Origin of the sequence: Hymenobacter sediminis (assembly GCF_003231285.1) — a bacterium.
Lineage (GTDB): Bacteria > Bacteroidota > Bacteroidia > Cytophagales > Hymenobacteraceae > Hymenobacter > Hymenobacter sediminis.
Genome location: NZ_QKNS01000008.1, coordinates 1 through 112,466, shown reverse-complemented (window position 1 = coordinate 112,466; position 112,466 = coordinate 1). Strand labels below are relative to the sequence as shown.

The following is a 112,466-nucleotide window of genomic DNA, read 5'->3' as shown; positions in this document are numbered from 1 at the left end:
TTTCTGCTGCTTTCTGCCAAGCCCATCATGCAGCAGAACGAGCTGGCCTTCAACGGTAGCCGCCCCCTGGCCGAGCTCATTCGGGATAAGAAGCTGACCAACCGCCAGGTGCTGGTGTACGACCAACTGCTGCCGTCCCTGGCCTTCGAGCTGGGCCAGCTGCCCGTGTTCCTGAATGACGGCAACCATAACCTCAACCGCGAAACGCAGTTTGAGCCTGGTACCAGCTGGCACCGTTACCTGCTCTACCTCCAGGACCCTCAGCAGGAGCCAGCCCTGGGCGCTTTGCTGCTGCAACACCCTGTGCTCCTGGTGAAAGGCGAGCTGAAACCCGAGCGCCAATGGATGTTGCGTTACTTTACCCAACAGGAAAAGCTGGGCAAGTGGACGGTATTATGGTAAAACGGGACGTAGAGCCTTTCCCTACCTCCTGAACACAGAAAAGCCGCTACCAGAGGTAGCGGCTTTTATCTACGGGGCTGTAGCTAGCTATTTTATATCCACCCTACTCCATTCACCAGCTACAACACACCACGCGGAGGGCCTTCCTTTCCATAAACCCTACGAGCGCCGTTTGTTATTGAGTCAAAGGTAGAAAGGCCAGTGCCTACGCTGCTGAAAGTTTTGGCCAATACCCGGTTCTACCCGGCCGGAGGCACCTTTTACCCGACGGGCGGAAACGGACGGCCCAGCAAACAAGCGCAAACCCTTGTAAATGACTACCGATAAACGGCTTCGGCCTTCTCGCGCAGGTTGTAAGCCGAGGACATTACCTCGCCGTAAGCCCCGGCCGAGCGGATAGCCACTACGTCGCCGCGCTGGGTTTCGGGCAGGGTAATGGCTTTGCCAAACGTATCCGACGACTCGCAGATGGGGCCCACAATGTCGTAAGTCAATTGCGGGCGCTGGCTGGTCAGGTTCTGGATTAGGTGGTAACTGCCGTACAGAGCCGGCCGGATCAGCTCGGTCATGCCCGCGTCGAGAATGGCGAAACGGGTTTGCTGGCTTTCTTTCACGTAGAGCACCCGGCTTATAAGGGTGCCGCACTGGGCCACTATGGCCCGGCCTAGCTCTACGTGCACCTGCTGGTTTGGCCGCCGCTCCAGGTGCTGCTCAAACATCCCGAAGTACGCCGCAAAGTCCGGAATGGGGTTTTGATCGGGTTGGTGATAATCAATGCCCAGGCCGCCACCCACATTGAGGTGGGGGAGGCGGTGGCCCCGGTCTTCGAGCCAGGTTTGCAGCTCGTTGAGCTTGCGGCTCAGGTTGGCAAACGCCGACAGCTCCGTAATCTGGGAGCCGATGTGGGCGTGCAGACCAATCAGCTCTACGTGGGGCAGGCCATCCAGACCATCGACTACCCCCGCCAGATCGGCCAGGTTGATGCCGAACTTGTTGGCGTCGAGGCCGGTGGTGATGTAGGCGTGGGTGTGCGCGTCCACGTTGGGGTTGATGCGCAGGGCTACCCGCGCCTTGCGGCCCTGGGCGCCGGCCAACTCGTTGAGCACCTGCAGCTCCGGCACCGATTCGGCGTTAAAGCAGAAGATGTCGGCGGCCAGGGCCCGGTTGATTTCCGCATCCGATTTTCCTACCCCCGCAAACACTACATGGTCGGGGGAGAAACCTGCGTCGAGGGCACGCTGCACTTCGCCGCCGCTCACGCAGTCGGCTCCAAAGCCAGCCTGCTGAATGCGCTGCAGAATGGGCAGGTTAGAGTTGGCTTTCAGGGCGTAGTGCACCTGAAAATTACCCGGTCGCGCGGCGGCCGTCAGTGCGGCCAGCGTCTGGTCCAGCAACTGCAGGTCGTAATAATAGAAAGGCGTAGGCTGCTGCGTAAGCTCCGCCGGAAGTTGAAAAGCCATTGAGATGTGAAGCTGGTAGCTGGTAGCGGTTGGCTAGTAGCTGATGTTGGGACGAGAAAAAGCTAGCAGCCAACAGCTACCGGCTAGCAGCTGCATTAAACAGCCCGGCGTTCAGAGCCTGTAGGGCACTTACTTTGTGATTGTTATGCACCAGAATGCTGATGTTATTCGGTGAGCCGCCGTAGCTGATCATGCGCACCGGAATGTCGCGCAGGGCGGCAAAGGCCTGGTTAGCCGCGCCGTGGGCGTCTTGGCCCAGGCTGCCTACCAGGCAAATAATGGTTTGGTTTTCATCGACTTCCACGGTGCCGAAGCGGCGCAGCTCTTCCAGAATCTGGGGTAGCCGGGTCGCGTCGTCAATGGTCAGCGACACGGCTACTTCCGAGGTCGTAATCATGTCAATGGAGGTGCGGTAGCGCTCGAAAATCTCGAACAAGCTGCGCAGGAAACCATGGGCCAGCAGCATGCGGCTCGACTTTACGTTGATGGCCGTAATGCCGTCCTTGGCGGCTACCGCCTTGATAGCCTCGGAGCCCGTTTTGGCCGAAATTAGGGTGCCGGGGGCCTCGGGCTGCATGGTGTTGAGCAGGCGTACTGGAATGCCGTGCTGGCGGGCGGGCAGCACCGAGCTGGGGTGCAGAATCTTCGCACCGAAGTAAGCCAGCTCCGCCGCCTCATCAAACGACAGCTCCCGAATGGGGTAGGTGCCCTGTACGATGCGGGGGTCGTTGTTGTGCAGGCCGTCGATGTCGGTCCAAATCTGGATTTCCTCAGCCTCTACGGCCGCTCCAATCAGCGAGGCAGAGTAGTCGGAGCCGCCGCGCTTGAGGTTGTCGATGTGGCCTTGGGCGCTACGGCAGATGTAGCCCTGCGTAATGAACAGCTGCTGGTTGGCGTAGGGCGCGAGGGTAGAGGCCAGGTGTTCCCGGATGTAGGCCGCGTCAGGCTCCTCGTCCACGTCCAGGCGCATAAAGTCGAGGGCGGGCAGCAGCACGGCTGGCCGGCCCAGCACCTGGGTTACGTAGCGGTGCACCAGCAGCGTGCTCAATAGTTCGCCCTGGGCCAAAATCACCCGCTCCCCATCGGCAGAAAGGGGGGCCGAGGTCAGAGCCAACACCGCGTCGAAATGCTGGTTCAGGGCTTCAATAGCTGATTCTGCCAAGCCTTCTCCGGGCAGCAGCTCGCGGGCTACCTCGTGGTAGCGCTGGCGCAGAGCCTCAATGCGGGCCGTGGCAGCCGTAACATCGGCGGCGTAGAGCAGGGTAGCAATTTCAACCAGGGCGTTGGTAGTGCCGCTCATGGCCGACAGCACCACAATGCGGCGCTGCAGGTGCGGGGCATGAATCAACTCGGCTACTTCGCGCATCCGCTGTGGCGACCCTACGGACGTGCCACCAAACTTGAGAACTTTCATAAACAGGGAAAAACAGGAGATAAGTGGCGCAGAAAACTCCGGCAGGTTGCGAGCCGGAGAAAGGAAAGAGAAAAAAAAGCGCCGATCCTGGGAGGACCGGCGCTTGAAGGTTCAGTGGTAGGTAGGTACGACGAACAGGTGCGACGGTCAGGTCGGGTTACGTTTCTTCGATTTCTTGACCATCAGCAGGCCTGCCGACAGCGGCGAGGCTACCTGTTTGCCCTGCTTCACCCCCAGCCACGCGGCTGCCACCCCAGCCGAAGCCAGTGAAGCAGAAGTGCCGAATGAGGTGGTAGTGAGTTGCATACGCAGATAGGACGCGGGGGCTACCCCGCTTTGCGGCCGCAAGTACGCAGTTCCTTGGAAAAACACCAACGGCTGAGCTGGAATTTTTGAATATATCCTAGAGCCCTACCCCTGGTTGCGGCATGAAACCGTTTGCTACAGCTCTCAATCCTACCTTATGGGCCCAGATGCCGTAGTATGTAGCAAAGCACAAGATGCATCTGAGCGCTTTACTTACTGGATTATTACTTGATCTGCCCATGCCAACTGCCCAGGAATCCCTCCAATCCTTCACCAATGAGTTTATGCGCAATGCCGGAGTGCGCACCGTTTTCGGCGAGCCTATTGTGCTGCCGTACGCTACGGTTGTGCCCGTGGCCAGGGTAGTGTATGGGTTAGGCGGAGGCTTTGGGGTAGGCAAGCGCCCCGCCAAAGCCGGTGAGGGCGAAGGTGAAGCAGCCGGCAGCGGTGGCGGGTTCGGGGGCGGTGCGCTGGCTTTTCCGGCCGGCGTGCTCGACATCCGGCCCAAACGAACCCGCTTTGTCTCGGCCAGTCGCACCCGCCATGTGCTGCTGGGGGTAGCGTTGGGCTGGGTGTTGGCCCGTGCCCTGGGCAAAGGCCCGAAGCGCGGTGCCGATAAGCCAGATCCGGGACACAAGAAGGGGTAGGGTGCGCTAAGGGGTGCGGACCGTAAAAGAAAGAACAGTCATGTCGAGCTTGTCGAGACATCTAGCGTGTTGACGTCTGATTACTTTGGCAACATCAGCACGCGAGATGTCTCGACAAGCTCGACATGACGGTATTATTTATCAGTAAATGACTGGGAAGCGCCGCCGTCAGCTTTTCGGACCTGGCGTTTTGATAGTGCTGATAACGGTGTCGCTGAGTGGGGAAATGGCGGGGCCAAAGTAGTGGGTCAGGCGGCCATCTTCGCTGATGAGGTACTTGGAGAAGTTCCAGTCGGGGGCCTGCTCGTTCCAGCCGTTTTGGCGGGCGTTGCTGAGCCACTGGTAGACGGGGTTCTGCTCGCCCTTCTTTACGACCACGCTCTTCTTCATCAAGGGAAATGACACGCCGAAGTTCACCTGGCAGAACTGCTCAATGGTTTTATCATCAGCCTTTTCCTGCTCCGCGAAGTCGTTGGCCGGGAAGCCGAGGACGACCAGCTGGTCGGCAAACTGCTCCGAAAGTTGCTGCAATTCCTCGTACTGGTTGGTATAGCCGCAGTTGGAAGCTGTGTTCACGAGCAGCACTTTCTTGCCGCGCAGCTCGTCGAATTTCAACTGCTGCCCGGAGTTCAACTGGCCGGCGAGGTCGTAGAACGGTACGGGTGCGACGGTCGGCTTTTCATTCCGGAGCACCTTACCCTTGCTGCCCGACTTCGAGAGCTTCATGATGAGTGGGTAAAGGAATTTCAGCAGTTTCTGACGAAAAGAAGGCATTGCTTTGGAATTAAGAGAAGGTCAAAAGTACATTGTTGGGCCCGGTGCCCGCCCGCGCACCCGACGGAGTAACCGATTTGAAGCACAACAGTTGCGCAACAAGTCAGAATGCTATTAAACGGCACCGGGCCCGGCACGTTGAAAAACGCAGCCGGACCCGGTGTTATAATGGGCGTAAAATCCCTGATAGCCCGAATGCTTTAGCGCACGGGCTTCGGAATGATGGGTAGGCTTTCGTGACCCTCGGCATCCACGGATACTACCCCGAAAATGTAGTTGTCTTTGCTGTGGGGCAGGTCGGCTTTAGTGTCGGTCACGAAGAACTTCTGCTGCCACTCCGGGGCGCTGGTTTCGCGCATGAGCACGTAGTAGCCGGTTGGTTTCTCGCCGGCTTTGGGGGCTTCCCACTTTAGCTCGGTGCGGTTGGTGAGGTTGGCCGTAAGCACGCCCACGTTTTCGGGGGCGGCTGGGGCCAGGGCCAGGGAGGCTAGGGTAGCGAGGTTCACCCCAGTGTTGCGGCGCAGGTAGGGAAAGTCCATGAACTTGGCATAGTCGCCGTACTCAGTGCCGTTTTCGGTGCGCAGGTCCTGGTGCTGGTGGCGGAAGTCCTCGTTCATTTCCGAGAAGCGCACTGCCGTGAAGCCCTGCTGGTTGAAGGGCGTGTGGTCGCCGCCGCGCAGAAACCGGTCGGGGCGGTACTCCAGCACTACCTCGTGGCCGGGTACGTACTGCTGGCAGGCCAGGCGGGTGTAGCGGGCCAGCTGGCGGCTGGGTGAGTCATTCTCCGAAGAAAGCGTGCGACGTACGCGGGCCTCGTCGGCGGTTTCGGTGGCCGGTACCCCTTCGCTGAACACGCGCAGGCGTTTGTCATCCTTTATTTCTGGGTCGTGGCCCGAGGAGTTGCCCATGATGTCGTTGTTGAGCATAGCCACCAGGTTCCAACCCTCTTTCTTGGCGCGCTTGGCCAGGTGAGTAGAGCCGTAGAGCCCCTGCTCTTCGCCCTGCACAGCCACGAAAATGATAGTCGCCGGGAATTTCTGCTGCGACATCACGCGGGCCAGCTCCATGACAGCCACCGTGCCCGAGCCGTCGTCGTTGGCGCCGGGCGCGTCGGCGGTGGCATTCATCACGTCAGAAACCCGCGAGTCGATGTGTCCGCTCACGATGAACACGCGCTTGTCGGTGGGGTCGGTGCCGGGCAGCGTGGCCATAACGTTGGCCATCAGCACCGGCCGGTCGATGCGGCGGCCGTCGGGCTTGATGGTGAAGGTATCCTGCTCCACTTTCAGGCGGCCCCCGCTGGCTTTGCTGTACTTGCGAAACTCGCTTTCCACCCAGTTGCGGGACGCCCCAATACCGCGCTTCTTGCTCTTGGTGTCGCTCAGGGTGTGGCGGGTGCCGAAGCTCACGAGCTTATCAATATCCTCGCGCAGGTTTTTTTCCGAAATGTCCTGCACCATCTTCGTGATGAGCGGATCGGGGGTAGCGGTGGGCTTGTTCTGGGCGAAAATGGGGGTAGCAAACCCGAGGGAAAGAAGCAGCAGCGAAGCGGAACGGCGCATGAAGAAGGGTAGGGTCAGGTTGTGGAATTGGGCAAGAGACGCGGAAGGGTCGCCCCACGTTGCGGCACAAGGTAAGGCCCGCGGTGGGTTAGCTGGGTATAAGTTATGGACCAGTGAAACACAAAGTGTTTCCCTGGCGGCTGTAAAGCTTTATTCCGGCCTTATCACCCTGAGTAGCGTGAACGACCTCTACCTCTAGTTAACTCAATTGTGAGGACGAAACGGGAGAGGTCCTTCGTCGCCGCTTGATGCGCAGAATGCTCGGCATGATAAGGCCGGAGTAAAGTTTCTCCCGACTACACTTCCAGCATCGACACAAGCGCACTGGCCGCATTGCCTCCAAAACCAGCCGCATTCACCAGTACCCTACGGATGCGGCTGGGCGCTTGGGAGGCTATGTCTGTAGCGAAGGGCGGAGCGGGCCACTGCTGGGTTTCGAGTACGTGGAGCGCAAAGTCGAGACTGAGCGCTGCCGACGCGCCCAACGTATGGCCAATCAGCCATTTGTTCGACAGCAGCGGGGGTAGCGCCTCCCCGAAAACGGCCCGCAAGGCCGCCCGTTCGGCTGCGTCGCCGGCAGGAGTGCCAGGGCTGTGCAGCACCACGGCATCTACTTCGGCGGGCGAGAGACGGGCCTGGGCTAAAGCCTGCCGGATGGCTTGCTGGAAGTGCTGCCCATCGGGCGAGAGGCCGGTTTTGCTCCCGATGGCCTCGAAGCCAAACCCCACGCTTTCCAGCACGAACACCGGCCCGGCTGATTGCTCTGCGGCCAACTGCTGCCGGCTGACTTTCTCCAGGGCGAATACCGCTGCACCTTCGCCTAATATAAAGGTGGAGGGCTTGCCCGCGCCGGGGCGGCAGGGCCAGTCGGCGGCTGCAAACGGCGAGTAAATGCCAATGGCCTGCATCTGGGCCAGGGTAAAGCCGGTGAGGGGTGCCTCCGTGCCGCCCGCCAGAAACCGCGTAGCCATGCCCGCTCGCAGCCAGGCCGTGGCATTGCCCAGGGCCTGAAACGCGCTGCTACAGGTGCTGGAGTGGCTCAGGGCCGCGCCGCCGGTGCTGCCCGCATCATAGGCCACCCAGCTGGCCACGTTGCCGAGGGTAGTCAGCGGGGAAGCGGCCGTAGGCACGGTTCCTTCGGTCAGAAACTCCGCGTGAAACTCCTCCGTGCGCCCCGTAGCGCCCCGGCTGCTCCCGATGCTCACGGCCAAAGGGTTGGCTGCGGTGGCAGGGGTAGCAGCCCAGCCGGCTGCCGCGGTGGCCTGGCGGGCCGCCAGCAAACCCAGCAGCACGGTGCGGTCGAGCTGGCGGTAGGCAGGTTGGGTGCGGCGCAACTCCGTGAGGGTTGCCTCTGTGGCGGGGGGTAGGGCCGCCACGGGCCGGCCGCTGGCATGGCTAGTAAACGGCGACACGCTAGCATCAGCTGGCAGCGGCAGCAGCCCCAGCGCCGATACGCGGCCCCAGCCCCGGATAACAATCAGCTCGTCGGGGGGTAACTCAGTCATGCAGGTACTCGGGTAGGGTAGGCGCCGGCTCGAAGTTCAGAACCACCTCCCGCATGCGGCGCAGCACCACGTACAGCAGCTCCAGCTCTTGGTTGGTGGTGCAGTAGGGGGGTAGTAGGTACACCACATTGCCAAGGGGACGTAGCACAATCTGGTTGTCGATGGCGAGTTGGTAGAAGGCGTCGCGGAGGCGGCTGAAGTAGCTGGTGCCCTCGCCCGGGTCGTACTCCACGGCCAGAATAGTGCCGCGGTGGCGCACCTGTCGGATGCCGGGCAGGGCTTCTATTTCCTGGCGGAAAGCCGCGTGAGCAGCCTCAATCCGCTGACGCTGCTGGCTGCATTCGTCGGTGCGCGTGAGTTCCAGACTGGCCAGGGCGGCGGCGCAGGCCACGGGGTTGGCCGTGTAGGAGTGGCCGTGGAAGAGAGCCCGCATTTTGTCGTCGCTCAGGAAAGCCTCGTAGATGGGCGCGGCGCAGGTGGTCAGGCCCATGGCCAGGGTGCCACCGGTCAGGCCCTTGGAAAAGCACATGATGTCGGGCTGCTCCTGGAGTAGGCTGCTGGCAAACAGCGGCCCGGTGCGCCCAAAGCCCGTCATGACCTCATCGGCAATGCAGAGCACCCCGCGCTGGTGGCAGCGGCGCAGCATTTCCGTGAGTACCTCCGGCGAGTACATCACCATGCCCGCCGTGCCCAGCACCAGAGGCTCGAAGATGAAGCCCGCTATATCGGGGCGCTGCAGCAGCGTGTCGAGTTGAGCCAGCACCTCGGCTTCCCTACCCGGCACGGGCACATCAATAAACTCCACGTCGAAGAGCAGGGGCCAGAAGGGCTGGGTGAAGGCTCCGCGGCTGCTCACGGCCATAGCCCCGAAGGTGTCGCCGTGGTAGGAGTCGCGGAAGCAAAGGAAAGTGCGGCGCTCCGGCTGGCCCTGGTTGTGGAAGTATTGCAACACCATTTTCAGGGCCACTTCCACGGCTGTGGAGCCGTTGTCGGAATAGAAAACGCGGGCTTGGTTGCTGGGCAGAATTTCCAGCAGCTGCTCGGCCAGCTCCACGGCGGCGGGGTGGGTGAAGCCGGCAAACAGCACGTGCTCCAGGGTGCGGAGCTGCTCGCTCACGCGCTGGGCAATGTGGGGGTGGGCGTGGCCGTGCAGATTTACCCACCACGAAGAAATACCGTCGAGGTAGCGGGTGCCGTCTTCGGCAATCAGCCAGCTGCCCTCCCCGCGCACAATGGGCACAGCCAGCGGGGCAGTCTGCATTTGGGTATAGGGGTGCCACACGACGGCGTGGTCCCGCTCAGAAAGGGAGGTAAGTTCGGGCATTGGATGGTTGGCCGGACGTATCGGCCGGGGCAAAGCTACAACCGGGTGCGTGGACAGCAGGTTTAGGGAAACGAGTCTCTGCCCCGATGGTAGATCATTCTTACAGTCTAAACCACTCCCGGAACTCAGCAGCATAACGGCTCACTACCTCAAGGGTGACCTGGGTTTCGGGCAGGACGCGGGGTAGGAGGGGCACGCCGGTATGCTGACTGATAAACTCCTCGGTGGCGGGTGTTGGCTCGCCGTTAAACACGAGGCCGCGTACGCGCAGCCCGCGCGCCTGCAGGGCTTCCAGCGTGAGCAGGGTGTGGTTGATGCTACCCAGGTAATTGCGCGAAACCACCACTACATCCAGGTCCAGCTGCTGGGCTAGGTCAGCCATCAGGAAGCCGGGTGCCAGGGGGACCAGCAGGCCGCCGGCGCCTTCTACCAGCAAATGGTTGGCGGTTTCGGGCAGCTGGAAATCCTGGGGCTGCAGCGTGATGCCTTCGGCGGCGGCGGCGGCGTGGGGCGAGGCCGGCAGTTGCAGGCGGTAGCGTTCCGGCCAAAAATGGCTGCGGGTGTTGCATACAAGGCTGCGGACGGTGCCCGCATCGGTGCTGGGTTCCAGGCCTGCTTGCACGGGCTTCCAGTAATCGGCCTGCAAAGCCTCGGTCAGGATGGCCGAAACCACAGTTTTGCCGACATCGGTGCCGATGCCGGTGATGAAAAGTCGTTCCAAGAGACAAGCGCGTTTAAACTTCTAAAAGCGCCCTTGCGGGCGTTCCTGGCAAAGGCGGCAAAGATGCAGGAGTTTCAGCAGAGGATTTCCGGTGCCGCCGCCGCGTTACAGCGTAACGTCGGGCTCGATTTCCCACTCGTTGGGGGCTTTCAGGGTTTTCAGGGTCTTGAGTGCCGGCAGCACAAACGACTTTGCGGGGGAGCTGGTCGTTTTCCCGCCAATCTTGCCTTTGGAGTAAATCCGCTTCTTAGTCAGGAAGTTGTAGCTGTATTGTTCCAGCTCAAAAGCCATTCTATGGATGCGGGTAAAATCAGCTCCAATCAATTGAAACTCTTGGCCGTTGTACCGGAATTTGTATTCGGTGCCCGCTGAGTAGTTAGTCGAGGTTTTATAAGATTCCTGAAAGACTAGTTCTAGTAGCCCTCTTGTAATCTCTATTCGGAGGAAAGGGTCATCGAGTTCCTCCTCGTCGTTTTCAAGGTCCTGATCTTCCGGTATGAACGTGTTGCTTTGCTCTTTCAATTCAAAACCACCCGTCGCGCCTGATTTAAATAGAATAGCCAGTATTCGAGGTTGACTTTTAATTTCCGATCCTTCATGTAGCTGCGTAACCAGGGTTTTGTGCTGTAGTATAAGCGCAGCATCTGGCAGGCCGTCTTTATTTAAATCTCCCACGGCACTGTCGTGAATAAGCCAGCCCTGCGGAACAAAGTCAGTTGTCTGTTGCCCTTGGGCTTTCAACAGGGGGTAGGAAAATTGCTGCCCGTAAGAAGTAGCCGTCAGGGCCGAGAATAGAAAAGCAAAAAGTGGTTTCATATAGTGCATCTAAAATAGTTGGGATGTAAAACATACAGCGCGGACAATAGTGACACCGTGAGATGCAGAAATATGGCTGTTAACCAGTGCAGTTCTACTATCCTGTGATGCGAGCCGCCAAGGCGGCCAGCCCGTCAATTTCCGCCGCCGTGTTGTAGGAATGCAGGATAAGCCGCAGCCGCTCCGTGCCGGCCGGTACCGTGGGAGCCACAATAGGCCGAACATCAAAGCCGGCCGCCTGAGCCGCCGACGCTACCTCCCGCACGCGGGCCGGGCCGGGTGCGTTGGTAAAAAACACCGGATGAATAACGTGGCTTTCCAGGGGCACGCGCAGCCCTGGTACGGCGTTCAGGCGGGTTTTCAGGTAGTCAGAAAGCGCAAAAAGCTGCTCCCGCTCCGCTGATAGGTTAGGCAGCACTTCGTAGGCAGCCTGGAGGCTTGCGACGGAGTGCGGGGGTAGGGCGGTGGTGTAGATGAAGGGCCGACTGAAATTGAGCAGGTAGTCGCGGAGCACGGCCGGGCCAGCCACGGCGGCACCCTGGCTGCCCAAAGCCTTCCCGAACGTGAGCACGCGAGCAAATACGGCGTCTTCCAGCCCCTGCTCTACTACCAAGCCTTCGCCCTGGGGTCCATAGAGCCCGTTGGTGTGGGCCTCATCCACCACCAGATACAGTTCCCGCTCCCGGCACAACGCCGCCAGCTCCGCCAGCGGGGCCATGTCGCCGTCCATGGAATACAAGCTCTCTACCGCCACAAATACGGTTCCGGTAGCGCGGGCCAGCTTGCGCTCCAGGTCCGTTAGGTTATTGTGGCGGAAGCTCCAGGCCGTGGCAAACGAACCCCGGATTCCATCTTTTACAGAGGCATGCGAAGCTTCGTCGTAGAGAATCGTGTCGCCGCGGCGGGGCACGGCGGCGAAGAAGCCCAAGTTGGCAGCGTAGCCCGAGTTGAACAGCAAGGCTGCCTCGGCCCGGTGGAACTGCGCCAAGTGCGTTTCCAGCGCTTCGGCTGCCGCTGAGTTGCCAGTGAGCAGGCGGGAACCTGTGCTACCCGCCCCAGCTTCCGTAGCCAGTAGCAACGCCCGCTGCACGGCCGGGTGGCGGCTCAGACCCAGATAATCGTTGGAGCTGAAGTCCACGAGGCCCGGCGCGAACAACGTGAGGCGGCGACGCGTGCCGGCGGCTTCGCGCTGCTCTAGCTCACGGGCGAGGCGCTGGTGGAGGGGAGAGGGGGTAGGCATATGGCTTCTACACGAGAGCTAAAAACTAGCTCCCCTCCTCAGATGAGGAGGGGTTGGGGGTGGTTGACCACTCATTGAACAGCCGCTAGCTACTAGCTCTAGAAACGTTCATACGTCCATCAACCACCCCCAACCCCTCCTCATCTGAGGAGGGGAGTTAGTTTTAATCTTTCTAAGCTACTACCGGAGCCGATTCTTTACCCAGCACTACGGCACCTTCCGGTACATCCTTGAACGACTTGCGGGGCTTGAGGCCCAGCAGGGCAAACATCTGCTTGTCGGCGTCGAAGTCGGGGTTGGGGGTAGTGAGCAGCTTCTCGCCCGAGAAGATGGAGTTGGCGCCGGCCAGGAAGCAGAGGGCCTGCTCTGTAACGGGCATTTCCTGGCGGCCGGCCGAGAGGCGCACCATGGTGCGGGGCATCAGGATGCGGGCCGTGGCAATCATACGCAGCATTTCCCACACGCTCACGCGGGGCTGGTCGGCCAGGGGCGTGCCTTCTACTGGTACCAGCGCATTCACCGGCACCGACTCGGGGTGCTGGGGTAGGGTAGCCAGGGTGTGCAGCATGGCAATGCGGTCCTCGTCGGTTTCGCCCAGGCCAATGATACCGCCCGAGCACACCGAAATACCGGCCTTGCGCACGTGCTCCAGCGTGTTCAGGCGGTCGTCGTAGGTGCGGGTCGTGATGATGTCATCGTAATGCTCCCGGCTGGTGTCCAGGTTGTGGTTGTAGGCGTAGAGGCCGGCTTCCTTCAGGCGCTCGGCCTGGTACTCGTTCAGCATGCCCAGGGTGCAGCACACTTCCAGCCCAATGTTGTTGACCTCGGTTACCATGTTCAGCACCCGGTCGAAGTCGCGGTTGTCGCGCACTTCGCGCCAGGCGGCACCCATGCAGAAGCGGGTGCTGCCGCCGTCTTTGGCGCGCTGGGCCGCGGCCAGTACTTCGGCATCAGGGAGCAGCTTGTGGGCCTGCACGCCGGTGTGGTAGCGGGCGGCCTGAGGGCAGTAGGCGCAGTCTTCGGGGCAGCCGCCGGTTTTCACGCTCAGCAGGGTGCACACCTGCACTTCGCCGGTAGCCTGGGTTTCGGCGTGAATGGCCGCGGCCTGAGTTACCAGTTCCAGCACAGGCTGGTTATAAATAGCTTTTACTTCGTCGAGAGTCCAGTCGGTACGCATCATCATGGGGCGGGGAGGAAGTAGTTTCTGGTTTGTGGTTGGGGGTGGCAGCTAAACAAAGCAGCCCGCCGGCAGCGCGGGGCTACGTGACGGGCTGCAAGATACACGAGAAGTAGATTCTGGAAGATGAAGCGGCCGTACTGCTCTTGCCTTCTTTCCTGAGGCTGTAGTGCTACAGCGCTGTGTGTGTGATGATAGGCTTTTTCAGAAGCCCGAACGACGTCCTCTTTTAGCTTGCTGCCTATTCCATGAATCGGCTACTATTTTGGTGCGGCTACCTCCCGCAGCACCCGGCAGGGGTTGCCCACGGCTACCACCCCCGCCGGAATATCGCGCGTGACGACGCTGCCCGCCCCAATGGTTGTTCCCTCGCCAATGGTCACGCCGGGCATTACCAGCACTCCTGCCCCCAGCCACACATTGTTACCGATGGTAATAGGCTTCGCGAATTCCCAGCCTGCAATGCGCGAGGCTACCTCCACTGGGTGCCCGGCCGTCGACAGGACCACATTGGGTGCGATGAACACATTATCGCCAATGGTAACGGGGGCACAGTCAAGGATGGTGAGGTTGTAGTTGGCGTACACGTTGCGGCCCAGGCGGATGTTGTAGCCATAGTCGCAGCGTAGGGGCGCTTCCAGGTGGGCGTCGGTTTCGTAGCCCAGCAGCTCGGCCAGTACCTCTTTGTTCAGGTGCACGGGCTCCTGGTTGTAGCGGTGGCAGAGCTGCTTGGCCTGCAGGCGCTCGGCTACCAGTTCGGGGTCGTTGGCGAGGTAGAGCTCCCCGGCCAGCATCTGTTGTTTGGGCGTCAAAGGCATAATGAGTTGAGCAGGGGAAGAACCAGGCCCTGTCGGCAGCAAGGTACCAACTGGCCCGCTACCCCCGCCATTAGCTCAAAGCCGTTGCTTCGGGGCTGGGGTTCTGGCCACGGTTGTCGCGGGTATTCTTTTGCACGGCAATAGCGGCGAACAGGCTCAAAACAAACGCCATGGCATAGAAGCCTTTCTCGCTCAGGGTGAGGGTAGCATTCCAGAGGCCTACCGTGAGGAGGGCTACCGACAGCAGGGTTGAAAACCAACTCAAGCCGTAGTAGATGCCCGTCACCGGAATGCCCTCCAACTGGTCGCGCACTGATTTTTGTAGGGAAATGGCGGCAAACAGCCCATACATGAGAGTTGCAAAGTAATAGCCCTTTTCGTTGAGCTGCATCTGGGCGTTCCAGAGGCCAATAATGAAAGCGGCTACGCCTGCCAGCAGGGCTACCCAGGAAGCAGCAATAAAGGCATTCGATGGTTTGGTGTTCATGGTGCGGAAGATTTGAAGTAAGGTTGCTCAGCCACCCTGGCCGAACAGTTCAAACATACGCGGCCCCCTCACCGATTGACACCCGAATTTTCTCTTCTATCAGACTTTATATCGCCAGTAAAAAATCCTGTGACAGCAATGGGTGTATTGTCTTATATGGATGATAAACAATTGTTTATGGCTTAAGTAATGTTCGTGTGGTAATTGCGAAATCAGACTTTGGATATTGTGAAATCAGTTGAATAGGTTCCCGTTACACTAGGAGTAACTGCTACTCTGATGAGGCTTCATAAACCCTGTTGGGGTAGGACGTAAGCTCGTGAGTGAATAATGTAGGTAGGGTTCGGTTTTCACCACGTTACGGCCTTCTCCAGAATGCCAGCGGCCCATCCTATCACAGGATGGGCCGCTGGCATTCTGGAGGTAAGACTAAAAGTTAAGAGCGCTTTCCGGGGCGGCTGGCGCCGCGGGTACCACGGGTACTGGTTTTGCCTTTGGGTGGTCCGGCGGGCGCCGACTTAGGCCCTTTGCCGGCGGCTGCTCCGCGTGGGCGAGGCCCGCTACCAGCGCCCGCAGCAGGGCGACGCGTTTTGCCAAACCCCGGCCCATCGGGCCGAACTCCGGTTGCGGGTCCATTGGCCCGGGCCGGGCCTGTGGGCCATTCAGCCGGAGCGGTGGGAGCAGGAGTAGGCCGTTTGGCGGCGCGCTTACCGGTGGGTTTTTCTACCCAGGCGCCAGCCGGTTTGGCATGGCCGGGGGCATCGGCGGGCCGTAGGGGGGCCGCACCCTTGCGGCCCGGACGGTCGGCCCAGAACTCAGCCGAGGAAGGGCGCTTGCGCCGCCGGGGCGTGGAGCCATCATCAGTCCCGTCGGAGTCCTTAATCATCTCAAACAGCACCTTCATCTCCTTTTCCTTCAGCTCGCGCCACTCGCCTACGCCCAGGCCCTTCACGTTGATGTTCATCACGCGAATGCGCTCCAGTTGCACCACCTCATAGCCGAAGTACTCGCACATGCGCCGGATTTGGCGGTTGAGGCCCTGCACCAGAATAATGCGGAAGATGTAGGGTGTTTCCTTGGTCACCTTGCAGGGCTGGGTCATGGTGCCCCCAATTGGGACGCCGTTGGCCATGCCCTCAATGAACAAGTCGTTGATGGGTTTGTCCACCATCACGATGTATTCCTTCTCGTGCTTATTACCGGCCCGCAGGATTTTATTGACGATGTCGCCGTTGCTGGTCAGCAGAATCAGACCTTGCGAATCCCGGTCGAGGCGGCCGATAGGGAAGATGCGCACCGAGTGCTTGATGGCCCGGATGATGTTGTCCTTGATGCCGGTATCGGTGGTAGAAATGATGCCCGGCGGCTTGTTGTAGGCAATGTACACAGCATCTTCCTCGGCGCGGGGCTCAATAACAATACCGTTCACCGAAACCCGGTCCTTGCTCGTTACCTGGTCGCCGATGCTGGCCCGCTTGCCATTCACCAGCACGTTGCCCTGCTCAATAAAGCGGTCGGCCTCCCGGCGGGAGCAGACCCCACTTTCGCTGATGTATTTATTAAGACGAGTAGGCATGGGCAACGGGTGTTGAGGGCAAAACAAAAATGATCCGCCAAGGCAGTTATGCCCTGGCGGACCACAAAGATACGGCGGAAGTACATGAGCCGGGGCGAATTACTGAAATAGATGCAGTAAGAAAACAGCCGGAGCCTACCTTCTGCGCCAGCGTAAGCTCCAACGGCTACTGCCCTTCCTGCCTGAAGGTAGGGTAGGGAGGCAAAGCGTTACGCCCCAATAAAGTAGCGCTGAATGGCGTCGTCGAGCTCAGGAGGTAGGGTAGCAGTGGCGCCCACGCGAACCGGCGAGCTGGCTCCATCCTCGGCAACAAAGGTACCGCTGGCCTCCGTGAACTGCAGCCGCCCCTGCCGAAACTCCCGTTGCTCCGCGCCTTCCCGGTTCATCGACACGAACTCCAGGTGCTCTAGGTAGTGGCTGGCTTTATCGAACCGGAACCAGAAGTACACCTCGGCCGGGTCGTCGCTCTGCACGTCCAGCAGCTTGATTTCTACCAAGGAAAAAGCATCAGCTTCGAGCAGGAACAGCGTTTTATAGGAGATGGGCATGGTATAGGGAGAGTGGGGTTTGTGGGATATATACCGAATATGTACCCGAAGGGATATGAGGTTGCGGATATTTTAAGGGGTAGGCATACTGCCGCCTCATTGATAAAGAAGCTACTCCGCCAGCCACTGTATGGCCCGGTACTGCCCCGGCCCGAAGAATAGCTGCAGCACGGCGTCGGTTATGTGCAGGCCGTTGGCGCTGTTGGTGAAGAACACCAAGCTTTCCTGCGTGTTGGGGAAGGCAATAAAGAAGCCTTTGAAGTCGCCGTTGTCGCCCCAGTGCCAGAGGGCGGGGCCACGGCTGGTGGTGGCTAGGCCTACCCCGTAGGCCCAGGCAATGAATGGGTCAGTTGTGCTGGTGGGTTTGGCGCAACGCTCGGCGGCATTGGCTGGCATACGCAGCAGTTGGGCGGTGCTTGGTTTCAACCCTTGGCCTTTTACTAGCGCCTGTACGAAGCGGCTGTAGTCGGTGGCAGTGGTAAGTAAACTGAAGCCCGCATTGGCTTCTTGGAAACGGCGGATTTCCGTAGGCTTGTCCGCGTCGTCGTGGCCGAAGCTGGCATCTTTGTCGAACGCGCTACGCCAGATGTAGCTGCTGTTTCTCATTCCGAGCGGCCGAAAAACTTCCTGTTGTGCCAGGGCTTGCAGGGGCTTGCCCGTGATGTGCTCCAGGGTTTTTTGCAGCAGCACGAAGCCTTCGCCGGAGTAATTCCAGCAGCTGTCAGGAGCGTATTTTAGCTCTAGGGCTGAGGTTTTCCAGCTGGCTTCCAGCGGGTTTTCGGCCCAGTTGGGCAAGCCTGAAGTGTGCGTGAGCACCATGCGGGCCGTGATGGTGGCGGCGCGGGGCTGGGTACGCAGGCGCGGCTCGGTGTAATAGGCCTGTAGGGGCTTATCCAGATTGAGTAGGCCTTGGTCGTGCAGACGCAAGGCCGTGTACGCCAGTACCACTTTACCCAGAGATGCAGCTTGAAACGTAGTGGCAGCAGTAACAACCTGCGTAGTACCCGCTTTGGCCAAGCCCAGGCTGTACCGGAGCGTTTCGCCTTTTTTAGTATAAACCAGCTGCATGCCCGGCACTTGCTCCTTTTTAAGAAGGGCAGTTAACTCGGCTTGTTGAGCCAAACCAAGGGCGGCGGGTAGCAAGAATATTAACGTGAGCAATGCCTTCAGGCGGAAGCAACGGAAATAGAGCACGAGAATAGAAAGTCAGCTGATTGGTTGCCGAAAGTAGAAATAAAAACAGCGCGCCGTGCAGAGGCACGGCGCGCTGTTCTGGTGTGAGAAGACAGGTAGGAGATATAAAAACCTACCCCAGCGTGTGGTACACGGCCTGCACGTCGTCGTCCTCCTCAAACTTCTCGATGAGGTTCATTACTTCTTCCAGTTGGTCGCCTTCGAGGTGCACGGTGGTGTTGGGCACGCGCTGTAGCTGCGCCGAAACTACGTTGAGGCCTTTTTCTTCGAGGGCCTTCTGCATCTGACCGAAGTCGGTGAAGGCCGTTTCTACCACAATGTATTCCTTCACGTTGCCGTGCTCGTCTTCTTCCTGGTCGGAGTACACGTCCTCGGCGCCGGCATCAATCAGCTCCAGTTCCAGCTCATCGAGGTCGAGGCCTTCGGCGGCCAGCTTGAACACGCCCTTGCGGGTGAAGGTATAATCGGAGGAGCCGGCGGTACCCAGGGCACCATTGCCCCGGTTGAAGTACATGCGCACGTTGGCCACGGTGCGGGTGGGGTTGTCGGTGGCCGTTTCAATTACAATGGCCACGCCATGAGGCGCGTAGCCTTCATATACAACCTCCTGGTAGTCCTTTTCCTCTTTGCTGCTAGCCCGCTTGATGGCGGCTTCTACCCGGTCCTTAGGCATGTTCACGCCCTTGGCGTTCTGCATGGCCGTGCGCAGGCGCGAGTTGGTATCGGGGTTGGGGCCTGATTCCTTTACGGCCATGACAATTTCCCGGCCGATGCGGGTGAAGTCCTTCGACATTCGGTCCCAGCGCTTCATTTTGCGGCCTTTGCGGAATTCAAACGCGCGTCCCATCTATCAGTGAGTTGGTAAAATGGTGAAATAGTGAGTTGACGTTTCGGCGGGTGGGGCCGAAAGGGGCTGCAAGTTAGCAGAAAGCCCGGCGGAGCGCAACGTACGGCCACAGACGGGCAGTTGTTGCCTCAAGGGGCCAAGGCAAGAGGCTTTACGTGCAGGGCAGGGGTAGGCCTATTCTCTCGAACCCTACCCTATGTCATTGGCTTAAGCCTCTTGCCCGGCTTCGGCAGCCTCCGGTAGGGTAGGCTCCGCAGCTGGGGCCGAGCAGTTGCGGTAAATGCGCTCCAGCACTTGGCGCAGGTGGTCGAGGTCGGTTTCGCTGAGGCCCGCCAGGGCTATGGAGCGGTTGCTGAGTACCACGGGCTGCACAGCAGCCAGGGCCGCCTCGCCGGCCGCCGATACGCGCAGGCGGCTGCGACGCCCGTCGTTGGGCTGGGGCTCCGACCGCAACAGGCCGCGCTTGAGCAGCAAGGCCAGAATGCGTGCCACCGAGGCCTGATCCTTAAAAACCCTTTCGGCAATTTCCATCTGGGTCAGGTCATCGTGCTCTTCCAGCACCCGTAGCACCAGCCACTGATCAATGGTAATATCTACGCCTGCCCGGTCGATGTTGGCCTGGGCAAACCGCCGATACTGGCGAATGGCCTTATCCAGCGAATAGAAAATGATGTTCGAAAGCATAGTAGCAGGTGGCAGGATACAACGACGGAGTAAGTACGGGTGAAGGTAAAAGAAACTCGACAATACCTTCGGGCGGGCAGCTATTGCTGGCGCAGGGTGTAAATACTCTGGTTACCGGCCGGAAAGCCCGCCATAGTCAGCGTCAGAAGGCCGTTGCGCAGTTGAAAGGTGCCTTCGTCGGTGCGGGCCTGGCCCTTTTTATCCGTATAAGAAAAGCTGATGCGGTTGCCGGCAAAGGTGAAGCGGCCATCCTGATCGAAGGGCATGGTGCCGCCATTGATGCTCAGCGTAAGCCGTTTCTGGTAGGTGCCGTCGGGCCGCAGCGTGAGTGTGCCGCCTACCCCCTTGGCCGGCATAGGCGTGGGGCTGGTGGCTTTGTCAAGGATGGAGTAGGTGAGGTAGGTGTACGTAGTGAAAAAGGAAGGCGCTAGCCGGGGCACAGCCGGAGAGGAACGCTGGGCTACCCCCCGGAAACTTCCAAGGCACAGGAAGGCCGCAAGAAAAAGACGATAGAGCATAACGCAAGGTAACCTGTTGCGCCCGTTTTAAGGGTAGTTAAACGTTCTGGTTCGCTGTCCAAGGCGTTCGGCCGGGGGGTACGTGCTGACATTTACCCAGCCAGGTTTGAGTGGGTTAAGAGGGGTAGGAGTTAAGGTTCCAGCGGCACGGATGGCGGGCAGGCGGCGCGGAAAGTGCCTGCTGCTAGGCAAGCTGCCGTTTCCCGCTACATTTGGGTATGCCCACCTTTATCCGCGACTTGCTGCGCCCCGCCACTGAACTTGACCAGGCCGATGTTTGCCTGGTGGGGCTACCCCTCGACTTTGGTACCGTGCTGGAAGGCGGCCGCGCTGGCGCGGCCGGCGGCCCCGAGGCCATCCGGCGCGAACTGCGCCGCTACCATAAAACCTACAATCTGGAGCACAACGTGAGCTTAGAGGGCCTGCGCATTGCCGATGCCGGCAACCTCGATTTGCGCACTACCCCCGACCACGAAGCCAACCACCAAGCCATTAGGGCAGAACTTACGCGCCTGCTCAACCAGTACCCCCGCGTGGTGGTGCTGGGCGGTTCTCACGACTGCACCTATAGCACCGTGCGCGCCCTCCGCGACGCCACCAACGGACAGGCCGTGGGTGGCATCAACCTCGACGCCCATGCCGACGTGAAGGACCGGCCCGGGGTACTCAGCAGTGGTACACCTTTTGGCAAGCTGCTGCGCGAGGAAGTGCTGGCGGGTGAGCGTTTCACCGAAATCGGGCTGCATTCTAACCTCAATACCAAGGAAGATATTGGTTTCCTGCACCAGCAACAGGCTACCCTTGTGCCGCTGGCCCATGTGCAGCAAGATGGCATGACCGAGTACATGCGCCGGGCCCTACGCCGGGCTACCGCCGCCGGTCCGGCCTTCGTGAGCTTCGATATAGACGGTTGCGCCGAGGCCTATGCCCCCGCTGTTTCGGCCCCCAGCGCCGATGGCTTTACGCCCCGGCAAGCGGTGGAAGCTGCTTTTCTGGCCGGCAAGGAGCCCGAAGTGCTCTTGTTTGAACTCATGGAGTTGAACCCCCTCTTCGACCGGGACAACCAAACCGCGCGGCTAGCTGCTACCATTCTCACGGCCTACCTGACCGGAATAGCCGCTACCCTCAGCGCCTGACGCTACCCTCTTACCCAGCGCGAAGCCTGGGCTTTTGCTTTTCTTCTGCTATGAAACACCTGTTTACTTGTTTGCTGAGCGTGGCGCTGGGCTTGCCCGCTACTGCTCAGAAAACACCCGTTAAGCCCGCCGCAAAACCCGCCAGCCCCGCCTTTACGCTGGCCTGTCCGGCGCTACCCGCTTCTGCTTCCCTGCAGAAGCAACACTGCGAAATCCGCCCCCTGACCTTGCCAGCCCCGCCCGCTGGTACGCCCCTTACCGTGGATGCCCGCCTGCACGGCAGTATTCTGGTGCGAGCCTGGAGCGGCCCAGAGGTGCGGGTTCGGGCGGTAGTGACGGGTAGGGCGGCTACCCTAGAGGCTGCCAAAGCTTTGGCTGCTGCTGTGCGCGTCAGTTCTCAAGGGCACACCCTTCGGGCCGCCCGCGCCAACGAGAACATGGACGGCTGGGAAGTCAGCTACGAAGTGCTGGTGCCCACCCAAACCGACCTGGTTCTGCGCTCCACCAATGGCAGCATCAGCGTTGAAAACGTGCGCGGCACCCTCCGCTGCGAAAGCACCAACGGCAGCCTGGCCCTGGCCGGGGTGGGCGGCGACGTACGCGGCAAAACCACCGCCGGCAGCCTGAACCTCACCCTTACCGGCGACGCCTGGCAGGGCCCCGGCCTGGATGTAAGCACCGTCAATGGCAGCATTTCCTGGAAGTTGCCCGCCGTGTACGCCGCCACCATTATGGCGCGCACCGTGCAGGGCCGTGTGCAGGCTGAGCTGAACACCAAGCGCAAAAGCGTGCTACCCCACAACCTGGTGGCAACCCTCGGGAAGGGCGGCGCGCAGTTGCGCGCCGCCACCGTGAACGGCAGCGTGGCGGTAAAGCAGGAGGCCCTACCCCCTGATGCCCAGCCAGCCGATGAAGAAGTAAGTGAATAAAAAACGCCCGCTTTACGCGGGCGTTTTTGTTGTGGATCAGGAATGATAGGCGAACTATAAAGTCTGTTATGTCTCGACCAGCTCGACATGACGTCTTGGTGGAATGCACGGGCTTTCAGACCCAGGTTCCCCGTCTCTGATTGATGTGCAGAATGATTGGAGTAACAAAACTTAGTACCGCTCCGGGTAGCGCACTACCTCGTCGGTGCGGGGGCGCTTGGGCACGGGGGAAGTTTTCTGCGGGTACTCATTTTGCTTGTGCTTCTGGTAGCGCTTCACCAGCAAGGCTACCCCCGCCAATGCGCCCAATCCTACCGCGGCAATGGCAAACTTCTGGCGGATGGGGTCGTGGGGAGCCGGCGGGAGGTAGGCCACGCCGTTTTCATCGAGGCGGGCGGGGTCCTGCACGTAGCGGCCTTTGGCCGGAATCTGGAACTCGTCGGCTAGTTTCTGTAAGCCCGCAGCGGCTTCAGGGCCTTTAATGACGGGGCCATGGCCGCAGCCGATGGCCTCGGGCCGCAGCGCCGCCAGCTTCTGAATCGACTCGCGTACTTGCTGCCAGTTGTAGTTGAACGGTGCGCCCGCTACGCTGATTTTCGGCAGTTGCAGCAGCAGTTCCGGCACCGACTCGTGGTTGGCCGTGGCAAAGGCATCGGCGCCAATCAGGGTGCGGTCCTTTTCGCGGAACAGCGCAATTTGGCCCGGTGCGTGGCCCGGAACGTGCAGAACCTGCCAGTCAGGCAGGAAGGGCGGCTCGGTATCATTTTCGGGAAGGTGCTGCACGTAGTCGCTGAGCTGGAACGACTGGGGCGGGAAGAAGCGGGCCACAAACGCCAGGGAACCGCCACCCGCTACCGTTGGGTCGGCGGGCGGATATACGGCCCGGGCGGTCAGGAAGGGCATTTCGAGAGAATGAGCCAATACAGGTACCTTCCAATGCTCAGCCAAGGCCTGGGCCGAGCCCGAGTGGTCCATGTGGCCGTGGGTCAGCAGGATGGCTTCGGGATGGGTGCCGGGGTAGAAAATCTTGTCGGCGGCCTCGATAATGGCCTTTTCCGAGCCGGGCAAGCCGGTATCGACCAGCACCCAGGCCCCGGCGTGGCCGGTTTCTACAAAGTATACATTAACAAAGCGTTGGATAGAAAGCTGGTGAACCCCAGCGGCTACCTTTTCCATGAGTTCAGGGGTAGGTGAAACGATACAGTCAGTACGAACCTCATCTGAATTGGGTATAAAAAGCGCAAGGTGTCATTCCAACGTAGTAGGAATCTGGCGTGCTGATGTTGTGATAGAAATTGTCATGTCGAGCTGGTCGAGACATGACGGTCATTCTGCTGCCTGCCCTATTGTTTTGATTTGACAACCTGCCGCATACAAAAAGGCCCGACTGGTGAACCAGTCGGGCCTTTTCAAAAAGATGATAATCTATGGCTTACGCCAGCGCCTCGCGCAGCGCAGTAAGCAGAGTGCCTACGCCTTGAGCTTCGCCAGCTGAGCCGAGGTGCACACGCAGGGTGCGGCGGTTGTAGTCCTGCAGGGCTTTCAGGTCGCCGGCGGCCTGGCCGTTCTGGAAGGTGCCGAAGGTGTAGGGGCGGCCGGGCAGGGGCAGGTCCTGGGCGTGGTCAGTAGTGATTTGCAGGAACAGGCCGTTGTCGGGGCCACCTTTGTGGTATTGGCCCGTGGAGTGCAGGAAGCGGGGACCGTAGCCCGAAGCCGTAGCAATGTGCAGGTGCTGCTGCACCAGGCTGCGTACCTCCTGCAGCTCCTGGTTCAGCTCCGGAGATTCCTGCAGGTAGGCCTGAATGCAGAGGAAATTGCCGGGCTTGCTCTGGCCGAAGAAGGCGCGCAGCACTTCTACCGCGCTACCCCCCGCTACGTTGGTGTAGTAGTCGAGGCCGTTTTCCTGGAGCACCGGGGCGCTTTCCTGGGGTAGGGCGCCTTTTTCCACCACTACCTTCATTAGCTGGTCGGTGGCGGTTTTGGCGGCCTGCACGTTGGGCTGGTCGAAGGGGTTGATTTCGAGCACGGCGCTGGCAATGGCCGTGGCTACTTCCCAGCGGAAGAACTCAGCACCCAGGTCCAGGGCGTCGCGCATCAGAATGGTAACTACCGGGTGGCCGGCAGCCTGCAGGGCAGCTACCTTCTGGCGGTTCTGCTCGTCGGGCTGGTTCTCAAAGCCTACATACACGAACACGCGGTCCTGGCCGTACACCTCGGGGCCATTGAGTGGGTCGCCGGCCAGGGGCATGATGCCTTTGCCTTCCTTGCCGGTGCTTTCGGCAACCAGCTGCTCCAGCCACAGGCCAAAGTCCGAAATGGTGTCGGGCACTACCAGCGTGAGCTTGTCGCGGCCTTGCCGGGCCAGTACGCCCAGGGCCACGCCCAGCTCCAGGCCGGGGTTTTGCTGCACGTCGCCCTCCGAGCCAGTGGCACGCATCATGTCAATGGCGCGCTCCAGCAGGGTTTTAATGTCGATGCCGTACAGGGCAGCCGGTACCAGCCCGAAGTAAGAGAGGGCCGAGAAGCGGCCGCCTACCTCGGCAAAGTTCAGGAAGATGCGGCGGTAGCCTTCTTCCGTAGCCTGGGTTACAAACTTGGAGCCGGGGTCAGTAATGGCCACGAAGTTCTCGCCGGCCTTGTCGCCTTTAATTTCCTTGAGGCGAGCGTAGAAATAGTCGCCGAAAGCCAGGGGCTCGGCCGTGGTGCCCGATTTGCTGGCTACCACAAACAGGGTCTGGGCCAGCGGCACCGACTCCTCAATTTCGCGTACGGTGCCGGGGTTGGTGGTATCGAGCACCGAGAGGGGTAGGGCACCGGGGCCCTGCTGGAATGCCTGCCGGAACACAATGGGGGTCATGGTGCTGCCGCCCATGCCCATTACTACTACGTGCTGAAAGCCGGCAGCCTTCACCTCGCGGGCAAATTCCTCAATCTCGCCCACGCGGGGCAGCATGGTTTCGGCTACCCGCAGCCAGCCCATAAAGCTGCGCAGGCTCTGCTGGGCTTCGGTGTCCTGCACCCACAGGTCGGCTTGCTTCTGCCAGAAGCCGGCGGTGAAGTTGCGGGCGTTGAAATCCTGCAGTTTGGCGTCGATGGCAGCCTGGTAAGAGCCCAGTTGCAGGGTCATGGCGGAGATGTTGGAGGAAGAAGTTTCCATTCGATTCGGGTTCACAGAGTGTCGAGGAAAGGGCTAGCCGCGGCCTGCGAGTGGCCACACGGGGAGCGGGCAAAGGTAGAGAAGTCGGCAGATACGGCGAGGATTTCAGCCAGAATTTGCACGGGCTGCCTTATGCAGGGCAGGCACGGCCAGCGGGCGGGCTAGCTCTATACACACAAACCGCCACCATCTGCGCTCAGCATAAAGCGCAGATGGTGGCGGAAAGGACCCGCACTTGGCGGGGGCCAGCCGGCTTAGGTATTAGACGGCTGTACGCTGCGGAAGAAGGCCGAAATTTCCTCGGAAAAAGAAATAGACGACGCCATGCCGGAGCGGTTGGCGGCGCCTATCAAAAGCAGCAAAAACAGGACAAAGAAGCGAAGAAGAGTAGAAAAGCGCTGCATAATCAGGGGAAACAAAAGCGTGAAATACCTGCCTTGGTAGGCCAGCGCCGGTACATACGGTAAAACTAAATTTAGGTATAGCAATACCGAAGAATTATTAGTCGAAACCTGCTTTATACCCTGTCGAACAGCAAATTAACTTGGTGACAGTTTGCGGATTTTATAACCAAAGGCCAGTTGCGTCTTCGGCCCTGCAGCCCAAAGGGGCGGGGAGAGGTAAAACTGGACTTAGCGAATTCGGAGGTACCGGGCTTGCGCCGCGGCGGCGGGGTAGGGATGCCCCTTTGGCAGGCGTAAAAAAGCCTCTCACAACAGTGAGAGGCTTCTTAAAACAGCAACTTAAGGCTGTAGCAACTGACTACTGAGCCGTGGTGCCCGTGGTGCCAGCCGTAGTACCACCAGCGGTGGTGCCGGCAGTCGTAGCGCCTTCAGTGGTGCCAGCGGTGGTAGCACCTTCGGTAGTAGTGGTAGTGCCTTCAGCCGTGGTAGCGCCAGCGTCGGTCATGGTCGTGTCGGTGGTAGCGCCTTCAGTAGCGGGAGACTCGGTGGCAGAAGCGTCATCGGCACCGGTGCCGCCTTCGTTGGTCGTGGTAGCGTCGCCGCCGCACGAAGCAAAAGTGAACGAAGCAGCAGCCAGAGCGAGGAACAGAACTTTTTTCATGATGGTGTTACGTAACAGGTAGATGAAGTCAGAAGCAATTTCGCCGCCTTCCGGCAGCAAATTCGGACCTTGATACCTGGAGCAGGGGTAGGTAACCCGAGAGAGGTAAAAGTTTTCTTGCTTTTTTATTACTGTTGAGCTTAGTCCCGCCACCGATACTTTAGGATATAAGATGTGGGCAGGTAGCATTACCTTACCCATAAGCCCGTCATTCATCGACCCGCCCGGAATGACCGTTCTTTCTTTGCTGCCCACCGAGTCTGGGGCAGGTAGCCCCTGGGAGGGCATAAAAAAAGCCCCTCACATTGTGAGAGGCTTTCCTTATATCTGGTTGGGCTGACTTAGCGGCCCGTGGTGCCACCACCGGCAGTGCTGCCGCCAGTAGTGCCAGCGGTGCTACCACCAGCGGTAGAGCCACCAGCCGTGGTACCGCCAGCGGTGCTGCCACCGGCCGTAGAGCCACCGGCGGTAGAACCGCCAGCCGTAGAGCCCATGCCGCCAGCAGTAGAGCCACCACCCGTGGTGCTGGTGCCGCTAGTAGTAGAGCCTGCGCTTTGGTCGCCGGTGCTGGTAGTGCCGCCGCCGCCCGAGCCAGTGCCCATCGAACTAGTGTCGCCGCTCATGCCAGCGTCGCCGGAGCCAGAAGCATCCATCGAACCGGAGCCCGAGCCGCTGCTCGACTCAGTACCCGTTCCGCCTTCGGTGCCCGAGCCACCGGCACCTTCCTGAGAGTTACCGCCGCACGAGGCAAATGTAAACGAGGCCGCAGCCAGAGCTAAAAAAAGGACCTTTTTCATGGTGTTGGTTGGATAAGGAGTTGGGTGTTTTAGATGAATTCGTGCCTATTAGCAGCGAATCAGAGCTTTATACTCCCAATGAGAAATAGGTAACCTGATTTTAATTAATAAAATCTTGGTTTTTTTATAATGGTTGAGCTTGGCTGATAGGCTGGGATGGCGGAACCGGCAGTGGCAACGTCCGTCGCCAGGCTTGCTGCCATGGCTTTTCGGAGCTAGCAGGGCGCACCATTGGGCGGGCGGCCAGGGGTAGGGAAGAAGTCAAACGGTTTCGATTGGCAGCTCCTAACAGCAGCAGAAGCAGCAAAGTCGTTACCCGGAAGTAATCGGTGAATTGACGCATGGTGCACTGGAAAGATGAAGGCAAAGCCCTTGAAAAACTTTTGACTGGTACGGCCCTGGGCCTGAATCAATGAATTGCAGGGCGTTAAGCTTTAGTGAACATTGCGGTTCCCGCTGGGGGTAGGGGGTAGCCTGGAGCGCCGGAAAATCCTACCTTCCAGCCCCAACGCCTACCCAACCGCTCTGCCGTATGTCTGCTTCCACTCCTGCTCCTACCCCCGCTCCCGAGCTCAACCTCGAAGCGTCCTCCGTCTCCGATTCCTCTAACCCCTCCCCATCGGGCGGCCCATTGCCTCGTCAGCAAGGGGTAGGGGGCGCGGCCTCCCAGCGCCCGATGTACTACGAATATAAGCCTTCCGAAATAGTTCGGGCCCAGCACGGCCCCGAGCTGCGCTGTAAGACCTGGGAGGCAGAGGCGGCCCTGCGCATGCTGGAAAACAACCTCGACCCAGCCGTAAGCCTGGTGTACGATGAGCTGATTGTGTACGGGGGCGCCGGCCGGGCCGCCCGCAACTGGAAGGAATACCAGACCATTGTGCGCACCCTCAAAACGCTGGCCCCCGACGAAACCATGCTGGTGCAGTCGGGCAAGGCGGTGGGCGTGATTCGCACCTGGGCCCACGCCCCGCGGGTGCTCATCGCCAACTCCAACTTGGTGCCGGCCTGGAGCACCCAGGAGTATTTCGATGAGCTGGACCGCCAAGGCCTGATGATGTACGGGCAGATGACGGCCGGCTCCTGGATTTACATTGCCACCCAAGGCATCCTGCAGGGCACCTACGAAACCCTGGCTGCCGTGGCCGACCGGCACTTTTCGGGCACGCTGGCCGGCACCATCACCGTCACGGCCGGGCTCGGGGGCATGTCGGGCGCCCAGCCCCTGGCCGTGACCATGAACGACGGCGTGTGCCTGGTAATTGAAAGCGTAGATGCCCGCGTGAAGCAGAAGGTGCGCGAAGGCTACGTAGACGAGCAGGCCCGCGACTTGGCCCACGCTCTGGCGCTATGCCAGCAGTACAAAGCCGAGCGCAAAGGCTACTCCGTGGGCCTGACGGGCAACGCCGCTACCGTGCTACCCCAGCTGCTTCAGCAAAGCTTCCCGGTTGACATCGTAACTGACCAGACCTCGGCCCACGACCTGATGGACTACATCCCCGAAGGCGACCTGGACGAGGTGCTGCAGCTGCGCCAGGACAACCCCGAGGAGTTCAAGCGCCGGGCCCTGCAATCCATCGTGAAGCACTGCCAGGCCATTATTGATCTGCAGGCGGCCGGCGCCGTGGCCCTCGACTACGGCAACAACCTGCGCGGGCAGGCCGAAAAAGGCGGGCTACGGGTGCGCGACGAGCACGGGCAGTTTCTCTACCCCGGCTTCGTGCCTGCCTACATCCGGCCGCTGTTCTGCGAGGGCAAGGGCCCGTTCCGCTGGGCGGCCCTCTCCGGCGACCCCCAGGATATCCTACGCATCGACCGCGCCCTGCTCGAAACCTTCCCCGAAAACCGCATGCTGCGTCGCTGGATTGAAAAGGCCCAGGCCAAAGTGCCCTTCATTGGCCTGCCCGCCCGCGTGTGCTGGCTGGGCTACGGCGAGCGGGCAAAGTTTGGTCTGATTATCAACGACCTGGTAGCCCGCGGCGAAGTAAAAGCCCCCATTGTCATCGGCCGCGACCACCTCGACTGCGGCTCCGTGGCCTCGCCCAACCGCGAAACCGAAGGCATGCAGGATGGCTCCGACGCCGTAGCCGACTGGCCCCTACTCAACGCCCTAGCCAACTGTGCCTCCGGCGCCGACTGGGTGAGCCTGCACAACGGCGGCGGCGTGGGCATCGGCAACAGCACCCACGCCGGCATGGTGATAGTAGCCACCGGCACCCCCGAAAAAGCCGAACAGCTAAAACGGGTTTTGACCACCGACCCCGGTATGGGTATCTTTCGCCACGCCGACGCCGGCTACGAACTAGCTCAACAGGTAGCCCAGGAGCGTGGCGTGAAGATTCCGGGGCGGCAGTAGTTGTATATTTGTTAAACAAAGACCATCTAAGATGAAGCCAGCAGAATTATCTGAAAAAATAAGTAGAAAGCAGTCATTTTTACTAAGTAATGATGGGCAATTTCTAGGTAAAATAACTTTTAATAAGTATGATGCAGATTCTATTGTAAATCAATATGGAAGTTATGGTAGTAAATATTCAGCTACTTCTATTTTTAATCAATATAGTTCTTATGGGAGTCAATATTCGTCGTTAAGTCCTTATAATAGATATACTTCAACTCCTCCTAAAATATATTTAAGAGGAGAGTTGTGGGGTTTTCTAACTAAAAATAAATATTTGGGTCCAAAAACGGTGGAGCCAGAAGCGTTGCAAGAATGGATGCAGATAAATAGAATAGGAATGTATGATTAACTTTACGTACGTGGATTATCTGAATATTTTTACTGCTCTTGTTACATCAATTGGTGGGGCTAGTGTAATAATACTCGGTCTTTCAAAATTTTTTGGTGATTTTTTTGCTAATAGGCTTTTAGGTAATGTAAAAAACAAACATGAAAGAGATTTAGAGGGTATAAAGTCCAGGTACCAACGAGAATTAGAAGAAACAAAAGCTGAATTGGAAAGGACTAAGCTGTTGTTTACTAGATATTCCGAAAAACAATTCTCAATATACAATGCATTATGGGGTAATTTGTTATACACTAGGAAGCAATTAGATGATTTGTGGCAAAATCCGTTACTGGATAAATTGCCTGGATTTAATCAGCAAGTTATTCAAGCACGTACCGCAATTGATGATAATATGCTGCTTATTGAGAGTGCTGATTTTAGTAAGCTGAGTTTGCTAATGCAAAGGTTAGAAGCATGGTCAATTAATGGTGTGAGTCTAATAGATATGAATGGCCTCGATGTTCCAGCTCTACAGAGCAAAGGGCTAACTGATAATATGGTGCAAATTGCCACTGCGAGTCACTCTACGCTGCAAGCTGATTTTAGATCAATAGTAGCTGAAGTGGGAGATTCATTTAGAAATCAGATCAAAGGTTAGAAGTAAAGTATACTCGGCTGTGAAAATCCTTGCAATCAAGAAATGCGCCTTAAGCTGAAAGTAGCTCATCTCATAAGCAACGCCGCCCGAGCCCCGCTCCGGCGGCGTTGCTTGTTCTAGCCCCATCCCAAGAAGAAAAAAGCAAAACGCCTACTTCCGTTGTTTACCACCCTGCGTCGGCACATCACCGGCGTACGAACCAAACAACTCAACTATGAACATTGGAATCATTGGAGCCGGTAATATCGGTAGCGCCCTTGCCGTGCGGCTTACCAGCCTCGGCCACAACGTGTACATCGCCAACTCCCGTGGCCCCGAAACCCTGCAGGATCTAGCCCAGAAAACCGGTGCTACCCCCGTGACGGCCGAGGAAGCAGCCCGCCGCGGCAGCGACATCATCGTGGTGACCATTCCGCTGGAGAAAATTCCGGACCTGCCCAAAGACCTGTTTGCCAATGTGCCGGCCGAGGTGCCCATTATCGATACCAGCAATTACTACCCCATGCTGCGCGATGGCCAAATTCCGGAGCTGGAAACCGGCGACCTGACCGAAAGCGGCTGGGTGCAGCAGCACCTGGGCCGCCCGGTAGTGAAGGTGTTCAACAACATTTTCGCCGAGCACCTCGAGAAAAACGGGAAGCCCGCCGGCACGCCCGGCCGCATTGCCTTGCCCGTGGCCTCTGATGATGCCGCCGCCAAGCAGAAAGTAATGGCCCTGGTGGAAGAGCTAGGCTTCGACGCCCTCGACGGCGGCACCATGCACGAATCGTGGCGGCAGCAGCCCGGCGGGCCCATCTACTGCAACGATTTGCCCGCCGACCAGGTGCGCGAGCATCTGGCCCGCCTCGGCACGGAGCGCACGGAGGCCCAGCACCAAGAGTTCCTGGCCAACCACGCCAAGGCGGAGCAGGCCATGGAGGCCCAAGGCATCAAGCTGAAGTAGCCAACGCCCAGAAACGCCAAGCTTACTTCTCAATTGCTAAAAAGACCGTTATGCTCAGCATGACGGTCTTTTTTTATCCACTCGTCTCAGGGAGTGTGGGTAGGTAGCGAGTATACTTGCGCATACTCTTATCCATATATGAAGATTTTCGTACGCATTGCGCCTTTCCTGCTGAGTCTGGCCGCTTGCCAGAGCAGCCCAACCACCCCTGCAGCAAGCGAGGTAACGGCACCGGCCCCGCCTACCCCTTCACCTACCCAGGAACCCAACGTTGAGGCCACTGCTTCCTCCAACCCAGAGCGGATACAAGAAGGCCTCGTTACTGTTAACGGGCAGCAGAACAAGCAGCTCACGGTTGAGGAGTTAGAGCGCCAAATGGGCCGCCCCGACCAAGTAGAGAAAGGAGCCGTGGAGTGTGGCGGCCAGCTAGACCTACCCATGGATGCCCCCGCAGGCGACTGGTGGTACTACGGCAACACCATGTACGAAGTAAACGGCAACCAGGCCCTGCTGCATAGCTTTAGCGTCACGACGGGCAAATTCCAGGGGAAGCTAGGACAACTGACCCTCGACCAGAACACGACGCTGGAAGATGTGCGCCGCCTCTACCCCGTAGCCACCAAGCAAGCCGAAGAACCAGTTCCGGAATCCGGCGAACTAATCGTAAACCTGCCGTTTGAACACAACGGCGAGCTAACCGATGCATCATTGAATCTGGTATTTAAAAATGGTCAGCTGCAAGAAGTGGAGTTCTTCTTTCCTTGCTAGAAAGGTGATAAGCGCCCAACAGCCTTTCGCGCTCAGGTATCTTGACTTCTACGCCGCTAAGCCTCCTTTTCACGCCTCTCATTATTCTCCATGAAACCTGAACTCCAAGACTTGCCCCTCATCGATAACAGCGGCAGCCACCGCTTCGAGCTGACTGTAAACCACACCACTGCCTTTATGGAGTACGGCGACCGGGAGGAGGCCGTGGCCCTGTTTCATACAGAGGTGCCGACGCAGCTGGAAGGGCAGGGGGTAGGCACGGCGCTGGTGGAAAAGGTACTGGCGGAAGTTGAGCGGCGGCAGCGCCAACTGATTCCTTTGTGCCCGTTCGTAACCGCCTACCTGAAGCGGCACCCGGAGTGGCAGCGGCTTGTGGCTCCTGGCTACCTGCGTTGGTTCCAGGAAAAGCAGCAACCTCAATAAAAACGGTCATTCCGAGCGGGTCGAGGAATCTCGCGTGCTGATGTTGCTATAGTAATCCGGACGTCACCACGCAAGATTCCTCGGCTAGCTCGGAATGCTATTATTACACAGCCTGGTGTGGTTTCAACCCAGGGCGAGATAGGCGAATATCGTAACACAGTGCGCAAGCTTTTAAGGCATAAGCAGGGGTAGGGATGAGCCTAGGTTTGTTACATTTATGCTGTTAGTTCTAGTGTTAGCTTCTTTTTTATGTTTCTATCTAAGTATAAGCGCTTGGTGCTGATGTGGCTGGTGTGGTGTGCGGCTGCTACCCTGGCCGTGGCCCAAAAGCCCCTGGAAATTCTGCTGGTGGGCACTTCCCATTACAACGGCGAAACGGACGCCAGCTACCGGCCCATCATCGACAAGCTCAAAGCCTACCAGCCTGACTTGGTAATAGGGGAGTACTTGGCACCCACCGATGCCCGACAGTTACCGGTTACGCAGGGAGAAGCGCGGCCGTATCAGCGGTGCCTGCGGTACCTGCAGCGCCGGGAGCTGCAAACCCCGCCCTTGAGCACCAAAGCCGCCGCTGCAGTGCGCCGCCGGCTGCGCAAGAACCCACAGTTGCACCAGCAACGCATTGATTTGGCCCGCTACTACGCCTACAACTACGACCGGGCCAACGCCGAGTATCAGCTATATCTGTTGGAAGAAACCTACAAGGGCCGCCTGAGCGCCGCCGACCAGACCTACTACCGGCAGGCGTTTGGCCCGGCCGATTCCTTGCGCAAGGTCCTGAAAATGGTGCGCCCGCTCACAGAGTACCATCGCATCTTCTTTCCTCTGCTGCAGGAGCTCGGCCAAGATCAGCTTGCTTCCATGGATTGTCAGCGCTACGGCGAAGCGTTCAGCAGGGCTTCCAGTCAAACGTACGGTCAGTTCCTGACCCTGCAGGCAGCTTTCAAAGCCGATTCCACGACGGAGCAGGCCGCCACTTTCCGCCGGATAAACGCCGCCAAAACCGCCTATTTCGCTTACCTGGATGCTGCTAATACCAGCGAGCAGGCATATCGGATTATGAACGCGCCGGCTTTCGGCAAGCTCAACGACGATTTAAATTTCTACGGCGACGAGGCCCTGTTTGGGGCGCCGGGCTTCCCTACGGCCGCCGTGCAAGCCATGAAAACCCAGTGGCAGCTTCGCAACCAAGGCATGTGCGACAACATTGTGCGGCGGGCGCGGGAGCAAAAGGCCCATCGGGTAGTGGTAGCCGTGGGCTCGGCCCATACCATGATAATGCACCGCATGCTCGCGGCCATGCCCCACGTACGCGTCAGTACCTACAACGATTTGCCGTAGCCGGAAACCAGAGCAGGGAGGTGGTGCATTGGCCATCTGGGGTGTGCCAGAAACCCTGGCTACTGCTTCCGCGAGCAAGTCTCCTCTGCTCTTAAGCTGCCAGATGAAGAGGAAATAATTACGCAAAGGTATTGTCCTATCATGGCCTAATAATAGAAGAACATCCGGTTAGCTGTGTGGGTATAATGGTGTTGTCTGGCCTGGTAAGGACAAGAAAATGAGGTTGTTGGTTATTGGTTGATGAAGAGGTAGTGCTTGCCAAGCCTGTTTATTCACCCATTTACCTGCTGAGCTATGCAACGACAGCTTACCTTTCCTCCTCTTGCCAATGATGTAGCCAGGAGCCGGGCGCGGTGTCTGGCCCAGGCCACAATGCGGTGCTTGCTGGTTTTGCTGATGCTGAGCGCCGGGCCAGCAGCCCGCGCCCAAACTACGGCCAAGCTAACCCAAAGCATCACTTTCCCAGGCTTCAGCCCCACGGTAAATTTTGTGGCTGGCGATGAAATTACGCTGGCAGCTACGGCTAGCTCGGGGCTGCCCGTCACGTACAGCAGCTCTAATCCGGCTGTTGCAATTATCGATGGCAGCGTAATTCGGCTGACGGGCATAGGCACTACCACCATTACGGCCCTGCAGGCTGGCAACGCGCAGTATGAACCCGCAACCAGCGTTTCGCGCCCGCTTACGGTGCAGTCGTTGGGGGTAGCAGTCCTGTATGCTGATGGCGACGGAAACCCCACCAACAACGTGATTCGGCCGCACCTGGTGCTGGCGAATAACTCCAGCCGGGCCGGGCTGCTTTACCAGGACCTGACGATTCGGTACTGGCTGACGGTGGAAAACGACGCGGGCTTGAACGCGCTGGTTACGTTTGCGGCCCTGGGCAATAACCAGGTAAAAGCCCGGTATGTGCGGCTGACCCAACCCCGCAACGGCGCGCTGGGCTACGTAGAGTACACTTTTGCCACGGAGCGCGGTACTACCCTGCGGCCGGGCTCCAACTCCGGCCCCATCTGGGCGCAGCTAACGAGCCCCACATGGTCGGCGCTAAACGAAACCGACGACTACTCTTACCGCAACCAGCCTACCTACGCTGCCAACGACCATATTACCCTGTACTGGAACGGACGGCGCATCTGGGGCGAAGAGCCCGCCGAAGTGCCTCCGGTTACCCAGTTGCGGGTGTTGTCATCGAACCCGAGCGCTACCCCCACCGCCAACGTCATCACCACCTACCTGGAGTTGGTGAATGAAGGCAATGTGCCCGTGAACTATGCTGATCTGAAGGTGCGCTATTGGTTTACGCCCGACGGACCTGAAGCCCTGAATTTCACCAGCACCTTTGCCAAGTTGGGCAGCAGCAACATCAACGGGCAATTTACGCGGCTGAGTGCGGGGCAAGCGGGCGCCTCAGCATATCTGGAACTGCGTTTCTCCCCAACGCTCGGTCAACTAAGCCCCCGCAGCAGCACAGGCAACATTCAGTACCGAATCAATAAAAGTAACTGGTCGGCTTTCAACGAAGCTGATGATTACTCCTACCGCCCGGCCGGGCCTCTGGCTCCAAACGAGCACATCACCCTCTACTACCAAGATCAGCTGGTATATGGGCAGGAGCCACCGGCTGCCTCAACCCGGCAGGTAGCGGGCACCCAGATAGCTCCCTTGCAGGTAACCGTATTAGGCAATCCGGTAGTGGGGGAGCAGGCCTTGCTGGAAATCAGCGGTAGTCAGGAGCAGCCTCTGGTGTTAACATTGCTTGACTGGCAGGGCCAACCCGTGCTGACGCAACGCCTTGAGCCCGCTGCCTTGCAGCGGCAGACGCTGGCGTTACCAGGGTTACGGGCGGGGGTATACGCCTTGCGCGTCAGCAATGGCCAGCAAATGAGTATCGTACGCCTGCTGAAGCAGTAAGAGCTTGGCCAGTATAGCCAAGAAGCTTGATACGGTTCAGGCCGATGCCAGGGGGTAGGGCGATGCTGCTTTTACCGGTGAGGTGAGGAGTTGTGTTTACATTCGTTGCCGGTAGCCTTTCCCTACAAGCTAGCGCCCGCCTAAAGAGTCCTGCTCGTGTCATATAGATTGCTTTTACTACTGGTGCTTTGGGCGGCTACCTCCGGGGTGGCCGCCCAAAGCAATTGTACTACGCCTGTTCTGAAGGTGCTCTGCAACGGGGAGGAGATACCTGCTACGGGTAGCCCCATGGCGCGAATTGTACGGTTGCAGGTAAGTGCTGATGCAGCGTGCCCGGACCCGCTGAGCTACCAGGTGAGTAGCGCCTACTTAACCCTAACCCGGCGAGGACGGCCCGTTCTGCCCTCTCTCACCGCTACTCAGCCTACCGTGGACCTGCGCGCCTGGGTAGCTGCCAGCCAGCCCGGCGACCACATTAACGTGTTTATCCCGTACCAGAATCTGACGGTGGTGTTTGCTAACGGCACCCGGCGACCCTACCTCCCTTCAACAGCCAAACCCTCCCGGCCCCACCCGCTGGATATCAGAACCGATGCGGCGAAGGGCATCAGCTTCAACTGGCTGTTGGTGCGGCAATAAGCGGCCGGTTCAGTCTGTCCGGACGGTGCGGCATGGTAAGCGTTGCCTTGGCTTAGGTGCAGGGGTAGGCGGCGTAGTTTGCCCCGGCTACACTACGTGTATAGTTTCAGTTTTTATTTTAAAAAAGATGACGTTGAACTTAAGCTAGAAAGCGGCCGTTAGCCCGCTGTACTGCATCGTCGGTTAAGATGTCAACCTTTTTACAGAGGTTGTCAAAATAAAAGGCGTATGTTTACACTGTTTAAGGCAAATTGCCTCGTTTCATCTACTATCTATTCGCTTGCAGAATCAAAGTAGCGTTCCGTTGTCAGTTGCTTTCTTTTCATCCATTTCCTAAAGCATCATGTCAACAGGAACCGTAAAATTCTTCAATGAAACCAAAGGCTTTGGTTTCATCAACGACAGCACCACCGGCCAGGACATCTTCGTTCACGTAACCGGCCTCATCGACGAAATCCGTGACAACGACACGGTGGAGTTTGAGGTAGAGCAGGGCCGCAAGGGCCTGAACGCTGTTCAGGTGCGTCGCGCCTAACCGCTCCCTCTCTCAGAGAAACAAAAAAAGCATGCCATACGGCATGCTTTTTTTGTTTGCGCATCTACCAAGGGGTAGGGGAGTGGGTTTACACTTGTGGCGTAGCCAGTACCTCCCGCACCGGCGTCCAGCGGAGGTGGGGGTAGCGGGCGTTGTCGAGAGGTGTTAGTTTGGGGAGGCCGCTGAACATGTTGTGCAGGTACTGCATGCCCTGCCAGGGCGGAAATACCTCATTAGGGGCAGGCATGAGAATTTTGGTAAGCTTAATGACCTTTCCGAAAGCCGGCAGGCTACCCACCCGAAACAGCTTAAACTCCTGGCCCGTGGCCGCCTGAGCGGCAGCCTGCAACCCCCTGATGCTAGCCACCTCGCCCGCTACGCGCAGGTAGCGAGGGGTAGTAGCATCCAGAGCGGCGGCGGCAGTAAAGGCGGCGGTATCGCGCATGGTCGTGAAATCCAGGGGCTGGTCGGCGTCGCCCCAGTACACTACCCGGCGCGGACCCATGAGAATAACCGGGGCCTGGCCCGTCAGCAGGTCCGTGAACATGCCGTTGAGCACCGATGTAGCCTGAATAGGAGCCGCATCGAGGCGCTGCTGAAACTCTCGTCGCAGATCCAGGTTGCGGTTAGAGCCCTCAGGCAGTTTGGTGTAGTCAATGGAAAAGTCGGAGGGGATAAAGCGGGGCACCCCAGCAGCCACCGCCGCTTCAAGTAGGCGCGTCTGGGCTTCCACAATCACCTCGCGCAGCCCCGATACAGCCGACACCACGCAGTCGGCCCCCAGGCAGGCCTGGCGGAGCTGCTCCGGCTGGCTATAGTCAACTTCAATTAGTTCAACACCCTGCAGACGGAGGGAAGCCGCCTCCGCCGAGGCATTAGCTTTGGGGCGCACCAAGGCCCGTACGGTAGCACCTTGCTGGCGCAAGTGGTGGGCAATCAAGAGGCCGAGCTGGCCGGTAGCGCCCGCCAGTACAACCACAGAAGAAGGAGACATCGATTCAGACATAGTAGGGGCACCGGTATGGGGTAGCACACTACTACCGTTCAGCTGCCGGAAAGGTTGCCCGGTTTCTTTTCTCGCGGGTCCAGCTTCGCGGCGGAAGCAGGGGTAGCAAACCAACCTCAGCCGCCAGTTGCCTAAAGGCGGCCGTCTGAAGCAGCGGGCGGCAGAGGCTGCAGTAGCCAGTCTAGGGCATCGGCCTGCTGTTCGGCCGCAAAATAGCGGCTGCTCAGGTTGTAGCGAAGTTGGGCCTCCCGTAAGAGGTAGGCTGCCTGCGGCCGTACGGCGAGGCTGAAAGAAGTTAGCATGGCTACACGCAGCAGCAACCGGGTGGGCACCACGCGGGGCAACCAGTCAATCAGCAGCCACCCAATTAGCTCGTCTTCGTAAGCTGACAGCAGGCGGTGGTCGGTGAACAAACGCTGGTAACCCGTTTGCTGAAGCAGCAGCCGCAGCTGCTCAAATGCCTGCTGAATGGCTTCCTGAGGCGCCGGGCCCGGATGCCAGACAAGCGAGACATAGCCTGCCGCCATCGGCTGGAGAATACCCGCCTGGTTTTCAAAGGAATTCATAAGGGGGAGGACAGCAGGTAGAAAGGAGGGCAGGTGGCGGGGCCGCCGGCAAAAGTGCCGGGCCCGGAAACTTCCGCAACTAAGCTAACTCCGGTGCTGGAGGCAGCCGGCACAAGATGTAAGCGGGTGTTTCGGAATCTATACAAACATACGAGGGTATTGCCCGCTAGGTGGCTAAAAAGAAAATACCCGAACGATTGTTTGCTGCCCACTGCTGTATTACCTGAAGAGGTTTCTGTACGGTGCAGAGGCATGTATTATGTGGTAAGCGCCTGCCAGACGCTGTGGGCTATTGAGAAGCCAACAAACGGCCCTGCTGCCGGTTGTCCAGAGCTTACCACAACCTCTGACTGTATGAAAGCTTATAAGCTGCATGCCCCCAAAAGCCTGGAAAACTTCAAGCTCGGTGATTATGACGAGCCGCAGGTGCTTGACCATGAAGTGAAAATTCAGGTGAAGGCCGTTTCCCTGAACTACCGCGACTGGGCCCTGGCCAACGGCTGGTTTGGCTACCCCGGCGAAAAGCTGCCCTTCATCCCCTTCAGCGACGCGGCAGGGGTAGTAACCGAAGTTGGCAGCAGCGTAACCCGCTTTCAGGTGGGCGACCGAGTGGCCGTGAACTTCTTCCCCGACTGGCACGATGGCGCGTTTACGGCCGAAAAAACTGCCCGCTCTCTGGGAGGCAGCACCGATGGGGTGCTGGCTGAGTACGTATCGTTCCCGGAGCAAGCCGTAGCCAAGGTGCCCGATTCGTTTTCCTTTGAGGAGGCCGCTGCGTTTCCGTGCGCGGGCGTTACGGCCTGGCATTCCCTGGTAGAACAGGCCCAGCTGCGCCCCACCGATACAGTGCTGCTGCAGGGCACGGGTGGCGTATCCATCTTCGGCCTGCAGATTGCCCGGCTGATGGGCGCGCAGGCCATCATCACTTCCAGCTCTAACGAAAAGCTGGCCCAGGCTCGCGAATTAGGCGCCAGCCAGGTTATCAACTACAAGGAAACGCCCAACTGGGAGGAAAAAGCCCGCGAGCTGACCCAAGGACACGGCGTTACATACGTGCTGGAAGTAGCCGGACAGCTGGCCCGCTCCATCAAAGCCCTGAAGGCCGGGGGCAGCATCTTCCAGATTGGCGCCGTGGGTGGCCCCAACGACGAAGCGCCTAACCTGGGCATGCTGCCCATCAATACCCAGCGCCTGCAGGGCATCTACGTGGGCAGCACCCAAATGCTGACGGATATGTTCCATGCCTTCGACCGCAACGGCCTCAAGCCCGTCATCAGCAAAACCTTCGCCTTCGACCAAGCCAAGGAGGCGCTGGCGTACATGGGCAGCGGCTCGCACTTCGGCAAAATTGTGGTGCAGGTAGGGTAATACCGCCCTTCTCAACAGTAAAAAGCCATTCCTGCACCTGGCGGGAATGGCTTTTTTTATGGGGGTAGGAAAGTAGCATAGCAGTGACCCGTATGGCTAATCTGCTCAGATACTTTCCTGTTTGTGTCAAGGAAATAAAGATTCGTTATTCATGACACAAATAATTGTGTCGGAACTTGGCAATATTTAATTGTTGTGACACAACGGGGCAAGATGCCTGAAAAACAGCCAGAACCAGATGCGGAAGCAACTGGCCTTTACAATAAAGCCTCTGCAGACAGGCAAGTCGCGGCCTAAGCCAGCCGGGGCAATGATGCTCAGCGGCCGCGCAAGCTACTATTTTCCCGGATTTCGTGGATGAGGTGTATGCGCAAGGTTGCTAATGGGCGCACTTTCCTGCACGCGGCCTTCTGAGCATTGGCGCCTTATGGTAGGGTAGGAGAAGGTGCGTGTGGCCTGGGTACTTACTACTGCCCGGGCTGGGAAGATGAAGCAGAGGATTGAAACTTCTGCTGGAAATTTTCGAGCGTATCGAGCACCTTCTCGGGCTGCACATCCTGGGACAGCTCTGCAATTTCGGGGTGCAAGGCTTCCTCTACATCCAGCTTCTTGGCCATGGCGGTTACCATCATGAGCAGCCGGGTGATTTCATGCTCACTGAGCAGGCTTACCTGCAGGTTAAGGTCCGCCCGCTTATCGGCCTGGGCAGCCATGCGGTTCTGGCTGATGAGCACGAAGGTGGAAAGGAAAATGGCTTCTACGGAAGCAAACATAGCCAGCACCACAAACGACGGATCGAAAGGCTTGAGCCCCAGCCAGCCCAGGTTCCAGATAATCCAGCCACCGAATAGCCCCAAGTGAATAAATACAAACCGAAGACTCCCCGTGAAGCCCGTAACCGAGTCGGCCAGGGCATCCTGCCAGCTTTTCTGCTTTTCCTCCTGCTGTTGGCGCTTTAGTAGCTCTCGGATATTACGCTCCACGATTTGCGCCATTCCAGGCTGGATAGAGCCGGGAGTGGAGTGGGGCGGTAAGTTGGATGCCATAGGTAGTAAAAGCGTCAGATAAAGGATTCCGGAAGCTACTCCGCGCCAACTGTCAGGCCCTGCCCTTTGGTGCGGGCGCTCATGGGCGCCATGCGCAGCAACACAGCCAGATCGGCGTCGGCATAGGCCCCGTAGCCATCGAGGATAGTTCCCTTGGCGCCATCGGTGGTTTCCACTACATACAAGACCGAAACATCGCCCATGTCCTTATCCCCCTCAAAGCGGTGAAAGCACACAATCAGCAAATCGAGAGGGGAGTAAAGGCGGCCGGTTTCCGTGCATCGGATGCTGCGACCATCGGCCTGAAAAGAGTGCGTGTACCCCTGGGCGTGCAGATAGGCTAGCGCGTCGAGGTAAGTGTCAAACCGATTAACCTGCATACTATTGGGCATGTGAAATGAGCAGTGTGGGCGCACGGCAGCCTCAGCAAGCCAGAGCTAGGGCCTGCAGGAACTGTTGTCCGGGCCTTGCAAGCATGTACGGGGGTAGGAAGCGAAGCGCATTGAGGAAGAATGATTTTGCGTGTTTTCACCATCAGAATCCGTACTGATGCGGAGGACTGGAGACGAATACGGAGGAAGCTGCCGCCGGAATTAGGACCGCGCCCCGACAGTTGTTGTGTTGTAAGCCGTTTCTTTGCGGCGTCCACTTCCTCTCTGGTAATTATGCAGGCAGCCCGCACGGTTTTTCTGGTCCGACCCACGCGCTTCACATTCAATGAGGAAACGGCCCGCTCCAACCACTTTCAGCAGCAGTTGGCAGGTCTGGATGAAGCCACTATTCAGGCGCGGGCCTTCGCGGAGTTTGATGGGGTAGTAGCCCGGCTGCGCGCCAGCGGGGTGCAGGTGCTGGTGTTTGAGGATACGCCCGAGCCCCATACCCCCGATGCTGTATTTCCCAACAACTGGATTACGCTTCACCCCGACGGCCGGGTGCTGCTCTACCCCATGTGCGCACCCAACCGTCGTTTGGAGCGCCGCCCCGATATTCTGGAGGCACTGGGTCAGCAGTTTCGGGTAGCAGAGGTGGTAGATCTGTCGGCGCACGAGCAGGAGGGACAGTTTCTGGAGGGAACCGGCAGCATCATCTTCGACCACTTGCACCGCGTAGCCTATGCCTGCCTCTCGCCCCGGACCAGCCTGGTTCTGTTTCGGGAGGTAGCTGCCCGCCTGGGCTACGAGCCGGTTGCCTTCCGGGCCCACGATGCGGCCGGCCGCGAAATCTACCATACCAATGTGATGATGTGCATTGGCGCCCGGTTTGCGGTGGTGTGTCTGGAAAGCATTCAGGACGCTACGGAGCGGGCCGCGGTGGTGGCGTCGCTGGGGCGCACCGGGCACGAGCTGGTGGATATCACGCTGGGGCAGGTGGCGCATTTTGCCGGCAACATGCTTACGCTGCAGCCCGAACGGGGGCGCGAGTTGCTGGCCATGTCGCAAAGTGCCTACGATGCTCTCCGGCCCGAGCAGCGCGAAACCCTCAGCCAGTACGCTCAGCTGCTTCCCCTACCCATCCCAACTATTGAAACCATTGGTGGCGGTAGTGCCCGCTGCATGCTGGCGGAGGTGTTTCTGCCGACCCTGGAGTAGGAGGGTTAGAGCTGTTTTAGTGAGTTGTAAATACTTGTAATTGGTTGATTGTTAATGGGTAAATATTGATGCTGAGGGAGCTATATAAGCCGGGCAGGTGTTATAACTAGCTATGACCCAAACCCAGCTGTTTCCCTCGCTTGATATTCTTGCCCCAACCCCGGAGCCACGCCAGCACAGTGCTAAACTGTGGCTGCCCAAGCGCGTGGTGTTCACCCCCGATGCCCTAGACCAGCCCTTTGGCCAGCAGATTCTGGAGCGCGTTACGGCTCAAGGACTGGAAGTGGAGCTGCTGAAGAATAACCGCCTGACGGGCGTGCGCGGCGAAGATGCCCGCGACACGTACCGCCGCGCCAAAAGCACGCTGGCCGTGGTGTGTGCCCCGCCCAGCTCCTTGCGGCTGCAGCCTACCCCCCCGTCTGCCGACTGGCAAATGAACCTCGCTGAAGGTTGCCCGGCGCACTGCCAGTATTGCTACCTGGCCGGCAGCCTCTCGGGCCCGCCCGTGGTGAAGGTGTTTGCCAATCTGCCCCAACTTCTGGAAAACACGCAGGCCTACGAGCAGCCTGGCCGCCTGACCAGCTTCGAGGTAAGCTGCTACACCGATGTGCTGGGCATTGAGCACCTCACCGGCTCCCTGGCTGAGTGCATTCGTTACTACGGGCAGCGTGAAGGGGCGCATTTGCGCTTCGTGAGCAAGTACGACCACGTCGATTCGCTGCTTGGCTTGCCCCACCACGGCCGCACGCGGGCGCGCTTTAGCCTGAACGCGGAAGCAGCCGTCCGGAAGCTGGAAGGGGGTACGGCCTCGGTAGAGGCGCGACTGCAGGCCCTGCGGAAGCTGGCCCTGCCTGTAGAGCAAGGTGGTGGGGGCTACCCCGTGGGGGTAGTGCTGGCACCTATTATGCCGCTGCCGGGCTGGCAGGATGAGTATCGTCACCTGCTTGATAGGCTGGCCACTACCCTCGATTTTCCCTGCGACCTGACGGCTGAGTGCATCACCCACCGCTTTACGCCGGGTTCCAAGGATGTGCTGCTGCAGTGGTATCCTAACACCTCCCTCGACCTGGAGGAAGCCACCCGGGCCGTGAAGCGTAACAAGTTCGGCGGCACCAAATTCGTGTACCAACCCGCCGACATGCGCACACTCAAGGAGTTCTTTTACCAAGAGTGGCAGCAGCGCTTCCACAATGCGCCATTGCTGTACTGGACCTAGCCTGTGAGGGTTGAATACTGTAGAGCAGCCTGAGCGAAGTTTCGACTAACCTGATGCGACGTTCCATAGCGCTGTTCTGATTGCAACCCCAACAAAAACGCCCCCTGCAAAAGCAGGGGGCGTTTTTGTTGAAGATTCTATGGATAAACCTACTGAGCAGGGGTAGCCGCTACTTTCAGGCCTAGCACGGCACTGGTGTGCGTCCGGATTTCCTCTACCAGAGCTGGGTTATCTGCCAACGACTGCCCAAAGGAGGGAATCATTTCGCGGAGCTTGGCCTGCCACTCGGGCGTTTGAGCTTTGGTGGGGAAGCAGCGCTGCACCAAACCCAGCATGATGCTGACGGCGGTAGAAGCACCGGGCGAGGCACCCAGCAGTGCGGCTATAGAGCCATCGGAAGCGGCAACCACCTCGGTACCGAACTCCAGAATGCCACCTTCCTTTTCATGCTTTTTGATAACCTGCACGCGCTGGCCGGCAATTTCCAGCTGCCAGTCTTCGGCGCGGGCCTCGGGGAGGTACTCGCGCAGGGCAGCCAGGCGGTCGTTGGGCGACTGACGAACCTGGTTGATGAGGTACTTGGTGAGCGGAATATTTTTCAGGCCCGCAATAATCATGGGGCGCATGTTGCTCAGCTTCACCGACAAGGGCAAATCGAGGTAGGAGCCCTTTTTGAGGAACTTGGTGCTGAAGCCGGCGTAGGGCCCGAACAGCAGCTCCTGCTTACCGTTAATCACGCGGGTGTCCAAGTGAGGCACCGACATGGGCGGTGAGCCCACGGCCGCCTTGCCGTATACCTTGGCGTGGTGTTGGGCAATGATAGTGGGGTTCACGCACTTCAGCCACTGCCCGCTCACGGGGAACCCGCCGAAGCCCGAACCCTCCGGAATGCCTGATTTAATCAGCAGGGGTAGGGAGCCGCCGCCCGCCCCGATAAACACAAATGGCGCCCGAATTTTAAGTGAGTTGCCGGTGGCAATGTCCTCGGCCTTCACGCGCCACACGCCGTCTTTCTGGCGCAGCTTTTCTACGTTGTGATTGAAGTGGAACGTAACGCCAGGCTTTTGTTGAAGCAGCGTGAACATACCGCGGGTCAGGGAGCCGAAGTTTACGTCGGTGCCCAGGTCCATGCGGGTAGCGGCCACGGGCTGCTGTGGGTCGCGGCCGTGCATCACCAGCGGCATCCACCGCTCCATTTCCTCACGGTTCTCCGTAAACTCCATGCCCTGGAACAGAGGCGACTTGGTTAGGGCCGCGTGGCGCTTACGCAGGAAATCTACGTTCTTTTCGCCCCACACAAAGCTCAGGTGCGGAATGTGATTCACGAAGCGGGTGAGCTCCTTCACCTCATAGGTTTCGGCCAGGTAAGCCCAAAATTGCTTTGACTCCTCGAACTGCTCGGCAATTTTGATGGCCTTGCTGATGTCAACCGTGCCATCGGCCTTTTCGGGGGTATAGTTTAGTTCACAGAAAGCCGAGTGGCCCGTGCCCGCGTTGTTCCAGGCATCGGAGCTTTCCGCGGCGGCTACGTCGAGCCGCTCGACAATAGCAATGGTCAAATCAGGCTGCAACTCTTTCAGCATCATGCCCAAAGTGGCGCTCATGATGCCCGCCCCAATCAGGACCACATCGGCAGATAGGGAGTCAGCGGGTTCGGTAGTGCTCATGCGTATTTCGAAATAGGACTTACGAAGTACGGGGAAAGTCGGAAAAGGTGGCTTTTGTTGCCGAAGAAAGTGTCTTGCCCCGCCGCCGGAGGCGCCCGCAGGCCCACCCGGCTAGAATACATTTTAACACCTACTAAGGCCGCCTCGTTCCGTGTAAATACATGAATCAGAGGCAGGCTCAGCGGTAGCCGCGCCCGTGCCCATGTCAGCCTGGAGCAGATTCAAGTCAGGAAAAATATCTGCGTACAAGCTGCCGGCTGCCCTCGCGCCGGCCGTAAGCCGGCAGCTACCCATCAGGCTAAACGAAAAGGACACTCATGGCTTTCCAGGCCAGGCAAGATAAAGCCAGGCGAAGGGTTAAACCCATACGGGAGGGTAGGCCCAGACTAGCGCTTAGAAGTGGTGGGCGTGGTACCACAGAGCAACTATCAGGGCAATAATGGCCGATACGGTCATTAGGGTGTACACCACCCAATTCTGACGGTTTTCCAGTTCGTTGCGTTTCATAGAGCTCAGGAAGCGCGTAGCGCAAATAGCAGAACGAGGAAAACAGAGGATGGTACCGGAACAGGCAACTCCATGCAGCAAACGAAACGCGGTGAAGCAGTTGCTACCCCAGCTTAAGGGCGCAAAGCTAGGCGGCCTCGTTGCTGGCGGCCTGCCGGGCAGCGTGGTATTGCGCCACTAGTGGGGTGCTGGCCACTATTACGGTAGCATAGCCCTTAGGCATTTCGGTGTAGAGCAGCCGCACTTGGGGGTTAGTCCACTGCTGGGCCGAGGTGGCGGCCACCTGGCTGGGGCCGTAGGCGCGCGTGAGCAGGCTATAGATGCCCTGGCAGTTAACAGGGCCCAGCACCCGCACTTCCACGCAGCACAGCAGCCCTTTGTAGAAACCGTAGCTGATGCCAGTTACGGGGTAGCCCCCAATAGTCAGGGCCTCATCGGGGCGGGTAAAGTAGCTGATCTGCGAGGCCGTAGCCCGGCGCTCCGGCACTAAGTGCTTAAACCGCTTAAGAGGAGTGCCCAGCCAAGTAGCCCGCAAGTCGGCAGCTACTTCCTTGCTGCGCAGAACCGAAGACGCGTGTGGGGTAGGGGTGCCCGTTGCTGCCTGTACGCTGCCGGAAACAGCGCTAAGCAGGGGCAGCAGTAAAAGGAGGCAGTGCTTCATGAGCGGGCACCCAGGACAGGGCAGCTTGAGGGGCTGAACATCGAAGGGGGGAAGGTACACAAAAGTGCGGGGCAAACCCGCAGAAAATTTGCTTTTTGTGATATAAAGCTCCTCCGCAGGACAATACGGGGCTGGTTTCCGTCTTCTGAGCCAGCGGCTGACTAACAGGTTGTTGCCGCCTGGCCTTGGCCGTTGCTGCTCGCAACCCCCAGACCCCGACGCGGTTTTGTCGTAGAAAGCAGCTTGCGGCCCGTTCCATCTATTTCGAGGCGAGCCGTGAGTTGTCACCTCCATTCCCCTCACACACACGATGAATCTGGCTGGAAATACGGTATTGATTACGGGCGGCGGCTCGGGTATAGGGTTGGCGCTGGCCGAGCGGTTTCAGCGGGCAGGCAGCACAGTAATAGCCGTGGGCCGCCGCGAAGACAAGCTTCGGGAGGCTCAGCAGCAGTTGCCGGGCCTGCACATTCGGGCCTGCGACGTGGCCGTGGCCGCCGACCGGGTAGCCCTGGCTGAGTGGGCGCGGCAGGAGTTTCCGCAGCTGAATGTGCTGGTAAATAATGCCGGTATTCAGCGGCGCTTTCAATTGACGGAGGAAGAAGATTGGGAAACCCGCCGGCAGGAGTTGGTTATCAACGTGGAAGCTCCCATTCACCTGACTACGCTATTTATTCCGCAGTTGCGGGAGCAGGCCAACTCGGCCATTATCAACGTGACGTCGGGGCTGGCGTTTGCCCCAATGGCCCAGGCTCCCATCTACAGCGCAACCAAGGCGGCCCTGCATTCTTTTACCTTGTCGTTGCGGCACCAGCTAGCCGCTACCCCCATTAGTGTGCTTGAAGTGGTGCCCCCGGCCGTGAATACCGACCTCGGCGGTGCCGGCCTGCACACCTGGGGCGTGCCCGTCAATGATTTTGCGGACTCCGTGATGCAGCGCTTAGCCGCCGGCGAGCAGGAAGTTGGCTACGGAACCTCTGAAGAGATCCGCCGGGCCTCGCGGGAGCAGATTGACGCCCGTTTCCAGCTTATGAATAACCGCTAAGCAGGTTGCTACCCCTCCAATAACGCCAAAGCCCCGAACCGCTGATTTAATAGCAGTTCGGGGCTTTGCGCTGGATAAGGAGGGTAGGACTTAGGCCGCCTCCGAAACAACGGCGGGGTGCAGGGCCTGCCACTCGGGTTTGAGCATGCTCATTTCCACCAGACTCCAGTATTCGTTTTCGTACTTGAGCACGTCGCGGGAGCAGCCTTCCCGCTGCATACCGGCGCGGGTGTAGGCCCGGATGGCGGCCTCGTTGAAGCTGTACACGCCCAGCGCAATGCGGTGCAGGTGCAACTGTTCGAAGCCGAAGCGCAGTACCTCCGTGAGCATGCGGGCGGCAAAACCCCGGCCCCGCTGCTGCGGATCGATAAATACCCGGCTCACGCGGGCCGCGCTGTTTTTCTGGCTGATGCTACCCAGGGAGATATGGCCCACTACCGTTTCGGTGGTTGTGTCAATGGCCTTGAAGATGAATACATCTGAGGAGCCCAGCTCGTTAGTGTCCTGCAGGTACCACTCCAGCTTTTCGTGGTTGAGGGGAAAGTTAAACATAGGCCCCGACCAGTTCATAAGCAGGTGGGGCGAGTCAATCCAGGTAATAAGTTGGTCGAAATCACCAGGGGTGAAATATTCCAGTCGAATCATGTAAGACGGAGCAGCTTACTTCCTCTGGAAATAGTACCAGCGGCGGCTGCATAACTTACAAATATAAGCCGAAAACGCCGGATTTTAGTCAATTTTCTGCTGCCTTATTCTTCTATCGGAGCTAAGCTAAACGGCTGATCCTGGGCCTCTACCAGCGTGCGACTTTTGGGCAGGCTGTGGGGGTAGTGCTCCTGAATGAACCGCACCAGCTGCTCGCGCACGGCACAACGCAAATCAAAGGCCCGGCTGGAGTTAGAGGCACTCACTAGGCAGCGAAGCTCCAGGGTGCGCTCCTTTGAGTCAGTGACCTGCAGCACGCAAACGCGCCGGTCCCAGAGCGGATTTTCCTCTACCAGGCGCTGCAACTCGGCCCGCACGGCATCTACTGGAATGGTATAATCGGTGTACAGGAACACGGTGCCCAGCAGCTGGGAGGTGGTGCGGGTCCAGTTCTGGAAAGGCTTCTCGATAAAGTAGTTCAGCGGGAGCACCAGGCGGCGCTCGTCCCAGATGCGCAGCACTACGTAGGTGAACGTAATTTCTTCTACCCGGCCCCACTCGCCCTCAACTACCAGCACGTCATCCAGCCGGATGGGTTGGGTGAAGGCAATCTGGAAGCCAGCCAGCAAGTTGCTGATGGAGCGTTGGGCCGCAAAACCCACAATAACGCTGGCAATACCCGCCGAGGTGAGCAGGCCCGTGCCAATTTTGCGCACCGTGGCAAAGCTCATGAGTACCAGAGCCGTAGCTACGAAAATAATGAGCGTAACGGCCAGCTTTTTAACGAACTGCAGCTGGGTGAACAGCTTGCGCACCCGCAGGTTGTCGTCGTCGGTGAGGCGGTAGTGGTGTTGCACCAGCTCCTCTACCACGTCCACAGTTTTTACTAGTCCCCAGGCAAACGTCGTCAGCAGGGCCGTTTCCACGAGGCGGCGGGCTACCTCCAGAGAGCGGTCTTCGAGGCGGGTAAGGGGTAGCACGAACGAGAGCACCAGCACCGGGAAAAACCAGGCGCTGGGCTGGCTCAGGTGGCGCAGCACCGATTCGGCCAGGGGGGTAGGCTCGCGGCGGTTGTAGGCCGCCAGCAGCCAGAAAGCCAGTCGTTTCAGCAGCCAGCCAGCCAAGAGGCTGCCGGCTACTACCCCCATGGCGTGCACAACTAGGCGCAGCTGTTCCAGATCAGAAAAGAAGTCAGACATAGGCACCGGCTCGGCAGTATCGGGCCGCAGCCGGGTGGCTTTTCTACCCCAAAGGCGCCGGAAAGGTTAGCCCGCTCCGGTGGGGTAGGGCTAGCCTATCTGGGCCCCGCGCCGCTGCAGCTCCTGCCGGGCCTGGGCATAGCCCTCCGCCGAAATAGCCCGGGTGGCCGCTTCCAGAAACCGCACCTGAAAACCTTCCTGCAGGGCATCGAGGGCAGAGAAGTTCACACAGAAGTCGGCGGCCAGGCCGCAGAGATGAACCTCCTGCACCCCGCGCCCGCGGAGGTAATCGGCCAGGCCTGTGCTTTTGCGGTGACCGTTGTCGAAGAAGCCGCTGTACGAATCGATTTCGGGGGTAGTGCCCTTGCGGAAAATAGCCTCGATGCGGTGTTGATCCAGGGCCGGGCTGAACTCGGCGCCGGCCGTGCCCTGCACGCAGTGGTCGGGCCAGAGGGTTTGGGGCAGGCCGTGCAGGTCAATTTGCTCGAAGGGCTGGCGGCCGGGGTGCTGGCTGGCAAAGCTTTGGTGCTGAGCCGGGTGCCAGTCCTGGGTAGCTACTACCAGGTCGTAGGTGGGCTGTAAGTCGTTGACTAGGGGTAGGATTTCGTGGCCACCCGGTACGGCCAGGGAGCCACCCGGCAGGAAATCGTTCTGAATATCAATCAGGAGTAGGGCTTTCATCGGCAGCGGCGGAAAAACAGGAACAGCAGACTTGTCGGGTCCAAATTAGGAAGATGGGAATTCAATTAAGGACCTTGGTAGGATGACTTTTCTGAGGCTCCAATCGTATTTTTTAGAGATAGGTTATTTTTATCATTTTACTCCCTAGCCTATGGACCCGTTACATCATCTTATTTACCAGAGCAGTGCCGTAACGCCGCTGGCCTCCCCAGAGCTAGGCCGACTGCTCGAACAATCGCGCCGCAACAATCAGCTTGCGGGTATTACGGGCGTGTTGCTCTATGATGGTAGCCGTTTCATGCAGGTGCTGGAAGGGCCAGAAGAGGCCGTGCACGCTATATTTAGCCGCATCGAGGTGGATTGTCGCCATACGGGCGTGCAGGTGCTGGCCGATGGCCCCAGCACGCACCGGCAATTTCCAGGCTGGTCGATGGGACTGGTGGACGACGTGCGGCAGCCTGGCAGCAGCTTCGGGGAAAACATGGCCTGCCTGCGTACCCTAACCGATGCGGCTTTGTGGCTCCTGATTCGGGAGTTCCAGACTAGCGCGGTGCGTCCTTCGCGCTCTTTGCCTTTCTGAGCAAAGGGGCCACAAGCATATGGCTACCCCAGATTCGTAGCTACCTTGCGGGCCCTGGGTAGCAGCTGGGCCGCCGTTGGTGTAGTTGCAGGCTGGGTCTTGCTTTATGACACACGTTTCTACTCCGCGCGTTTTCTGGTTGATGAGTTTGCTGGCTGTGCCGTTCGGCGCCCAGGCGCAGGGTAGCAGTTCTGCCCGCCCCGTACCTGGCACGCAGGTAGTGCTGGTGCCCCCGGCGGGATTCACGGCGGCGCCCGGCCTGATGGGCTTTCGGCGGGGCGAGGCCGTGCTGCAGGTTTATGATCTGAGGGGTGGGAACTACTACCGGCAAGCCGCCGGGTTCAATCAAGCTCGCTTCGAGTCGCGTGGTGGCAAGGTGCTGGAGTTTAAAGAAGTGAATGGCGCCTACCCCGCCCGCATGGCCCAAGTGCAACTAACCCCGGCGCAGCAGTCGGTGCAGCTGCTGTTCGGCGACTCTACCTTTGCCGTGCTGCTCGACGCCCGCTACCCCACTGCCGATACTGCTGCCGCTACGGCCTTGCGCCGGAGCCTGCTCACGGCCACCTACCAGAAAGGTGGCGCTGCCGATGCTGCTTCATTGACGGGAGCGGTTTTCCTGCTGGATGAGAAAAAGTCGCCGTTTGCGCTGGCCGAAGCCCATGGCGGGCAATACACCTACACCCTAGGTGGGCAGCGCAAAGCCGACTATGGCCTGGAGCCGGTGGTTACCATCATTACGCTACCCTACAATCCGTCCTTAACCGCCGCCGATATCAGCCGGCAGGCCCTAAGCCGCCGGGCTGGCCTGATGGGGTACACGGCGCGCAAAATGTCATCGGCGAAGGTGAATGACCTCGTGACGTATGAAACGGAAGGCTACGCGCAACTACAGGGGCAGCGGGTGCTGGTATATCAGCAGGTAAGCATTATTGGCAGCACGGCCGTGGCTATGCAAGGCTTGGCCCGCCAGGAGTTCGATGCGGCGCTGGAGCAGTTTAAGTCGCTCACGCACACGGTTACGGCCCGGAAAAAGTGAGAAGCCTCAACCGCGAGTTTTGCACCGGGTAGTATGCAACTGATTGTTTTCTGCGGAATTCAGGCCACGGGCAAATCCACCTTCTACCAACAGCGCTTTTTCCATTCGCATGTGCGTATCAGCATGGATTTGCTGCGCACACGCAATCGGGAGCGACGCATGCTGGAGCTGTGCTTGGAAACCCAGATGCCCTGCGTCATCGACAACACCAACCCCACGGCCACCGAGCGGGCCCGTTACATTGAGCCAGCACGGGCGGCAGGATTTCGAGTAATTGGCTACTTTTTCCAATCTATAGCGGCGGAGGCACTGGTTCGCAACTTGGAGCGGCCGGTGGCCCGGCAAGTGCCGGAGGTTGGTATTCGGGCCACGCGCAACCGCCTAGAGCTTCCTGGCTACCCCGAAGGCTTCGACGAACTGTACTTTGTGCGCGTAGCTGAAGACCAAGAATTCACGGTTGCGCCGTGGCAGGACAAGGCCTGATATTCAGGTCAGTTATAGCTTCGTTAAATAATTGAATAAAAAGCCTACAGCGCTCGGAATGGCGGGCCTATGGCACTAGGCTTGTGTTATCCAAGGGCCTAATATCATCATAATTAGTCCCCCTGTAAACGATCAGATTTACTTGTCATAAGTAACCATAACCACCCATCTCTAAATCCAGCTTTAAAGCGGCGTAAGGCCGTTTTTTTGTTTTATAGCAGCTAAATCTTCGGACTTTTTTAGTGATAGGTTTTTATGGTTAGTTATAGCATAATAGTAACCGTCTAGTAACCCGGTTACCATTGCAGCATTTTTAAGGAGCTGTGGTTACTTGATTTGATTCAGTTTCACTGTCTAAAATCTATCACGTGGCCCGCGTTTACATTAGAAAAAAACCCTCAAGGGAGGCAAGGCTTCCTTACGCCTCGACTACTATCAACATGGTGAACGACACATTGAAACACTCAATATGCATGTTGTCCCAGGTGATGAGAAAAGTCGAGACTTACTTAAGCGCCGCGCATATGAGGAAACCTATAAAAAGGCTGAGTTTCTACGCTTAGAAAAGGAGCAACAGCTCTTATTGCAGGAACATAATCTCCCAGCAAAAGAGGATAAGAAAGCCTCCTTCATCCAGTACTTCGATAAGCTAGCAGTTACACGCACAGCTGTGTGGCAAAGCACTCGAAAACATCTCATAAACTTTGCAGGCAGCAAGCTCGCCTTCGGTAATATCACCGAAGAGTGGTTACGCCGCTTTCAAGAATATTTGCAGTTACATATCCAGGACGTAACTGTTTGCACCTATATGGGGGTTATTACCACATGCCTCAATAGCGCGGTACGGGATAAAATCATTGCAGTAAATCCCAGTTCTAACATCAAGAAGGTCCGAGGAAAGGAGGCCGCTCCCAAGTTCCTGTCGAAGGAACAACTTGATAACATTATTGCAAACAGTGAAGGTATACCCAGTTGGTTTACGGATGCCTTCCTATTTTGCTGTAATACAGGCCTTCGTTTAAGTGATATAGAAACACTTACCTGGGGCGACATATATTATAGCAAGGATAGGATGGGGCGAAGGCTAGGCACTATTGTAAAGGAGCAGGTAAAAACTGGAGAGACTGTCCGTATTCCTCTTAATGCCGATGCAGAGAGAATTTTACAGCGGCAGCAGTCAATGCATGATCTATGTGACAGACATGCAAAAGTATTTCTCCTAAAGAGTCGTACTACAACGAAGCGATATATTGAACGCTGGCGAAAACTTACAGGCGAAAACTTTACTTACCATTCTTCGCGCCATACCTTCGGCACTATGCTACAAAGTGCAGGGGTTGATATCAATACTACAAGTAAATTAATGGGCCATAAAAGTATAGGCATGACCTTAAGGTATGCTAAAGTGGTAGACCGAGCCAGGGAAGATGGAATAGAAAAGCTGAACCGTTATCTAAACCAATAAGCACAACAAAAAGGAGCCTATGCAGGCTCCTTTTTTTATATCTACTCTATCCCCTCTTTACGAACCCAATTAAGAACTGTAACATCGCTCACCCCATACACGCCCCCAATTGCTTTTAAAGTTATAGAGCCCCCCTCTTTGCCCTTGCGCTTTGGCGTCTTACCTTCTTCGATTAGCTCCTGCCTGAGTTGATAAAAATCCAGTACCTCAACTTTTAGCTCCTGGCTATATCCTTGATAGCTCACTGTATAGTTATATCGGCAATTAGCACATCGAAAACGTTGGCGTCCGTAGTTGAATCCGTTTTTACAACGCTTATCACTTTTGCATTTTGGACACCTTTTGGGATCTTCCTTGAAGATATTTGCTATACGCTTCATGAACCTAAGGTAGTCGTAGAACAGCCTTTTGCTGAATAGTATCTATGAAAATTTAGTGTAAACCAACGTTTTCACCTACTATTCGTCAATAATTATCCTTGCCTAAAAAAATATTTTTATATGAATAAATCTATACAGATACACTAAATATAAACTTATAATATAACTATTCAAATACCAACTTAATCAAGTTATACCACTGCCCTCGGATGAAAAACACCAATAGAGTTTACTACCCCAGCAAACTCTAAAATCACTCATATGAATCATCAGGGCCTCCTCAACCACTTTTTGAATTTTGAACAAGCTAGGGAATACCTGGGCCAAATACCTGCCCCTACCCTAAGAGAATGGACAAGCAGAAGCATCATAACGTCATATAGGCCTGGTAAACGGGTGTTTTATCGGGTTTCGGACTTGGACGCCTTCATGGAGCGGCACATTAAAAGAAGCCTTGACTCTCTTACTTTTTAAGGCCAAACACAACATTCGTAACCATGGAAAAGCTTGCCTACTACAATAAGCTAAAAACCAACAGAGCTGCTGCTGACCGAACAAAAAAGGCCTTGGGGAATGCCACAGATTTTCCTTATGCATATTACTATACTAGCGCTCAGGACTACCGTCATGATATCTTAAATATAGGGGTAGGCAAACAAACGCAATGTGCAGTATTAGAATACTTTATTGCTATGGGAAACCTTTTTTTACAAAAAGGCACAATAGCCTTCTTTCATTCTAATAGTACTCTAGAAAAAAGGCTAGGCTTTTCAAGCAAAACAATACGAAAAGTAACGGATGCTTTAGTAAATAAAAAAATATTAAAAAAAATAAAAAGAGGAGCAACTGAAAAAGTGTATTTCGAAGTTGATTTTTTGATTTTAAAAGCGCGTTACAAATCCTTTATACAACACGAAGCATTAGAACAAAAGTCCGGTTATTTAAGATACAAGAAGAGAATAGCTTTTTTTGACTATATGCATAAATTCAAATCAATGCTTATAAGGGAATCGCAAGTCACAATAAATGAAGATAGCAATATTGATAAAAGTTTAAAAAAACTATTCCAATCGATATTGATGAGGACGACGAGTACGATTTTTGCGACATTTTTGAATAACGATGGCGTCTTGAATCTTTAGGTAGACATCATGTAATTGAACAATAAAAAGGCTTGGGTATTATTACCTAAGCCTTTTTTATTAGCAAGCTACATAGGTAATATTACCCAAGGCATAGGTAATGATACCTTAATGGCTTAGTAAAATTACCTATGCCTTGGGTAATAAGCCCCAACATAAGTAAAGTAAAAAGAAAAGAAAAAGAAAAAAAGAAGTAATCACGTTCGCTTCGCGAACGGAATGCAGTGCATTCTAAAAGCTTGAGATAGTAATGAGCTGGAGAATAGGAGTTGGTAATGTTGAGTAGCACATTGCTCTATAACAATTAAAGGCTAGCATATAAAGGGGACCACAACATTAGGTACTAGCCTCATCAAAGACAGCAAGATACGTCCCTTGCTACCGAGATTTAAAGCAGTTTAGAGATAGAAAGCGGAGGGTAGTCAGTCAATGACCAGTTGCACTCTACAAAACAGGATTGTGATTTTACACTAGGAATATAGCCGTAGTGGCATCGTAGCCTGCTCAGTTGGCCCAAGCCATAGGGCAAGTATATATCGTTGCGTAAACACACATATATTTTGTTCCACTCTACAATAGATTATTCTTTAGGTATCCCACCAAGTCACTATTGAGTGAGACATTTAGCATCACAGTAGCTCACGTAATATTGTTCCACCAGCTGCATCCTGACTGTTGTGCACCTGACCATACTCAATTAATGAGCCCTTGCCTGGTCAGCATTCGCCAACTGGTTACGGGCTTATGCTGCGCTGAGTGTTCTTGGTTACTGTTGTGCAAGTTACTGTTCATGTTCAACGTCTTTCTTTAAGTGTGTCGCACGAACTACTAATGAGAACCGCCGCAGTCTACATTCCGGACAGCGGTGTAGCTGGCTACACTTGGGCCTGTGGTAACAACTGAACCCAGTTAAATGCTTTAGACTGGGTCACGCGCGGCTATGCGCTCATTACGGCGACAATCTGTGGGATAGTCAGAGCGTCTAGATAAGTACGCGCATCTTCGAATATTGCGGCCTAGAGGGGCACAAATTTACAACGGCCCCAAACGCTATATTCTGTCGATTTGAGTAGGCATATATGGGTCGCATATGACAGATAAGCAGTCGGCCCCTACTAACATGGTTTGTGCTGTTAGATCGGCGCTGTGTCTTTGAATACACCTTCGCCTAATTGATCTACGTTTGCTGCATCTTGGTCGATCACGAATGTACCCACATCTACTATATCACCTGACCACTATTTTCCAACATCACCATATCTATCAATCGGACGTAAATTCTTAAAGACTTCTTAGTCTTTTTGTCATTCTCTATCGCAAAGTTTGTAGTATCCTTGCCTGACACTACCTAGTATTTAAATATGAATCAGGATTATCGCCTCATCACTGACGATGAAATAGAGCTTATTGAGAAACAGACACTAAGGGTCCTTGTACAAGCTATGCAAGAGTACTCCAAAGAGGCAAGAGATATATTCGAGAACACTCCTGCAACTAGCAAATCAGAAATAATTGTGCTGACAGAGGATCTTGTTCAATATGCATTGGAGGTAGCTGAGTTATATCCAATCAACAAGCGATTTGCTGGATTCATTGACTACAAACGTGTTAGGTGGTTACCGACTTCGTTTGGCATGTTTCCTCAAGTGCTTTTAGTTGATGCAAAGGCTTCAACTGAGAATAACCGTGATACTCTTCAGCAATCACAACTACCGATGAATGCTGAGTTTATTTCAAATGGCCAAGTCGTTACACTGAAAGCTGGTGTTCCGCCTCATATGACTGTGAATACTCAGTCTGCAAATGAATTGATTGCTGTGACTACGTCTGCGTTCATCCACTTCTACTACAGTGATATTCGGGATGCTTCAACTCCTCCTTATCGGAGACTAAAAGCAATCTATGCTTTAGCTATCCCACACCAACGATTGAAGGATAGATACAACCCCTCGCCCGAAATAGGGTTTTGGGGGCAAGGCAAGCACTCTACAGCACGACAGGAGGACCCTCGAATACGAGTGTACTTCACTCAATTGAAAAAAATGTGCGCATGGCGGCTGCAGTCTCTTTACTTCACTAATGACCATCCTTACACTACCCCCCTATGGAGGGACTGTGATATTAATGGACAAGAAAGCCAAACAAGTTTCGACTTCATTGGACGTTAGTGTAGATTAGGCTGATCAAATAGCGGGCCTTCAACAGGTTTCTTTTTAGATTTAGCTGGCTTCCTTTTTTTAACATGGGTCGGTTCCGCTAGCGTTTTAGCGCCCTCTTCTGCGTAGTCATCACGTAGTTCTATCCCTAGGAAGCGCCCCCCATTTTTTAAGGCAACTCTTCCTGTTGTGCCGCTGCCCATAAATGGATCTAGACAAATCCCTTCAGGTGGTAGAGTAGCCTTAACGCACCAGTTAGCCAGTTCCTCAGGCATAACTGCAAAGTGAATAGAAGAAGCAGCCTTAAGGGAGAAGCTTTGCATATCACCCGGATTGCGGCCATTTGGATGATTACGAAATATGTTATCCCCTACTGCTACTTCCATCGCCTCATCAAACTCGGTACCTAGATCCAGTAGATCTTTTAGTTGCTCCCAAGTCTCTTCAGGTGGCACTCTAGACCCTATTACATCAGTGCGGAAGTAATGCCGCACTCTCTCAAAAGGTTGACTCAACTGTTCTGCAACCCATTTTACTGAAACCCCTTTTGCTTTGGCTGCGGCCTGCAAGTAGGCGGCTAACTCTACTGCTACTGGCGCATTAGGTCGCCGCCTGACTTCCTTCAGCCCATCGATTGTGGCACGGTGTCTTGGAGAATTAAGCCACTGCCTGAGTTCATTCTGGCCTTGAGCCTTGCCTTGGGCTTCACCAGCTAAGGCACGCTCTTTTTCTATTCCATCATCCGTTTTATGAGGAACGCGTATTTCATCAAGATTAAAATAATATTGCTCCTCTTTAGTCAATAAGAAAACAGGCTCCCAAGTATTTGTAAGCCGATCTCTTACACTAGAAGGCATAGCATTAGGCTTATGCCAGACCATTGAATTTCTTATCAGCCAGCCATCTTCTTGCAAAGCAATAGCCACTCTAAAAGGGAGCAATGCTAACTGTTTATTCTTTTGCCAGGATGGACTGTTTGCTCTGGTTTGGTTAAGATATATATCACCTAAGTTTAGCCATACCGTTCCTTCAGGTGTTAGTATCCTTTTGACTTCACTAAGTACTGTCACCAAAGCTTTTATATAAGCTTGCAAATCGTCCTCTAGCCCAATCTGCCCTTCGCGGCCGTAATCACGGACACTCCAGTAAGGTGGCGAAGTAACACAAGTGTTAACGCAATCGGATGGCCATGACTGTAACGTTGATAGAGCGTCCCCAACGAAAACGCCATAGTTTTGGCCAGAATGATCCGCCTTTGCAATTATTGTCTCCCATCGGTCAGTACCAAAGATGGTTGGCAAAACTCTCTTTCTCATAGTATCAAAAGTACGTTGCAAAGCTATATCGCTAATCCTTAGCATTAGCTGAGACGGTAAATATAATACTAATTTTTTTAGCAAAACTTCCAACATAACACTCCAGCCATTAAAGATTATCTTTTATTTGATATCATTAAGAAAACTATTACTAGCATGACAAACATATTAGCAACAATTTTTTCAACTAACATTGTTAGCACTATAATAAGGAGTATTGTCATGAAGTTTAACAACAATTACCTAAACACTTACAGGGCCTACCTTTTTAACCAGCGAATACGGCGTTATGGCCGCTTTCAGTTAATACTTAGGTTCCCCTCTCAAGGCAAATGATTATCGTTGCGTAAGCGCACTAATTCCACTCTACTCTACAACACTGAGCATGAGAAAAGCCTCGGTCAACCGGCCGAGGCTTTTTGTCATAGTAGCTGTAGAAATTGATTTCTCATCTAGGCGAGACGAACCTCCTTAATAGCCTAGCTAATCCGGGTTTGTCTTTGATGTTACTCCACCGCCGACTGTACCCAACAACAGTGAGGCCTTGATCAGGCAGTGCAGTAAAACCACAATGATTTTCCCATGTCTGCTCACCATGCTGAGGAAATAGGTCTATCACGTTTTCGTAGGCTACCTTCCCTTCGCATAGAATCACCTGTGGCTCTAGCAGTTCAATTAAGCGTTTGGTCCACTCAGCGGATTTTCGGAAAAACTTATCTCCAAGAGCTTCCTCCTCATGTTGTAACGTCCGGCCCAAGCTGTCGGTGATTTTATACAGGTCCCTTTCTTTCGTTGTAGAGAGGAAATAGTAATTAGTCTTCACCGTAGCAGTGGTCAAAACATCAAGTAGCCCTGCTTCGGTGAACACAGATCGGGTTTCTCTAGCCAGTGCAAAGTTGTATTCGGGATTAGTGTACTCGAATACTTCTTCATCTTCCCATAGGGCTATATCAACAACGCCTGGTTGACCATTACCGGGGTTAATGCCTATTATTAGCACCTTTGGTTGGGACATAATAGGCCCGAAGAACACACGCCACCCCTTGTTGTAGTTGGCAATATCACGCTTCGTACTCAATGCAGCCGCCACTTCATGCACGAGCGTGTCAACTTCCGGTTGAATAGTGGTTGTGTATTCTTCTTGGAATGTCATTTGGTAACTGTGTATAAAATATTCTATCCAGGCATATCTTCAACAAAGCGATGCTTCTTAATACCAGCATGCCTAATCATAAGTACTTGATAAACGCCAGTTGATGTAGAAGACAGAGCTTCTGTTACTTGTCTTTTAAATGTAAAGGATAGTGAAGCTTTTAAACCTTCTTTCTCTAGTTCGGTGTCGATCTCGGCAGCTAGGTCATCAAGGTTTTTTTGTTGAAATTTAATATCAAATACCACTAAGCCAAGAGCAAGGATAATTCTATTATCATTATCCTCAACATATTTATGACATTCTTCAAATTTTTTTCCTTTTTTAAGCTCGTCTCTTGCAGCCTCTGACAAGCCCCATTCTGAATAGACCCCGATTACATCTACTTGCTTATCTTTAACTTTCTGATAAGCAGCCTTTATTTTAGCCTCTAATTTAGCTAGTTTAGCAGCATCATCTGTTAATTTCATTAATTCTTTCATATTAGCCTCCGTAGCAGCTTGAATATTTATATTTAGTTTTTCTGTCCTCTGATAATCTATATTATTTCCATTTGCAAAGCGAATATTACTCACATCGTCAACTGTAAAGGGACTAACAGTACTTGAAGAACAGGTGTTAAAATCCTTAGTATATATATCTTCTACAGGAATGACTCTACCAAGTATTGATGCTGCTATTTTTTTTGCCGTTACACCAGTTTCCGGAATGTCGGGTGAAATAGGATTTCTTGTATAATGTAATAACGTACCAATATCACCAGGATTACAAATCCTTTTGCCACATATTTGACTTGCTGACAATATTACGTTTGGCAAAGGATACTTCAGCTCCCTACGGAATATAGGCTTCCAAGTCAATGAGGTCGTTATTAAAACCAAAAAGAGCAGTACAAATGATTTCATGTTAAAATTGTCTTTTACACCTGACCAAATGAATTGACGGCCATTCATGGCATGCCTCTATATAGTGCCACTATTTACTATGAAAGACTATTTATTTATGAGGATTAGTCAATAACCATATAATGCAGCTGACTGCATCACATACTACAATTATAACTAGTTAGCGATAGTTTAAAACATTATAATATATAATCAATTTTGATATACAATGCTTATAAATTAGCAATAATTAAAATTAAAAAATGTATAATATATTGCATATTAGTTCATAAATGTTAAAATACAGTATATTATATTTAGATATTAAAAATAAATAATCACTATTTTTTATTTTTTTAGGGACAATACTTTCTTTTTATAGTGGCGATTATCCTTTCGTCTCTGGCTGTCGCTCGCCTAACCATTCTATTTATCTTGGCTTGTACAATTGGATCTGGACTTGATAATTGTTGGTACCCTTGCATACACTGATATATGGTTGGCAGTGCGTACTTGCAGTATTCCCGTTTCCTTTCCTCATCGCTAACATCCGAATTGATAGGAGTAACGGCATCCCATTGTTTCCATGATTGGTTAGGTCTACAGGGATCAGGTCTGGGGTAAGGATTTGGCTGAGCAAGCCCATCAGTACTTGATAAGTAGAACGCGAAGAGTGGCATGAAGAGAAGCAGTTTTTTCATGATCTCTCTTTAAGTTAAACTGTCTACAATCGAAATGATAGGGCCACTCCCTCCTTGTGTGCTGTACAGGGGAGGGGTAGCCTTGAGCAGTTACGAATACGAAGGCCACACCCTCTTTTCATAATATATGCATATATAATACTATTATATTTATATAGCAAACTAACAGCTTATTTCCTCAATGTCCTTAGCAATAGGAAATTAAGTGATGAAGGTGCCAAGTATGGACTTGGCACCTTAGTGAAACCTATATCTTATAAGTCACTAGGGCGTGGAACTCCTTTACTGAACCTTCTCCACGTATCCAGACCATACCCAGCCCTGCATAGTATCACTCTTCACTTGATACCAAGGCGCTTTCTTACCTCCTATATTTTCGAGTCGCCCATTCGCTGATACAAGCTTTAAATACGTGTACTTAGGAAGGCTTGCTATGGCTTTACCAGTACTATGCGGCGTATCACGCAAGTATAGCCCTTTGTCTGCAGTTACGAAGGCATCGGTACCCGCAGGCCGGAGGTAATGTAGCTTATTAGGGCCAAAACCAATGTATAGCGCTAGGCTAATGTTAATAGCCCAGAAGCTATACTTAATGCGCTTCCATTGTTGGACAAGTTGCCGCAAACTAGGAGAACGTTTCCTTCTCGTTGCAATAGCTTGAGGCGCAGCAGGAACAGCTACTTGCTTTACAACCGGTTTTTGTTGAGCAGCGCGAAGGCTTTGCTCCTTCAACCGCTGGGCTTCGGCCTCTTGTTGCTGTACACGGGTTTGTTGCTCCCGTAGACGCTGGCTAGCTAGCTCTTGCTCTCTTTGCTTTCGCGCAAGCTCTTCTCGCTCACGCCGCAGTTTTGCCTGTTCAGCAGCTATCCTCCTCTCCTGTTGCACATATCCATTCAGCCGAGCATCGTAGGCAGCGCGCTTGCTTTCACTCAGCAGCACTTCCTGAGCTTCGTTGATCTGCTTGAACATTTCAGCGAAGTAGGAATCTCCTGAGTTCTTATCCGGATGAAACTTCACTGATAAGCGACGGTAGGCCTGCTTAATTTCATCTTTGGTAGCAGTGGTAGGAATACCTAATAAGTCGTAGTAATTCTTCATTCAACGCACTACTACATAGTACATAAGACCAGCTGCCATCAGCAATTGAACGACTACGTCTACACGCAGTTTTCGTAGTTCTTTACGCCACTCTGCATTATCAAGCTCAACAGCGCAGGCACGGCATACGCTACGAACGCTATAGCTCACCCGCGTACTCGTACTACGGCTACCATAATACTTGGAACTGCCCGTATAAACCTCGCGCCTATCCTCTGCACCTGCTTCACCACAAAGATGACATGCTGCCATAATCTTACTCCAATTGCTCACAAATGCTACTCTACCAAACAGCCTGTGTATGTATTATAATTAGTTTGAAAATTTGCTCCCTTTGGGCAAAAGATCGAATGTCACTTTATGCAACTCTAGCAACAACATCTTGAGTTGCTCGCACTTCTTCCCATGAATTTTCTACATCGTCATATACTCTACCCATACCCTTTGTGTCGATTACTTCGATGATTGACACAAAATCCTGCGTAAAGTTTGCATCTATACCGCCACGGCCATAAGCTCTTAATTTAATATACCAATCACCTGAAGCATAAGACTTTTTGAAGTTCTTTGCAAAAGAAACAATTGGACTCCATTCATTCGTGTACCGCTCATCAGTGCTCGTAAAAGACACTTTTCTTGCTCCTGACGCCGTATTTTTATAGAGCTCGACTCCAAGCCTAGTTTGACAGTAATAAAGAGCATTGTCGGGATCAGTAGGCGGATTATAAACTACTGTCACTTTTATTTGAAGGCTCGTGTCATCTTTATCCTCCGCCATACATTTTGGAACGTAAAATGGAATTTCATTATACGTATCCTTTTTTATTGACCCGTTATATATAAATGTAGCAGCATTTGATCTTGGATGCAGACACAGATCTAAATTAGGTTCTCCAAAGCCGCACATATTTATTTTGCGCGCACCTTTAATGTTATCACAATCAATAGTGTTCGAAAAATGAAGTAATAGTGCTTTAACTAGATTAACACTTGCATCTTCGTACTCATGGAATAGCAATGCTGCATATGAGCTTATAATAGGGGCTGAAAAGCTAGTGCCAACATTAAATGCGAAGCCTGTTCCTGTCTCATTAAGCCCATATGCACCAATATCTGGATTAGTAGCCCAACCAGCACTCAAATTACCTCCATGGGCTACTAATTCAGGTTTCATTCCACGGTCGGCACCTGGCCCCACCCTAGAAAAGGGAGAAAGTTGGTTCTGTCTGCATATAGACGTGTCGTCATGCTTTTTAGTAACCGACCCGACTGTCAATCCTAAAATAGATTCAGCTGGTGTACATATTCGCGCAGAGGGATGACCAAACTGATCAGGATGGCTTCCTACAGGGTCGATAATATTACCAGAAGCGATAACGAATAATATGTCATATTTTCTAGAGAAGAAATCTATTAGATGAGCAACTAATGAAATTGAATTATCTTCGATAGGAATTTGCAGCCCTAAACTGAGATTAAATATTTTAGCCTGCTTATAAATTTTAGGAATTATATCTTGCAAGATCGATGCTAAGCCTTGTATAGTTGGACCTTGCATATTGCCATCAGGCCTAATGCCAAACACCTTGATGTCAATAACTTTGCATATGGGCTCAAGTTGGCCTGTGACTAAAGACGATAGAATATCGTCGCCAAATATAATTCTGCTAGCGACCAATGTGCCATGAGCGAATGCATCACCTAAACCAGTAGAAGTATAATCATAAGCCTCCGATACTAGATCAGTAAGAAGGTTTTTGTTTGCCTGTACACCGCTATCGATAACAGCAACTTTTACATTTGTTTTAGGTTGAAGGACTTGTAACGAATTTGGTAAATCACCCGCTGGTATCGATTGATTAGCGTGAAATTGGCTATTAAGGCTTATAGAGCGAATCGTACTATAGGATTGACCCACATCCTTTAGCTGACGAACAGAAGCTACTCCAGACACAATCATTGAGCCGTTTTCGTAACGCTCACTAATAACGCCTTTCGCTCCTCCCTCTACTAATGATCGATAGATACTTTTTACAACCTCTTCTTTATTTTGCCTATTGAATTTATTATAAATAGAAATCAAAAACTCAACTTCTATATCAAGATTTTCAATAATTATAGAATTCAATTTTTCAGCAACGGGAACTTCTTTAATATTCTCAATTATCGCAAGCTGGCTTTTTCCAGGATTACCCTCAGCATTTGCATAACCTTTAATTTTTTGCGAAAGTCTATTAAACTTAGACTTATCAATCTCTACAATTGCTTGAGTTTGATCGCTTGCAGACAAGCTAATTATATCAAAACCAAGATTGTTTAATATTGATACTTGAGACTTGATTTTTACATCACTAGGCGTCGTTAATTGGAGAACATAGAAATTTACCAATTGAGCATCAAGCTTGCTCTCGATGAGCTGCTTTACTTCATCGGACTGTTGAACTAAGCTCTCACCATGACTTTTATAATCATCTCTTGTATAGGGCTTACCGCCACCACCCTTAACCACAGGGCTTGAACGAACGAGTTCGGATGGAATACTGAAATGTTTTTTATTATTCATGAACCGCTTTATCTAATAAATTATTTAAAATCTATCTATTAGATGCACAATAACAATAGCAAATCCAGCTGTCAAAAAAAAGCATGCAGCGATTGCAAGCCAATATTTAGTTTTAAATATCGACTTTTTTTGTTCCTTGAATGCAACAGGATCATTCGTAATAATCTTGCTACCGTAGGGAATAATTCCAAAAAATGAAAGAATGAGCGCTACAAAAAATGTCGAAATAGCTGCAATTTTAAAACTATTATTAGTAATTATTTTCTCATAAAATATACTAACACCTAAAATAGCCGCACTAATAGTCATCAATTGACGCAGTATGTCATTAATTAGAGTCAAATTCTCCTTCAAAGAATTTAGACTCCACTCATTGAGGTATTCGTCTTCGTCAGAAGCTGGTCGGCCTTGTATCATACTAATAGTCTATTGTATTTTTCGCACCGCACTTCTTGCATTTTTTGACTATGTATCTTTTGGGCTTTGGCGCTTGTCTTGCTGTAGCGTAACTAATCACGAACTCAGATTCCGGCTGATCATAATCGTTTTCTTCCTTGCAACTATAGCATTTAAAAACTGGCATATTGATGAAGTCTTATGTTTCGAGCTAGCAATATAATATACTTTTGGCTCAGTGTCTCTAGCACCTAAATAGCAGATTTATGAACGATGTATGTAATAGCCGCAATGGTTGAGCCAAGCTGTGGCGTCCTTGCGAGTGATCCACTCGACGGAGGACAAGATGGCGGCTTGGAGTGCCTCGCGGGTGCGGACCCAGGCGTGGCGTAGCTTGCTTTAGGCCTTCTAGACTAGGATGAAGTCGGGTAAGTAAGGCAAGAACAGCAGCCCGTCGAGCTTGTACACCGGCAGGTTGTCGAGCATCAACACATCACCGCGCCGCAACATCTCTGCCCCGCCGTTACTAAACTAGTTTGTCGCTGCCGCCGCACGAGGTTACTAACAGAGGCCACGCTCATTCAAAAACGAGCCGCTACCTGCGCCTGCCGGGCTCCCGGCTCGGTCAACGGCTGCGCCACACAGGCGTAAATCCAAGGAGCATACTTGCAAATGTTTATATTATCAGTCTATATAGAGAATCGAACCAGCTAAAACTTCGGGATTTTATAAGTCTCTATTAAACAGCAGTATTACGCATTTTACCAAAACAACCTTTTGTAAAATGCTATGCTAAAAAAAGCGCTCCTTTCTGTTGCTACTGTCTGTGTCTTGTGCAGTTGCGAATCACTCTACCGAGAAAAACCTAAAGGCATCTACCAACGCATAAGTGGCGATGAGAGCTTCTCTGTAAACAAGTTCGAAGTCACGGAATCCAAGGTCATCATAGCGAGTCTCCTTGGCGAAATAGCCACCGAGTATAAGATTGAAGAAGGGTACCTCTATACTGGGGTTGAGGGCGGACAGGTGCGGTTTAAGATAGTTAGCCCAGATACCCTCGTTAATGAGGGTACGTTCGGCTTCAAGGGTACTTTTGTCCGGGTACGTTAGTACATCGGCTTTACATGTACCTCGATGAAAAAACTATGCTTATTGGGCAGCTTTATCCTGCTGGCTTATAGTGGCCAAGGACAAACGTATAACAACCTCACTAACTACTCTCTGCTTAACAATTTCATAGGCCATAGCCGCACACAAGCTCATACTAGTTTGACGAAGGCAGGCTATAAGTTCATGACTTATACCGAAGTGTGCGAGAAAGAGCAGGAAGTGTTCCCTAAGGAGTACTTCAATATAACGGCTCACTACCGGTATGTACCGAAAGCAGGTAGCTCAAAGGGGCCCTACTATGTGACAGTTATCTTCGACCCGGAAGTAGGCCCGGACGTACTTGGCATTCAATGGAACGAGTACATGACACCAGGGCGTGGCGATGTGATGGATAAGGTACTGACTGCACAAGGGCTTAAACTTCTTGATACAATTGAAGGCAGTGTTAGTGGACCGAAAGCCACAGCCATGTACTTTATTAATGATCTTCGCACACTCATTTTCAATGGGCATGAGGGCACAAGGTTAGTCAAGTTTACTCTAGCGGTAAAGCGTATGTAAACTCTCCATCACTGTATCAACAAATGGACTGCGGTTGACTCAGGACTTTATGCTGAACACAGCATGTTCAGCGCAAATAGTAACCCGTCCGTAACCCGGGAGTATACAAAAGCCACTTTACGATTGTGTAGAGTGGCTTTTTTGTGAAGAAGGACTACTTTCATCATGATTGGCCTGCAAACTCAAACTGCGCCAATTGCTCCCAGGGGCCGTTGCGGTAAGCCCAGAGTGTAAGGCCCGTGCCGGTAGCTTCAAACGGTGCAAACTGTGCGGTTAGCTCTTGGTGTAGGGCGCGAGCCAAATTAGGGTCCACTTTGTTTTGCACGGTAATGTGGGGCTTGAGGCGCTGCTGATCCTGAGGCGTAAGCCACGCAGCCCAGGCCGTTTGCAGGTTCCGGTGCAGTTGCAGCAGCTGCGGGTTCTGGAGGTCGTAAGCAACGCCCCGGCCCAGAAACCGCAACCCCGACACCTGCAGGGGTAGGAGGGGTGTAGCCCTGACTACCTCGGCCAGATAACTGCCAATGGCCGGCGCCTCGGGGCCTGGCAGGTGGTGAAACAGCGTAACGTGGGCTTGCAGGTAGTTGCGCTCCGGCGGGAAGTGCTGCTGGCGCAAGGCATTGAAATGCGCCTGCGCGGCTTCATCGAGGGTAAGCGTTAGGATCAGCGGCGCATCGAGGGGTAGGAGCATAAGGGCAGAGGTAGGCACGAGCTTGCTGTACGATGACTAGGCCGGTATGGTCATTTTCTTCCTGCCTCCCTATCTTTCGCTATGCCTACCCCCGAGCCCAACCCCAACTACCTGCACCTGAACCGCACCCTCTGGAACGCCAAGGTGCCCTACCATCTGAACTCGGCTTTTTACGATGTGGCGGGTTTCCGGGCCGGTCGTTCCTCCCTTAACGACATCGAGTTGGCCCTGCTGGGTGAGGTAGGCGGACAGCGGATTTTGCACCTGCAGTGCCACTTCGGGCAAGATTCCCTTTCGCTGGCCCGGATGGGCGCCCAAGTGACGGGTATCGATTTGTCGGACGAGGCCATTGCCGCCGCCCGGCAGTTGGCCATGGAGCTGCATTTGTCGGCTGAATTCGTGTGCTCCGATGTGTACCACTTGCCCGAGGTGCTGCCCGCCACACCCGGCTTCGATGTGGTTTACACCACCTACGGGGTGCTGGGCTGGCTGCCCGATTTGGCGCGCTGGGCAGAGGTAGTAACCCACTACCTGCGCCCCGGCGGCCGATTGGTGCTAGTAGAGTTTCACCCGGTAGTCTGGATGTTCGACAGTCAGTTTACCCGCGTGGAGTACAGCTACTTCAACCGCGAGGCTATTGAGGAAACTACCACCGGCACCTACGCCGATCTGGCCGCGCCCCTCGAGCACACGTCCGTTTCCTGGAACCACGACCTGGGCGAAGTGCTGGGCAGTCTGCTCGGGCAGGGGCTGCAGTTGCGGCACTTTCAGGAGTACGATTACTCGCCTTATGACTGCTTTGCCGGCATGCAGGAAACTGCACCCGGCCGGTTTCAGCTGGCAACCCAACCCGGCAAGCTACCCTTGGTGTATTCGGTGGTGATGCAGCGGCCCTAGGAGGGGCACTATGACAGGCGACAGCCTGTAGCGTATCGGCGAGATATGCGCATATTGGGCCTTTTGCCTCCCTACTTTTCTTTCGATGCCTTACTCTCTGCTTGTGCGCCATTGCGGCCAGCTGCTCTCCTTGGCCGGCGGCCCTACTAGCCAGCCCCTGGCGGGCGCTGCCATGCGGCAGTGGCAAGTAATTACCGATGGATACGTGGCTTGCGAGCAAGGCCGCATTGTGGCAGTGGGCCCGATGGCGGAACTGGATGAGGGCCAGGTTACTCCCGAAACGCAGATAGTGGAAGCGCAGGGCCGGGTAGTGATGCCTGGCTTGGTGGAATGCCACACCCACCTGGTGTTTGGGGGAAACCGCGCCGCCGAGTTTCAGCGCAAGCTTCAGGGTGAGTCTTATCTCGATATTCTGGCCAGTGGAGGCGGTATCTTGAGCACCGTGCGCGCCACCCGCGCTGCCTCCGATGCCCAATTGCTCGATAACGCCCTGCACCATCTGGCCGGCTTTCGGCGCTACGGCATCACTACCCTGGAAGCCAAAACCGGCTACGGCCTCGATGCGGAAACGGAGCTTCGGCTGCTGCAAGCGGCCCGGCTGGCCGGGGCCCAACAGCCCGTCCGCGTTATTTCCACTTTCCTCGGGGCCCACGTACCCGGCCCGGAGTACGGCGGCCGCCCCGCCGAGTACCTGGAGATGCTGGCCGCCGAAGTGCTACCCCGCCTAAACCCTGAAGAGGTGCCCTTCGTGGATATTTTCTGCGAGCAGGGCGCTTTCTCCGTGGCTGAGTCGCGGCGCTACCTGGCCCAGGCGCAGACGTTGGGATTCGGCCTGAAAATTCACGCCGAACAGCTCCATGACCTGGGTGGCTGCGAAATGGCTGCCGAGCTGGGTGCCATCAGCGTGGACCACTGCGACTACCTTACCCCGGCCGCGGCTGCCCGCATAGCGGCTCTTACCAGCGGCCGTACGGTAGCAGTATTGCTGCCCCTGGTGCCGCTGTTTTTGCGCCAGGAGCAGTACGCACCCGGCCGCGCTTTTATTGATGTAGGCCTGCCCGTAGCCATCAGCACCGATTTCAACCCCGGCTCCTGCCCCAGCAAAAACCTTTGGCTAGCCTTATCGGTGGCTTGCCTGAAAATGGGGCTCACCCCCTATGAGGCCCTGGCCGCCGTGACGCTCAATGCCGCCTGGGCCATAGGGCAGCAGCACGAATGCGGCAGCCTAGAGCCTGGCAAGCGTGCCGATATACTGGTGCTGGATGTGCCCACCGCCGAAGAAATACCCTACTGGCTAGGCGAAAACCCAGTTCGTACCGTCATCATTGGCGGAGAGGTACAAACAGATTGAGCTGAAGCACAAAAGAAAAGGTCCGACAGCAGGTGCGGTCGGACCCATAGCAAAGCACGGACGATATCAGAAGTAGTAATTGATAGAATAGTAAAAGATTATAGTGTATTCAGATCCGCGACAAGGTCGGCGGCGGTGGTTTCCTTTAGTACAGGGCTGAAGCGGGTACCGGCGGCCACTACACCATCCTGGCGACCGTAGTACAGCTTGCCCTCTACCGTCCGGATAACAACTACGCTGACGTTGGCTCCGGCCGGGGCTCCATTTATCTGGAAGGTGCCGGGCGCCTTGAAATCACAGAGCCGCAGGCTGCCATTGAAGGCCCGGAAGGCCGCAAACACCATGGTGTTCTTGGCGGGGTCAATGTCGGTGCCCGGCACGTCAACGATGATGGGCTGGGGGCTGGGGATACCGTAAAAACGGTCGCAGTTAAACCAGCCTATTCTAGCATCATAGAGAGCTTTGCTGATGCTGATCTGGTAGCCCGTAGGGGTAGGGCTCAGGCTCGATTCGGGATCAAAGTTCAGCTCCCAGGTAAAGCAGGTAGGGCTATTGCTACCAGGTACCGGAGCCACAAATAAGCGCATGCTGTCCCGGCTGGCTAGGTTTGGCGGGTTCTGCGTCTGCATCTGGATGCGGGTGCCGGGGCTCAGGCGCAAGGTAGAATCCTGGGTGGGCCGCAGATAAATTTCCCCTGCCGACTCCAGTAACCGGCCTCCGGAAACAGTTGGCATATTGCTCAGAATCATATCGGCCTTGCCGAAAATTTCTCGCACTTCCAGCTGCACTGGCACCGTAACGGGCTGCCCGGTTCGGTACTGAAATGCGCCGGCCGGAATGGTAATTACCGTTCCCTTGGCCCCAGTAAACTGATTCTGCCGGCTGGGGTCGTACGTAAATGTCTGGGTAGGAGCCCCTAGTTGCGTAAGTACATCTTTAATGGTGGTAGGCGCGCCAGGGTTGGGGTTAGGGGTGCTGCCATCTTCACAGATTACCAGACCAGCGTCTGATTGGCAGGCCGGAAGCAGGGGCAGGGCCAGCAAGGTCCCAAGGATCAGAAAGCGGTTAATTGAGGTCATAAACAAGAATTCTGAAGGATATAGGATTAGCGTTTGCGCGGATCAAGGTCCCAGGCGTAGCCCGCCTGTAAGCCCAGGCTCCAGGGCCGGCGGGCAGCTCGGCCGGAGGCGGGGGTGGTCAGAGAATTCAGGAAGAGCTGCCCTTGAGGCCGGATGGTAAACCACTGACCCGGCGCGAACTGGTAGTTGGCAAAAGCACCCACATTCAGCACCAGATTGGTGTTTTTGAACGGAACCGGAGTTCCTACCCCCGACGACTGCCACTGACGCTGGGAGCAATTACAGGCACTGCCCTCAGTAGTGCGGGCGCTGGTCAGCAGGGCCACGGTGCCACCCCCCAGCACACCTACCTGCCACCGGTGATTCCCTTGTAAGGTGTACTGCGCCTGCACGGGTATGGTCAGGAAGCGGTATACATCCCGGAAATCAACGGCCAGGGTAGTATCCCGCGAAGTCTTTCTCACTTGGTAGCGCAGGTTCGTGCTGTATTCCGCATACCCAAGTCCGGCCGATACGGTCAGTTGACGCGTGAAGGCATAAGCCCCACTTATCTGCCCCGAAAAACCCGTTCCGGGTCGTTCCAGCCGCTCCAACTGGGTAGGCGCGCCGCCCAGGGCGCGGTAGGTGAGGGCAGTACCCGCGAGCAGTTCAACCTTCCAGTTACGTAGCAGCAGTTCGCGCCGGGTGGGCCGGGCGCGGGGCTTACGCTTGGCGCGCACTACTTCCGGCTCTTCTGGATCTGGAATAGCCACCTGAACTGCCAGCAATGGAAGCGGCTCGTTGGTGGTTGCAGCAGAAGCTACCCGTAATTTGCCAGCTACCCTCCGACCATTAGTTGGTTGAGCTGTGCCTGAAGCCTCCGTGCGGCCGGTGCTGGCCACCGCCTCAGCCAAAACCAACGGTTTGCGCTTGCGGGTGCTGGGGTTGGTTGCATAATAAGGGGTAGCAGCCTGGGCGAGGCCACCAGATTCTTCCCGGGCCTTAGCCAGTGTCCGGCGCCCATCTTTGGATGATGCAGCACTGACTACTGCGGCCCTGCCCATCTTCATCAGCTTTCGGTCAGCTCTTTTCTCCAACGACTCTTCACGGCCGCCAATTGTGGCCAATTGTCCACGTTCAGGAGCAGTAGAAAGGCTTTGGCGGCTGGACGGGGGTAGGGAAACACCGTTTGGTTGACCCAGTGGACGTGTTGAGGCTACCCGCCGGGAAGCAGATTCGGTTAGTGCAGGCCTGGTATTTTCGGGTGAACCTGCCGCGGCCTTTCGTGCGGCAAGAGCCGGAGCTTCTGCTGCACCTAGGAGGGGTGTTTCGGCCTTGGCGAGAGAAGAAGGGGTAGGAGATACTGCGCGCCGAGCCGCTACAGTTCCGGCCGCCGTACCAGACATGGCCGGACCCGACTTCGTGCTGATGCCAGCAACCGAGGCTGTGCCACGTTGGCGCCAAGAGCGGGTGCCAATGGTCAAGCCCACCACCGCTGTTCCTACCAGCAGCAGGATCAGTAGCGGCCGCCAGTTTCGGCGCGGCTTCTTCGGAAGCTGCTGCTGAATACTGGTCCACATATCTTCGGGGGGCGCACTACCATAGCCTTCCAGCTTGCGGCGCAGCTCGTGGTAAAGTTGTTCCGATTCGTGCTCAGTCATTGTAGTGAGGGGTGTGAGCCTGCTGCTGCAGGCGCTCTTCCAGCAGGCGGCGGGCCCGGGAAAGCTGTGATTTGCTGGTGTTTTCCGAAATGCCTAGCAGTTCCCCAATCTCGGCGTGCGAGTACCCCTCAATGGCGTATAAATTGAGGACGGTACGATAGCCGGTAGGCAGTTGGGAGATAAGGCGCACAACATCCTCGGCCGACATCTGGTCGAAGGGTGTGCCATCGGGGTGGTGCAGTTCGGCTGCTTCCTCGTACTCGGTTTGCGGGCCGCGCTGCTGGTGCTGGTGCCAGAGGTTAAGAGAAGTGGTAACGGCTATGCGGCGGGCCCATGCCTCAAAAGGACCTTGTCCCCGAAACTGATCGAGGCGGGTAAAGATCTTTACAAAGGTGAGCTGCAGGGCATCTTCGGCCTCTGCCCGCGAAGGGCAGTAGCGCAGACACACCCCCATCAGTTGGTAGCTAAGCCGGTCGTACAGGGCCCGCTGGGCGCTGGGTTTACCTCGTCGGCAGCCATCCAGGAGTAAGTCAATAGAGTCGGGCATAGGCAGCCGCGGATAAGGAAGGATAGGATGTCGTACGCTAGCGTTCTGCGGCCATGACCGGAGCCGACAACGGGAGGTTGCGTGGGACTAAAAAATATTTCCTGCTGATGCGAGAGAGTAGTTGATAGGCCTACCCCGGTTCACATAATAAAGCCACGATATTACACCCGGAACGAGTAGTTTCGGCGCTGAATTCAACGCTTCATTTCCCCGACGTTCTACCCCTGTTGTATGCTGCTACCCCTCTACCAGGTCGATGCCTTCACCGACCGTCCATTCGCTGGTAATCCTGCCGCGGTATGCCCCCTTACCGAATGGCTCCCGGCTGAAATCATGCAGGCCATTGCCGCCGAAAACAACTTGGCTGAAACGGCCTTCTTCATTCCAAAATCGGGCAACGAGTATGAAATTCGGTGGTTCACGCCGGCCGTGGAGGTAGAGCTGTGCGGGCACGCTACGCTGGCTTCGGCGCATGTGCTGTACCGCCACCTCAATTTTCAGGCGCCGGAAATTGTGTTTCACTCCAAAAGCGGACCGCTGCGCGTTAGCCAAGGCGCGGAAGGCCGCCTGACCCTCGACTTCCCGGCCCGTCCGCCCCAGCCCCTGAGCACTCACCCCGATGGCCTGCTCGACGGCCTGCGCGCTACCCCCCTAAGCATCCACGCCGGCCCCGATCTGGTGTGCGTCTTCAATTCGGAAGCTGAAGTGCGCGCCCTGCACCCCGATATGACCCACTTAGCGAGGGTAGAGTACCGGGCCGTTATTGCCACTGCTCCCGGTACCGATGGCATCGACTTCGTGTCGCGCTTTTTTGGACCCCGCGTGGGTGTGCCCGAGGACCCAGTAACCGGCTCCGCCCACACTACCCTAGTGCCCTATTGGGCTGAGCGCCTGGGCAAAACTACCTTCCATGCCCGCCAGGTTTCGGCCCGCAGCGGTGACTTGTGGTGCGAACTGCGCGGCGACCGGGTACTGATGAGCGGTTACGCCGTGACGTATTTGAAAGGCGAAATAGAGGTAGGCGCTTAATTCTTTCAGAGATACAAGACGAAGATTTCCAACGTGTCATATCTGCCGTATGTCTAATTATTATGCCTGTTTACTGCTGGCTGTGGGGCTTAGCTTTTCCATTCAGTCAGCATCAGCCCAAACCACGGGTAGCCAGGAGCTGGTGAAGCAGGGCGTTGCGCTCTACGACCAAGGCAAGTACGACGAGGCCGTGTTGCGCTACAAAGAGGCCCTGAAGCAGGACGCCACGAACACGACGGCCCGCTACGAGCTGGCCATGACCTACAATGCCCTTGACCAGAACGATGAGGCCGTGGAGCTTTGCAAGCAGATTCTGAAGCAGGAATCGGACCCTGGCTCCTCTTTGTACAACACCTACGGCAATGCGCTCGACGGGCTGAAAAAGCCCAAAGAGGCAGCCAAAGTGTATAATGAGGGCCTGAAGCGTTACCCCAACGACGGCCCGCTTTACTTCAACCTGGGCGTAACCCAGGCCACGGCCTTGCAGCAATCTGCCGAGGCCATTGGCAGCATGCAACAATCGGTGCGCTGCCGGCCGGGGCACGCCAATTCGCTTAACGCGCTGGCGTTGTTGCAGCAGCAGCAGGGCAATCGGGTGCCGGCGCTGCTGGCTATGCTACGCCTGTTGCAGGTAGAGCCTACCGGCCAACGCGCCACCGCTACCCTGGCGCGCTTCGATAAGCTGATGGGCCGGGGCGTAGAGAAAACCGGTGAAAAAGCCGTTACCATCAATATTTCCCCGGAAACGCTCAAAGATGCCGGTAAGAAAGGCCGCTCCGACAGCTTCGGCCCCGCCGATATGCTGCTAAGCATGAGCAGCGCCCTCGACTATAGTGAAGAAAACAAAGATAAAACGCCTAGCGAGCAGCTTATCCGGAAGCTGGAGTCGTTGATTAGTGTGCTGGATGAGTTGCAACCAAAAAAGCAGAATGGCTTTACCTGGCAGTACTTCGTGCCCTACTTCGTAGAGCTGAAGAAGCAAGGCTATCTGCCCGCGTTGGCCTATTCCATTCAGGCCGTCCGCGCCGACAGCACTCCTGAGGTGCAGCAGTGGCTGGCCAACCACACGGCTACCCTGGAAGAACTAAGCAGCTGGTCGGCGGCCTACCCCTGGCCGAAGTAGCAAAGCGGCGGCTACGGGCGTGAGCAAGTGCGCCCGTAGCCGCCGCTTTGCTACCTGCCTCACAAATACGAGCTTGCCCAGCATCTGGAATAGCACCTTGCAAATAGGGGCCGGCACGCCGGTGTAGCGCATCAATCTGCAGCAACGGTACTCCCGCCCAGCGGGAGGGTAGCGGCACCGTAGCCAACCCGGTAGGGGGTATGGCCGTTCACGTACGCAGCTGAAAAGCGTACCTTGTAGTGCGCTCCGTGCTGCTTGCCTTCTCCTCTGTTCTGCTTCGTAACTGCTCAATGCCCACTTCTACTGTCCAGGCCACTCAACCCAGTGACTTGCCTACCTGGCTGCCTGCCGACGAGCTGTTGTGCGAAGTGCTCAACGTATCGATGACGGGGCTGATTTTCTACACGCCTGTTTACGGCCCCAGTGGCTCGGGCGAGATTGTAGACTTCACGTTCGTTCACCTCAACCCCGCCGCCCAGCGCATGATGCGGATGCCTTCCCATCCGACGCTGACGCACATGCAGCAGTGGCCGCACAGCAAGGAGCACGGTACCTTCGGGTTTCATGTGGATGCTTACGTGACGGGCGAACCCCGTAGCTACGACATCAACTACCAGGCCGACGGTTACGATAACTACTACCGCCTCACGGCCCGGCGGGCGGGGGAGGGGTTGCTGGTGAGTTTTACCGACACGGCCGACCAGACCCGGACCCCAGTAGAAATTGCTCTGCGCGAAAGCCAAGCCCGGGAGCAGGCTGCCTTGGCCGAAGCAAAAGCGCAACGCCAGCAGCTCCAGGAGGTGTTTCACCAGGCTCCGGTAGCTATTGGCTTGATGGAGGGCCCGGACTACCGCATTGCGCTGGTTAACCCGTCTATCTGCGAGTTGTGGGACCGGGAGGAGTCGCAGCTACTGAATGTGCCTTTGCTCGAGGCCCTACCCGAGTTGCAAGGGCAAGGCATCGACGAGCTGCTGAACCGGGTGCTGCAAACCGGCGAGCCTTTCGTGGGCAAGGAGCTGCCCTTCCAGGTGAAGCGCCACGGCCACCTAGATACTATCTATTTCAACTTCGTTTATCAGCCACAGCGCAATGGGCAGGGTGCTACCACGGGCGTGCTGGTGGTAGCCATTGACGTGACAGACCAAGTGCTGGCGCGCCAGCAGGTGCAGCAGCTTAACCAGCAACTGGAGGTTCGCGTAGCGGAGCGTACCCGGGAGGCGCTGGCCCTGCAATCTGATTTGCTGGAAGCCACTCAGCGCCAGGTGCGGGAGCGGGAAACCTTCTACCAGATATTTGCCCAGACTCCTGCCAGCATTGCGCTGCTGCGTGGTCCTGAGCATCAGTTTACCTACGTTAATGCTGCCTATGAGGCGTTATTTCCGGGTCGGGTGCTTGTGGGTAGGAACCTGGCCGACGTGTTGCCGGACGCCGCTCAGCAAGGCTTCTTGGCGCTGCTGGATACGGTGTACCGGACCGGAGAAACGTTCTTCGGCACGGAACTGCCGCTGACCATTGCCCAGCCAGATGGCCGGCCCCCACGCGAAGCCTACTTCACCTTCACCTATCAGGCCTATCGGGAACGGGGCGAGGTAGTGGGCATCTCCATTTTTGCCTACGACGTCGCAGAGCAGGTTCGGGCCCGGAGGCAGCGCGAAGGACTGCAACGCCAACTGCACGAGCTGTTTATGCAGGCCCCGGCACCCATTGCCATTCTGGACGGACCCGACTTGGTATACCAGTTGGTCAATCCGGCCTATCAACTCATGTTTCCTGGGCGCGACTTAGCCGGCAAGCCCTTGCTGGAGGCCCTCACTGAATTGGTCGATACGCCCATTCCCACTCTGCTGCAGGATGTATACAGAACGGGTGAAACGTACGTGGCCCAGGAACTACCCCTGATGCTGGCCCGCCATACGGGAGCGCCGCTGGAAGAAATCTACTGGACCTTCACCTACCAGGCTCGCCGCTCCATGCAGGGAGAAATAGATGGGGTGCTGGTATTTGCCTACGATGTAACGGCTCAGGTGCAGGCCCGGAAGGTAGTAGAGGAAAGTGGGCAGCAGGCACTGTCGTGGGCGGCCGAGCTGGCCGCCTCCAATGCCCAGCTCACGCGCACCAACGTGGACCTGGACAACTTCATCTACACGGCTTCCCACGACCTGCGCGAACCCATTACCAACCTCGAAGGCTTGGTGCTGGCCTTAGAAGAGCAGTTGCAGCAGACGCCCATTCAGGATCCGTTGGTGCCCGCCCTGCTGGTCATGATCCAGGATGCGGTAGCGCGCTTCCAGGTCACTATTGCGCAGCTCACCAACCTGGCCCAGCTACAGCAGGCGCAGCTGCAGCCTGCCGAGGAAATTGATGTTGCCGCGCTAGTGGAGTCCGTTCGGCTGGATCTGGCGCCCAAACTGGTGGCTGCCGGGGTGCAGCTAGAGGTAAGCGTGACACTTACTTCCGCCTTATCGTTTGCTCCCAAGCACTTGCGTAGCATCGTGTATAACCTGCTCAGCAACGCCGTAAAGTACCGGCACCCCGACCGCCCACCTCTGATTCAGCTGCGGTGCTACCGGGCCAACGATACAGTAGTGCTGGAAGTAGAAGACAACGGGCTAGGCTTGGACGAGGAAAAGCAGACACGCTTATTCGGCCTGTTCCAGCGCTTGCATGACCATGTGGAAGGCTCCGGCATTGGCCTTTACATGGTCAAGCGCATTGTGGAAAATGCCGGTGGCACCATCACGGTGCAGAGTCAGGCCGAGGTAGGCTCTCTGTTCAGAGTGGCGCTACCAGCTTGAGAAGTGCCAAAGACAGAGTAAAAGAGCGGCAACTACCTGCGCACTTGTTCGCGCCCGTAGCCGCCGCGCTCCACCACTTGCTCTACAAACATGGCCTTGCCCGGCACTTGCAGCAGAGCCTCGTAAATAGTGGCTGGTACGCCCGTGTAGCGGACCAGCCCGCCGTGGCGGTACTCTATTTCCAGTGTAAGGGTAGCGGCATCGTAGCCAACGGCTTTCAGCGAAGAAGAGCGGACGGGGCGGCGTTGCATAGATAGGAGGGGTAGGAAATTAATCAGATATGTTATGAGAAATATGCAGAAGAAGATTACTCCCTTGTGAAGCCGAAAAATTAACGTTTTTCAAGAGTTTAGATATAACTGATGTTATGTAAAGGGACAGAAACCAGATAAAGAGCGAATTTTCTAGAGGCCTCAGCACGAAAAAAAATCTGTTTTTATTTAAACGGCTATTGTTCCAATTTGCTAGATAGACTATGCTGTTCAACCAGATAGACTGAGGCAACTTATATTCCGAGCCAGGAAGAGTGCCTACCATTAAGTACCTATGACCAATTCAAGAATTCTGAAGAGGGCTTTTATACAATCTGTTAGACGTGGAACGGGTCGAGCACACCTAATTGCTCAGGCTAATCCCGGTGTTGATTTCTCCGGGTATATCATCCAAGCAGCTCTGAAAAATTATGCCTATGATGGGCAAGCGGAGCCCAGCCGTGCACAGTACATCTATCAACTCTACAGCATAGCAACCCAATCGAAGCGGATTCAGCGCGCCGTGCTGAAAGGGTTGGCCACAGAGCAAACTGATACTTGGACCTTAACTCAGTTGTTTGAGTTGGCTTTGCTCTTCGCGCAACACGGCGACGCCAGCGCCCGCAGGGCCTTGTACAACCGATTTTTGCGCAACCCCATCGAGGGGGCTGATTGGGTCGGAGCGCAAGAAATTATAGAATTGGACGGCTTGGAAGGGTTGAAATATATTGCCCGCAAGTTCGGCCAAGCCTTAGCCAAGAATTCTGAAGACTGGCAGGATGACCACCTTATTCGTTCCTTTCAGGAGGACCACCCGACGATAAACGTCTGGCAGGAACTACACGCGCTAGCGGAACAGGATGAGGACGTGCGCCGCTATGTGCAAACTATTGAGGCTACCCTCGCTCACTATGCTACCCTCCAGCGGCCACGAACAGAGATGGCCGACCTTGAGGAAATCTTGCGCGCACCCCGTCAGGGATATATCCGCTTCGCCTTGAAAAAACGCGGTTTGGAACCCCATGAAATGCGCCAGTTAGCCGAGCAGCTCGTGCGGGAGAAAAGAATAGCCGTACAAGAGAACCTGCTGTACATATTTACTCTCTTCCCCTTTCCGTTGTCCTACGAACCCATTCTGGAGCTAGCGCAGCGGAAACGTAGTAGCAGGAACCGGCTCACGGAGTTTGCTACAGATGCATTAAGACACCTTAGGGCGCCAAAAATCAGAGAGTTTGCGTTGCAACGGTTGGCGGTTACTACCCGCCCTAGCATGTATACAGACATGCTGATCAGCAACTACCAAGAGGGTGATGCCTTGCTGCTGACAAACATTATTTCCCGTTTCCATAATGAACACACCATTGAAACACTGGCTTGCAGCTACACAGAAATCTATCAAGTCAATAAGACGCCCGAGTGCGCGGCACCCTTACTAGCGTTGTACCAAAAAATGACCTGTGGCATTCACCGAAATACAGTAGTAGAATTACTGATCGAGAACAATGTGTTGCCTGCATGGCTGAATGAAGAACTGCCTTTTGATAGCTATGCTGAAACGCGGTTGCTGCACCAATTGCAGCTGGGACGCTCTGATGAGCAAAGCTTTAGAGCACTTGTCTGATAAGTCGAGTGGCTGTTGCAGAACTCCCAATAGTGAATCTGCCGAATAGAATCACAGTCGGGAACAGGCTAAAAAGCCCACTTACCGCCATTATTTTTTGTCAACATAGAGTAAAACATAGCTTATCTGGAATACAGATAGAGTTCTGCAACAGCCACTCGAATTACGTTAACTAAACAGCTAATTATGCTGCTGGCTTTTTCTTCGCGGCAGTAGCTTTCTTCCCAGCTACGGGGGCGGCTAGCTTGCTGGGGTTGTCGGCCAGGAACTTGCCCCAGCTTTTGCCGCCGGCTTTCACGTTGTTGCCCTTCTGGTAGTGGTGGCACATGGCCACGGCTAGGGCGTCGGTGGCGTCGAGGAACTTGGGCGCTTCTTCGATGGGCGGCAGCTTCAGCGTCTGGCGGAGCATATGAGCTACCTGCTCCTTGGTGGCGTTGCCGGAGCCCGTTACCGATTGCTTTACTTTGGTGGGCGCGTACTCCACGTAGGGAATTTGGCGGGAGAGGCAGGCAGCAATGGCTACCCCCTGGGCGCGGCCCAACTTCAACATACTCTGTACGTTCACCCCGAAGAAGGGTGCCTCAATAGCTAACTCATCGGGCAGAAACTCCTCAATCAGCTCCGTCATGCGCTCATAGATTTTTTTGAGCTTGAGGGCGTGATTGGTGCCGAGCTTCTTCATGTCGATGACATCGTAGCGCAGCACGTTCACTTGCTGGCCCTGCACCTCAATCACGGCATAGCCCATGATTTGGGTACCGGGGTCAACGCCCATAATCACTTTGGGCAGCAGATCGGCAGAGGCAAGGGGTAGAATCATAGCGCGTTAGGAGAGAGCGAGAAGATAGGCAGAGCGACGTGAATTTTCGTCGGTAACTTGCCGAAGCAAACCAACCAGCTGCCCACTTGTCTGCGCCTCATCTACAAAACTACGTCCAAAAGCCGGAAGAACCGGCAGCCCGGCGGCGCGGACTAGTAGTAGCGGGCAAACTCTTCATCACGCTGCTAACGCTGGGGCTGCTCTGGCACTCCGTAGTGGCCGATGAAGCCACGGCTGCCGCTTGGCGAGGGCTGCTCGCGCGTACCCTCAGCGGCGAAGGCCGGGGCCCGGTGCTGCTGGCTCTGCTGCTGATGCCCCTCAACTGGGGGCTGGAAGCCTGGAAATGGTGGCGCCTGGCCCGGCACCTGGAGCCCGTATCGTTTCGGCGCAGCTTCCGGGCGGTACTGGTAGGCCTCACCCTGGGGTTCGTGACCCCGAACCGGGTAGGCGACTATGCCGGCCGCATCATTGAGCTGAAAAGCCGGCGGCTGGATGCCTTGGGGGCGGTGTTTCTGGGGCGCTATTGCCAGTTGGTGGCTACGGTGCTGGCGGGCACGGCGGGGCTGCTGTATTTTCTGCTGCGGTTTTACCTGGCAGGCTACCCGGCGGCCCAGGTGGGGGTAGGGCTGGCTACACTGCTGCTGAACATGGCCGTGCTGCTACCCCTCTACTACTCGCAAATGCTGGTGGCGGCGGTGCAGGCGGTGCGCCCACTGAGGCGCTTTAGCCGGTTTCTGGCCGTTATGCCCACCTACCCCGCCCGCGCCCTCACGGCCGTCCTGCTGATTTCCAGCTTGCGCTACGCCGTGTTCTGCGCCCAGTTTGGGTTGCTGCTGTGGGCCTACGGGGTGCAGGCACCGGTAGGGCCAGCCCTGGCCGCTGTGGCAGGTACGTTTCTGCTGAAGTCGTTAGTACCCTCGCTCAATGCCCTGGCCGACGTGGGCGTGCGGGAGCTGTCGGCCACGCACCTGTTTGGGCTGTTGGGCGAGCCGGTGCTGCCCGTGCTTAGCGCTAGCCTCAGCCTGTGGGTGCTGAATATTGCCGTGCCCAGCGCCATTGGGCTGGTGTTCGTGCTGCGGATGAAGGTGCTGCGCAAGCGCCACAAAAGCCGGCCCACGCCGGTAAGTTTCTGATGGGTAGCGTCGTCTGGACAGCTACACTAGCCCTGCTGGGCCTCAATGGCGCCTACCTCTGGCAGATGGTACGGTTTCGGGGAGCATGGGAGCGGCAGGTAGCCTTGGGCGAGGAAGTAAAGAAAAAACCGCTGGCAATAGAAGTAGCCGTGGCCGCTACCGAAGCCAGCCGAGCTTCAGGAGAAAACGAAACTCCCGGCTTTTCCATCATCGTAGCGGCTCGCAACGAAGCCGATAACCTGCCCCATCTACTGCACGACTTGCAGCGGCAAAAGCCGATTTCCGGCGGGGTGGAGCTGATTATAGTCGATGATCATTCAACCGATAACACGGCCAATATTGTAAGCCAGGCGGAGCAGGATCTGCCGTTTCCGGTGCGCTTAGTGCGGCTGGCGCAGTTGCCTGGCGCACCCACCGGCAAGAAAGCGGCCGTGCAGGCTGCCCTGCAGGTAGCCCGCGCCCCCTGGGTGCTCCTCACCGATGCCGATTGCCGGGTGCCCGCCGGTTGGGTGCAGGCCTACGCGGAACTGGCGGCTGCGGACGCCACTGCGCGCTTCATCAGTGGCCCCATCCTCCTGACGGGCACCGGCTGGCTGGCAACCCTGCAAGGCCTGGAGTTGGCCGGACTGGTGGGGGTAGGGGCCGCCAGCATCGGCCTGAACCGCCCTACCATGTGCAACGGCGCCAACCTAGCCTACCGCCGCGCCGATTTCTTTGCCGTAAATGGCTACCAGGGCAACGAGGCCGTACCCAGCGGCGACGATGAGTTTCTGTTGCACAAGCTGCACGCCACCTTTCCCGGCAGCATTCGGTTTTTGGCCCAAGAAGCGGCCCTAGTGCGCACGGCCGCTCAGCCCACAGTGCATCAGTTGTTGCGGCAGCGGGTACGCTGGGCCAGCAAGTGGCGCCACTACCAAACAGCCGCTCCGCAGCGACTAGCGGTGCTGGTGCTGCTGAGCAACCTCACGTTTCCGGTAGGGGTAGGGCTGTGGGGGGTTGGGGTAGCTTCGGGGGTAGGGCTGCTGAGCGCCTGGGCCCTCAAGCTCCTGGCTGATATACTGTTTCTGCGGCCGGTGCTGAGGTTTCTGGGGCAGCCCCAGTGGCTGTGGTGGGTGCCGGTACTGCAGTTGGCCTACGGGCCCTATGCCCTGGCCACCGGCCTGCTGGGCCTGCGTGGCAGCTATGAGTGGAAGGACCGAAGGCTAGGTGCCAAGTAGGGGGTAGGAATATTATCAACTAGCAAGCTGATAAAAGCGCGTGTACACTTGTGTTTACGGTGTTTCGACGCGTACTTATTCTGTATTTATTGTTTCATCCTTCATTCCCGTTTCATATGAATAAGGCGTGGTTAGAAGTTGTGATGCCGGCTAGTTTGGTGCTGATTTTCCGCACTATCATGGTATTTGGATTTTCGATGAGCGGTCTGCTAACAGAGCCTGAGCAGGCGGAGACAGCACTAGCGGGCGGGCCGGGGCGCCCTAGTGTCGAGCCCACGTTACCAACCCAACCGCCAACTGGCGCTGACGCCGCTGCAATTGCCGCTGGCGACGCTCTTTTCAAAGGCAACTGCGCCCAGTGTCATAACGTGAAAGAAGTGGTAGTAGGGCCTGCTTTGGCTGGCATTTCCCAACGTCGGCCTATGTCCTGGATCATTCCTTGGGTGAAGAACTCCAGCAAAATGGTAGCCCGTGGCGACGAGTATTCGGTGAAGATCTTCAACCAATACCAGAAGCAGCAGATGCCCAGCTTCCAGCTTACGGATCAGGAAATCAAAGCCATTGTCACTTATATTGAATTCCAGGAGCAGCAGATAGTGCACTCCGTTCCTACGGGGGCAATTGCGCGCAGATAAGCCAGGTTTCTCACCTAGATTGAAATGGCAGCTAGCCAGGAATTACTTCCTTGATTCCAGAAAAGGACATTACGGCATGCTACCCCCCGAACCTTTCCAAACCCTACCTTTGCCCTGCACAACCACCCGCCTTTCTCTGTGACTGACGCTGAATTTGACATCCTCGACGAACTGTACTTCGTCACTTCCTTTGCCGACCTGGGCCAGAAAACCGGCCTTGCACCTGCCGAACTGGAGCGCACTCTGCGCGGCTTGCTGGAGCAGGGCCTGATCCGCAGCTTCTGGCCCGACCCCGATACCGAACTGGCCTTCGAGGAAAGCTCCTTTGGGGCCATTGTGCGCGACTGTTACTTTCTGGCCTCCAAGGAAGGGCTGCTCCAACACAACACCCGCTAGCCGTGGCAGTTACTACGGCTCCTGTAGCCGCCGCTTCCGTGGCCCGGCCGCCCAGCTATTACGTGCGGCAGCGCCTGCTGGGCAACGCGCCGGCCATGCTGGGGCTGGGCTTTATTGTGCTGTGCACGCTGGTGGCGCTGCTGGGCTACTGGGTGCTGCCCGATAACTCGCCCAACGCCAACAACGGGCTGGTGCAGCTCCAGAAAGAAGCACCTGGCTTCCGGGCCACCGTGTTGCGGCTGGCCCTGCCTGATTCGGCCCGCGCCGGAAGAAATAACTTTCTGCGCACATGGTGGGAAGGCCAGCGTCCGCAGTTTCAGGAAGTGCCCATCGGGGGCTACCGTTTCCAGGGCGATTCGCTGCTGACTACGCCCTACCAGAACCATTCCGCCCTCGCCGACAAGCCGCAGGCCTACCCCTTGTCGGCCGTGGTAGGCCACACCGGGCAGCCAGGGGCGCTGCGCCAGGAAATAGAGCAGGACCACATTCTGCAGCGTACTTACTGGCTGGGTACCGACAAAGCCGGCCGCGACGAGTTGAGCCGCCTGCTGCTGGGCACCCGCGTGAGCCTGGGCATTGGGCTGGTGGCCGTACTGATTTCCGTGGCGTTAGGTATGCTCATTGGGGCCGTGGCCGGCTACGTGGGTGGCTGGGTCGATAGTTTGCTGCTGGGCCTGATGACGGTGGTGTGGAGTATTCCGGGCATTATGCTGGTTATTGCCATTTCCCTGGCCCTCGACAGCAAAGGCGTCTGGACCTCCTTCGTGGCTGTGGGCCTGACCATGTGGGTAGATGTAGCGCGCGTGGTGCGGGGCCAGATGCTGAGCCTACGCGAAAAAACCTTTGTGGAAGCCGGCCGCGTGCTGGGCCTGCCCCAAAGCCGGCTGATCTGGCGTCACCTCTTGCCCAACATGGTAGGCCCCCTGATTGTGCTGGCAACTAGTAACTTTGCAGCGGCCATTCTGCTTGAAGCCGGCCTAAGCTTTCTGGGGCTGGGTGTGCAGCCCCCGGCCCCGTCGTGGGGACTGATGGTAAACGAAGGCTTTCAGCTTCTGGGTACCTCCGCCGGTTTCTGGCTGACGCTGTTGCCAGGCTTGGCCATTAGCTTACTGGTGCTGAGCTTCAACTTGCTAGGCAACGGCCTGCGCGATGCCTATGACCCCAAAACTCCTTTAGGGAGTAGCTAAGCTACTTTCCTTACTCTCCCTACTCAGTTATTTTCTCTCTGCCATATGCCAACGATTACTCCCGAAAAGCGTCTGTTCCTGAAGGAGCGTGAGCTGGGGGCGCTATTGGAAATCACCCAGGCCATCAATCAGGACCCTACGGAGGCCGCGCTGTATAAAATCTTCCAGTTCACCCTGCTTGGGCAGCTCAACATTCGGCGGCTAGTGCTGTATGTGAAAGAAGAAGGAGAGTGGCAATGTATGGTATCCTTCGGGGCCGGTCTGCCCGACTTTCAGAAGATTCCCTTGCCGGCCGCTATTCTCGAAAACTGCACCAGCGTGCCCTGCCCCATCACCAGCTTCAGCGGTTTAGGTCGCGAGTGGCAGTACCTGGAAACCGTTATCCCGGTGGTGCAGAACGGGGAGGTGCTGGCGTACGTGCTCATCGGCAATGTGCACGAGGACTACGCTAACGAGGAGGCTACCAAGTTCCTGCAAACCCTAAGTAACATTCTCATTGGGGCCATTGAGAACCGCCGCTTGGCCCGGCAGCGGGTAGCGGCGGCGGCGATGCGCAAGGAAATTGAAATTGCCCAGGAGGTGCAAACCATGCTCTTCCCGCGCAAGCTTCCCAACGATGCCCACGTAGCCGTGCACGCCTCCTACGTGCCCCACACCGCCGTGGGCGGCGACTACTACGATGTGGTGAGCTTGGATGCCGACCGGTTTCTGTTCTGCGTGGCTGATGTATCAGGCAAGGGAGTAGCGGCTTCTTTGTTGATGTCGAACTTCCAGGCCGGGCTGCGCACGCTGCTACGTCAGCAGGCCGATTTAGGAACCGTGGCGCAGGAGCTCAATAACCTCATCTTCCGGAATGCCGGCGGCGACAAGTTCATCACCGTGTTTTTTGGCCTGTATAACCGTGCTACGCGGGAGCTGCAGTACGTAAATGCCGGCCATAACGACCCACTGCTGATTTCGGATGCCGGACCTGTTGTGCTGCTTAAAGAAGGCACTATTATGCTGGGCGTCATGGAGGATTTGCCCATGCTGAAGGTGGGCCGTGTACAGGTGCCCCCCCGTACCTTGCTGCTCACTTATACTGATGGCCTCACCGAAGTATTTGATCAGGAGCAAAACGAGTTCGGGGAAGAAGGTGTAGTGCGGGTGCTGCGCCACAACCGCTACGCTCCACTGCCTACGCTACACCGGGAACTGCTCCGCGAAATTGAGGCCTACAATGCCCAAGGGGCTCGCTTCGCCGACGACGTAACTATTCTGAGCTGCCGGTTTAAGTGATAGTGTGCAGCGGAGAGCAACTATGCAACCGATAGCTTAACGTCTTCCATTTCTAAGATCAGGTAGTCCTCAAAAGGAAGCCAGCGCGAGAACGTCGCGCTGGCTTCCTTTTGGTTTTAGAAGAGGGGTAGTATGCAGGCTGCGCTAACACAGAGTGGTTGCCTGCGGCAGCAGGTCTGCAAACTGGCCGACAGATGTAGCCGCATAACGGCCTAAGTCTGCTGGCGGTGGGCCCGAACTTTACTCACTCACCAACTCACCCCTCGTCCAGGTTCCTATCCGGATCAGCATGAAGAGGTTGATAAAGAAGAAAGAACCGATTTTATCTACCTCTACCAGCTCATTGAGCAGCAGGTGAAACAGGATAATCACAAAACTCATGCTACAGGCCAGCAGCACATAGCGGGGCTGGGAGCCATGTTGCGTGCGATGATAGAGGTGCTCTATGGTAAGCAGGGCCACACTCAGCAGAATCAAAAACAGAATCAGTCCCGGAAAGCCCTGTTCGGCCAGCACCAGCAGGAAATAATTGTGGGTGGTCGATTTCTCGGGGTTTTCACTCACATAGGTGCGGAAGCTGCGCACGGTATAGCGCTTGTACTCCGGGTAAAAGGTGCTAGGGCCGCTGCCTACCAGAGGCTTGTCGGCAGCCATACGGCCGGCCGCTACCCAGCGGTACACCCGCTCCATCCCGGAAACGTCCTGTAGCTTATAAGTGGCCTCCAGGTGTTTACTGAAATCCTCCCCATTGAAAATTGTCTTTTCAAAATCCGGAGCATACAGCATGTAGTTGTTCTGGCTCAGGAAGTAGGAAGTACTAGCCAGAAGCCCCACTACGGTACCTGCCAGCAACAGGCGGGTCTGGCGCAGCCGAATCACCCAGTACAGAATACCTGCCACCGGTAATGACAGCATGGAGGCGCGAGTGTACGACGTAAACAGTCCGAACAGCAGAATTCCTATGGCTATGCGCCAAGCTAGGCGGGCCGTGCCTTTGGTGCTACGGGCGCCGTATAGGGCAAACGGGAGCAACAGCGCCAGTACCGTGGCATAGATAACGTGGTTGCGGTACAGGTTTCCAACGGCCTCATTAATAGTATCAAAGGTAAAGCCCTTAGTGGCATGGCGTACCCCTACAATTAGCACCGTAGCGCAAACTGCGGCCGTATAGGTGCCTGCTACCCGCCAGAGGTCACGAGGGCGCACCAGCAACAACAGCGTCCCGAGCCCAAAGGGCACCAGGTACCAGGTTTTGGCTAGCAGATACTTGACAGATTTGGTGGTATCCACGGAAAATGTGGTGGACACTACTGACCAAAGCAGCATCAACAGCAGGATAACCACCAACGGATGCCGCACCTCCCGTACGGATATAACGCTGGACCGAATCAACAGCACGGTCAGGATGCAACCCGTCAGAATTAGTAGCAGTGGCTCCGAGGGCACATCGAGGCTCAGCCCGCCGGGTAGGGGTTCTTCTCGTGAGAAGGCCAGCGTCAGGAACAGCAGGTAATATACCACCCGCCATTCTGTGAGCAGCACTAACAGGCCTAGCAACAAGGCCAGCGGCAGCAGAGCCAGCGGTGTTTCCAGCAACGCCGCCGTTGCGCCGCCCCCAAGCAGTAGCACCACAAAGCCCGCGAATACCCGCTGCTCTGGGGAGGCCGGCAGCCAGGAGGCTAGGCGCTGGTTCATGAGGTAGGCCGCTTTAAGGTTCGGGAATTCCGGCGCCACAGCTCCAGCAGCGTGACTACTACCAAGGATAAAACCAGCGTCAGGAACACAGAACCCACAACAATAAGCCAGCGCACTGGCTTGCTTTTTTTAGTAGCAGGGTAGGCTTTCTGCACGATGTACAGCGAAGAAAGTTTGCCCCGAATGGCCAAATCGGCCGTTTCGTAGTCGCCGCGAGCTATTATAAGGCGCTCCTGCAGGTCCGTCATGCGCAGGGTCAGCAGGTTCACTGAGTCGATGCCCTGGGTAAAGCTTTCCAGATTCATGACGTTGTCTTCGCCACTGTTATGGGTGAGGTTGCGCAGGGCTCGGCGCAGGCCGGCTACCCGGCGGGCATCGGCGCCGCTGCCCAGGGCCTGCCCCAACTCACTTTGCACTTTCAGGATTTCGCGGGCCAGGTAGCGCGACTGTTGCTCCATGCCATAGATGCCATAGATGCCGTAGCGGCGCCGGGCCCCGAGTAGCTGCTGGCGGGTCTTTTCAAACTCGTCGTCCAGGAATTGATAGTTTTGCTGGTAGAGGCCCAACACATTGCGGCGGTTTTCAAGCGTGAGGCGCTGGTTTATGGAGTCAATGACCTGTACCAGGGTATTGGCAATACGAGCCGCAAATTGCTTGTCCTTATCCTGAAAGGTCAACTCGATGGCATCTCGCTCATTATGAACGATATCCAGGTTGGAGCTGAATTCGCGCAATACCTCATTATCCGCCTTCTCGTCGCCAGGCTGGCCTACTTCGTAGCGCTCATAAAGATGAAAGCGCTTGATAATCAGATCGGCAACCGGCTGCGACTGGCCAATGGTGATAATGCGGTCCAGGTCTTCGGTACGCCCGTTGAGGTCCAGCTTGCTACCTTCCGTAGCCACGCGGTCGGGGTCCGTGGTTTGCGGGTTAGTAGGGAAAAAAACGGCGGTTGATTTGTAGATATTCGGCAGTATGAGCGCCACAATGGTGCTTACGACCAATGCCAGAAGAACTGCAGTGCCTACCGGCTTTTTCCAACGATTGATTATGGGCCATAAGCCCAGAAGCGAATACGAAGACTCTGACATAATATGGTGGAACCATCTGCCCAGGAGATGGAAGGGCCCGGCAGAGGCGCCCAAAGATAGAGGAAAAAGGCAGCGTCATATACCCTACAGTCGGGGCAGCCACCTCAAATTTCCTAGTTTTGCGCCTGATATCAGGGAGGGGATTGGTGCTGAACCATACGCTGCCCTCCGGATCTTTCACCGACTTTACGCCTTGTAGCATCAAACGCTTTCTAGGAAATATCAGCTTCGTGGTGTTGCTCAACCTGCTGGTAAAACCTGGTTGGGTAGTGTTGGAAAACGTGGTGCAGGACCGCCTCGGGCACGAAGTATTCGGCACCTTCACGGCCCTGCTAACGCTGGCCACCATCGTGGCTGGTATTTCTGATTTGGGCACTACCCAGCTGACCACCAAGCGGCTGGCTGCCTCGCCGGGCTTTTTTCAGGAGTACTTTCCCACCTTGTTGCCCTTGCGCATTGGATTAGGGGTAGGGTTCCTGCTGGCTACCGTTGGGGTAGGGTGGGTGCTGGGCTACCGGGGGCACTGGCTCCTGCTGCTGGCCATTACTGCCGCCGGCTTGCTGCTGACCCAGTACATCCTGTTTCTGCGGGGGGTATTGCAAGCCCACCAGCGCTTCAATACCGATGCTATGCTGTCGGTGCTGGAGCGGCTGCTGCTGCTGGGGTTAGTGCTGGCCCTACTGCCCGTAGGCCTCAGCCTTGACCGGTACGTGGGGGCGCGCACCATAGCGGTAGGCTTTACTTTTCTGCTATTGGTGGTCCTGATCCGGCGTTTCTATGGGCGGGTGAGTTTGCGGCCCCAGTGGCTGCAGGCCCGGCAGGTGCTACTGGATAGTCTGCCCCTGGCCCTGATCACGCTGGTCTATGGCCTCAATGAGCGCGTAGATATGCTGATGCTGGAGCGGTTGGTTTCCAGCAAGGAGGCCAGCTACTACGCCGCGGCCTACCGGTGGGTTGATGCTGTCATGATGTACCTTTGGACGGTACTGCCCCTGTTTTTCGCCCGGTTTGCCCGCGCCACCGGCCGCCCCGATGAGCAGCAGAGCCTGCTGTGGTTTGGGCAGCGGGTCGTGACGGTGCCACTCCTGTTCGTGGTGGGCTTTGGCTTATTTCGGGGAGAACTGCTGTTCTTTCAGTTTGGGCATAGCACGCCCGCCGAGGTTGCCCGCATGACCCAGTGCCTGCAGCTGTTGTTTCTGAACGTGCTGGTGCACGCCTTCTTTGCCATTTACAGCACCCTGCTCACCAGTACCGACCATGAAAAGCCAGTTTCGTGGCTGGTGACGGGTAGCATTTTCCTCAATGTGGCCATGAATTTCGTGCTGATGCCCCGTTTCGGCGCCTTGGCCGGCGCCCTGAATACACTGCTCTGCGCCGTGCTGGTTTCGGGCGGATACCTATGGCTGGTGCCGCGGCGCACGGGCGTGCGGCTACCATGGGGCATGCTGCTACGGCTCGCTTTGGTGTTTGTGGGGCTATGCGGCGGCTGGTATCTGCTGCGCACCTACGCCGGGCTGCCCTGGTGGCTGGAAGCAGGCGCCGCAGGCCTATGGCTGCTGGCCTTGGTGGCCGCGCTGGGGGTAGTAAAAGTTTCTGAAATCCGGCAGCTGAGAGGCAGCAAATAGTTGAAAGAAGGACATTGGACTTTATCAGCCATATTACCTGACAGTCCCTCCTTGCTTGTTTCTGGTGCTTTATTTAACGGGTCAATAACCAATTGGAAATAGCTGTTAACGTCCGCTTTTTACTGCCCGGCGACAAGCTGGAGGGTATTGGCCGCTTCACGCTCGAAACGCTGCGCTGTTTGGTGCGGCAACACCCGGAGCATACGTTTCACTTCCTGTTTGACCGGGCCTTTGATGAGCGGTATTTGCTGGGCCCAAACGTAGTGCCGCATGTGCTGGCGCCCCCGGCCCGGCACCCGTTGCTGTGGCTGGCCTGGTTTGAAGGTGCTGTTGCCCGCTGGCTGCACCGCCACCGGCCAGACGTCTTCCTCAGTCCTGATGGCTACACCACCCTACGCACCCAAGTGCCCCGTGTAACCGTCATCCATGACCTCGCTTTTGAGCATTTCCCGCAGGATGTTGGCCGGCTGGTGCTAAGCTACTACCGCTACTTCACCCCGCGCTTCGTGCGGGCCTCGCGGCGGGTGGTGGCCGTTTCGGAGGCTACGCGTCAGGACTTGGTGCAAACGTATGGGGTAGCTCCAGAGAAAGTCAGCGTGGTGTACAATGCCGCTGACAGCCATTTTCGGCCCCAGCCCCCGGCTGTGCAGCAGGCTACGCGGGAGCGGTTCAGCGCCGGAAAGCCCTATTTCTTGTTTGTGGGGGCCTTGCAGCCACGCAAAAACCTGGTAAATCTGCTGCAGGCCTTCGATCAGTTTAAAGCTGCCACTGGTGCCCCTACAAAGCTGCTGATAGTAGGCCGCACCGCCTGGAAGGCTGGACCTATCTTCGAGGTGTACCAACAAATGCGGCACCGCCACGATGTGCACCTGACGGGGCGCGTAACCGATGCCGAGTTGGTGGAGCTGTACGCGGCGGCACTGGCGACCTGCTACGTGCCTTATTTTGAGGGCTTTGGCATCCCGGTTATTGAAGCCCAGGCCTGTGCTTCCCCGGTTATCACCTCCAATTGTAGCTCCCTGCCCGAGGTTGCCGGCGGCGCGGCTCGCCTCGTCGATCCGTTTTCGGTAGCCTCCATCGCCGATGGGCTAGGAGAGGTGTACGCCTCCGAAAGCTACCGCGCTGAGTTAACGGAACGCGGGCTGCGCAACGCAGAGCGGTTTTCCTGGGAGGAAAGTGCCCGCCGCCTCTGGCTGGAAATTGAAGCATGTGTAGCGTAAGCCGTAGCTTGCGCCTCCGTTGCAACGAAAAGGTACGCCAACTTGGCGCGGCCTGCGCGGCGGGTATCTGACCGACTTTCCATGCATCTACACCGAATGCCAGGGCTGGTGCAGCGGCTGTTTCCAGACTGCCTCTGGCAGATGCCTGCCACCGATCCGCCTACCCTCTACCTCACTTTCGATGACGGCCCCATTCCCGAGGAAACGCCATTTGTGGTGGAGGAGCTGGCAAAATACGGTGCCAAAGGCACGTTCTTTTGCGTGGGCGACAACCTGCGCCGACACCCTGAGGTAGCGCGGCTAGTAGTGGAGCAGGGGCACTGCCTAGCCAACCATACCTACCACCACATCAGCGGCTGGAGCCATTCGCGGGCTCACTACCTCCGGGATGTGGCCCAATGCCAGGAGCTGCTCGGAGAGCTGCAGCCCGAGGCTCGACCTCTGCTGCGCCCACCTTACGGCCGCATTACGCCCGGCTTGGCTCAGGAGCTGAGCCGCACGTATCAGGTAGTGATGTGGGACATGCTCACCTGCGACTACGACCGGGACTTTACCCCCGAGGCGTGTTTGGCTACTGCCATCCGCTTGTCGCGGCCGGGCTCCATTGTCGTGTTTCATGATAGCCTGAAAGCCAGCCCTAACCTGCGCTACGTGCTGCCCCGCTACCTCGCCCATTTTGCCGAACGTGGCTACCGCTTCGAGCGGTTGTAAGGGGGTAGGGTATATTCCTCATTCCGATGACGTATTCGTCTGACCAGCTGACGTTGTGCTGAGTGCTGATGCTCGCTGAGGGTTCAACCCGACTTAGGGGGGTAGGAAGCTGAGATTAGGATAACGCAAATAGGCGTAGTCATCGGGCTGAAAGGATTGGCGCACGGATAAGTGCGGCGGCTGCCCGTTCTTTGTAGCGTATGCTGCTGTTGCTGACACTTTATTTTCTGAGCTGGTTTGGGCTGTTGGCCTTATCAGTAGGGTTGTTTGCCCGGCAGCGGGGTAGCAGGCCAGGGGCATTACCCAGGTTGATGCCGCGCGTGAGCATCCTCATTGCAGCCCGCAACGAAGAAGCCGCCATTGGCCGCTGCCTGCGGGCCATCCGGGCGCTGCACTACCCCCCGGAGCGGATTGAAGTCCTACTCGGCGATGATGCTTCCACCGACAACACCGCCGCCGTGGCTGATGCCGCTATGGAAGGCTACGGTGGCTCTTTTCGCATAATTGCTATTACCGACGTGTTGGGCACGGCCCGCGGCAAGGCCAACGTGCTGGCTCATCTGGCCCGCGTCGCTTCCGCTGACTACTTCTTTATTACGGATGCCGACATTGCCGTGCCGCCCACTTGGCTGCAAGGGCTGCTGGCTCACGCCCAGCCCGGCGTGGGCATTGTCACGGGCCTGACGCTGGTCACGGGCCCGCGCCTGTTTCACCGCCTGCAGGGCCTCGATTGGCTGATGTCGTTGGGGCTGGTGCAGGTAGTCACGGATTTGGGGCGGCCAGTGACGGCCATGGGCAACAACATGCTGATTACCCGCGCAGCCTACGAGGCTACCGGTGGCTATGAGCAACTACCTTTTTCCGTCACCGAAGACTACGAGTTGTTCAAGGCAGTGCTGCGTTGCAGCTACACCTCCCGCAACCTGTTTCGGGCCGAAATCCTGGCGGAGTCGCTGCCCATGTACACCTGGGGCGGGCTCCTGCACCAGCGGCGGCGCTGGATGCGCGGAGTAGAGCAGCTGCCCGCCTGGCTGAAACTCTGCCTGGCTCTGTACGGCTCCTTTTACCTGATGCTGGCCGGGTTGGCGGTGGTGGCTGGGGTAGGGCCTGCCCTGGGAGTGTGGGGGGGGAAGCTGCTGCTGCAGGGGGCGTGGGCGTTGCTGTGCTTCCGGCGGGTAGGGCGGCGGGTGCCGCTGGAGTTGCTGCCGATGTTTGAGCTGTACACGATTCTGCTGAGCGTAGGCCTGATCGGATTTCGCCTGTTGCCTGTGTCTTTCAGTTGGAAGGGCCGACAGTACCGATAAAATTCGGTTGTTTTTTAACCGACTCAGATTTGCCTCCCAGCGCAAAACTCAACCGTTTTAGCATGCCGGTACGTGTGCTGTAAGTGTATGCCGGAGGTGCATCAGTGGCCATAGAGGTTTGAAAAAGGCATATTCGAGGTGGATTTTAGCGCCCCGGGCCAATACCTTTGGTCAGACTGGTAGTTAGCTTCTGCGGCTTTATCAGGGTGTCCTGAGGCCTTAGTGGCCCGCCCAGCTGCCTGGCGTATTTCCTTTGCTTTTCGTTTCCACCGCGTACGTTTCTTTTCATATGCTCCTGTTCCCACCCAGCGCCCGCGCTCTACTGATGGCCGCTTTGTTTTGTGCTTCCAGCCATCTGGCCACGGCCCAAACCAAGCGGGCCGCTACTCCCGCCTCCACCAAAACCACTACGTCTGCAGGTACCAACCGTCAGCAGGCCCTGATGGGCAATGAGGCCAAAATCGACCAACTGCTCAAGAAGCTGACCCTGGAAGAGAAGATTGCCATGATTCACGCCACATCTTCCTTTAACTCGGGCGGCGTGAAGCGACTGGGCATTCCTGAGATGGAAACCTCCGACGGACCCCACGGCGTGCGCCTCGAACACGGCCGCGACTGGAAGCCCGACGAGGGCGTAAACGACTCGGGTACCTACTTGCCCACCGGCAACACCTTGGCTTCTACCTGGAACCCCGAGCTGGGCTATGCCTTCGGCTCGGTGCTAGGCAGTGAGGCGGCGTTTCGAGGCAAGGATATCATCCTGGGGCCTGGCATCAACATTGTGCGCACACCCCTGAACGGGCGTAACTTCGAATACCTCAGCGAAGACCCCTACCTCGTCTCGAAGATGGTGGTGGGCTACATCCGCGGGGTGCAGGACCAGGGCGTTTCGGCCAGCGTAAAGCACTACGCCGCCAACAACCAGGAGGAGCACCGCAACGACATTGACGTGTACATGAGCGAGCGGGCTCTGCGCGAAATCTACCTGCCGGGTTTCCAGGCCGCTATCCAGGAAGGTGGGGCGCACACCCTCATGGGCTCCTACAATAAGTTCCGGGGCCAGTATGCCACCCACAACGCCTACCTGATGAACGATATTCTGAAGGGGGAATGGGGATTCAAGGGGCTGGTAATCAGCGACTGGGGCTCGGTGCACGACACCCAGCAGGGCCTGCGCAACGGCACTGACCTGGAAATGGGTACCGACCTCTCCCTGATGTACAACAGCGTCGATCAGACGGCCAGCCAGGTGAAACAAGAGGACATGCCGAGCCTTTACGACCGGTTTTTCTTCGGTAAGCCGGCCCTGGAGGCTATAAAAAAAGACAAGTCCCTGGAGCCCCTGCTCGATGACAAGGTGCGCCGGATTCTGCGCGTGATGTACGCCACCAGCATGATGGATGGGGCCAAGCGCAAGCCCGGCGCCTACAACACCCCGGAGCACCAAGCCACGGCCCGCAAAGTAGCCGAAGAAGGCATTGTGCTGCTCAAAAATGACGGCAGCATCCTACCCCTCAAGAAAACCGCGAAGTCCTTTGCTGTTATCGGGGCCAACGCTACCCGCGAAAACGCCCTGGGCGGCGGCAGCTCCCAGGTGAAGGCTAAGTATGAGATTACGCCCCTGCAGGGCCTGCAGAAAGCCTTGGGTTCCCAGGCCAACATTACCTACGCTCCCGGCTACAAAATTGCCCGCAATCAGAAAGCTGATCCTCAGTTGATTGAGCAGGCCGTAGCCGCCGCCAAAGCCGCCGACGTGGCCATCATTGTGGGCGGCTCTACCCACGGCTACGACTATAAAGTGTGGTCGGATAACGCCTACGACGCCGAGGGTTACGACAAGCCCGACATGAAAATGCCTTTCGGTCAGGACGAGCTGATTCAGGCCGTGCTGAAGGCCAACCCCAACACAGTGGTAGTGCTGATGGGCGGCGGCCCCATTGACGTATCGGCGTGGGCCGGGCAGGCTAAGGGCATTGTGGAGGCCTGGTACCCCGGCATGGAAGGCGGCAACGCCTTGGCCAGCATTCTGTTTGGCGATGTAAACCCCTCGGGCAAGCTCCCCTTTACCTTCCCCGTGAAGCTGGAAGACTCGCCGGCTCACAAGCTGGGCGAGTACCCCAGTACCCCCGGCAACCCCCTAAAACAGACGTACAAAGAAGACATCTTTGTGGGCTACCGCTACTTCGATACCTACAAGGTAGCCCCACAGTTTGCCTTCGGCCACGGCCTGAGCTACACCTCCTTTGACTACGGCAAACTCACGGTAAAACCCGCCGCCCAAAGCGCCACGGTAACGCTAACCGTGCGTAACACCGGCAAAGTAGCCGGCGCTGAGGTGGTGCAGCTCTACGTGCACGATGACCAGGCCAGCGTGAAGCGCCCCGAAAAGGAGCTGAAAGCCTTCCAGAAGGTCTTCCTGAAGCCTGGCGAGTCGAAAACCGTAACTCTCACCCTAGGCCCCGATGCCTTCCGCTACTACGACGAGGCCAAGAAGCAATGGGTGTTGGAACCCGGCAAGTTCAGCCTGCTTGTCGGCAGCTCCTCACGCGACATTCGCCAGACGGGAGAAGTAAAATTGTAAGAGAGTGAAGCGTGTCATGGTGGGTGGAGCGAAGTCCTTCTTCCACTTGCAGTGACAAGCCTGAAAACGTAACAAGCCCTTGACGCTGGTACAGTGGTCGAGGGCTTGCTGCTTTTTAGGGGGTAGGGCTTCTCCAGGAAAATAGCTTCATCGAGCCTCTTCACATAGCTCTTTTCACTTATCCATCCAGCAACTCACAATTTCACGACCTTTGCCGCATGCAACTCTCTGATTCGCACGCGCACGTTTACTCCGAGCAATTCAAGCCCGACCAGGATGACATGCTGCTCCGGGCTTTTGAGGCCGGGGTTCGCACCATCTTCATGCCCAACATCGACCACACCAGCATTGATGCCATGCTGGAGGTGGAAGCCAAATACCCTTCGCAGTGCTTTGCCCAAATGGGCCTGCACCCCTGCCACGTAACGCGCAACTTTGAGAAGGAGCTCTACGAGGTGGAAACCTGGCTGAGCCGCCGACCTTTTGCAGCAGTAGGGGAGTGCGGCATTGATTTGTACTGGGATAAAACCCTTTTGGCCGAGCAACAGGAAGCGCTACGCATTCAGGTGGACCTGGCCAAGAAATACAACCTGCCCCTGGTACTGCACACCCGCGAGGCCTTCCGCGAAGCTGCCGACATCATTGCGGCCGCTCAGGATGGCACGCTGCGAGGCGTGTTTCACTGCTTTTCCGGCACCCGCCAGGAGGCCGAGGAGGTAATCCGGCTGGGCTTCAAGCTGGGTATCGGAGGCGTAGCTACCTTCAAGAACGGTGGCCTCGACAAAGTACTGCCGGGCCTGGAGCTGGAGCATCTGCTCCTCGAAACCGACTGCCCCTACCTGGCCCCCATTCCCTACCGGGGCAAACGCAATGAACCTGCCTACCTACCCTTTGTGGCTCACCGCGTAGCCGAAATCATGGGCAAAGACCCCGAAGAAGTAGCTGAGGTTACCACCCGCAACACCTTGGCGCTGTTTGGGGAGGTAGGGAAGTAGAGAGGTTTAAGGACGCTTTACTAAGCCCAATCTCAGCCAGTGCTAGCTACTAAAGAGTTAGAAGCCAGGAAGTAATAAGGCCGTCATTCCGAGCTGGTCGAGGAATCTCGCGTGCTGACGTCAGGTTACCATTACCACGACACCAGACGAGATTCCTCGACCAGCTCAGGACGACAGTTACCCTCACTGCAGCACGTCAGATGCTTCGACTCTGCCTCTGCATGACGGTTGCTACCTCGCATCGGCGCGCGAATGGTATAGTAAGCAGTCGTCGCTAACTTGGCGGCACATCTGGCCCACCCCCGGAGCTTTCTTTCACCACCCAAACTACCCGCTTTTGCTTACCCCTGCGCTTCCATCCAAACCCGAAACAGCTATTCTGGTCATCTACACCGGCGGAACCGTGGGCATGGCCTACAACCGCCGCGGCGAGTTGGTGCCCATGAACTTCGAGCAGATTCGCAAGAAGATGCCCGAGCTACGCCAGCTCAACATGCGCGTGGAAGTCACCAATTTGGGCGAGCCCATCGACTCCAGCAACGTGACGGTGCAGGACTGGCTGCGGCTGGCCGCGCTCATTCAGGAAAACTATGCCCGCTACGACGGCTTCGTGGTGCTGCACGGCACCGATACCATGGCCTACTCGGCGGCAGCGCTCAGCTTCCTGCTCGAAAACATGGGCAAGGCGGTGGTGTTTACCGGCGCTCAGGTGCCGGTAGGCCGTATCCGCACGGATGCGCGCCGCAACCTGGTAACGGCCCTGGAAATGGCCGCCGCCCGTCACCCCATGGCCGGCACCGTGCGCGTGCCCGAGGTATGTGTGTTCTTCAATGATTTGCTGATTCGGGGCAACCGCGCCAAAAAGGTGGAAAGCCAGCAGTACAACGCTTTCCGCTCCGAAAACTACCCGCCCCTGGCCCGGGCCGGCATCGAGCTGGACTTCAACGACGAGCAGATTCGGCCGCTGCCCTCCGCCCCCCTGCAGGCCCACCAACACCTCGACGACCAGGTAACCATTCTGCGCCTATTCCCGGGCCTGACGGAGCGCATGCTGCGGGCCCAACTGGATACCGACGGGCTGCGCGGCTGCGTGCTGGAGACCTACGGCTCGGGCAACGCGCCTACGGCCCCCTGGTTTCTCAAGTGCCTGCGCGACGCGACCGACCGGGGTGTGCACCTGCTCAACGTTAGCCAATGCGAGGAGGGCCGCGTGATGCAGGGCCGTTACGAAACCAGCGCCTACCTCACCGATCTGGGCGTAATCGGGGGCGATGATATGACGGTGGAAGCAGCCATTGCCAAACTCATGTTCGTGCTGGGCCTCAGGCAGAATGCTCCCGAAACCCGTCGCTTGCTGACCCAGGATCTGCGCGGCGAAATCACGATAATGTAGGCTGACTGCGCCCAACGCTTGCGTATTCCGAAAATTGGGTGTTATTTTGCGCCACTTCCCCGCATCCTAGAGAGGTGTCCGAGTGGTCGAAGGAGCACGCCTGGAAAGTGTGTATGGGTCTCAAGCTCATCGAGGGTTCGAATCCCTTCCTCTCTGCAATAAAGCCCGTTTCTGAGTCAGAAACGGGCTTTATGTTTTTCAAGGGTACGCGTAGGGGTACACACTCCATTTACAGGGCACACGCTGTAGGGGTAGCCGACGCATTTTTGCACTCGCTAAGTATCTTTGTGTACCCGCTGGGTAAGTAGTTGCCAGCTCCTACCTACGGATAAGGGCCACCACGTTATCTGACGCGGTGGCCCTTCTTTTTTCACAATGCCCAACTAACCGAACGCCCTGCTACTCGGCTAATAGTTCGCGGGCGGCGCGGGCGTTAGCTTCGCGCTGTTCTGCAGTGCCGCCGATATGCAACGTCACTTTCACCCGACCTTTCTGCTCATCATCGGTAGCTAAGGCAGTGCGCTGCAACTTTGGGGCTACAAACTCGGCAAGCTTCACGTAGGCATCTATAAAGTCCTTACCGCTTAGAGTAAGTAGGTGGCTCCGCAACGTATCGGCATCGAGGCCGGATGAGGCCGCGCCGATTAGCTCCCGGGTGTGAGTGGTAGCCTTGTTAGCACTTCCCTTAGGGCGGCCGGAAGGATTGCCGCTGGTGCCTTTTTCGTATGCCATACGCAATAAGGTGAGGGGTGGCCGTTTGGGGTTGTATATAGGCTCTACCGCTGTTATTATCTGTTGTTTACAGCAAGATACGCCCTTTGCTGGAGGCCGGGATGCTATAAAGGAGACGGAACTTTTAGGGTTCAATTTTGCACGCACACGTCTGCAGGGATATTCTGCGGTATGATTAGAGGTGCTTCCAGGATTTACACCCTCTACCCGGGGGCATACTCCGGTAAGCTGTTTATAACGGGCCGTTATGCTCCGTAAAATTTACGGACTAAAAAGTTTGCCTATTTATACTGCCAGCTCAGTAAATAGCCGCATTTCATAAAACCCGGAATATCTAGTTTTATGAGATGCGGTAATATAGTTTTCCATCTATGGGTGGATAACCTGCATGAAAGCAGGTTTGCTTTCTACCTATGGGATAGAAAACGACAAAGGGTATATCCCGCCTTCTAGCGGTTGGCTCAGAACATACAGGCTCGGCAAATACACCCCGGCGCGGTTCCCTTAGGCCACCGGCCCGGAGGGTGGGTAGCCAATCGGCCAGCGGGCCAGCGTAGCCGCGTCGGTGCAAAGCGGTTTCCAGCTCGGAGGCCGTGCGAGTGAGGGAAGGGCTGTAGTCGGAGAATAGAGCCCGCACGGCGGCGCTGTCCAGAGCGGCGGGCGACATACCCTTATCCACGGGGGTGGCGGGCCGGGGCCGTTCTGGTGACTGGCAGGGTAGGGGTAGGCGGGTTCAGCAGATACAGCCGTTTGATTTCGCTGGCCTCAAACCGAAACACAGGGTCGTCACCAGGGCGCGGGTCAGCAGGAACAAAGGCCAGCGCCCCGCCCCGGTAGGAAGTCAGCAGATTGGTTACGGCCTTACCTACCCATAGTATGCGCGGGCCATAATCCAGCCCTTCCCCGGTGGATAGTAACGCCACGGCTGCTCCGGCAGGCACTTCGGGCCAATCCCAGCGGCGCACGGGGTAGGCCAGCAAGGGCCGGCCGCTAACTAACAGCAGCACCGGCGGCGCATCTAGCAGCAATATATTAGCCACGGCGGCTACCTTCTTGCTCTACGGCCCCGAAAACGCAGTTTTCGCCCTGTTTTGCCCGCTTCTAGAAACGGACCCGGCAAAGGCCCGGCAAAAAACTAAAGGCTCGGTATAATCCTTTTAGCATTTCTTTCGTGTAATTGCTAATGTATTTAGTAACCATAAGAAAATCCCATAAGACACTCTATGAAAGTACGCTTTGTATTCCGGCCTTCGGAAAGCACAGCTACCAGCGCTCCGGGGGCTATTATCTGCCGCATCACGGTGGATAAGGCCCGGAAGAAATTCACCACCCCCATCAGTTGCCTTCGTCGGGACTGGGATGCCAAGTCCCAGCGCATCAAAGGCACTGCCAAAAAGGCCCGGCTCGACAACGCGGCTCTCTCCGATATTGAGGCCGACATCAACCGGCTTTACTATGACATGGAGCGGGCCAGTGATTTGGTAACGGCCGAGGTATTGTTCGATGCTTACCAGAAGAAGGAGCAGCCACGCGTAACCATCGTGCGGGCGGCTGAGCTCTGGCATGAGCAGCGCCTAGCGCTGATGGGCAAGTCCATTACCCGCACCTCCTATAAGGACTACCAGAATAAGCTGGGCTTGCTGCTCATGTTTCTGCGGGGCCAGCGCCTAGTGCAGGCCTTGCCCGATTAGTTCACGGAAAACCTCTGCGACCTGTTCATTATCTGGATGCGCTCGGAGCGGGGGGTAGGCCAAAACTACACCAACAAAACGGTGCAGGTCATCAAGCAATTACTCAAGTGGTGCAAGCGGCACAAGCACGCCAAGGCTAACCTACTGGAAAGCTACAGCCTGAAGTTTGAGGCAGCCAAGGCCCGGGCCTTCCTTACCAGCTCGGACATTGAGCGTCTGCAGCAGCACCCCTTTACCTGTGAGCCTCTGCGGCGCGTAGCCGACGTGTTCCTGTTCCAGTGCTACACGGGCCTGGCCTACGCCGACCTGAAGCGCTTCGATGCTACCCGCTACGTGGGACTAGGGGAGGATGGGGAGCCCTGGATTTTCATGGGCCGGCAAAAGACCACGCACAGCACCGGCCAGCAGGCTATCATTCCGCTGCTGCCCGAGGCGCGGACTCTGCTTAAACAGTACGGCACAACTTTACCGGTGCCCACCAACTAGGTGTATAACCGGATGCTGAAGGTAGTGGGCCTGAGCGTGAAAGTGACTTCCCACGTTGGGCGGAAGACCGCCGGCCGTTTGTGGTTGGATGCTGGCGTTAGCATGTCGGCGGTGAGAAAGGCCCTGGGGCACCGCACCGTGGCCATGACGGAGCAGTACTACGTGCGGGTAGGGGAGGAGCTGGTGGCCCGCGAGTTTGGGCGGGCATTCGGTCGTAAAAGCTAATTACCCGGCTCTTCGGTAAACAGGCCCGCGAAAGCACCGGGCTTGGGGTTGCTACTGTTGGCGCGGTGGCCTCTCAGAAGAAGAGCTGATAGAAGTTCAGTACCAGTGCTTAATAAGGTGGTAAAAACATCTGACTCTAAACATATATAGAAGCCCTGGCAGATAAGACCTGCCAGGGCTTCGTTTTTATACAGGAACCAAAAAGCCGCTTGAAAATGACTGTGCTCCCACCCGTTGGAGCGGGTCTCCAACGAAGAGGCAGGCAAGATAGCTACAGGTTCGTTAGCAAGATTAGGCCAACGTAACCTGTGGTTGTTTAGCACTTCTATTTTCACATTGTGCCTTGCAATGAATTACAGCCTTTTGTCTCTCCACAGGTCATAAAAATAACCACTTTGTATGTAGTCATCTTCATTTGCCTGAGCAGAGAGAGGGTAAGTTGATTTAAAACCAGGAAGCGAACGCAATAAAAAACGAAAAAAGGAGCCCATAAAGAAGCTGGGAAATCAGGTTAAGCTGTCAATATACAATGAATCAATTAACGAAGATATGGTTATTGTTCTAGTAGTGCTAAAAAGTTCAACGTAAATGCCTATCACTTGAATGCATGGTAGATACGCAGGAGATAGTAGACTTTTGCCAACGTAGACTCAGTGTGTATTTTGTAAAGAGATAACAGCTTCTTATGAAGCGGTTTTTCCATCCATGTGGACATAAGATAAGAACAGGTTAATGTCTACAACAAACAGAAGGAGCTCCATTAGGTAGCCTTGACGCGGTGTGAAAGCGGAATTCGTCAGCAAATGGTCGGCTACTAGCAGCAAGGGCATTTGCAGAATGTAGAAGCCACTGATTTTCCCAGCAACATGCACAAGGCGAGAGCCCGACCAGCGAAAGGCCCTGCTAGGCTGAGTAACGGATAATTTCTTGCTTTGGTAAGTGTGTATGGCTGGGGGTAAGTTCTAGAAGTAGCAAAACCGAAAGCCCCAACAGTTCCGAGCTGCTGGGGCTTTCTAGATCAGGGGGATTCTCGGTTAGGGGCAAGAGGTGTGTGGTACAAATGTAGCTACATATTTGGTAATTCGATCAAGTCGACATACGCCTGTAGCTGAAAACTGTTGCGGAAGGTGCGGCAGTTTTGCACGAGGTTCATCTGGGCATCATAGTAGAGCTAGGCAAAGAAGCTACCCTCAAATACCACTATCCCAATATGGGTATTGAGGTGAGGTTGGTTGAAGGCATAAGAGAAAGGATACGCTTCAGCTTTCACACTGGAAAAATTTAATTTCCAAAATTAACGATTTACTATGCTAATAAGCTGCTGGAAACCTTTTACTTATGATGGTTGTAGGATAAGGGTAGCAGCTTTGTTCTCCACTGCTTAGGCAGGTTAGCCTTACTCTTAATAATTTAGCGTTGCTTTTAGTAATGAGAAATGGGGATAGGACTTTTATTACGGCATCGCTATTGGAATGTGCTTCTCGCCCGACGCATCCATTTTTTCTGGGCCTTTCTGTTTTTGAATAGCTTAGCTCTCACCTACAGTCAATTGATTCTTACCCGCCAGCAAGTTGCTCAGTTTGAGTCGGATCTGCACCCCGGCGTTGGGTACTTAAAGGAGTCCTATGACCCAGCGCTGGCGCGGCTTTCTTCCTTGGAAAAGCTGTTGACTTACACCGATAGCCTGCAGCGAAAGCAGCCGAATGTCAGCTATCCAGTACTGCTCAGCTGGACTATCCGCCGCAAGTTTTATCACGGCTTTAGCTACTATGATACCCATAATAATCCGCTGGCTAGCCTGATTGCGCGTACGCTAGGCTCGGACCTGCATGCCATTGTGCTGCCGGACGATATTCTTCAGCATCCCAATGCAGGATGTAGCCAGCAGGCCATCGTTTTTATGGCTGCCCTACGCCAACGGGGCTTCACGGTGCGCAATGTGGGCTTTTACGAACCCATACAGGGCGGGCACTATGCTCTAGAGGTCTTATATAATGGTTCGTGGCATTACTTCGATACTGACTTCGAGCCGAGTTTCGAGCTGCTGAATCGAGCCGGTCGGCCTTCCATGGGAGCCTTATTGGCCGATACGACCTTTTTGCAGCAGGTGTACCGGGGGCGTATGGAGCCGCAACGAATCCGGGCTCTGTTTTCCTCTTATCGAATTGGTGATGTCAACCCGGACCCCGCGCCCCGCGCCCGGCTGTTTCAGCTAACGACCAAAGGGTTGATGTATGTCGGCTGGTTAGTCATTCTCGCCTTGTGGTTGATGACGACGAAAATTTCCGTGTGGATAACGGCCCCCTTGTTCAAACACTTACATATAAGGCGGCGGGCGCGGTTGCGTGTTAGATTAGTACTCTATGCCCGTAAAGCAGTAGCTTTGGGAAGCTAGTAAGCACTAAGCACATAACAGTAGAAAGCCCCACCAGATGTGAGCTGCTGGGGCTTTCGTAGCCTTGATAGTCCAACCAAGGCGACGGGTTGCTTTTGTCTTTATTTAAAGAGCGTGAAGCGGGTGGCATCTACCGCGCGTGGTTTGGTTTCTGTGCCAGAATAAACCGCATTATCCTTTGTATGCTTTCGAATCAGGCACCCGGAGCCAATCACGTTGTTTCTGCCGACCTGAATACTTTCGTTGATAATGGTACCCATGCCAATAAAGCTGCCTTCTGCTACGGCAACACTGCCGCCCAGAATACAAGCCGATAACAACGTATGACTGCCAATTATGCTATGATGCCCAACTTGAGTGCCAATCAGCATGACATTATCCCCGAGCGAGACAAAGGGATGAATTGTCATTCTTTCATCAACAAACACATTCTGGCCTACTAGCAAATCCGGCTACGTTTGGGCGCGCGAAGAAATGTAGTTAGCGAAGCAGTATTCCTGCTCCTTTACCATTTCGAACAGGCGCTTTCGGGCTGAAAACTGCCCTACTGCAATGTGCATGTGGTAGGAGCCGGCCGGATACTCCAGGTGTAGTGCGGCAAGGCTAACAACGGGCAGGCCTAGAAAAGTGGGCGCACAGCCCTGAATGTAAGCCTCTTCAACGCAAAAGGCCACCACCTCATAGGGGCTGTCATGGGTGAAGTAGTAATAGGATAACTCGGCCTTTTTACCTAAGCCGTAGAGAACTACTTGCATTCTGAAAAGAACAACCCTGTAAGAGCATAGAATAAGCTCAAGTATACAAATGTAAGGTAATAGAAGGCGTGGTGATTGTTTACTATAGGATTATAGTAATACCCTATCCAGTATCTAATAAAATGGTGAAAGCCCCTAACAGTTTCGAGCTGCTGGGGCTTTCTAGATCAGGGGGATTTTCAGTCTTGGGCAAGAGGTGTGTAACACAAATGTAGCTACAGGTTTTGCAACTCGATCAGATCCGCATACGCCTGTATCTAAGAGATATTGCGCGATATAGCAATAGAAGATAGCAGGCTGTCGTCATGCCAAGACAAGAACACCGTCTGGGTTCGCTTTGCCTGTGTAATGTTCCTGCCAGGACGATCAGGTAGATTTTGTGACATTTCAAGGGGCAAATAAAAGCCCCGACAGTTGCGAGCTGACGGGGCTTCTGTTTGTTTGCAGGGTAGAGCTTAGTGCTGTATTTGTAGCGAATGGCTCACTGTCCCTTTCTTATCGGCTGCTGGCATTACCAGCCGATAAAGGCCATCAGGTAAGCTGCGAACATCTAAGGTGACTTGCGTCCCTTGCAGCTTCTCTTCTCTCACCTGTTCCCCTTGGCTATTGAGCAAGACCAAGGTGCCTTTCTGAGTCTGACCAACCTGTACCGTCAACAGGTCACTGCAGGGGTTCGGATATACAGTGGGCGCCGTACGGTAAGGCTCCTCTACCCCCCCGCCACCGGGACCAGGAATACTTACTGTCGAGTAAGTGAATGCAGCCCGGCCACAGCCATTCTCAGCCGCAATGGCAACGTTGTAGGTGGTGGGACCTAATAGACCTGAGGCCAGCGTAGTAAATCCAAATGGGTCGTTATGGTCTACATACACTGTATTATAGGACAGACCACCATGCAGGCTGTAGACGAAATTAGTTGCGTACGCCATGTTGGCCACGCGCAATCGATAGCTTCCATCTGGCTGTGGCTCTAAGCCGAAAGAGGGGGCGATCGTTGGGGGTACATTGCTCACGATGACAGGAACATAACCAGTACCACCACACGGCAAGTTACCATTACTGCGAACCGGAATATAATAGGTGCCGGCCGCCACGTTGGCCGACGCGGTAACTACTACACTGGTGCTGGTTCCTGTGTAGCTGGATTGACCATTGATTTGCCAATTCGCATCGGGTGCAGTCCAGGTATAAGAGGTCGCTTCCCGAACCGATTGAATGCTGAACGTGCCAGAGTTGCCAGCGCAGAGTCTGGAGTCGAATCCTGCCGACATGGGCGCATTAATGCCAATCTGCTGCGTAAATTCTCCCGACTGGCGTTGAGTAAAGCCAAAGCCTCCCCACCGGTAGTACACGGTCGTGTTGAGTTTGCCGATAGAGGGGTTAGACCACTTTACTGTAACAGTAACATCGAGCGGTAAGCCGTCAGCATCCACTGGGTTCAATAACCGTACTTCTGAGGCGCTTACTCTTGCTGACCCCGGGGCGCCAGTAAAGCTGGTAATGATGCCATTGGTGATGAGTACGCGGGTTTGAAAAACGGCGTAGTGATCAGAGTTAATGTTGTACGTAACCTCCGTGCCTGGGCAAACTGTTGCGCCTTTGTTAGAGGGGTAAATAAAGACGGTGACAGGCCCCTGGGCATAGGCGGAGACATACCCTACCAGTAGTAGGAGCATGGTTAATAGAAGGCGGAAAGATTTTTTCATATGATAGGGGGTTAGTTGATAAGCAAAAGTAGATCCTTGGAATAGGGCATAACAGGTCAGAACAGCTGCATTTGTGACCTGCATCCCAGCATAGAGTATACCCTTATCCCGCAGCTACACCCCCGGTCACCAATGCCAAATGCTGACTTTGCCTCGCAGCACCCAGTCACCCGCAGCACCCAGGCCAGCCACTAAGCTATATACCCACCACGGGGTGCCACCTTTCTCTGTGCTAACCGAAGCCTGAGCACCTTCAGCCGTAGCTGCGGCCCCGCCCTTTTGCCCCGCCTTCGTGTTGTCAGTTACCTGGTTCTGGTTACCAGTACCGACCTGCACCGGGGCTTTGGGCTTCTCGGCTTCTACGGCCGTAGCATCGGCGCCCGTGGCCATGGCATCCGGCTTTTCAGCGGTGGCTGTGGTAGCGGTGTTGCCTGTGCCGGTCTGGTTGATAGTGGTTTGAATGCTTTTGCAACTGAGTAGCAGCATAAGTAAGAGGGGAAAGCAGCGCATGGGTTAGCTGTTATAGCGATATGACAACCCCCACTTCTTCGTGCGACTGGACACAGGGGGCTTACCAAACCAGTAGGCCAGCTGATGCCGTTTCGGCTTATGCCGCCGCACCATAGGGTTGATGGGGCCAGCCTGTAAATTGAGCAAAAGCAGGCAGCAAAGGGCGAGTAACAGGTAGCGCATCAGTAGCTCCAGTTGGCTCCCGCGTAAATCTGATAGGCGGGATAGTTGACGTTATAGACACCCGCACCATCACGCCCCCCACCCCGGCCCGTATTGCCCGAGTTTACTAGGTAGGTGCGGGGGGCACGGCCCGCCTGCACGGCCCGGCCCAGGGCTACGACCTTGCCCACGCGCCCCAGATTGGCGTAGTATAAGGTCACGATGTGGCCCGGCCGCAGGCTGTCGAGGCTACCCCGCATGCCCCGAACAAAGAAGGTGCGCGAGCTGCTAGGCAGTGACCAAGTGCGCGCGGCGGCTGGCAGCTTAGGCGATGGCAGCCCACAGCTCTGCTGCTGCAAGAACATTTCACAGCCGCACCACGGATCAAACTTCTTCACCCCAGCGGCTTTCTGCGTGGCCCAGACCTCGGGTCCATCATTGCGGCCGGTGGCTTCCCGCACATGCAGCCGGTCGGTAGCGGCCTGCAGCTGGCAGTCCACGGCGCCGAGCTTGGCGCTGTGGGCTATCTGCGCCTCGGCGGAGGAAAAGAAGAAAGCTCTCCCTAACATGAGGAGAGCTACCAGAAAAAAGGAGGAGATCCGTCGCATTATGATACAAGGCAAGCGGCCAGCACGCATACGGCAAAGTAGCCGAGCAGGCAGAGCCAGACCGTGTTGAAGGTGCGCACCTTATCCGCTGTGTCCATGTAGGTAAACGCGGTTTTGTAGCCTGTCAGCGGGTCAGTTGCCCAGCTCGGCAGCACCAGCACGATGAAGCGTAGCACGAACTACACGGCGGCCAGTCCGCCAAAGAACAGACCCAGGTCGAAGATGAACTTGCCGATCACCAGCCCAAACGGCGGAATTTTCGTGTTGTGGGCAGCGGCAATCAGGGAGCTATCGGCATTAAGCCGGCCGGCATTCACGGCAGCGGCCAGCGTGGCCCGCTGCGCCTGCTGGGCGTCGGTGTACTGGTAGTAGGCTGAGCAGAGCAGCACCGACAAGATGGCGGGGAACCAGCGGCGAAATACACCGCGCAGGGTACGAAGGGCAGTTAGTATAAAAAAAAGGGTTAATAATTGGCGGGTTTATGGTTGGCAGCTTGCACAGTCAAGTAGGTATCGAAGGCGTTGACGCTTTTGTGCAAGCTCTTATTCTCTTCTTCCAGCGCGCCCTGCCGTTCCTTCAGGTACTTGGTGAGCTGACTATCCTCCTTGCGCTCGAGCCGCATTTCTGTGACCAGGGCCGTGAGCGTCTGCACCGCATCCTTCGTCTCCTTATTGGTGGCATCGTTAGCCGCAATGGAGCGGTTGAACAGCCACCAGAACACGGCCATGCCCAGCGTCAGCCCTGCCGCCAGCACCGTGTTGGATACCCCTGGTGTTGCCGTAGCGGTATCAAGAAGAAGGACCGAGGAGGTATAGACAGGAAACACGGAAATGCTGGTAAAGAGAAGTGGAGGCGGCAACAGGGGCAGCCCGGCTATGATCAGGTCCCAGCTCAACGGCTGCCAGTGCAGCGACAGCCGCGGGGTATAGCGAAGCGAAAGAGCAGTTGTAGGCATGGCATAGGTGTCGGTCGAGAGCAGATTAGCGGGGGCGGTAGGCGGGCCGGCCAATGGCCTGCACCACCACGGTAGCCGTACGGGCCGGGGCGGCGTGGCTACCGCAGCGGGAAGCATCGGGGTAGAACTCAATAAAACTGGTAGCCTTGGAAATCAGCCAGGAACGTAGCTCGGCTTCATAGCCTAGAGCTTCCCCATCGTAGATAGCGGCCTGGGCTGCCAGCGTGCGCGCGTCAATGGGCTCCGACTGCTGGGACTCTTTGCGCACGAGGCTGTTTCGGGTAACCATCGTTTGCGAGAAGGGCCAGTACTGGGCAGCCGCGGCATACACCAGGGCGGGAATAGCCTTGCTATGGAGTTCCAGCCAATCATCTGACAGGCTCTCCGCTTTCTTGCGGACTACCAGCTCCGTGTACAATTGCTCACCTAGCAGAGGCCGTACGCGGCGCTGGGCCCTGAGCATGTGCGGCTCCAGCCGGCCGGGGTCCAGCACTGGCAATTCGACGTAGCCCGCGAAATCTTCGCGGCTAAACAGCAGGATTTCCATCGGCGGGGGCTTCTACTCCAGCTAAGGCCGCGGCCTGCTGAAGGGGTGAGGTTTTGAATGGAGAAGTCTTTCAGGTCCTTGAAAGGAAAGTTGCCATCTGCTTTCTGGAAGGTGTGGAAGATGGCTTCGAAGCCGCGCTCAATGCTGCGCTGAGCGGAGTTCACGACGAAGGCCAGCACGTAGGCTATGACGTCCTGAAACTCCTGCCAGCTACCCAGTTTGCCCGCTACTTCCCGGCCCAGCAGTACGCCCGGCATCTGCATGGCTTCGCGGATACTCTGCTTAATCGCGTTCTCATCCGTCACGTAGCGCTTGCTGGCATCGGGGGCGGTAAGCGTGTCTACATCTGGCTTTAACTCTTTGCTTGCCGCATACTGCAATAGAATGCGGTTGCCATCGGGGCCAGCAGACACCCCATACTTGACCCCGTTGGCTTCGATTACCTCCTCAGAAGGAGTGGCCGTGCCATACTCGGTAATCATTACCTGAGCCGAGTAGCCCGAATCAAGGTCCCGGGCGCGGCTGTGCTTTAGGTTTGGCTCCGAGTACACGTCATCCAGCACGGCATCAAGGAGCGGGCGCACAGGTACGCTCCGGTGCGTTTTTGAAACCAGTAATATATTTCCCCAGGATATCGGGCTAGTCCTACTGTTTCGCCCTTGTCATTCTTCCAGTCAATAATGCGCTCCAGCCGCTTTTCCAGCGTTTCGCGGGGGTTGAATACAGGTACTTTCTGCAAGCCCGAACGGGAAGCGTAAGTGATGCCCCGCTTGGCTACGGCTGCCGGATTGCGTACCAGCCCGCACCAGCGGGTTACCCCAGCACTGTCCGGGTAATAAGGTCGTACCTGCTCTTTGGGCTGGTGCAGCACCTCGCAGGGGAAGCCGTTGGCATTAATGTTCACCCGCACGGCCCAGCCTTCTAGGTAGGTCGTGTTGTTAGCTACAGGCTGCAGCAGCGCATCCAGCGTGCCACCGGCCCGGTCGATTACGGCCCTATAAAAGGTGGTGTCGGTGAAGCCGTTGCCCTCAATAAACTGGGCTTTGCGCTCGGCGCATACCGTCGCTGTGCCAGACCCCGCATAGGCAGCCAGCAGACGCTGCAGATACAGGTTGTCATCTCCTCACTTCGGGTAGTCAGTGGGCGTGCTCAGGGTGATAATGTCCGGGCGCAATGCCTGGGCTTTAATCACCTGACGCTGAGCGGCAATCTGGAAGCCGATTTGGCGCTGTTGATTCTGAGCTAGGGCATCAGAGCCTTGGGCCAGATTCTTTTCCTGAGCCTGGAGCTTAACCATTTCCTTAATCAGCTCCTGAAAGCCCCCTTTGTAGTTGCCAACAGAACGGCGGTGATCGTTTACGGCTTGTTCATTGGCGCCGATTTCCAGGCTCAGTGCTTTCGTGCGGGCCTGCAGGGCTTTGCCGGCCTCCGAGTTTTCGCGCTCTTCCTTGCTGAGGGCATTGTAGGCAGCCGTAGCCAAGGCCAGTTCCGCACGGAGTTGGTCGTTGCTATCAGTAGCCCCGTTCTGCACCTTGGTCAGGTTTTCCAGCGTCTTGCTGGCCTGGGCCTGCTCTTTGGTCTGGGCGCGTAGCTTCTCGCTCAAGGCCTGCGCGGCAACGCCGTACTCGGCTTCCGTCTTCGCGCCGGTCTTGAATTCCTGGGCTAGCTGCTTTTGCTCGGCGCGCGTCTTGGCAATAGCCACGGCCAGATCAGCCTGCTTTTTACGCACGGCATCGGACTCGGCTTTGAGCTGTTCCGCACTCAGCCGGACCTCAAAGAGGACCTTTTCAGTTAAATCTGCCATGGCTAATTACTGCTGGTGAGCAGAACGTCAGCCGTTTCGCTCATTTCAAAATCGTAATGGTAAGAGGAGTCACTACCACAGGCCACTTCGTACATGTCTCCTGTTTGCCGAATGGTAATAGCTACCACTAAGCGCCGAAGCTGATCTTTATCCGTGGACAGGTACACGGTTTGGCCGATGCTGAATTTTGCTTCTATGAACATCATGCAGGCTTAGTAGGTCAGGCGTAAGAGATCGACCGGGGTAGAAGCGTCACCACTTTCCCACTGATCGATTTTATTGACGTAGAAAAAAGCCCCCTCGGCTTCCAGCCACACGGG

Annotated in this window: 113 protein-coding genes and 1 tRNA gene (1 of these 114 running past the window's edge); 50 read left to right on the top strand and 64 right to left on the bottom strand. The window is 56.0% G+C overall.

Translation table 11 applies throughout. The features are described 5' to 3' along the window. On the top strand, window positions 1–402 hold the 3' portion of the coding sequence (locus tag DNI29_RS19780) for an ArnT family glycosyltransferase (protein WP_162303678.1). The gene continues 1,239 nt to the left of window position 1, outside the view; only the last 402 of its 1,641 coding nucleotides appear in the window; its start codon lies off the left edge, out of view; it ends in the stop codon at window positions 400–402. 317 nt (window positions 403–719) lie between these two features. On the opposite strand, the gene lysA is transcribed toward DNI29_RS19780, so the two are convergent. The 3 genes from lysA to DNI29_RS24595 form a co-directional block, all read right to left on the bottom strand. Next, window positions 720–1,862, bottom strand: coding sequence for a diaminopimelate decarboxylase (lysA, locus tag DNI29_RS19775; RefSeq protein ID WP_110979871.1), 1,143 nt, complete (start codon window positions 1,860–1,862; stop codon window positions 720–722). 76 nt (window positions 1,863–1,938) lie between these two features. Beyond that, the gene (locus tag DNI29_RS19770) at window positions 1,939–3,276 is read right to left on the bottom strand and encodes an aspartate kinase (protein WP_110979870.1); all 1,338 of its coding nucleotides are present in this window, start codon (window positions 3,274–3,276) and stop codon (window positions 1,939–1,941) included. Between the two features lie 147 nt (window positions 3,277–3,423). Next, window positions 3,424–3,582, bottom strand: a complete 159-nt coding sequence (locus tag DNI29_RS24595; RefSeq protein WP_162303677.1) for a hypothetical protein — start codon at window positions 3,580–3,582, stop codon at window positions 3,424–3,426. A gap of 239 nt (window positions 3,583–3,821) precedes the next feature. Between DNI29_RS24595 and DNI29_RS19765 the strand changes: the two genes are divergently transcribed. Further along, on the top strand, window positions 3,822–4,229 hold the full coding sequence (locus tag DNI29_RS19765) for a spore germination protein GerW family protein (protein ID WP_202910539.1): 408 nt from the start codon (window positions 3,822–3,824) through the stop codon (window positions 4,227–4,229). Window positions 4,230–4,397: 168 nt separating this feature from the next. Here the strand turns inward: DNI29_RS19765 and DNI29_RS19760 are convergent, their stop codons facing one another. The 16 genes from DNI29_RS19760 to DNI29_RS19685 all read right to left on the bottom strand — a co-directional run bounded on the left by DNI29_RS19760 (window position 4,398) and on the right by DNI29_RS19685 (window position 20,020). Next, entirely contained in the window at window positions 4,398–5,003 is a 606-nt protein-coding gene (locus DNI29_RS19760; protein WP_110979869.1) for a glutathione peroxidase, read from the bottom strand. 200 nt (window positions 5,004–5,203) lie between these two features. After that, window positions 5,204–6,565 carry a M28 family metallopeptidase gene (locus tag DNI29_RS19755; protein WP_110979868.1) on the bottom strand — a complete coding sequence of 454 codons (1,362 nt, stop codon included), beginning with the start codon at window positions 6,563–6,565 and terminating at the stop codon, window positions 5,204–5,206. Between the two features lie 296 nt (window positions 6,566–6,861). Continuing rightward, complete coding sequence (locus DNI29_RS19750; RefSeq protein WP_110979867.1) at window positions 6,862–8,070, bottom strand: beta-ketoacyl synthase N-terminal-like domain-containing protein; 1,209 nt, start codon at window positions 8,068–8,070, stop codon at window positions 6,862–6,864. Beyond that, window positions 8,063–9,394 carry an adenosylmethionine--8-amino-7-oxononanoate transaminase gene (gene bioA / locus DNI29_RS19745; RefSeq protein WP_110979866.1) on the bottom strand — a complete coding sequence of 444 codons (1,332 nt, stop codon included), beginning with the start codon at window positions 9,392–9,394 and terminating at the stop codon, window positions 8,063–8,065. The genes DNI29_RS19750 and bioA overlap by 8 nt, the downstream gene beginning before the upstream one ends. Before the next feature lie 100 nt (window positions 9,395–9,494). After that, entirely contained in the window at window positions 9,495–10,115 is a 621-nt protein-coding gene (bioD, locus tag DNI29_RS19740; RefSeq protein ID WP_110979865.1) for a dethiobiotin synthase, read from the bottom strand. A 105-nt stretch (window positions 10,116–10,220) separates the two neighbouring features. After that, window positions 10,221–10,931 (bottom strand): hypothetical protein, encoded by a 711-nt coding sequence (locus DNI29_RS19735; RefSeq protein ID WP_123823338.1) that lies wholly within the window; start codon window positions 10,929–10,931, stop codon window positions 10,221–10,223. Window positions 10,932–11,028: 97 nt separating this feature from the next. Continuing rightward, window positions 11,029–12,171, bottom strand: a complete 1,143-nt coding sequence (locus tag DNI29_RS19730) for an aminotransferase class I/II-fold pyridoxal phosphate-dependent enzyme (RefSeq protein ID WP_110979863.1) — start codon at window positions 12,169–12,171, stop codon at window positions 11,029–11,031. 172 nt (window positions 12,172–12,343) lie between these two features. Further along, window positions 12,344–13,348 carry a biotin synthase BioB gene (gene bioB / locus DNI29_RS19725; RefSeq protein ID WP_110979999.1) on the bottom strand — a complete coding sequence of 335 codons (1,005 nt, stop codon included), beginning with the start codon at window positions 13,346–13,348 and terminating at the stop codon, window positions 12,344–12,346. Between the two features lie 260 nt (window positions 13,349–13,608). Beyond that, on the bottom strand, window positions 13,609–14,166 hold the full coding sequence (locus DNI29_RS19720; RefSeq protein WP_110979862.1) for a sugar O-acetyltransferase: 558 nt from the start codon (window positions 14,164–14,166) through the stop codon (window positions 13,609–13,611). 70 nt (window positions 14,167–14,236) lie between these two features. Then, window positions 14,237–14,653, bottom strand: coding sequence for an inner membrane protein YiaA (gene yiaA / locus DNI29_RS19715; RefSeq protein WP_110979861.1), 417 nt, complete (start codon window positions 14,651–14,653; stop codon window positions 14,237–14,239). Window positions 14,654–15,089: 436 nt separating this feature from the next. Then, a complete protein-coding gene (rluF, locus tag DNI29_RS19710; protein ID WP_110979860.1) occupies window positions 15,090–16,229 on the bottom strand; it encodes a 23S rRNA pseudouridine(2604) synthase RluF in 1,140 nt (379 codons plus the stop codon). A gap of 209 nt (window positions 16,230–16,438) precedes the next feature. Next, window positions 16,439–16,777, bottom strand: a complete 339-nt coding sequence (locus DNI29_RS19705; RefSeq protein ID WP_110979859.1) for a hypothetical protein — start codon at window positions 16,775–16,777, stop codon at window positions 16,439–16,441. Between the two features lie 111 nt (window positions 16,778–16,888). Further along, window positions 16,889–17,971: a serine hydrolase domain-containing protein gene (locus DNI29_RS19700; protein WP_123823337.1), complete on the bottom strand. Its 1,083-nt coding sequence runs from the start codon at window positions 17,969–17,971 to the stop codon at window positions 16,889–16,891. Between the two features lie 112 nt (window positions 17,972–18,083). Continuing rightward, on the bottom strand, window positions 18,084–18,818 hold the full coding sequence (locus tag DNI29_RS19695; RefSeq protein ID WP_110979857.1) for a YebC/PmpR family DNA-binding transcriptional regulator: 735 nt from the start codon (window positions 18,816–18,818) through the stop codon (window positions 18,084–18,086). 207 nt (window positions 18,819–19,025) lie between these two features. Further along, complete coding sequence (locus tag DNI29_RS19690) at window positions 19,026–19,502, bottom strand: MarR family winged helix-turn-helix transcriptional regulator (RefSeq protein WP_110979856.1); 477 nt, start codon at window positions 19,500–19,502, stop codon at window positions 19,026–19,028. Between the two features lie 80 nt (window positions 19,503–19,582). Beyond that, a complete protein-coding gene (locus tag DNI29_RS19685; protein ID WP_110979855.1) occupies window positions 19,583–20,020 on the bottom strand; it encodes a hypothetical protein in 438 nt (145 codons plus the stop codon). A gap of 218 nt (window positions 20,021–20,238) precedes the next feature. Between DNI29_RS19685 and DNI29_RS19680 the strand changes: the two genes are divergently transcribed. Together DNI29_RS19680 and DNI29_RS19675 are read left to right on the top strand one after the other, a co-directional pair. After that, window positions 20,239–21,156, top strand: a complete 918-nt coding sequence (locus DNI29_RS19680; RefSeq protein WP_110979854.1) for an arginase family protein — start codon at window positions 20,239–20,241, stop codon at window positions 21,154–21,156. A 50-nt stretch (window positions 21,157–21,206) separates the two neighbouring features. Further along, window positions 21,207–22,085, top strand: a complete 879-nt coding sequence (locus DNI29_RS19675) for a DUF4097 family beta strand repeat-containing protein (RefSeq protein ID WP_110979853.1) — start codon at window positions 21,207–21,209, stop codon at window positions 22,083–22,085. A 171-nt stretch (window positions 22,086–22,256) separates the two neighbouring features. Here the strand turns inward: DNI29_RS19675 and DNI29_RS19670 are convergent, their stop codons facing one another. The 6 genes from DNI29_RS19670 to DNI29_RS24260 form a co-directional block, all read right to left on the bottom strand. Then, window positions 22,257–23,261 (bottom strand): MBL fold metallo-hydrolase, encoded by a 1,005-nt coding sequence (locus DNI29_RS19670; RefSeq protein WP_110979852.1) that lies wholly within the window; start codon window positions 23,259–23,261, stop codon window positions 22,257–22,259. A 256-nt stretch (window positions 23,262–23,517) separates the two neighbouring features. Then, window positions 23,518–25,242 carry a phosphoglucose isomerase-related protein gene (locus DNI29_RS19665; protein WP_110979851.1) on the bottom strand — a complete coding sequence of 575 codons (1,725 nt, stop codon included), beginning with the start codon at window positions 25,240–25,242 and terminating at the stop codon, window positions 23,518–23,520. Between the two features lie 254 nt (window positions 25,243–25,496). Further along, the gene (locus DNI29_RS24590; RefSeq protein ID WP_162303676.1) at window positions 25,497–25,646 is read right to left on the bottom strand and encodes a hypothetical protein; all 150 of its coding nucleotides are present in this window, start codon (window positions 25,644–25,646) and stop codon (window positions 25,497–25,499) included. 358 nt (window positions 25,647–26,004) lie between these two features. Continuing rightward, entirely contained in the window at window positions 26,005–26,307 is a 303-nt protein-coding gene (locus DNI29_RS19660; protein ID WP_123823336.1) for a hypothetical protein, read from the bottom strand. Window positions 26,308–26,648: 341 nt separating this feature from the next. After that, complete coding sequence (locus tag DNI29_RS24585) at window positions 26,649–27,104, bottom strand: hypothetical protein (RefSeq protein ID WP_162303675.1); 456 nt, start codon at window positions 27,102–27,104, stop codon at window positions 26,649–26,651. A gap of 124 nt (window positions 27,105–27,228) precedes the next feature. Beyond that, window positions 27,229–27,447, bottom strand: coding sequence for a hypothetical protein (locus DNI29_RS24260; RefSeq protein WP_123823335.1), 219 nt, complete (start codon window positions 27,445–27,447; stop codon window positions 27,229–27,231). A 189-nt stretch (window positions 27,448–27,636) separates the two neighbouring features. Here DNI29_RS24260 and hutU point away from each other — a divergent pair, with 189 nt between their 5' ends. The 10 genes from hutU (at window position 27,637) to DNI29_RS19605 (ending at window position 37,051) form a co-directional block, all read left to right on the top strand. Then, a complete protein-coding gene (gene hutU, locus DNI29_RS19650) occupies window positions 27,637–29,457 on the top strand; it encodes a urocanate hydratase (RefSeq protein WP_317048760.1) in 1,821 nt (606 codons plus the stop codon). Between the two features lie 31 nt (window positions 29,458–29,488). Continuing rightward, window positions 29,489–29,851 (top strand): hypothetical protein, encoded by a 363-nt coding sequence (locus DNI29_RS19645; protein WP_110979847.1) that lies wholly within the window; start codon window positions 29,489–29,491, stop codon window positions 29,849–29,851. 10 nt (window positions 29,852–29,861) lie between these two features. Continuing rightward, the gene (locus DNI29_RS19640) at window positions 29,862–30,488 is read left to right on the top strand and encodes a hypothetical protein (protein ID WP_123823334.1); all 627 of its coding nucleotides are present in this window, start codon (window positions 29,862–29,864) and stop codon (window positions 30,486–30,488) included. A 214-nt stretch (window positions 30,489–30,702) separates the two neighbouring features. Then, complete coding sequence (locus DNI29_RS19635) at window positions 30,703–31,431, top strand: NADPH-dependent F420 reductase (protein ID WP_110979845.1); 729 nt, start codon at window positions 30,703–30,705, stop codon at window positions 31,429–31,431. 138 nt (window positions 31,432–31,569) lie between these two features. After that, window positions 31,570–32,199: a hypothetical protein gene (locus DNI29_RS19630; RefSeq protein ID WP_110979844.1), complete on the top strand. Its 630-nt coding sequence runs from the start codon at window positions 31,570–31,572 to the stop codon at window positions 32,197–32,199. Between the two features lie 90 nt (window positions 32,200–32,289). Next, window positions 32,290–32,622 carry a GNAT family N-acetyltransferase gene (locus tag DNI29_RS19625; protein ID WP_110979843.1) on the top strand — a complete coding sequence of 111 codons (333 nt, stop codon included), beginning with the start codon at window positions 32,290–32,292 and terminating at the stop codon, window positions 32,620–32,622. Between the two features lie 249 nt (window positions 32,623–32,871). Then, window positions 32,872–33,963, top strand: coding sequence for a DUF5694 domain-containing protein (locus DNI29_RS19620; protein ID WP_110979842.1), 1,092 nt, complete (start codon window positions 32,872–32,874; stop codon window positions 33,961–33,963). A gap of 294 nt (window positions 33,964–34,257) precedes the next feature. After that, window positions 34,258–35,877 carry a cellulose binding domain-containing protein gene (locus DNI29_RS19615; RefSeq protein WP_110979841.1) on the top strand — a complete coding sequence of 540 codons (1,620 nt, stop codon included), beginning with the start codon at window positions 34,258–34,260 and terminating at the stop codon, window positions 35,875–35,877. 288 nt (window positions 35,878–36,165) lie between these two features. Next, complete coding sequence (locus DNI29_RS19610) at window positions 36,166–36,516, top strand: hypothetical protein (protein ID WP_123823333.1); 351 nt, start codon at window positions 36,166–36,168, stop codon at window positions 36,514–36,516. A 343-nt stretch (window positions 36,517–36,859) separates the two neighbouring features. Then, window positions 36,860–37,051 carry a cold-shock protein gene (locus DNI29_RS19605; protein ID WP_110979839.1) on the top strand — a complete coding sequence of 64 codons (192 nt, stop codon included), beginning with the start codon at window positions 36,860–36,862 and terminating at the stop codon, window positions 37,049–37,051. A gap of 88 nt (window positions 37,052–37,139) precedes the next feature. Here DNI29_RS19605 and DNI29_RS19600 read toward each other — a convergent pair whose 3' ends face one another. Together DNI29_RS19600 and DNI29_RS19595 are read right to left on the bottom strand one after the other, a co-directional pair. After that, window positions 37,140–38,045 (bottom strand): NmrA family NAD(P)-binding protein, encoded by a 906-nt coding sequence (locus DNI29_RS19600; RefSeq protein ID WP_238388155.1) that lies wholly within the window; start codon window positions 38,043–38,045, stop codon window positions 37,140–37,142. A 143-nt stretch (window positions 38,046–38,188) separates the two neighbouring features. Beyond that, window positions 38,189–38,623 carry a hypothetical protein gene (locus DNI29_RS19595; RefSeq protein ID WP_110979837.1) on the bottom strand — a complete coding sequence of 145 codons (435 nt, stop codon included), beginning with the start codon at window positions 38,621–38,623 and terminating at the stop codon, window positions 38,189–38,191. A gap of 354 nt (window positions 38,624–38,977) precedes the next feature. On the opposite strand from DNI29_RS19595, the gene DNI29_RS19590 reads away from it, so the two are divergent. Further along, entirely contained in the window at window positions 38,978–39,991 is a 1,014-nt protein-coding gene (locus tag DNI29_RS19590) for a zinc-dependent alcohol dehydrogenase family protein (RefSeq protein WP_110979836.1), read from the top strand. A gap of 467 nt (window positions 39,992–40,458) precedes the next feature. Here the strand turns inward: DNI29_RS19590 and DNI29_RS19585 are convergent, their stop codons facing one another. Both DNI29_RS19585 and DNI29_RS19580 read right to left on the bottom strand, forming a co-directional pair. Continuing rightward, window positions 40,459–41,037: a DUF1003 domain-containing protein gene (locus DNI29_RS19585; RefSeq protein ID WP_110979835.1), complete on the bottom strand. Its 579-nt coding sequence runs from the start codon at window positions 41,035–41,037 to the stop codon at window positions 40,459–40,461. A 35-nt stretch (window positions 41,038–41,072) separates the two neighbouring features. Continuing rightward, window positions 41,073–41,429 carry a phosphoribosylpyrophosphate synthetase gene (locus DNI29_RS19580; protein WP_110979834.1) on the bottom strand — a complete coding sequence of 119 codons (357 nt, stop codon included), beginning with the start codon at window positions 41,427–41,429 and terminating at the stop codon, window positions 41,073–41,075. A 273-nt stretch (window positions 41,430–41,702) separates the two neighbouring features. On the opposite strand from DNI29_RS19580, the gene ctlX reads away from it, so the two are divergent. Together ctlX and DNI29_RS19570 are read left to right on the top strand one after the other, a co-directional pair. Further along, the gene (ctlX, locus tag DNI29_RS19575) at window positions 41,703–42,626 is read left to right on the top strand and encodes a citrulline utilization hydrolase CtlX (protein ID WP_110979833.1); all 924 of its coding nucleotides are present in this window, start codon (window positions 41,703–41,705) and stop codon (window positions 42,624–42,626) included. A gap of 112 nt (window positions 42,627–42,738) precedes the next feature. Beyond that, window positions 42,739–43,842, top strand: a complete 1,104-nt coding sequence (locus DNI29_RS19570) for an SPL family radical SAM protein (RefSeq protein ID WP_110979832.1) — start codon at window positions 42,739–42,741, stop codon at window positions 43,840–43,842. Window positions 43,843–43,991: 149 nt separating this feature from the next. On the opposite strand, the gene DNI29_RS19565 is transcribed toward DNI29_RS19570, so the two are convergent. Next, window positions 43,992–45,509: a malate:quinone oxidoreductase gene (locus DNI29_RS19565; RefSeq protein WP_110979831.1), complete on the bottom strand. Its 1,518-nt coding sequence runs from the start codon at window positions 45,507–45,509 to the stop codon at window positions 43,992–43,994. Between the two features lie 634 nt (window positions 45,510–46,143). Next, complete coding sequence (locus tag DNI29_RS19560; RefSeq protein ID WP_123823332.1) at window positions 46,144–46,677, bottom strand: hypothetical protein; 534 nt, start codon at window positions 46,675–46,677, stop codon at window positions 46,144–46,146. 310 nt (window positions 46,678–46,987) lie between these two features. Between DNI29_RS19560 and DNI29_RS19555 the strand changes: the two genes are divergently transcribed. Beyond that, window positions 46,988–47,722: an SDR family oxidoreductase gene (locus tag DNI29_RS19555; RefSeq protein WP_110979829.1), complete on the top strand. Its 735-nt coding sequence runs from the start codon at window positions 46,988–46,990 to the stop codon at window positions 47,720–47,722. 90 nt (window positions 47,723–47,812) lie between these two features. On the opposite strand, the gene DNI29_RS19550 is transcribed toward DNI29_RS19555, so the two are convergent. The 3 genes from DNI29_RS19550 to pncA form a co-directional block, all read right to left on the bottom strand. Beyond that, entirely contained in the window at window positions 47,813–48,367 is a 555-nt protein-coding gene (locus DNI29_RS19550; protein WP_110979828.1) for a GNAT family N-acetyltransferase, read from the bottom strand. A 104-nt stretch (window positions 48,368–48,471) separates the two neighbouring features. Further along, window positions 48,472–49,566: a mechanosensitive ion channel family protein gene (locus DNI29_RS19545; protein ID WP_238388154.1), complete on the bottom strand. Its 1,095-nt coding sequence runs from the start codon at window positions 49,564–49,566 to the stop codon at window positions 48,472–48,474. A gap of 90 nt (window positions 49,567–49,656) precedes the next feature. Next, complete coding sequence (gene pncA, locus DNI29_RS19540) at window positions 49,657–50,247, bottom strand: bifunctional nicotinamidase/pyrazinamidase (protein ID WP_110979827.1); 591 nt, start codon at window positions 50,245–50,247, stop codon at window positions 49,657–49,659. A gap of 151 nt (window positions 50,248–50,398) precedes the next feature. Between pncA and DNI29_RS19535 the strand changes: the two genes are divergently transcribed. From DNI29_RS19535 to DNI29_RS19520, 4 genes are all read left to right on the top strand, one after another. Continuing rightward, window positions 50,399–50,827 (top strand): BLUF domain-containing protein, encoded by a 429-nt coding sequence (locus tag DNI29_RS19535; RefSeq protein ID WP_110979826.1) that lies wholly within the window; start codon window positions 50,399–50,401, stop codon window positions 50,825–50,827. A 106-nt stretch (window positions 50,828–50,933) separates the two neighbouring features. Then, window positions 50,934–51,863 (top strand): hypothetical protein, encoded by a 930-nt coding sequence (locus tag DNI29_RS19530; protein WP_123823331.1) that lies wholly within the window; start codon window positions 50,934–50,936, stop codon window positions 51,861–51,863. Between the two features lie 33 nt (window positions 51,864–51,896). Further along, entirely contained in the window at window positions 51,897–52,346 is a 450-nt protein-coding gene (locus DNI29_RS19525; RefSeq protein WP_110979824.1) for an AAA family ATPase, read from the top strand. Between the two features lie 469 nt (window positions 52,347–52,815). After that, window positions 52,816–53,811 (top strand): tyrosine-type recombinase/integrase, encoded by a 996-nt coding sequence (locus DNI29_RS19520; RefSeq protein WP_110979823.1) that lies wholly within the window; start codon window positions 52,816–52,818, stop codon window positions 53,809–53,811. A 41-nt stretch (window positions 53,812–53,852) separates the two neighbouring features. On the opposite strand, the gene DNI29_RS24255 is transcribed toward DNI29_RS19520, so the two are convergent. Next, entirely contained in the window at window positions 53,853–54,191 is a 339-nt protein-coding gene (locus tag DNI29_RS24255) for an IS1/IS1595 family N-terminal zinc-binding domain-containing protein (RefSeq protein WP_123823330.1), read from the bottom strand. A gap of 261 nt (window positions 54,192–54,452) precedes the next feature. On the opposite strand from DNI29_RS24255, the gene DNI29_RS25370 reads away from it, so the two are divergent. From DNI29_RS25370 to DNI29_RS19500, 3 genes are all read left to right on the top strand, one after another. Beyond that, entirely contained in the window at window positions 54,453–54,665 is a 213-nt protein-coding gene (locus DNI29_RS25370) for a helix-turn-helix domain-containing protein (RefSeq protein WP_110979821.1), read from the top strand. A 23-nt stretch (window positions 54,666–54,688) separates the two neighbouring features. Then, a complete protein-coding gene (locus DNI29_RS19505) occupies window positions 54,689–55,333 on the top strand; it encodes a hypothetical protein (protein WP_110979820.1) in 645 nt (214 codons plus the stop codon). Window positions 55,334–56,694: 1,361 nt separating this feature from the next. Beyond that, a complete protein-coding gene (locus tag DNI29_RS19500) occupies window positions 56,695–57,501 on the top strand; it encodes an SfiI family type II restriction endonuclease (RefSeq protein WP_110979819.1) in 807 nt (268 codons plus the stop codon). Here DNI29_RS19500 and DNI29_RS19495 read toward each other — a convergent pair. From DNI29_RS19495 to DNI29_RS19470, 6 genes are all read right to left on the bottom strand, one after another. Further along, complete coding sequence (locus DNI29_RS19495) at window positions 57,498–58,901, bottom strand: DNA-methyltransferase (protein ID WP_123823329.1); 1,404 nt, start codon at window positions 58,899–58,901, stop codon at window positions 57,498–57,500. The two genes, DNI29_RS19500 and DNI29_RS19495, sit on opposite strands and share 4 nt — an antisense overlap. A gap of 352 nt (window positions 58,902–59,253) precedes the next feature. Then, entirely contained in the window at window positions 59,254–59,958 is a 705-nt protein-coding gene (locus tag DNI29_RS19490; RefSeq protein WP_110979818.1) for a uracil-DNA glycosylase family protein, read from the bottom strand. Window positions 59,959–59,981: 23 nt separating this feature from the next. Beyond that, window positions 59,982–60,908 (bottom strand): hypothetical protein, encoded by a 927-nt coding sequence (locus DNI29_RS24250; protein WP_238388153.1) that lies wholly within the window; start codon window positions 60,906–60,908, stop codon window positions 59,982–59,984. Window positions 60,909–61,822: 914 nt separating this feature from the next. Continuing rightward, complete coding sequence (locus DNI29_RS24580) at window positions 61,823–62,638, bottom strand: DnaJ domain-containing protein (RefSeq protein WP_162303674.1); 816 nt, start codon at window positions 62,636–62,638, stop codon at window positions 61,823–61,825. A 358-nt stretch (window positions 62,639–62,996) separates the two neighbouring features. Beyond that, window positions 62,997–65,201, bottom strand: a complete 2,205-nt coding sequence (locus DNI29_RS19475) for a S8 family peptidase (protein ID WP_110979816.1) — start codon at window positions 65,199–65,201, stop codon at window positions 62,997–62,999. Between the two features lie 24 nt (window positions 65,202–65,225). After that, complete coding sequence (locus DNI29_RS19470) at window positions 65,226–65,618, bottom strand: hypothetical protein (protein ID WP_110979815.1); 393 nt, start codon at window positions 65,616–65,618, stop codon at window positions 65,226–65,228. 1,113 nt (window positions 65,619–66,731) lie between these two features. Between DNI29_RS19470 and DNI29_RS19460 the strand changes: the two genes are divergently transcribed. Continuing rightward, window positions 66,732–67,268, top strand: a complete 537-nt coding sequence (locus DNI29_RS19460) for a hypothetical protein (protein WP_110979813.1) — start codon at window positions 66,732–66,734, stop codon at window positions 67,266–67,268. A gap of 163 nt (window positions 67,269–67,431) precedes the next feature. Here the strand turns inward: DNI29_RS19460 and DNI29_RS19455 are convergent, their stop codons facing one another. Then, a complete protein-coding gene (locus DNI29_RS19455) occupies window positions 67,432–67,974 on the bottom strand; it encodes a 2'-5' RNA ligase family protein (protein WP_238388152.1) in 543 nt (180 codons plus the stop codon). 63 nt (window positions 67,975–68,037) lie between these two features. Here DNI29_RS19455 and DNI29_RS19450 point away from each other — a divergent pair, with 63 nt between their 5' ends. Further along, window positions 68,038–68,853: a class I SAM-dependent methyltransferase gene (locus DNI29_RS19450; RefSeq protein WP_110979811.1), complete on the top strand. Its 816-nt coding sequence runs from the start codon at window positions 68,038–68,040 to the stop codon at window positions 68,851–68,853. Window positions 68,854–68,938: 85 nt separating this feature from the next. After that, a complete protein-coding gene (gene hutI / locus DNI29_RS19445) occupies window positions 68,939–70,204 on the top strand; it encodes an imidazolonepropionase (RefSeq protein ID WP_110979810.1) in 1,266 nt (421 codons plus the stop codon). A gap of 98 nt (window positions 70,205–70,302) precedes the next feature. Here the strand turns inward: hutI and DNI29_RS19440 are convergent, their stop codons facing one another. The 3 genes from DNI29_RS19440 to DNI29_RS19430 are packed head-to-tail and all read right to left on the bottom strand — an operon-like array spanning window position 70,303 to window position 73,470. Then, the gene (locus DNI29_RS19440; protein WP_110979809.1) at window positions 70,303–71,283 is read right to left on the bottom strand and encodes a hypothetical protein; all 981 of its coding nucleotides are present in this window, start codon (window positions 71,281–71,283) and stop codon (window positions 70,303–70,305) included. Between the two features lie 26 nt (window positions 71,284–71,309). Then, on the bottom strand, window positions 71,310–72,923 hold the full coding sequence (locus DNI29_RS19435; RefSeq protein ID WP_110979808.1) for an outer membrane beta-barrel protein: 1,614 nt from the start codon (window positions 72,921–72,923) through the stop codon (window positions 71,310–71,312). Next, on the bottom strand, window positions 72,916–73,470 hold the full coding sequence (locus DNI29_RS19430; RefSeq protein ID WP_110979807.1) for an RNA polymerase sigma factor: 555 nt from the start codon (window positions 73,468–73,470) through the stop codon (window positions 72,916–72,918). The genes DNI29_RS19435 and DNI29_RS19430 overlap by 8 nt, the downstream gene beginning before the upstream one ends. Before the next feature lie 231 nt (window positions 73,471–73,701). On the opposite strand from DNI29_RS19430, the gene DNI29_RS19425 reads away from it, so the two are divergent. From DNI29_RS19425 to DNI29_RS19415, 3 genes are all read left to right on the top strand, one after another. Then, window positions 73,702–74,499: a PhzF family phenazine biosynthesis protein gene (locus DNI29_RS19425; protein ID WP_110979806.1), complete on the top strand. Its 798-nt coding sequence runs from the start codon at window positions 73,702–73,704 to the stop codon at window positions 74,497–74,499. 49 nt (window positions 74,500–74,548) lie between these two features. Continuing rightward, entirely contained in the window at window positions 74,549–75,622 is a 1,074-nt protein-coding gene (locus DNI29_RS19420) for a tetratricopeptide repeat protein (protein WP_110979805.1), read from the top strand. A gap of 290 nt (window positions 75,623–75,912) precedes the next feature. Continuing rightward, on the top strand, window positions 75,913–78,417 hold the full coding sequence (locus DNI29_RS19415; protein WP_110979804.1) for a PAS domain-containing sensor histidine kinase: 2,505 nt from the start codon (window positions 75,913–75,915) through the stop codon (window positions 78,415–78,417). 32 nt (window positions 78,418–78,449) lie between these two features. Here DNI29_RS19415 and DNI29_RS19410 read toward each other — a convergent pair whose 3' ends face one another. Then, complete coding sequence (locus DNI29_RS19410) at window positions 78,450–78,668, bottom strand: KTSC domain-containing protein (protein WP_110979803.1); 219 nt, start codon at window positions 78,666–78,668, stop codon at window positions 78,450–78,452. A 295-nt stretch (window positions 78,669–78,963) separates the two neighbouring features. On the opposite strand from DNI29_RS19410, the gene DNI29_RS19405 reads away from it, so the two are divergent. Beyond that, on the top strand, window positions 78,964–80,289 hold the full coding sequence (locus DNI29_RS19405) for a hypothetical protein (protein ID WP_110979802.1): 1,326 nt from the start codon (window positions 78,964–78,966) through the stop codon (window positions 80,287–80,289). A gap of 184 nt (window positions 80,290–80,473) precedes the next feature. Here DNI29_RS19405 and ruvC read toward each other — a convergent pair whose 3' ends face one another. Continuing rightward, the gene (ruvC, locus tag DNI29_RS19400; RefSeq protein WP_110979801.1) at window positions 80,474–81,109 is read right to left on the bottom strand and encodes a crossover junction endodeoxyribonuclease RuvC; all 636 of its coding nucleotides are present in this window, start codon (window positions 81,107–81,109) and stop codon (window positions 80,474–80,476) included. Between the two features lie 86 nt (window positions 81,110–81,195). Between ruvC and DNI29_RS19395 the strand changes: the two genes are divergently transcribed. The 6 genes from DNI29_RS19395 (at window position 81,196) to DNI29_RS19370 (ending at window position 86,955) form a co-directional block, all read left to right on the top strand. Beyond that, on the top strand, window positions 81,196–82,242 hold the full coding sequence (locus tag DNI29_RS19395) for a lysylphosphatidylglycerol synthase transmembrane domain-containing protein (protein ID WP_110979800.1): 1,047 nt from the start codon (window positions 81,196–81,198) through the stop codon (window positions 82,240–82,242). Then, on the top strand, window positions 82,134–83,459 hold the full coding sequence (locus tag DNI29_RS19390) for a glycosyltransferase (RefSeq protein ID WP_162303673.1): 1,326 nt from the start codon (window positions 82,134–82,136) through the stop codon (window positions 83,457–83,459). Before DNI29_RS19395 ends, DNI29_RS19390 begins: the two co-directional genes overlap by 109 nt. Before the next feature lie 116 nt (window positions 83,460–83,575). Then, complete coding sequence (locus tag DNI29_RS19385) at window positions 83,576–84,094, top strand: c-type cytochrome (RefSeq protein WP_238388151.1); 519 nt, start codon at window positions 83,576–83,578, stop codon at window positions 84,092–84,094. 138 nt (window positions 84,095–84,232) lie between these two features. Then, a complete protein-coding gene (locus DNI29_RS19380) occupies window positions 84,233–84,490 on the top strand; it encodes a MarR family transcriptional regulator (RefSeq protein ID WP_110979798.1) in 258 nt (85 codons plus the stop codon). Window positions 84,491–84,492: 2 nt separating this feature from the next. Next, window positions 84,493–85,677, top strand: coding sequence for an ABC transporter permease (locus DNI29_RS19375; RefSeq protein WP_238388150.1), 1,185 nt, complete (start codon window positions 84,493–84,495; stop codon window positions 85,675–85,677). Window positions 85,678–85,722: 45 nt separating this feature from the next. After that, the gene (locus DNI29_RS19370; RefSeq protein WP_110979797.1) at window positions 85,723–86,955 is read left to right on the top strand and encodes a PP2C family protein-serine/threonine phosphatase; all 1,233 of its coding nucleotides are present in this window, start codon (window positions 85,723–85,725) and stop codon (window positions 86,953–86,955) included. Between the two features lie 240 nt (window positions 86,956–87,195). On the opposite strand, the gene DNI29_RS19365 is transcribed toward DNI29_RS19370, so the two are convergent. Both DNI29_RS19365 and DNI29_RS19360 read right to left on the bottom strand, forming a co-directional pair. After that, window positions 87,196–88,650 (bottom strand): O-antigen ligase family protein, encoded by a 1,455-nt coding sequence (locus tag DNI29_RS19365; RefSeq protein WP_110979796.1) that lies wholly within the window; start codon window positions 88,648–88,650, stop codon window positions 87,196–87,198. Further along, window positions 88,647–89,636, bottom strand: a complete 990-nt coding sequence (locus tag DNI29_RS19360; protein ID WP_162303672.1) for a GumC domain-containing protein — start codon at window positions 89,634–89,636, stop codon at window positions 88,647–88,649. Before DNI29_RS19360 ends, DNI29_RS19365 begins: the two co-directional genes overlap by 4 nt. Before the next feature lie 224 nt (window positions 89,637–89,860). Between DNI29_RS19360 and DNI29_RS19355 the strand changes: the two genes are divergently transcribed. The 8 genes from DNI29_RS19355 (at window position 89,861) to DNI29_RS19320 (ending at window position 99,726) form a co-directional block, all read left to right on the top strand. Further along, on the top strand, window positions 89,861–91,366 hold the full coding sequence (locus tag DNI29_RS19355; protein ID WP_110979794.1) for an oligosaccharide flippase family protein: 1,506 nt from the start codon (window positions 89,861–89,863) through the stop codon (window positions 91,364–91,366). Between the two features lie 92 nt (window positions 91,367–91,458). Further along, the gene (locus DNI29_RS19350) at window positions 91,459–92,586 is read left to right on the top strand and encodes a glycosyltransferase family 4 protein (protein WP_110979793.1); all 1,128 of its coding nucleotides are present in this window, start codon (window positions 91,459–91,461) and stop codon (window positions 92,584–92,586) included. Window positions 92,587–92,667: 81 nt separating this feature from the next. Further along, entirely contained in the window at window positions 92,668–93,297 is a 630-nt protein-coding gene (locus DNI29_RS19345; RefSeq protein ID WP_238388149.1) for a polysaccharide deacetylase family protein, read from the top strand. A 200-nt stretch (window positions 93,298–93,497) separates the two neighbouring features. Further along, window positions 93,498–94,601 carry a glycosyltransferase gene (locus DNI29_RS19340; protein WP_110979791.1) on the top strand — a complete coding sequence of 368 codons (1,104 nt, stop codon included), beginning with the start codon at window positions 93,498–93,500 and terminating at the stop codon, window positions 94,599–94,601. Between the two features lie 289 nt (window positions 94,602–94,890). After that, window positions 94,891–97,182: a glycoside hydrolase family 3 C-terminal domain-containing protein gene (locus DNI29_RS19335; RefSeq protein ID WP_202910537.1), complete on the top strand. Its 2,292-nt coding sequence runs from the start codon at window positions 94,891–94,893 to the stop codon at window positions 97,180–97,182. A 218-nt stretch (window positions 97,183–97,400) separates the two neighbouring features. Further along, complete coding sequence (locus DNI29_RS19330; protein WP_110979790.1) at window positions 97,401–98,177, top strand: TatD family hydrolase; 777 nt, start codon at window positions 97,401–97,403, stop codon at window positions 98,175–98,177. 337 nt (window positions 98,178–98,514) lie between these two features. Further along, complete coding sequence (locus DNI29_RS19325) at window positions 98,515–99,570, top strand: asparaginase (protein ID WP_238388148.1); 1,056 nt, start codon at window positions 98,515–98,517, stop codon at window positions 99,568–99,570. Window positions 99,571–99,638: 68 nt separating this feature from the next. Continuing rightward, window positions 99,639–99,726 (top strand) — tRNA-Ser (locus DNI29_RS19320). Between the two features lie 243 nt (window positions 99,727–99,969). Here DNI29_RS19320 and DNI29_RS19315 read toward each other — a convergent pair. Both DNI29_RS19315 and DNI29_RS19310 read right to left on the bottom strand, forming a co-directional pair. Then, window positions 99,970–100,302 (bottom strand): DUF5681 domain-containing protein, encoded by a 333-nt coding sequence (locus tag DNI29_RS19315; protein ID WP_110979789.1) that lies wholly within the window; start codon window positions 100,300–100,302, stop codon window positions 99,970–99,972. A gap of 671 nt (window positions 100,303–100,973) precedes the next feature. Further along, the gene (locus DNI29_RS19310) at window positions 100,974–101,342 is read right to left on the bottom strand and encodes a hypothetical protein (protein WP_123823327.1); all 369 of its coding nucleotides are present in this window, start codon (window positions 101,340–101,342) and stop codon (window positions 100,974–100,976) included. A gap of 183 nt (window positions 101,343–101,525) precedes the next feature. On the opposite strand from DNI29_RS19310, the gene DNI29_RS19305 reads away from it, so the two are divergent. From DNI29_RS19305 to DNI29_RS19280, 4 genes are all read left to right on the top strand, one after another. After that, window positions 101,526–101,993, top strand: a complete 468-nt coding sequence (locus tag DNI29_RS19305) for an Arm DNA-binding domain-containing protein (RefSeq protein ID WP_110979787.1) — start codon at window positions 101,526–101,528, stop codon at window positions 101,991–101,993. 36 nt (window positions 101,994–102,029) lie between these two features. Continuing rightward, window positions 102,030–102,479, top strand: a complete 450-nt coding sequence (locus DNI29_RS19300; protein ID WP_110979786.1) for a site-specific integrase — start codon at window positions 102,030–102,032, stop codon at window positions 102,477–102,479. A 12-nt stretch (window positions 102,480–102,491) separates the two neighbouring features. Beyond that, on the top strand, window positions 102,492–102,704 hold the full coding sequence (locus tag DNI29_RS19295) for a tyrosine-type recombinase/integrase (protein WP_110979785.1): 213 nt from the start codon (window positions 102,492–102,494) through the stop codon (window positions 102,702–102,704). Between the two features lie 1,435 nt (window positions 102,705–104,139). Further along, complete coding sequence (locus DNI29_RS19280) at window positions 104,140–105,099, top strand: hypothetical protein (RefSeq protein WP_110979782.1); 960 nt, start codon at window positions 104,140–104,142, stop codon at window positions 105,097–105,099. A 101-nt stretch (window positions 105,100–105,200) separates the two neighbouring features. Here DNI29_RS19280 and DNI29_RS19275 read toward each other — a convergent pair whose 3' ends face one another. The 13 genes from DNI29_RS19275 to DNI29_RS19220 form a co-directional block, all read right to left on the bottom strand. Further along, window positions 105,201–105,509: an LbetaH domain-containing protein gene (locus DNI29_RS19275; protein ID WP_110979781.1), complete on the bottom strand. Its 309-nt coding sequence runs from the start codon at window positions 105,507–105,509 to the stop codon at window positions 105,201–105,203. Between the two features lie 42 nt (window positions 105,510–105,551). Continuing rightward, window positions 105,552–105,854, bottom strand: a complete 303-nt coding sequence (locus DNI29_RS19270) for an LbetaH domain-containing protein (protein WP_110979780.1) — start codon at window positions 105,852–105,854, stop codon at window positions 105,552–105,554. Window positions 105,855–106,309: 455 nt separating this feature from the next. Beyond that, entirely contained in the window at window positions 106,310–107,560 is a 1,251-nt protein-coding gene (locus DNI29_RS19265; RefSeq protein ID WP_162303670.1) for a T9SS type A sorting domain-containing protein, read from the bottom strand. A gap of 126 nt (window positions 107,561–107,686) precedes the next feature. Then, window positions 107,687–108,046, bottom strand: coding sequence for a hypothetical protein (locus DNI29_RS19260; protein ID WP_110979778.1), 360 nt, complete (start codon window positions 108,044–108,046; stop codon window positions 107,687–107,689). Between the two features lie 206 nt (window positions 108,047–108,252). Further along, on the bottom strand, window positions 108,253–108,801 hold the full coding sequence (locus DNI29_RS19255) for a hypothetical protein (protein WP_110979777.1): 549 nt from the start codon (window positions 108,799–108,801) through the stop codon (window positions 108,253–108,255). Window positions 108,802–108,839: 38 nt separating this feature from the next. Beyond that, entirely contained in the window at window positions 108,840–109,016 is a 177-nt protein-coding gene (locus tag DNI29_RS24575) for a hypothetical protein (protein WP_162303669.1), read from the bottom strand. A gap of 3 nt (window positions 109,017–109,019) precedes the next feature. Continuing rightward, window positions 109,020–109,235: a hypothetical protein gene (locus DNI29_RS19250; RefSeq protein ID WP_110979776.1), complete on the bottom strand. Its 216-nt coding sequence runs from the start codon at window positions 109,233–109,235 to the stop codon at window positions 109,020–109,022. A gap of 68 nt (window positions 109,236–109,303) precedes the next feature. After that, a complete protein-coding gene (locus tag DNI29_RS19245) occupies window positions 109,304–109,795 on the bottom strand; it encodes a hypothetical protein (protein WP_123823326.1) in 492 nt (163 codons plus the stop codon). Between the two features lie 25 nt (window positions 109,796–109,820). Beyond that, window positions 109,821–110,258 (bottom strand): DUF6712 family protein, encoded by a 438-nt coding sequence (locus DNI29_RS19240; protein ID WP_110979774.1) that lies wholly within the window; start codon window positions 110,256–110,258, stop codon window positions 109,821–109,823. Continuing rightward, entirely contained in the window at window positions 110,222–110,926 is a 705-nt protein-coding gene (locus DNI29_RS19235; protein ID WP_110979773.1) for a hypothetical protein, read from the bottom strand. Before DNI29_RS19235 ends, DNI29_RS19240 begins: the two co-directional genes overlap by 37 nt. Beyond that, window positions 110,872–111,252 (bottom strand): hypothetical protein, encoded by a 381-nt coding sequence (locus tag DNI29_RS19230; protein ID WP_110979772.1) that lies wholly within the window; start codon window positions 111,250–111,252, stop codon window positions 110,872–110,874. The genes DNI29_RS19235 and DNI29_RS19230 overlap by 55 nt, the downstream gene beginning before the upstream one ends. Window positions 111,253–111,465: 213 nt before the next feature. Then, complete coding sequence (locus tag DNI29_RS19225; RefSeq protein WP_110979771.1) at window positions 111,466–112,146, bottom strand: coiled-coil domain-containing protein; 681 nt, start codon at window positions 112,144–112,146, stop codon at window positions 111,466–111,468. Window positions 112,147–112,148: 2 nt separating this feature from the next. Beyond that, window positions 112,149–112,352, bottom strand: a complete 204-nt coding sequence (locus tag DNI29_RS19220) for a hypothetical protein (protein WP_110979770.1) — start codon at window positions 112,350–112,352, stop codon at window positions 112,149–112,151. Window positions 112,353–112,466 lie beyond the last annotated feature (114 nt).

Excerpts from the sequence above, each read along its gene's own strand:
- lysA (WP_110979871.1), bottom strand. The coding sequence starts at position 1,862 with ATGGCTTTTCAACTTCCGGCGGAGCTTACGCAGCAGCCTACGCCTTTC.
- DNI29_RS19770 (WP_110979870.1), bottom strand. The coding sequence starts at position 3,276 with ATGAAAGTTCTCAAGTTTGGTGGCACGTCCGTAGGGTCGCCACAGCGG.
- DNI29_RS24595 (WP_162303677.1), bottom strand. The coding sequence starts at position 3,582 with ATGCAACTCACTACCACCTCATTCGGCACTTCTGCTTCACTGGCTTCG.
- DNI29_RS19765 (WP_202910539.1), top strand. The coding sequence starts at position 3,822 with ATGCCAACTGCCCAGGAATCCCTCCAATCCTTCACCAATGAGTTTATG.
- DNI29_RS19760 (WP_110979869.1), bottom strand. The coding sequence starts at position 5,003 with ATGCCTTCTTTTCGTCAGAAACTGCTGAAATTCCTTTACCCACTCATC.
- DNI29_RS19755 (WP_110979868.1), bottom strand. The coding sequence starts at position 6,565 with ATGCGCCGTTCCGCTTCGCTGCTGCTTCTTTCCCTCGGGTTTGCTACC.
- DNI29_RS19750 (WP_110979867.1), bottom strand. The coding sequence starts at position 8,070 with ATGACTGAGTTACCCCCCGACGAGCTGATTGTTATCCGGGGCTGGGGC.
- bioA (WP_110979866.1), bottom strand. The coding sequence starts at position 9,394 with ATGCCCGAACTTACCTCCCTTTCTGAGCGGGACCACGCCGTCGTGTGG.
- DNI29_RS19735 (WP_123823338.1), bottom strand. The coding sequence starts at position 10,931 with ATGAAACCACTTTTTGCTTTTCTATTCTCGGCCCTGACGGCTACTTCT.
- DNI29_RS19730 (WP_110979863.1), bottom strand. The coding sequence starts at position 12,171 with ATGCCTACCCCCTCTCCCCTCCACCAGCGCCTCGCCCGTGAGCTAGAG.
- bioB (WP_110979999.1), bottom strand. The coding sequence starts at position 13,348 with ATGCGTACCGACTGGACTCTCGACGAAGTAAAAGCTATTTATAACCAG.
- DNI29_RS19720 (WP_110979862.1), bottom strand. The coding sequence starts at position 14,166 with ATGCCTTTGACGCCCAAACAACAGATGCTGGCCGGGGAGCTCTACCTC.
- yiaA (WP_110979861.1), bottom strand. The coding sequence starts at position 14,653 with ATGAACACCAAACCATCGAATGCCTTTATTGCTGCTTCCTGGGTAGCC.
- rluF (WP_110979860.1), bottom strand. The coding sequence starts at position 16,229 with ATGCCTACTCGTCTTAATAAATACATCAGCGAAAGTGGGGTCTGCTCC.
- DNI29_RS19705 (WP_110979859.1), bottom strand. The coding sequence starts at position 16,777 with ATGCCCATCTCCTATAAAACGCTGTTCCTGCTCGAAGCTGATGCTTTT.
- DNI29_RS19695 (WP_110979857.1), bottom strand. The coding sequence starts at position 18,818 with ATGGGACGCGCGTTTGAATTCCGCAAAGGCCGCAAAATGAAGCGCTGG.
- DNI29_RS19690 (WP_110979856.1), bottom strand. The coding sequence starts at position 19,502 with ATGCTTTCGAACATCATTTTCTATTCGCTGGATAAGGCCATTCGCCAG.
- DNI29_RS19685 (WP_110979855.1), bottom strand. The coding sequence starts at position 20,020 with ATGCTCTATCGTCTTTTTCTTGCGGCCTTCCTGTGCCTTGGAAGTTTC.
- DNI29_RS19680 (WP_110979854.1), top strand. The coding sequence starts at position 20,239 with ATGCCCACCTTTATCCGCGACTTGCTGCGCCCCGCCACTGAACTTGAC.
- DNI29_RS19675 (WP_110979853.1), top strand. The coding sequence starts at position 21,207 with ATGAAACACCTGTTTACTTGTTTGCTGAGCGTGGCGCTGGGCTTGCCC.
- DNI29_RS19670 (WP_110979852.1), bottom strand. The coding sequence starts at position 23,261 with ATGGAAAAGGTAGCCGCTGGGGTTCACCAGCTTTCTATCCAACGCTTT.
- DNI29_RS19665 (WP_110979851.1), bottom strand. The coding sequence starts at position 25,242 with ATGGAAACTTCTTCCTCCAACATCTCCGCCATGACCCTGCAACTGGGC.
- DNI29_RS24590 (WP_162303676.1), bottom strand. The coding sequence starts at position 25,646 with ATGCAGCGCTTTTCTACTCTTCTTCGCTTCTTTGTCCTGTTTTTGCTG.
- DNI29_RS19660 (WP_123823336.1), bottom strand. The coding sequence starts at position 26,307 with ATGAAAAAAGTTCTGTTCCTCGCTCTGGCTGCTGCTTCGTTCACTTTT.
- DNI29_RS24585 (WP_162303675.1), bottom strand. The coding sequence starts at position 27,104 with ATGAAAAAGGTCCTTTTTTTAGCTCTGGCTGCGGCCTCGTTTACATTT.
- DNI29_RS24260 (WP_123823335.1), bottom strand. The coding sequence starts at position 27,447 with ATGCGTCAATTCACCGATTACTTCCGGGTAACGACTTTGCTGCTTCTG.
- hutU (WP_317048760.1), top strand. The coding sequence starts at position 27,637 with ATGTCTGCTTCCACTCCTGCTCCTACCCCCGCTCCCGAGCTCAACCTC.
- DNI29_RS19645 (WP_110979847.1), top strand. The coding sequence starts at position 29,489 with ATGAAGCCAGCAGAATTATCTGAAAAAATAAGTAGAAAGCAGTCATTT.
- DNI29_RS19635 (WP_110979845.1), top strand. The coding sequence starts at position 30,703 with ATGAACATTGGAATCATTGGAGCCGGTAATATCGGTAGCGCCCTTGCC.
- DNI29_RS19630 (WP_110979844.1), top strand. The coding sequence starts at position 31,570 with ATGAAGATTTTCGTACGCATTGCGCCTTTCCTGCTGAGTCTGGCCGCT.
- DNI29_RS19625 (WP_110979843.1), top strand. The coding sequence starts at position 32,290 with ATGAAACCTGAACTCCAAGACTTGCCCCTCATCGATAACAGCGGCAGC.
- DNI29_RS19620 (WP_110979842.1), top strand. The coding sequence starts at position 32,872 with ATGTTTCTATCTAAGTATAAGCGCTTGGTGCTGATGTGGCTGGTGTGG.
- DNI29_RS19615 (WP_110979841.1), top strand. The coding sequence starts at position 34,258 with ATGCAACGACAGCTTACCTTTCCTCCTCTTGCCAATGATGTAGCCAGG.
- DNI29_RS19610 (WP_123823333.1), top strand. The coding sequence starts at position 36,166 with ATGGCGCGAATTGTACGGTTGCAGGTAAGTGCTGATGCAGCGTGCCCG.
- DNI29_RS19605 (WP_110979839.1), top strand. The coding sequence starts at position 36,860 with ATGTCAACAGGAACCGTAAAATTCTTCAATGAAACCAAAGGCTTTGGT.
- DNI29_RS19600 (WP_238388155.1), bottom strand. The coding sequence starts at position 38,045 with ATGTCTCCTTCTTCTGTGGTTGTACTGGCGGGCGCTACCGGCCAGCTC.
- DNI29_RS19595 (WP_110979837.1), bottom strand. The coding sequence starts at position 38,623 with ATGAATTCCTTTGAAAACCAGGCGGGTATTCTCCAGCCGATGGCGGCA.
- DNI29_RS19590 (WP_110979836.1), top strand. The coding sequence starts at position 38,978 with ATGAAAGCTTATAAGCTGCATGCCCCCAAAAGCCTGGAAAACTTCAAG.
- DNI29_RS19585 (WP_110979835.1), bottom strand. The coding sequence starts at position 41,037 with ATGGCATCCAACTTACCGCCCCACTCCACTCCCGGCTCTATCCAGCCT.
- DNI29_RS19580 (WP_110979834.1), bottom strand. The coding sequence starts at position 41,429 with ATGCCCAATAGTATGCAGGTTAATCGGTTTGACACTTACCTCGACGCG.
- ctlX (WP_110979833.1), top strand. The coding sequence starts at position 41,703 with ATGCAGGCAGCCCGCACGGTTTTTCTGGTCCGACCCACGCGCTTCACA.
- DNI29_RS19570 (WP_110979832.1), top strand. The coding sequence starts at position 42,739 with ATGACCCAAACCCAGCTGTTTCCCTCGCTTGATATTCTTGCCCCAACC.
- DNI29_RS19565 (WP_110979831.1), bottom strand. The coding sequence starts at position 45,509 with ATGAGCACTACCGAACCCGCTGACTCCCTATCTGCCGATGTGGTCCTG.
- DNI29_RS19560 (WP_123823332.1), bottom strand. The coding sequence starts at position 46,677 with ATGAAGCACTGCCTCCTTTTACTGCTGCCCCTGCTTAGCGCTGTTTCC.
- DNI29_RS19555 (WP_110979829.1), top strand. The coding sequence starts at position 46,988 with ATGAATCTGGCTGGAAATACGGTATTGATTACGGGCGGCGGCTCGGGT.
- DNI29_RS19550 (WP_110979828.1), bottom strand. The coding sequence starts at position 48,367 with ATGATTCGACTGGAATATTTCACCCCTGGTGATTTCGACCAACTTATT.
- DNI29_RS19545 (WP_238388154.1), bottom strand. The coding sequence starts at position 49,566 with ATGTCTGACTTCTTTTCTGATCTGGAACAGCTGCGCCTAGTTGTGCAC.
- pncA (WP_110979827.1), bottom strand. The coding sequence starts at position 50,247 with ATGAAAGCCCTACTCCTGATTGATATTCAGAACGATTTCCTGCCGGGT.
- DNI29_RS19535 (WP_110979826.1), top strand. The coding sequence starts at position 50,399 with ATGGACCCGTTACATCATCTTATTTACCAGAGCAGTGCCGTAACGCCG.
- DNI29_RS19530 (WP_123823331.1), top strand. The coding sequence starts at position 50,934 with ATGACACACGTTTCTACTCCGCGCGTTTTCTGGTTGATGAGTTTGCTG.
- DNI29_RS19525 (WP_110979824.1), top strand. The coding sequence starts at position 51,897 with ATGCAACTGATTGTTTTCTGCGGAATTCAGGCCACGGGCAAATCCACC.
- DNI29_RS19520 (WP_110979823.1), top strand. The coding sequence starts at position 52,816 with ATGCATGTTGTCCCAGGTGATGAGAAAAGTCGAGACTTACTTAAGCGC.
- DNI29_RS24255 (WP_123823330.1), bottom strand. The coding sequence starts at position 54,191 with ATGAAGCGTATAGCAAATATCTTCAAGGAAGATCCCAAAAGGTGTCCA.
- DNI29_RS25370 (WP_110979821.1), top strand. The coding sequence starts at position 54,453 with ATGAATCATCAGGGCCTCCTCAACCACTTTTTGAATTTTGAACAAGCT.
- DNI29_RS19505 (WP_110979820.1), top strand. The coding sequence starts at position 54,689 with ATGGAAAAGCTTGCCTACTACAATAAGCTAAAAACCAACAGAGCTGCT.
- DNI29_RS19500 (WP_110979819.1), top strand. The coding sequence starts at position 56,695 with ATGAATCAGGATTATCGCCTCATCACTGACGATGAAATAGAGCTTATT.
- DNI29_RS19495 (WP_123823329.1), bottom strand. The coding sequence starts at position 58,901 with ATGTTGGAAGTTTTGCTAAAAAAATTAGTATTATATTTACCGTCTCAG.
- DNI29_RS19490 (WP_110979818.1), bottom strand. The coding sequence starts at position 59,958 with ATGACATTCCAAGAAGAATACACAACCACTATTCAACCGGAAGTTGAC.
- DNI29_RS24250 (WP_238388153.1), bottom strand. The coding sequence starts at position 60,908 with ATGAATGGCCGTCAATTCATTTGGTCAGGTGTAAAAGACAATTTTAAC.
- DNI29_RS24580 (WP_162303674.1), bottom strand. The coding sequence starts at position 62,638 with ATGAAGAATTACTACGACTTATTAGGTATTCCTACCACTGCTACCAAA.
- DNI29_RS19475 (WP_110979816.1), bottom strand. The coding sequence starts at position 65,201 with ATGAATAATAAAAAACATTTCAGTATTCCATCCGAACTCGTTCGTTCA.
- DNI29_RS19470 (WP_110979815.1), bottom strand. The coding sequence starts at position 65,618 with ATGATACAAGGCCGACCAGCTTCTGACGAAGACGAATACCTCAATGAG.
- DNI29_RS19460 (WP_110979813.1), top strand. The coding sequence starts at position 66,732 with ATGAAAAAACTATGCTTATTGGGCAGCTTTATCCTGCTGGCTTATAGT.
- DNI29_RS19450 (WP_110979811.1), top strand. The coding sequence starts at position 68,038 with ATGCCTACCCCCGAGCCCAACCCCAACTACCTGCACCTGAACCGCACC.
- hutI (WP_110979810.1), top strand. The coding sequence starts at position 68,939 with ATGCCTTACTCTCTGCTTGTGCGCCATTGCGGCCAGCTGCTCTCCTTG.
- DNI29_RS19440 (WP_110979809.1), bottom strand. The coding sequence starts at position 71,283 with ATGACCTCAATTAACCGCTTTCTGATCCTTGGGACCTTGCTGGCCCTG.
- DNI29_RS19435 (WP_110979808.1), bottom strand. The coding sequence starts at position 72,923 with ATGACTGAGCACGAATCGGAACAACTTTACCACGAGCTGCGCCGCAAG.
- DNI29_RS19430 (WP_110979807.1), bottom strand. The coding sequence starts at position 73,470 with ATGCCCGACTCTATTGACTTACTCCTGGATGGCTGCCGACGAGGTAAA.
- DNI29_RS19425 (WP_110979806.1), top strand. The coding sequence starts at position 73,702 with ATGCTGCTACCCCTCTACCAGGTCGATGCCTTCACCGACCGTCCATTC.
- DNI29_RS19420 (WP_110979805.1), top strand. The coding sequence starts at position 74,549 with ATGTCTAATTATTATGCCTGTTTACTGCTGGCTGTGGGGCTTAGCTTT.
- DNI29_RS19415 (WP_110979804.1), top strand. The coding sequence starts at position 75,913 with ATGCCCACTTCTACTGTCCAGGCCACTCAACCCAGTGACTTGCCTACC.
- DNI29_RS19410 (WP_110979803.1), bottom strand. The coding sequence starts at position 78,668 with ATGCAACGCCGCCCCGTCCGCTCTTCTTCGCTGAAAGCCGTTGGCTAC.
- DNI29_RS19405 (WP_110979802.1), top strand. The coding sequence starts at position 78,964 with ATGACCAATTCAAGAATTCTGAAGAGGGCTTTTATACAATCTGTTAGA.
- ruvC (WP_110979801.1), bottom strand. The coding sequence starts at position 81,109 with ATGATTCTACCCCTTGCCTCTGCCGATCTGCTGCCCAAAGTGATTATG.
- DNI29_RS19385 (WP_238388151.1), top strand. The coding sequence starts at position 83,576 with ATGAATAAGGCGTGGTTAGAAGTTGTGATGCCGGCTAGTTTGGTGCTG.
- DNI29_RS19370 (WP_110979797.1), top strand. The coding sequence starts at position 85,723 with ATGCCAACGATTACTCCCGAAAAGCGTCTGTTCCTGAAGGAGCGTGAG.
- DNI29_RS19365 (WP_110979796.1), bottom strand. The coding sequence starts at position 88,650 with ATGAACCAGCGCCTAGCCTCCTGGCTGCCGGCCTCCCCAGAGCAGCGG.
- DNI29_RS19345 (WP_238388149.1), top strand. The coding sequence starts at position 92,668 with ATGCATCTACACCGAATGCCAGGGCTGGTGCAGCGGCTGTTTCCAGAC.
- DNI29_RS19340 (WP_110979791.1), top strand. The coding sequence starts at position 93,498 with ATGCTGCTGTTGCTGACACTTTATTTTCTGAGCTGGTTTGGGCTGTTG.
- DNI29_RS19335 (WP_202910537.1), top strand. The coding sequence starts at position 94,891 with ATGCTCCTGTTCCCACCCAGCGCCCGCGCTCTACTGATGGCCGCTTTG.
- DNI29_RS19330 (WP_110979790.1), top strand. The coding sequence starts at position 97,401 with ATGCAACTCTCTGATTCGCACGCGCACGTTTACTCCGAGCAATTCAAG.
- DNI29_RS19315 (WP_110979789.1), bottom strand. The coding sequence starts at position 100,302 with ATGGCATACGAAAAAGGCACCAGCGGCAATCCTTCCGGCCGCCCTAAG.
- DNI29_RS19305 (WP_110979787.1), top strand. The coding sequence starts at position 101,526 with ATGAAAGTACGCTTTGTATTCCGGCCTTCGGAAAGCACAGCTACCAGC.
- DNI29_RS19300 (WP_110979786.1), top strand. The coding sequence starts at position 102,030 with ATGCGCTCGGAGCGGGGGGTAGGCCAAAACTACACCAACAAAACGGTG.
- DNI29_RS19295 (WP_110979785.1), top strand. The coding sequence starts at position 102,492 with ATGCTGAAGGTAGTGGGCCTGAGCGTGAAAGTGACTTCCCACGTTGGG.
- DNI29_RS19280 (WP_110979782.1), top strand. The coding sequence starts at position 104,140 with ATGGGGATAGGACTTTTATTACGGCATCGCTATTGGAATGTGCTTCTC.
- DNI29_RS19275 (WP_110979781.1), bottom strand. The coding sequence starts at position 105,509 with ATGACAATTCATCCCTTTGTCTCGCTCGGGGATAATGTCATGCTGATT.
- DNI29_RS19270 (WP_110979780.1), bottom strand. The coding sequence starts at position 105,854 with ATGCAAGTAGTTCTCTACGGCTTAGGTAAAAAGGCCGAGTTATCCTAT.
- DNI29_RS19265 (WP_162303670.1), bottom strand. The coding sequence starts at position 107,560 with ATGAAAAAATCTTTCCGCCTTCTATTAACCATGCTCCTACTACTGGTA.
- DNI29_RS19260 (WP_110979778.1), bottom strand. The coding sequence starts at position 108,046 with ATGCTGCTACTCAGTTGCAAAAGCATTCAAACCACTATCAACCAGACC.
- DNI29_RS19255 (WP_110979777.1), bottom strand. The coding sequence starts at position 108,801 with ATGTTAGGGAGAGCTTTCTTCTTTTCCTCCGCCGAGGCGCAGATAGCC.
- DNI29_RS19245 (WP_123823326.1), bottom strand. The coding sequence starts at position 109,795 with ATGCCTACAACTGCTCTTTCGCTTCGCTATACCCCGCGGCTGTCGCTG.
- DNI29_RS19240 (WP_110979774.1), bottom strand. The coding sequence starts at position 110,258 with ATGCTCAGGGCCCAGCGCCGCGTACGGCCTCTGCTAGGTGAGCAATTG.
- DNI29_RS19225 (WP_110979771.1), bottom strand. The coding sequence starts at position 112,146 with ATGGCAGATTTAACTGAAAAGGTCCTCTTTGAGGTCCGGCTGAGTGCG.
- DNI29_RS19220 (WP_110979770.1), bottom strand. The coding sequence starts at position 112,352 with ATGATGTTCATAGAAGCAAAATTCAGCATCGGCCAAACCGTGTACCTG.